General features: G+C 50.9%; 90 protein-coding genes and 1 pseudogene (1 of these 91 cut by a window edge). 42 read left to right on the forward strand and 49 right to left on the reverse strand.

Annotation, left to right across the window (positions count from 1 at the left end; genetic code table 11):
• Positions 1–750, reverse strand: the 5' portion of a protein-coding gene (locus ACYVAD_RS16895) for an AraC family transcriptional regulator (protein WP_461140685.1). The gene continues 123 nt to the left of window position 1, outside the view; the window shows 750 of its 873 coding nt (coding positions 1–750); its start codon is at positions 748–750; its stop codon lies beyond the left edge, outside the window.
• 136 nt (positions 751–886) lie between these two features.
• Here ACYVAD_RS16895 and ACYVAD_RS16900 point away from each other — a divergent pair, with 136 nt between their 5' ends.
• From ACYVAD_RS16900 to ACYVAD_RS16910, 3 genes are all read left to right on the forward strand, one after another.
• Entirely contained in the window at positions 887–1,759 is an 873-nt protein-coding gene (locus ACYVAD_RS16900) for a sugar phosphate isomerase/epimerase family protein (protein ID WP_461140686.1), read from the forward strand.
• 78 nt (positions 1,760–1,837) lie between these two features.
• The gene (locus ACYVAD_RS16905) at positions 1,838–2,947 is read left to right on the forward strand and encodes a Gfo/Idh/MocA family protein (RefSeq protein ID WP_461140687.1); all 1,110 of its coding nucleotides are present in this window, start codon (positions 1,838–1,840) and stop codon (positions 2,945–2,947) included.
• Positions 2,948–2,958: 11 nt separating this feature from the next.
• Positions 2,959–6,843 (forward strand): PVC-type heme-binding CxxCH protein, encoded by a 3,885-nt coding sequence (locus ACYVAD_RS16910; protein WP_461140688.1) that lies wholly within the window; start codon positions 2,959–2,961, stop codon positions 6,841–6,843.
• Between the two features lie 98 nt (positions 6,844–6,941).
• Here the strand turns inward: ACYVAD_RS16910 and ACYVAD_RS16915 are convergent, their stop codons facing one another.
• The 3 genes from ACYVAD_RS16915 to ACYVAD_RS16925 all read right to left on the reverse strand — a co-directional run bounded on the left by ACYVAD_RS16915 (position 6,942) and on the right by ACYVAD_RS16925 (position 9,132).
• Positions 6,942–7,880, reverse strand: a complete 939-nt coding sequence (locus ACYVAD_RS16915) for a sensor histidine kinase (protein ID WP_461140689.1) — start codon at positions 7,878–7,880, stop codon at positions 6,942–6,944.
• A gap of 181 nt (positions 7,881–8,061) precedes the next feature.
• Positions 8,062–8,580: a hypothetical protein gene (locus ACYVAD_RS16920; RefSeq protein WP_461140690.1), complete on the reverse strand. Its 519-nt coding sequence runs from the start codon at positions 8,578–8,580 to the stop codon at positions 8,062–8,064.
• Between the two features lie 21 nt (positions 8,581–8,601).
• On the reverse strand, positions 8,602–9,132 hold the full coding sequence (locus tag ACYVAD_RS16925; protein ID WP_461140691.1) for a TrmH family RNA methyltransferase: 531 nt from the start codon (positions 9,130–9,132) through the stop codon (positions 8,602–8,604).
• A 165-nt stretch (positions 9,133–9,297) separates the two neighbouring features.
• Between ACYVAD_RS16925 and ACYVAD_RS16930 the strand changes: the two genes are divergently transcribed.
• From ACYVAD_RS16930 to ACYVAD_RS16940, 3 genes and pseudogenes are all read left to right on the forward strand, one after another.
• Positions 9,298–9,453 (forward strand): early set domain-containing protein, encoded by a 156-nt coding sequence (locus tag ACYVAD_RS16930; RefSeq protein ID WP_461140692.1) that lies wholly within the window; start codon positions 9,298–9,300, stop codon positions 9,451–9,453.
• Positions 9,452–9,649: pseudogene (locus ACYVAD_RS16935) on the forward strand (alpha-amylase family glycosyl hydrolase); the annotation flags it as partial. The gene ACYVAD_RS16930 and the pseudogene ACYVAD_RS16935, both read left to right, overlap by 2 nt.
• A 23-nt stretch (positions 9,650–9,672) precedes the next feature.
• The gene (locus ACYVAD_RS16940) at positions 9,673–9,885 is read left to right on the forward strand and encodes a hypothetical protein (protein WP_461140693.1); all 213 of its coding nucleotides are present in this window, start codon (positions 9,673–9,675) and stop codon (positions 9,883–9,885) included.
• A 33-nt stretch (positions 9,886–9,918) separates the two neighbouring features.
• On the opposite strand, the gene ACYVAD_RS16945 is transcribed toward ACYVAD_RS16940, so the two are convergent.
• Positions 9,919–11,628: an alpha-amylase family protein gene (locus ACYVAD_RS16945; protein ID WP_461140694.1), complete on the reverse strand. Its 1,710-nt coding sequence runs from the start codon at positions 11,626–11,628 to the stop codon at positions 9,919–9,921.
• Positions 11,629–11,813: 185 nt separating this feature from the next.
• Here ACYVAD_RS16945 and ACYVAD_RS16950 point away from each other — a divergent pair, with 185 nt between their 5' ends.
• Both ACYVAD_RS16950 and ACYVAD_RS16955 read left to right on the forward strand, forming a co-directional pair.
• Positions 11,814–12,515, forward strand: coding sequence for a DUF421 domain-containing protein (locus ACYVAD_RS16950; protein WP_461140695.1), 702 nt, complete (start codon positions 11,814–11,816; stop codon positions 12,513–12,515).
• 14 nt (positions 12,516–12,529) lie between these two features.
• Positions 12,530–13,222 (forward strand): DUF421 domain-containing protein, encoded by a 693-nt coding sequence (locus ACYVAD_RS16955; RefSeq protein ID WP_461140696.1) that lies wholly within the window; start codon positions 12,530–12,532, stop codon positions 13,220–13,222.
• Positions 13,223–13,291: 69 nt separating this feature from the next.
• Here ACYVAD_RS16955 and ACYVAD_RS16960 read toward each other — a convergent pair whose 3' ends face one another.
• Positions 13,292–13,681, reverse strand: a complete 390-nt coding sequence (locus ACYVAD_RS16960; RefSeq protein ID WP_461140697.1) for a DUF3471 domain-containing protein — start codon at positions 13,679–13,681, stop codon at positions 13,292–13,294.
• 142 nt (positions 13,682–13,823) lie between these two features.
• Positions 13,824–15,395, reverse strand: a complete 1,572-nt coding sequence (locus tag ACYVAD_RS16965; protein ID WP_461140698.1) for a glycoside hydrolase family 30 protein — start codon at positions 15,393–15,395, stop codon at positions 13,824–13,826.
• A gap of 295 nt (positions 15,396–15,690) precedes the next feature.
• Here ACYVAD_RS16965 and mutS point away from each other — a divergent pair, with 295 nt between their 5' ends.
• The 4 genes from mutS (at position 15,691) to ACYVAD_RS16985 (ending at position 19,457) form a co-directional block, all read left to right on the forward strand.
• Positions 15,691–18,360, forward strand: coding sequence for a DNA mismatch repair protein MutS (mutS, locus tag ACYVAD_RS16970; RefSeq protein WP_461140699.1), 2,670 nt, complete (start codon positions 15,691–15,693; stop codon positions 18,358–18,360).
• Between the two features lie 18 nt (positions 18,361–18,378).
• Complete coding sequence (locus ACYVAD_RS16975) at positions 18,379–18,597, forward strand: hypothetical protein (protein WP_461140700.1); 219 nt, start codon at positions 18,379–18,381, stop codon at positions 18,595–18,597.
• A 132-nt stretch (positions 18,598–18,729) separates the two neighbouring features.
• Positions 18,730–18,882: a type II toxin-antitoxin system RelE family toxin gene (locus ACYVAD_RS16980; RefSeq protein WP_461140780.1), complete on the forward strand. Its 153-nt coding sequence runs from the start codon at positions 18,730–18,732 to the stop codon at positions 18,880–18,882.
• A 74-nt stretch (positions 18,883–18,956) separates the two neighbouring features.
• Entirely contained in the window at positions 18,957–19,457 is a 501-nt protein-coding gene (locus ACYVAD_RS16985) for a Rad52/Rad22 family DNA repair protein (RefSeq protein WP_461140701.1), read from the forward strand.
• 38 nt (positions 19,458–19,495) lie between these two features.
• Here ACYVAD_RS16985 and ACYVAD_RS16990 read toward each other — a convergent pair whose 3' ends face one another.
• The 3 genes from ACYVAD_RS16990 to ACYVAD_RS17000 form a co-directional block, all read right to left on the reverse strand.
• Positions 19,496–20,638, reverse strand: coding sequence for an acyltransferase family protein (locus ACYVAD_RS16990; RefSeq protein WP_461140702.1), 1,143 nt, complete (start codon positions 20,636–20,638; stop codon positions 19,496–19,498).
• 200 nt (positions 20,639–20,838) lie between these two features.
• On the reverse strand, positions 20,839–22,995 hold the full coding sequence (locus tag ACYVAD_RS16995) for a M28 family peptidase (RefSeq protein WP_461140781.1): 2,157 nt from the start codon (positions 22,993–22,995) through the stop codon (positions 20,839–20,841).
• 173 nt (positions 22,996–23,168) lie between these two features.
• Positions 23,169–23,885, reverse strand: coding sequence for a LolA-like protein (locus ACYVAD_RS17000; protein WP_461140703.1), 717 nt, complete (start codon positions 23,883–23,885; stop codon positions 23,169–23,171).
• Between the two features lie 169 nt (positions 23,886–24,054).
• Between ACYVAD_RS17000 and ACYVAD_RS17005 the strand changes: the two genes are divergently transcribed.
• The 3 genes from ACYVAD_RS17005 to ACYVAD_RS17015 all read left to right on the forward strand — a co-directional run bounded on the left by ACYVAD_RS17005 (position 24,055) and on the right by ACYVAD_RS17015 (position 27,062).
• On the forward strand, positions 24,055–25,275 hold the full coding sequence (locus tag ACYVAD_RS17005; protein WP_461140704.1) for an MFS transporter: 1,221 nt from the start codon (positions 24,055–24,057) through the stop codon (positions 25,273–25,275).
• A 375-nt stretch (positions 25,276–25,650) separates the two neighbouring features.
• Positions 25,651–26,415, forward strand: coding sequence for an exodeoxyribonuclease III (locus ACYVAD_RS17010; RefSeq protein WP_461140705.1), 765 nt, complete (start codon positions 25,651–25,653; stop codon positions 26,413–26,415).
• Positions 26,416–26,483: 68 nt separating this feature from the next.
• The gene (locus tag ACYVAD_RS17015; RefSeq protein WP_461140706.1) at positions 26,484–27,062 is read left to right on the forward strand and encodes a pseudouridine synthase; all 579 of its coding nucleotides are present in this window, start codon (positions 26,484–26,486) and stop codon (positions 27,060–27,062) included.
• Positions 27,063–27,081: 19 nt separating this feature from the next.
• Here the strand turns inward: ACYVAD_RS17015 and radC are convergent, their stop codons facing one another.
• The 3 genes from radC to ACYVAD_RS17030 form a co-directional block, all read right to left on the reverse strand.
• On the reverse strand, positions 27,082–27,777 hold the full coding sequence (gene radC, locus ACYVAD_RS17020; protein WP_461140707.1) for a RadC family protein: 696 nt from the start codon (positions 27,775–27,777) through the stop codon (positions 27,082–27,084).
• A gap of 119 nt (positions 27,778–27,896) precedes the next feature.
• Positions 27,897–28,166, reverse strand: a complete 270-nt coding sequence (rpsT, locus tag ACYVAD_RS17025) for a 30S ribosomal protein S20 (RefSeq protein WP_461140708.1) — start codon at positions 28,164–28,166, stop codon at positions 27,897–27,899.
• A gap of 106 nt (positions 28,167–28,272) precedes the next feature.
• The gene (locus ACYVAD_RS17030; protein WP_461140709.1) at positions 28,273–28,671 is read right to left on the reverse strand and encodes a Dabb family protein; all 399 of its coding nucleotides are present in this window, start codon (positions 28,669–28,671) and stop codon (positions 28,273–28,275) included.
• 90 nt (positions 28,672–28,761) lie between these two features.
• On the opposite strand from ACYVAD_RS17030, the gene ACYVAD_RS17035 reads away from it, so the two are divergent.
• Positions 28,762–29,781, forward strand: a complete 1,020-nt coding sequence (locus ACYVAD_RS17035) for a zinc dependent phospholipase C family protein (protein WP_461140710.1) — start codon at positions 28,762–28,764, stop codon at positions 29,779–29,781.
• A gap of 58 nt (positions 29,782–29,839) precedes the next feature.
• On the opposite strand, the gene ACYVAD_RS17040 is transcribed toward ACYVAD_RS17035, so the two are convergent.
• Complete coding sequence (locus tag ACYVAD_RS17040) at positions 29,840–30,709, reverse strand: sugar phosphate isomerase/epimerase family protein (RefSeq protein ID WP_461140711.1); 870 nt, start codon at positions 30,707–30,709, stop codon at positions 29,840–29,842.
• A gap of 128 nt (positions 30,710–30,837) precedes the next feature.
• Between ACYVAD_RS17040 and ACYVAD_RS17045 the strand changes: the two genes are divergently transcribed.
• Together ACYVAD_RS17045 and ACYVAD_RS17050 are read left to right on the forward strand one after the other, a co-directional pair.
• Positions 30,838–32,034: a class I SAM-dependent rRNA methyltransferase gene (locus tag ACYVAD_RS17045; RefSeq protein ID WP_461140712.1), complete on the forward strand. Its 1,197-nt coding sequence runs from the start codon at positions 30,838–30,840 to the stop codon at positions 32,032–32,034.
• Between the two features lie 173 nt (positions 32,035–32,207).
• Positions 32,208–33,980, forward strand: a complete 1,773-nt coding sequence (locus ACYVAD_RS17050) for a pyruvate dehydrogenase complex dihydrolipoamide acetyltransferase (RefSeq protein WP_461140713.1) — start codon at positions 32,208–32,210, stop codon at positions 33,978–33,980.
• Between the two features lie 94 nt (positions 33,981–34,074).
• Here the strand turns inward: ACYVAD_RS17050 and trxA are convergent, their stop codons facing one another.
• The 3 genes from trxA to ACYVAD_RS17065 form a co-directional block, all read right to left on the reverse strand.
• A complete protein-coding gene (gene trxA, locus ACYVAD_RS17055; RefSeq protein ID WP_461140714.1) occupies positions 34,075–34,419 on the reverse strand; it encodes a thioredoxin in 345 nt (114 codons plus the stop codon).
• A 163-nt stretch (positions 34,420–34,582) separates the two neighbouring features.
• Entirely contained in the window at positions 34,583–35,473 is an 891-nt protein-coding gene (locus ACYVAD_RS17060) for a DUF2490 domain-containing protein (RefSeq protein ID WP_461140715.1), read from the reverse strand.
• Positions 35,448–36,326 carry a mechanosensitive ion channel family protein gene (locus ACYVAD_RS17065; RefSeq protein ID WP_461140716.1) on the reverse strand — a complete coding sequence of 293 codons (879 nt, stop codon included), beginning with the start codon at positions 36,324–36,326 and terminating at the stop codon, positions 35,448–35,450. The genes ACYVAD_RS17060 and ACYVAD_RS17065 overlap by 26 nt, the downstream gene beginning before the upstream one ends.
• Before the next feature lie 154 nt (positions 36,327–36,480).
• Here ACYVAD_RS17065 and ACYVAD_RS17070 point away from each other — a divergent pair, with 154 nt between their 5' ends.
• Positions 36,481–37,656, forward strand: a complete 1,176-nt coding sequence (locus ACYVAD_RS17070; RefSeq protein WP_461140717.1) for a cysteine desulfurase family protein — start codon at positions 36,481–36,483, stop codon at positions 37,654–37,656.
• Positions 37,657–37,806: 150 nt separating this feature from the next.
• On the opposite strand, the gene ACYVAD_RS17075 is transcribed toward ACYVAD_RS17070, so the two are convergent.
• Positions 37,807–38,382 (reverse strand): NAD(P)H-dependent oxidoreductase, encoded by a 576-nt coding sequence (locus tag ACYVAD_RS17075; protein ID WP_461140718.1) that lies wholly within the window; start codon positions 38,380–38,382, stop codon positions 37,807–37,809.
• 123 nt (positions 38,383–38,505) lie between these two features.
• On the opposite strand from ACYVAD_RS17075, the gene ACYVAD_RS17080 reads away from it, so the two are divergent.
• The gene (locus tag ACYVAD_RS17080) at positions 38,506–38,844 is read left to right on the forward strand and encodes a hypothetical protein (RefSeq protein ID WP_461140719.1); all 339 of its coding nucleotides are present in this window, start codon (positions 38,506–38,508) and stop codon (positions 38,842–38,844) included.
• Position 38,845: 1 nt separating this feature from the next.
• On the opposite strand, the gene ACYVAD_RS17085 is transcribed toward ACYVAD_RS17080, so the two are convergent.
• On the reverse strand, positions 38,846–39,979 hold the full coding sequence (locus tag ACYVAD_RS17085; protein ID WP_461140720.1) for a trans-sulfuration enzyme family protein: 1,134 nt from the start codon (positions 39,977–39,979) through the stop codon (positions 38,846–38,848).
• A 294-nt stretch (positions 39,980–40,273) separates the two neighbouring features.
• On the opposite strand from ACYVAD_RS17085, the gene ACYVAD_RS17090 reads away from it, so the two are divergent.
• From ACYVAD_RS17090 to ACYVAD_RS17105, 4 genes are all read left to right on the forward strand, one after another.
• On the forward strand, positions 40,274–41,917 hold the full coding sequence (locus ACYVAD_RS17090) for a DUF1800 domain-containing protein (protein ID WP_461140721.1): 1,644 nt from the start codon (positions 40,274–40,276) through the stop codon (positions 41,915–41,917).
• Between the two features lie 110 nt (positions 41,918–42,027).
• The gene (locus ACYVAD_RS17095; protein ID WP_461140722.1) at positions 42,028–43,533 is read left to right on the forward strand and encodes a DUF1501 domain-containing protein; all 1,506 of its coding nucleotides are present in this window, start codon (positions 42,028–42,030) and stop codon (positions 43,531–43,533) included.
• A gap of 171 nt (positions 43,534–43,704) precedes the next feature.
• Positions 43,705–44,538 (forward strand): crotonase/enoyl-CoA hydratase family protein, encoded by an 834-nt coding sequence (locus ACYVAD_RS17100; RefSeq protein ID WP_461140723.1) that lies wholly within the window; start codon positions 43,705–43,707, stop codon positions 44,536–44,538.
• Between the two features lie 70 nt (positions 44,539–44,608).
• Positions 44,609–45,499: an SDR family oxidoreductase gene (locus ACYVAD_RS17105; RefSeq protein WP_461140724.1), complete on the forward strand. Its 891-nt coding sequence runs from the start codon at positions 44,609–44,611 to the stop codon at positions 45,497–45,499.
• A 39-nt stretch (positions 45,500–45,538) separates the two neighbouring features.
• On the opposite strand, the gene ACYVAD_RS17110 is transcribed toward ACYVAD_RS17105, so the two are convergent.
• The 3 genes from ACYVAD_RS17110 to ACYVAD_RS17120 are packed head-to-tail and all read right to left on the reverse strand — an operon-like array spanning position 45,539 to position 49,441.
• Positions 45,539–46,048, reverse strand: coding sequence for a GNAT family N-acetyltransferase (locus ACYVAD_RS17110; RefSeq protein ID WP_461140725.1), 510 nt, complete (start codon positions 46,046–46,048; stop codon positions 45,539–45,541).
• A 9-nt stretch (positions 46,049–46,057) separates the two neighbouring features.
• The gene (locus ACYVAD_RS17115; protein ID WP_461140726.1) at positions 46,058–47,947 is read right to left on the reverse strand and encodes a TlpA family protein disulfide reductase; all 1,890 of its coding nucleotides are present in this window, start codon (positions 47,945–47,947) and stop codon (positions 46,058–46,060) included.
• A 30-nt stretch (positions 47,948–47,977) separates the two neighbouring features.
• Complete coding sequence (locus ACYVAD_RS17120) at positions 47,978–49,441, reverse strand: sodium:solute symporter (protein ID WP_461140727.1); 1,464 nt, start codon at positions 49,439–49,441, stop codon at positions 47,978–47,980.
• Between the two features lie 112 nt (positions 49,442–49,553).
• Between ACYVAD_RS17120 and ACYVAD_RS17125 the strand changes: the two genes are divergently transcribed.
• The 3 genes from ACYVAD_RS17125 to ACYVAD_RS17135 all read left to right on the forward strand — a co-directional run bounded on the left by ACYVAD_RS17125 (position 49,554) and on the right by ACYVAD_RS17135 (position 51,479).
• Positions 49,554–49,847: an ATP-dependent Clp protease adaptor ClpS gene (locus ACYVAD_RS17125; protein WP_461140728.1), complete on the forward strand. Its 294-nt coding sequence runs from the start codon at positions 49,554–49,556 to the stop codon at positions 49,845–49,847.
• Between the two features lie 101 nt (positions 49,848–49,948).
• Positions 49,949–50,560, forward strand: a complete 612-nt coding sequence (gene recR, locus ACYVAD_RS17130) for a recombination mediator RecR (RefSeq protein WP_461140729.1) — start codon at positions 49,949–49,951, stop codon at positions 50,558–50,560.
• Positions 50,561–50,783: 223 nt separating this feature from the next.
• On the forward strand, positions 50,784–51,479 hold the full coding sequence (locus ACYVAD_RS17135; RefSeq protein ID WP_461140730.1) for a superoxide dismutase: 696 nt from the start codon (positions 50,784–50,786) through the stop codon (positions 51,477–51,479).
• An 80-nt stretch (positions 51,480–51,559) separates the two neighbouring features.
• Here ACYVAD_RS17135 and ACYVAD_RS17140 read toward each other — a convergent pair whose 3' ends face one another.
• From ACYVAD_RS17140 to ACYVAD_RS17150, 3 genes are all read right to left on the reverse strand, one after another.
• Positions 51,560–52,951 (reverse strand): DEAD/DEAH box helicase, encoded by a 1,392-nt coding sequence (locus tag ACYVAD_RS17140; protein WP_461140731.1) that lies wholly within the window; start codon positions 52,949–52,951, stop codon positions 51,560–51,562.
• 164 nt (positions 52,952–53,115) lie between these two features.
• On the reverse strand, positions 53,116–53,889 hold the full coding sequence (locus ACYVAD_RS17145; RefSeq protein WP_461140732.1) for an SDR family NAD(P)-dependent oxidoreductase: 774 nt from the start codon (positions 53,887–53,889) through the stop codon (positions 53,116–53,118).
• Positions 53,890–53,987: 98 nt separating this feature from the next.
• Positions 53,988–54,803 (reverse strand): phytanoyl-CoA dioxygenase family protein, encoded by an 816-nt coding sequence (locus ACYVAD_RS17150; RefSeq protein WP_461140733.1) that lies wholly within the window; start codon positions 54,801–54,803, stop codon positions 53,988–53,990.
• A gap of 327 nt (positions 54,804–55,130) precedes the next feature.
• Between ACYVAD_RS17150 and ACYVAD_RS17155 the strand changes: the two genes are divergently transcribed.
• Positions 55,131–56,120, forward strand: a complete 990-nt coding sequence (locus ACYVAD_RS17155) for a BamA/TamA family outer membrane protein (protein WP_461140734.1) — start codon at positions 55,131–55,133, stop codon at positions 56,118–56,120.
• Here ACYVAD_RS17155 and ACYVAD_RS17160 read toward each other — a convergent pair.
• On the reverse strand, positions 56,099–56,785 hold the full coding sequence (locus ACYVAD_RS17160; protein ID WP_461140735.1) for a phosphatase PAP2-related protein: 687 nt from the start codon (positions 56,783–56,785) through the stop codon (positions 56,099–56,101). The genes ACYVAD_RS17155 and ACYVAD_RS17160 overlap by 22 nt on opposite strands.
• Before the next feature lie 314 nt (positions 56,786–57,099).
• On the opposite strand from ACYVAD_RS17160, the gene ACYVAD_RS17165 reads away from it, so the two are divergent.
• Positions 57,100–58,119 carry a BamA/TamA family outer membrane protein gene (locus ACYVAD_RS17165; RefSeq protein WP_461140736.1) on the forward strand — a complete coding sequence of 340 codons (1,020 nt, stop codon included), beginning with the start codon at positions 57,100–57,102 and terminating at the stop codon, positions 58,117–58,119.
• On the opposite strand, the gene ACYVAD_RS17170 is transcribed toward ACYVAD_RS17165, so the two are convergent.
• The 3 genes from ACYVAD_RS17170 to asnS all read right to left on the reverse strand — a co-directional run bounded on the left by ACYVAD_RS17170 (position 58,116) and on the right by asnS (position 61,559).
• Positions 58,116–58,919: a hypothetical protein gene (locus ACYVAD_RS17170; RefSeq protein ID WP_461140737.1), complete on the reverse strand. Its 804-nt coding sequence runs from the start codon at positions 58,917–58,919 to the stop codon at positions 58,116–58,118. The genes ACYVAD_RS17165 and ACYVAD_RS17170 overlap by 4 nt on opposite strands.
• Positions 58,920–58,972: 53 nt before the next feature.
• Positions 58,973–60,055 (reverse strand): complex I subunit 1/NuoH family protein, encoded by a 1,083-nt coding sequence (locus ACYVAD_RS17175; protein WP_461140782.1) that lies wholly within the window; start codon positions 60,053–60,055, stop codon positions 58,973–58,975.
• Between the two features lie 64 nt (positions 60,056–60,119).
• The gene (asnS, locus tag ACYVAD_RS17180; RefSeq protein ID WP_461140738.1) at positions 60,120–61,559 is read right to left on the reverse strand and encodes an asparagine--tRNA ligase; all 1,440 of its coding nucleotides are present in this window, start codon (positions 61,557–61,559) and stop codon (positions 60,120–60,122) included.
• 262 nt (positions 61,560–61,821) lie between these two features.
• Between asnS and ACYVAD_RS17185 the strand changes: the two genes are divergently transcribed.
• The 3 genes from ACYVAD_RS17185 to gloA2 are packed head-to-tail and all read left to right on the forward strand — an operon-like array spanning position 61,822 to position 62,954.
• The gene (locus ACYVAD_RS17185) at positions 61,822–62,331 is read left to right on the forward strand and encodes a SixA phosphatase family protein (protein WP_461140739.1); all 510 of its coding nucleotides are present in this window, start codon (positions 61,822–61,824) and stop codon (positions 62,329–62,331) included.
• A 35-nt stretch (positions 62,332–62,366) separates the two neighbouring features.
• Positions 62,367–62,561 (forward strand): hypothetical protein, encoded by a 195-nt coding sequence (locus ACYVAD_RS17190; RefSeq protein WP_461140740.1) that lies wholly within the window; start codon positions 62,367–62,369, stop codon positions 62,559–62,561.
• A 3-nt stretch (positions 62,562–62,564) separates the two neighbouring features.
• Entirely contained in the window at positions 62,565–62,954 is a 390-nt protein-coding gene (gene gloA2, locus ACYVAD_RS17195; protein ID WP_461140741.1) for an SMU1112c/YaeR family gloxylase I-like metalloprotein, read from the forward strand.
• Between the two features lie 73 nt (positions 62,955–63,027).
• Here the strand turns inward: gloA2 and ACYVAD_RS17200 are convergent, their stop codons facing one another.
• The 3 genes from ACYVAD_RS17200 to xerD all read right to left on the reverse strand — a co-directional run bounded on the left by ACYVAD_RS17200 (position 63,028) and on the right by xerD (position 66,563).
• The gene (locus tag ACYVAD_RS17200; RefSeq protein WP_461140742.1) at positions 63,028–64,008 is read right to left on the reverse strand and encodes an alpha/beta fold hydrolase; all 981 of its coding nucleotides are present in this window, start codon (positions 64,006–64,008) and stop codon (positions 63,028–63,030) included.
• 8 nt (positions 64,009–64,016) lie between these two features.
• Positions 64,017–65,210: an aminotransferase class V-fold PLP-dependent enzyme gene (locus tag ACYVAD_RS17205; RefSeq protein ID WP_461140743.1), complete on the reverse strand. Its 1,194-nt coding sequence runs from the start codon at positions 65,208–65,210 to the stop codon at positions 64,017–64,019.
• A 447-nt stretch (positions 65,211–65,657) separates the two neighbouring features.
• Positions 65,658–66,563 carry a site-specific tyrosine recombinase XerD gene (gene xerD, locus ACYVAD_RS17210; protein ID WP_461140744.1) on the reverse strand — a complete coding sequence of 302 codons (906 nt, stop codon included), beginning with the start codon at positions 66,561–66,563 and terminating at the stop codon, positions 65,658–65,660.
• Between the two features lie 12 nt (positions 66,564–66,575).
• On the opposite strand from xerD, the gene aroQ reads away from it, so the two are divergent.
• From aroQ to ACYVAD_RS17240, 6 genes are all read left to right on the forward strand, one after another.
• The gene (gene aroQ / locus ACYVAD_RS17215) at positions 66,576–66,998 is read left to right on the forward strand and encodes a type II 3-dehydroquinate dehydratase (RefSeq protein ID WP_461140745.1); all 423 of its coding nucleotides are present in this window, start codon (positions 66,576–66,578) and stop codon (positions 66,996–66,998) included.
• 84 nt (positions 66,999–67,082) lie between these two features.
• Positions 67,083–68,096: an aminotransferase class V-fold PLP-dependent enzyme gene (locus ACYVAD_RS17220; protein ID WP_461140746.1), complete on the forward strand. Its 1,014-nt coding sequence runs from the start codon at positions 67,083–67,085 to the stop codon at positions 68,094–68,096.
• Positions 68,097–68,147: 51 nt separating this feature from the next.
• The gene (locus ACYVAD_RS17225) at positions 68,148–68,723 is read left to right on the forward strand and encodes a MarC family protein (protein WP_461140747.1); all 576 of its coding nucleotides are present in this window, start codon (positions 68,148–68,150) and stop codon (positions 68,721–68,723) included.
• A gap of 27 nt (positions 68,724–68,750) precedes the next feature.
• Positions 68,751–69,458, forward strand: a complete 708-nt coding sequence (locus ACYVAD_RS17230; RefSeq protein ID WP_461140748.1) for a 16S rRNA (uracil(1498)-N(3))-methyltransferase — start codon at positions 68,751–68,753, stop codon at positions 69,456–69,458.
• A complete protein-coding gene (locus tag ACYVAD_RS17235; protein WP_461140749.1) occupies positions 69,455–70,114 on the forward strand; it encodes a DUF4159 domain-containing protein in 660 nt (219 codons plus the stop codon). The genes ACYVAD_RS17230 and ACYVAD_RS17235 overlap by 4 nt, the downstream gene beginning before the upstream one ends.
• A gap of 105 nt (positions 70,115–70,219) precedes the next feature.
• Positions 70,220–71,038, forward strand: coding sequence for an acyl-CoA desaturase (locus ACYVAD_RS17240; RefSeq protein WP_461140750.1), 819 nt, complete (start codon positions 70,220–70,222; stop codon positions 71,036–71,038).
• A gap of 78 nt (positions 71,039–71,116) precedes the next feature.
• Here ACYVAD_RS17240 and ACYVAD_RS17245 read toward each other — a convergent pair whose 3' ends face one another.
• From ACYVAD_RS17245 to ACYVAD_RS17255, 3 genes are read right to left on the reverse strand one after another with little or no spacing between them, the layout of a single operon-like run.
• Positions 71,117–71,644 carry a 5' nucleotidase, NT5C type gene (locus ACYVAD_RS17245; protein ID WP_461140751.1) on the reverse strand — a complete coding sequence of 176 codons (528 nt, stop codon included), beginning with the start codon at positions 71,642–71,644 and terminating at the stop codon, positions 71,117–71,119.
• Between the two features lie 20 nt (positions 71,645–71,664).
• Positions 71,665–73,176 carry a dihydrolipoamide acetyltransferase family protein gene (locus tag ACYVAD_RS17250; RefSeq protein ID WP_461140752.1) on the reverse strand — a complete coding sequence of 504 codons (1,512 nt, stop codon included), beginning with the start codon at positions 73,174–73,176 and terminating at the stop codon, positions 71,665–71,667.
• 41 nt (positions 73,177–73,217) lie between these two features.
• Entirely contained in the window at positions 73,218–74,468 is a 1,251-nt protein-coding gene (locus ACYVAD_RS17255) for a competence/damage-inducible protein A (RefSeq protein ID WP_461140753.1), read from the reverse strand.
• A 109-nt stretch (positions 74,469–74,577) separates the two neighbouring features.
• Between ACYVAD_RS17255 and ACYVAD_RS17260 the strand changes: the two genes are divergently transcribed.
• Positions 74,578–75,339 carry a DUF4197 domain-containing protein gene (locus tag ACYVAD_RS17260; RefSeq protein WP_461140754.1) on the forward strand — a complete coding sequence of 254 codons (762 nt, stop codon included), beginning with the start codon at positions 74,578–74,580 and terminating at the stop codon, positions 75,337–75,339.
• A gap of 60 nt (positions 75,340–75,399) precedes the next feature.
• Here ACYVAD_RS17260 and ACYVAD_RS17265 read toward each other — a convergent pair whose 3' ends face one another.
• The 14 genes from ACYVAD_RS17265 to ACYVAD_RS17330 form a co-directional block, all read right to left on the reverse strand.
• Positions 75,400–75,807 carry a group III truncated hemoglobin gene (locus ACYVAD_RS17265; protein WP_461140755.1) on the reverse strand — a complete coding sequence of 136 codons (408 nt, stop codon included), beginning with the start codon at positions 75,805–75,807 and terminating at the stop codon, positions 75,400–75,402.
• 22 nt (positions 75,808–75,829) lie between these two features.
• Complete coding sequence (locus ACYVAD_RS17270; protein ID WP_461140756.1) at positions 75,830–76,177, reverse strand: ArsC family reductase; 348 nt, start codon at positions 76,175–76,177, stop codon at positions 75,830–75,832.
• 204 nt (positions 76,178–76,381) lie between these two features.
• The gene (locus ACYVAD_RS17275; RefSeq protein ID WP_461140757.1) at positions 76,382–76,669 is read right to left on the reverse strand and encodes an antibiotic biosynthesis monooxygenase family protein; all 288 of its coding nucleotides are present in this window, start codon (positions 76,667–76,669) and stop codon (positions 76,382–76,384) included.
• Between the two features lie 323 nt (positions 76,670–76,992).
• On the reverse strand, positions 76,993–78,102 hold the full coding sequence (locus tag ACYVAD_RS17280) for a hypothetical protein (protein ID WP_461140758.1): 1,110 nt from the start codon (positions 78,100–78,102) through the stop codon (positions 76,993–76,995).
• 26 nt (positions 78,103–78,128) lie between these two features.
• Positions 78,129–78,467 carry a hypothetical protein gene (locus ACYVAD_RS17285; protein ID WP_461140759.1) on the reverse strand — a complete coding sequence of 113 codons (339 nt, stop codon included), beginning with the start codon at positions 78,465–78,467 and terminating at the stop codon, positions 78,129–78,131.
• A complete protein-coding gene (locus ACYVAD_RS17290; RefSeq protein ID WP_461140760.1) occupies positions 78,464–79,018 on the reverse strand; it encodes an SET domain-containing protein in 555 nt (184 codons plus the stop codon). The genes ACYVAD_RS17285 and ACYVAD_RS17290 overlap by 4 nt, the downstream gene beginning before the upstream one ends.
• A 318-nt stretch (positions 79,019–79,336) precedes the next feature.
• Positions 79,337–79,999 carry an O-methyltransferase gene (locus tag ACYVAD_RS17295; RefSeq protein ID WP_461140761.1) on the reverse strand — a complete coding sequence of 221 codons (663 nt, stop codon included), beginning with the start codon at positions 79,997–79,999 and terminating at the stop codon, positions 79,337–79,339.
• 81 nt (positions 80,000–80,080) lie between these two features.
• Positions 80,081–81,415: a pyridoxal phosphate-dependent decarboxylase family protein gene (locus tag ACYVAD_RS17300; RefSeq protein ID WP_461140762.1), complete on the reverse strand. Its 1,335-nt coding sequence runs from the start codon at positions 81,413–81,415 to the stop codon at positions 80,081–80,083.
• Between the two features lie 12 nt (positions 81,416–81,427).
• A complete protein-coding gene (locus tag ACYVAD_RS17305) occupies positions 81,428–81,739 on the reverse strand; it encodes a Rieske (2Fe-2S) protein (protein ID WP_461140763.1) in 312 nt (103 codons plus the stop codon).
• A gap of 6 nt (positions 81,740–81,745) precedes the next feature.
• Entirely contained in the window at positions 81,746–82,924 is a 1,179-nt protein-coding gene (locus tag ACYVAD_RS17310) for a hypothetical protein (RefSeq protein ID WP_461140764.1), read from the reverse strand.
• 368 nt (positions 82,925–83,292) lie between these two features.
• Positions 83,293–85,476 carry an Ig-like domain-containing protein gene (locus ACYVAD_RS17315; protein WP_461140765.1) on the reverse strand — a complete coding sequence of 728 codons (2,184 nt, stop codon included), beginning with the start codon at positions 85,474–85,476 and terminating at the stop codon, positions 83,293–83,295.
• A 75-nt stretch (positions 85,477–85,551) separates the two neighbouring features.
• The gene (locus tag ACYVAD_RS17320) at positions 85,552–85,731 is read right to left on the reverse strand and encodes a hypothetical protein (RefSeq protein WP_461140766.1); all 180 of its coding nucleotides are present in this window, start codon (positions 85,729–85,731) and stop codon (positions 85,552–85,554) included.
• A gap of 589 nt (positions 85,732–86,320) precedes the next feature.
• A complete protein-coding gene (locus ACYVAD_RS17325) occupies positions 86,321–86,872 on the reverse strand; it encodes a CAP domain-containing protein (protein ID WP_461140767.1) in 552 nt (183 codons plus the stop codon).
• Positions 86,873–87,054: 182 nt separating this feature from the next.
• Positions 87,055–88,905 carry a hypothetical protein gene (locus tag ACYVAD_RS17330; RefSeq protein WP_461140768.1) on the reverse strand — a complete coding sequence of 617 codons (1,851 nt, stop codon included), beginning with the start codon at positions 88,903–88,905 and terminating at the stop codon, positions 87,055–87,057.
• A gap of 492 nt (positions 88,906–89,397) precedes the next feature.
• On the opposite strand from ACYVAD_RS17330, the gene gldC reads away from it, so the two are divergent.
• From gldC to ACYVAD_RS17345, 3 genes are all read left to right on the forward strand, one after another.
• Positions 89,398–89,748 carry a gliding motility protein GldC gene (gene gldC, locus ACYVAD_RS17335; RefSeq protein ID WP_461140769.1) on the forward strand — a complete coding sequence of 117 codons (351 nt, stop codon included), beginning with the start codon at positions 89,398–89,400 and terminating at the stop codon, positions 89,746–89,748.
• A 45-nt stretch (positions 89,749–89,793) separates the two neighbouring features.
• Positions 89,794–91,014 carry a thioredoxin family protein gene (locus tag ACYVAD_RS17340; protein ID WP_461140770.1) on the forward strand — a complete coding sequence of 407 codons (1,221 nt, stop codon included), beginning with the start codon at positions 89,794–89,796 and terminating at the stop codon, positions 91,012–91,014.
• A gap of 186 nt (positions 91,015–91,200) precedes the next feature.
• The gene (locus ACYVAD_RS17345) at positions 91,201–91,428 is read left to right on the forward strand and encodes a hypothetical protein (RefSeq protein WP_461140771.1); all 228 of its coding nucleotides are present in this window, start codon (positions 91,201–91,203) and stop codon (positions 91,426–91,428) included.
• Positions 91,429–91,442 lie beyond the last annotated feature (14 nt).

The raw sequence follows: 91,442 nt of genomic DNA on the forward strand, positions 1-91,442 counted from the left end.
TTTACCGGCCATCAGCAGCTTACAGGCGTGACCAATCCGCACTTCCGAAACGAACTCCGAAAATGTCTTGTTGGCTCTGGTCTTAAAGTACCGGCAAAAAGCGGGGGCCGTCATGCCCGCCAGATCAGCTACGGTTTCCAGGCTTAGCTCCTCGGGAAAATGGCCCAGCACGTAGTCATGAACCAGCTGCATCCGGTCCGTTTCGTTTGGTTTGACGGTATTGCTGTAATTAGGACTGGTCAGAAAGCGGTAATCGGTCGCGTGCGACAGTTCGTCGAGCAGCGTCAGCAGGTTTAACACCCGGGTAAAATCGATGGGTTGTCTAACCAAACTCTGCAACGTTTCTACGATTCGATCCCGCGTTGCTCCCGTCCACTCGAGTCCCTTGCGCGAATGATCGAGTAATTGGCGGATGTAAGCCATCTCCTGGTTTTTGAAAAAGGACGTTCCCAGGAAATCTTCAGAGAAATAAACGACGATCCCTCTGGTCTGCTGAAGCGACTGGCGAGAGAAATATTCCTGATCGCTACGCCAGAGGTGAGGAAGATTAGGCCCTAGAAAAACCAGGTCGCCGGGCCCAAATGGTTTAATCGAATCACCGATAAAGCGAGTTCCCGTCCCTTCTTCGACCAGGAAAAGCTGATAATGCGGATGAAAGTGCCAGTTAGGGTCGAAGTAAGGTTCGGTAAGCTTTTTTGCGACAAAGGATGCAGCTACTGGCTCCAGGTCTTTTCTCAGAGGTTGCTTCATAGACTTGCTCTTTTTTTAACACAAAAAGCCTCCTATTTAATTATTTAGGGTGAAAATAAAGTTGATATTGGCTAATAAAAGCAAAATGACGTGACAATCTACTACCTATATTTGTTTGATTTTTCCTATAACAAATATGAATAAGGTTGGAATGAATTTGTTTGTCTGGACTTCGACCATGGACGAAGACATGACAGACACGTTTCTGTTTCTGAAGGATGCGGGCTTCGACTTTATCGAAGTGCCGATGAACAGCACGGATCAGACTAAGTGGCAGCGGGTTGGCGAGGAGCTTTCCGCGCTGGGGATCGGCGTTCAGGCCTGTTCTATTTGTGGCCCGGAGTACAATCTGATCAGTCCGGATGCAACTGTACGTCAGGCGGCCGTTGACTTTCTGAAACAGATCGTTGATGGCGCTGCGCTGATGGGGGCACCGATTCTAATGGGACCGCTTTTCGCCGGATTCAAGACATTCACGGGTAAACCAGCCACGGCGCAGGAATGGGATTGGTCGGTAGCGGGCATGCGGGAAGTAGCCGAACACGCGGCTACCAAGAACGTAATTTTGGCGATGGAGTACCTGAACCGCTTCGAAACCTACCTGCTTACCTGTACCGACGACGTAATCCGGTACGTGGAAGCCGTTGATCATCCGAACTGCCGGATTGCGTTTGACACCTTCCACGCGAACATGGAAGAGAAAAGCATTCCCGACGCCATTCGAGCCTGTGCGCCGTACCTGGTACACGTGCAGATTTCGGAAAATGACCGCTCAACTCCTGGACAGGGACACATCAACTTTACCGAGATTTTCGACACGTTCCAGGAGGTTGGTTACACAGGTCCGATCGCTATCGAAGCCTTTGGCCTAAATCCACCAGAACTGGCAGCGGCTACGCATATCTTCCGGCCGATGTTCGAGTCGCCGGAACAGCTCGCTACGGATGGGTTGGCGTTTATAAAGAGCGAACTAGCGAGTGAGCGAAAGAGCGAGTTACGCCTGGCTTAACTTATTCTCTCCTTCATTCTTCTTTTCGCTTCGCTCTGTCGGACTGGTTTCATTCTTTCTCCCTTTCACTCTTTATTTATGTTAAACGTTGCTATCGTAGGCCTTGGGTTTGGGGCCGAATTCATTCCCATCTATCAGCGGCATCCAGATGCCAACATGTACGCGATTTGCCAGCGTAACGTCGAGAGTCTGAACAAAATTGGGGACGCGTATGGCATCGAAAAACGGTATTCCAGCTACGACGAGCTACTGGCTGATCCAAATGTTGATGCGGTACATATCAACTCGCCAATACCGAACCACGCCGAACAGACGCTAAAAGCACTGAAAGCGGGTAAGCACGTAGCCTGTACGGTTCCGATGGCTACGTCGGTCGAAGATTGCCTGGCCATTGTGCAAGCCTGCAAGGAAAGCGGCAAGAAATACATGATGATGGAAACGGTGGTATACAGCCGCGAGTTTCTGTTCGTTAAAGAACTGTACGAAAAAGGTGAACTGGGCAAAGTTCAATTCCTGAAAGCCAGTCATCAGCAGGATATGGACGGCTGGCCTGACTACTGGCCTGGCTTACCGCCGATGCATTACGCTACGCACTGCGTTGGCCCAGTTGCTGGTTTGCTCAAGCTGGAGGCTGAATACGTATCGTGCTTTGGATCGGGAACGATTCGGGAAGAGCTGGCTAAAATTCATAACTCTCCCTTCGCCGTTGAGTCCGCACATATTAAGTTCAAAGACAGTGATTTGGCAGCTTACGTATATCGGTCGTTGTTTGACGTAGCGCGGCAGTACCGCGAAAGTTTTGAGGTGTACGGCGACAAGAAGTCATTCGAATGGCAATTGATCGAAGATGAGCAGCCGGTAATCCATACGGCGAAGAAACCAGAGCCGGAAATTCCTGAAAAAGTAACGGTGCCCGATTACGCACACTACTTACCCAGCGAAATTCAGCGGTTTACGACAAAAGGCGTGTACGACGCCGACGAGACCCAGCATTTGTCGTTTACGCAGGGTGGAGGACATGGCGGATCTCACCCGCACATGGTTCACGAATTTGTGTCGGCGATCAAAGAAAACCGGGACCCGTTCCCCAATGCTGCGCAGTCGGCTAACTGGACGAGTGTAGGGATTCTGGCGCATGAATCAGCGTTACGTGGTGGCGAACTCATCAAACTGCCCGATTTTAATTAAGCACTTAACCCATGAAAAAAGTACTAACCGCCCTTGGGCTGGTTGTTGTCCTGACCCAGTGTGCCCGCCCCTCGGGTACGCAGACAACGGATCGGCAGTCAGCCGTATCGAAGAAAACGGCCCAGCGTGGAACGGCCCAGCGTGGAGGAACGGATCCACGTCGGGACGTTCCACGCCGGGTTGAAATTCTATTCCTGGGTGACAATGGTCACCACAAACCCATCGAGCGCGTACCGGAGATTATGGCCGCGCTGGGCGATAAAGGCATCAACTTTACCTACACGGATAAGCTTGAGGACCTGAATCCCGAAAACCTCAACAAGTACGACGGGCTGTTGATCTACGCCAACTGGGATAGCCTTCCCAAGCCGCAGGAAAAAGCGATGCTGGATTACGTAGCAGCGGGGCATGGCGTAATTCCAGTGCACTGTGCGTCGTATTGCTTCCGAAACTCGACTGAGTTCGTCGACAAAGTTGTTGGCGGACAGTTCTGGCGGCACCGGATGGATACCATTCAGACCCGATTTACGCAGCCTAACAACCCTATCGTCGCGGGGCTGCCGTCCTTTAAGGCCTACGACGAAACCTATCTGCACAGCCACCTTCAGGCTGACAACAATGTCCTAGCCGTGCGGGAGGTAAAAGCGGATCAGTTAAAAGATCTTGCTGATGCAGGGCGGCCCAATGCGAAGGAGGAGCCGTACACCTGGACCCGGACGTACGGTAAAGGCCGGGTGTTCTATACGGCCTATGGACACGACGAACGTACCTGGAGACAACCAGGCTTCCACCAGTTGCTGGAACGTGGTATTCTGTGGGCAGTCGGCGATGAGGTGAAGAAACTCCATGACGATCTGAAGCCACAGGCGTTTGCGTACCAGGCAGCTCCTCAACTGCCAAACTATGAGAAACGGCCCGGACCGCAGATGGAGCAGAAGCCTTTGTCGGCGGATGAATCGATGAAGCATATTCAGGTGCCCGTCGAGTTTACGATGAATCTGTTTGCGCAGGAGCCCAACGTCATGCACCCGATTGCTATGGCCTGGGATGAGAAAGGTCGTCTATACGCGCTGATCACCAAAGATTATCCAAACGAACGTAAGGAATCGGGTGGGTCGGATTATATCGTTATCTGCGAAGACACTGATAAGGACGGTAAGGCCGATAAGTTCACCAACTTTGCTGAAGGACTGAGCATTCCAACCGGCATGGCTTTCGCTAACGGTGGGCTGTACGTATCGCAGGCTCCACACATGCTGTTCCTGCAGGATACCAATGGTGACGACAAGGCTGACGTAAAGAAAGTTGTCTTTTCGGGCTTCGGTACGTTTGATACGCACGCGGGACCAAGCAACCTGCATTATGGTTTTGATAACTGGATCTGGGGCAGCGTGGGCTATTCTGGTTTCAACGGGAAAGTCGGTGCCGACAGCGTCAAGTTTGGGCAGGGCTTCTTCCGCTTCAAACCAGACGGGTCAAAACTCGAATACGTAACCGCTACGTCGAACAACACCTGGGGACTGGGCTTTACCGAAACGGGTGACATTTTTGGCTCGACGGCCAACAACGCACACGGCTGGTACATGGCGATCCCAAACCGGTATTTCAACGGCGGTGGACACCTGCGCGAGAACGGTAGCCGCAGTACCGACACGCACAAGGACATGAAGCCAATCACTGAAAAAGTACGTCAGGTAGACGTATTCGGTGGATTCACGGCCGCAGCCGGACACAACTTCTACACGGCTCGCGCTTTCCCGAAAAAGTACTGGAACAAAGTAGCTTTCGTTTCGGAGCCAACCGGGCACATTGTTCACCAGAACGTAATGCAGAAAAAAGGAACCGACTTCGAGGACGCTGAGGGATTCAACCTGATGGCGGGTTCTGATGAGTGGTTCGCTCCCGTATTTGCTGAGGTTGGACCCGACGGCGCTGTCTGGGTTGTTGACTGGTATAGCTATATCATTCAGCACAACCCAACGCCTGAAGGAGCCAAAAACGGAGCCGGTAATGCGTATGAAACGCCCCTGCGGGACTTCACACACGGTCGTATTTACCGGGTCGGTTACAGCAAAGCGCCAGCCTACACACCGATGGCGCTGAGCAAAGACCGCCCGGCTGATCTGGTTGCTGCGCTGAAAAACGATAACATGTTCTGGCGGACGACCGCTCAACGGCTGCTGATCGACCGGAATAACAAAGATGTTGTTCCCCAACTGATTGCGTTAGTTAATGACCAGTCAGTGGACGAGATCGGTATCAACCCGGCCGCTATTCATGCCTTGTGGACGCTGCATGGCCTGGGCGCTCTGGACGGTTCGAACGAGCAGGCAGTGGCAGCCGCTACAAAAGCGCTGAAACATCCCTGTCATGGCGTTCGCAAAACGGCCGTTCAGGTGTTGCCCCGGACTCAGCCATCAGCGAGTGCGCTATTACAGGCCGATGCGCTGAACGACAAAGAACCGTTAGTTGTCCTAAACACGCTGCTGGCTTTCTCTGAAATGCCAACCAGTGATCCGGTCCAAAAAGCAGTACTGGCTCGTCTGGAGAAAGTAAACAAAGAAGGCTCAGAAGTCAACGACCGCTGGTTGCCCGATGCCTTTGCCTGCGTACTTACCGAAAAGAATGGGCAGATGATGAAATCGTACCTGAAGCAGGTATCGATGAACGCTCCGGCGCAACCAAAAGCGACATCGGACATGGATCATCAGCATCATACCAGCGCGCACGGCCCGAATGCATCAACTGAGCCAATGCCTGCAACCCGTACTGCTGCCAAACCAGTTAGCGCAACCCAGCCAGATCTACTGGTTGCGGCTATTCGGACAACACCTGAGTCGCCTGCTGTACAGGAACGTGCACGCATCTACGTCGACGTAACCAACGCCGGTGGGGTAGATATTCCGGCGGGTACGCCTATTCCGATGACGGTACGGATCGAAGGGCCAACTGGCTCCGCTGATCAGGCCAAAATCAACTTTGTCAGCGTAGCGCACAACACGGGTATCAAAGCAGGAGAAACCGTTACAATCAGCAAAGGCAACAATGGTCCCTGGAGCACTGATTTCGGCGTAATGTTCGAGCAGGCAGGTAAGTATACGATTTCGGTTAGTCTGGATCGTGAGAATAAGATTGCCGAAAGCAACGAGCAGAACAACGAAGCCCGGCACACGCTGACCTATCGGGCGCCACAGAGTCTGAGTGCCTATGTACTCGAACGCGCCAGCCGCAGTTATGCGTCGACGGCACCGGTTGATTCCGTGATCGCCTTACTCCGTCAATCGCAAAAACTGGAATCGGTTCAGGGGAATGCTGTTGTGAAAGGTGTAGCTGAAGGCTGGAACTTAAAACAGAAAGCGCAACTCGACGCTAAGGATAAAACGTTCCTGGCCAGCCTGACTAACTCGGTTTCGGCCGATAATAAAGAGCGGCTGGTTCGTCTGTACGAATCCTGGGGGATGGCGAAAGCCGAACCCGTAGATCCGAACGTAGTGGTCATTCAGATGAAAACAGTACGGGAAGCGATGCGTTTCGATAAGAAAGAGTTTTCGGTACCTGCCGGAAAACAGATCGAGATTGTGATCGAAAACCCCGATGCTATGCAGCATAACCTGGTTATCGGGAAGCCAAAAACGATGGATGCGATCGGCGCAGCCGCTGATAAGATGATCACGGCAAAAGATGGTGCGGAAAAAAATTACGTGCCAACAATGCCGCAAATCGTTGCCGCTACGCCCCTGATCAATCCCGATCAGACGTACCGGCTCAAGTTCACGGCACCAGCAACGCCCGGTGATTACCCCTACGTGTGTACGTTCCCCGGCCACTGGCGTCTGATGAACGGAACTATGAAGGTGGTTAAGGAAAGCGCTAAGCCGATTGTGACAACTAAATAGTTATCGATCAGCAGTCTGCTGGCAAACGGAAATACGTAACAAAGAAAAAGCCCTGAACCGAATCACCGGTTCAGGGCTTTTTCTTTACCCGAGGGCGGTCAATTCAGAACTGGATTAGTCGGAGCGCTAATGGCTGGCGTATAAGCCGAGAGTAAGGAGGAGGCTGGGATAACGATCTGGAACTCGCTGCCGGAGCCTAACGCGCTTGTGACGTCGATATGCCAGTTATGGGCCTGAATGATCCGTTGTACGTAGCTCAGCCCTAAGCCAAACCCTTTGATGCTGGGCTGATTTCGGTCGTGGTGTCGAAAGAAGGGCTGGAAAATCTGACGAACGGTCGTTGGCGACATCCCAATTCCCCGATCCCGAACAACAAGCGTCATACCGCCGGAGTGCAGTTGCTCATAGATACTGATTTCTGGTTCGGAGGGACTGTATTTGATTGCGTTGTCCAGAAGGTTATGCAATACGTTGGTCAGGTGGAGCCGATCGGCTAGCAGGTAGGTATCCGTGTCAGTAAGTTGTAATTGTAAATAGCTGCCGTGCCGTTCGGCAATGGAGTTAAGGAGCTGGTGAACACAAATCGGTTCCAGGTTAATAGCCAATGTCTGACGATCAGCTTTGGCGACCGACAGCATCGTTTCAACCTGATGTTGTAATCGCTCGGTTTCTTCCCGGATAATGCGAACGTATTTTTCTGTCCGAACGGGCTGATTGCGGGCGATGGGCGAATCCAGAATATCAGCCGCCATCCGAATAGCGGCAATCGGCGTTTGAAATTCGTGAACGATCGAATGAAGAATTTCCGTCTGAACCATGGAGTGCTGGCGTCGATTGACCAGTCGCCACAACGCATAGCCAAAAACGACCTGCGAGGCCAGCGCCAGTAGAAACAAACTTACCCAACGCATGGACGGGGGCACTGGCGACACAAACAGAGGAAGCCAGGGCCAGTTCAGGTAAATGAGTGCCGCAGTGAGCAAAACCAACAAGGGGGCCAACGCAATAAAGGGAGAATTGCGGTAGAGGTTTACCATCAGAGCACGTAGTTTATGGGACAATCATACCAGGAAACGACTACCTCGACTGCCTGAATTCGGGATGATACTGAGTAGAATTACAGCGAAATGTAACAAAAAAAGTACCATTCTGTGTTTTTAGGAAACAAAAAAAACCTACTAGGTAGGTTTTTATAACTAAGTATATAATGACAGTTGATTAATTGTCAGCGCTCGTTTCCGCAACCGGCTCAGCTTTAGGAGCAGGCGTGGGTTTGGGAGCAGTCGCTGTTTTAGGGGCTGTTGCTTTTGGTGCTGTTGCTTTTGGGCGGGCAACGGGTTTTGGCGTTGCTACGACAGGGCTTGACACCGAGGTGGCTGGATGAGCTTCGGCATTCTTACTTGCAGTGCGTTTCGCGTTCTTCGCAGCTTTCTCGGCGTTTTTCTTGGCCTTAGCCGCTTCTTTTTTTGCTTTCTTCTCCGAGGCTTTTTTCGGTTTTTCTTTTTTCTTCTCAGCCTTATCCATCAGTTTGCCAAGTTTCTTGGCCAGCTTCTTCGCTGATTTTTCGATGGATTTTTTTATTTTCTTGGTTGCTTGACCCGCTTCGCCGAGCTTGTCCTCGATCGAGCTAATAATGTCTGAAGTCAGCGTGCTGTGCTTGGTGTTTGTGCTTTTGTTTGCCATTGGATTGGAGAGAAAAAAATCTACAAATAAATACGCTTTTTTAGTGACAATCAAAAGTCCAATGTTAAGTTTTTGTTATGTTTTTTGCAGAAAATCCCAGCAAACAATACCGGCCGTTACGGCAATGTTCAGGGAGTGCTTCGTGCCAAACTGAGGGATTTCCAGTACCAAATCAGCAGCTTCGACGAGCTCGCTTCGGACTCCGTTCACTTCATTACCAAAAACGAAGGCATATTGTTTGCCAGCCTCTGGTACAAAACTGGCCAGCGACGTACTGCCGTCGGCCTGCTCGACGGCTGCTACCAGCCAGCCTTCTGCCTGTAACTGTTTGGTGAGCGTGAGGACATCCGATATATATTCCCAGGCAACGGATTCAGTAGCACCTAAAGCTGTTTTAGTGATGTCGCGGTGAGGAGGGGTACCGGTAATGCCACATAGGTAGATTTTCTGCGCCCGAAAGGCATCGGCTGTCCGAAATACGGAGCCTACATTGTTTAAGCTCCGTATGTCATCCAGAATAAGACAGTACGAAAATTTCTCGGCGGATTTAAAATCGTCAACTGACAGACGGTTGAGTTCGTCGAGGGCGAGTTTGCGGGGAATCATGCAGTAAGAAATAGGAACTGGGGCAAAGCTACGGCCAAATACTTATTTCCATAAACCTCTTCCCTTATCTACTGTTGATACACCAATCAGCGTGAATGAGCAATTGAGCTAGGACATAATACGTCAGACGCTCGCCTGCCACAGAATGAGCTGGTCACTACCTCTATGCTCAACAGGATCTTTGTTAGTAAACCTTCACTGGGCGTTAGTTTCACCGACGCCGGAATCGCCGAAATTAATTTGTGGGCGCCTTATGCCGACAAAGTTGCCCTCGACATTCCCGAGCGGGGTATTACGTTACTCATGGAGAAAGCCAGCTAACCCTCCCTTAGCTACGTATATCATCTATGAACTACACGTTGGTACGTTTACGCCAGAAGGAACGTTTTCCTCGCTGGAGAGCAAGCTGGACTATCTTAAAGAATTAGGTATTACAGCCATTGAATTAATGCCAATTGCGCAATTTCCTGATTCGAGGAACTGGGGCTATGATGGAGTATACCCCTATGCTGTGCAGTACGTAATCTGAATCGGTGGCAAATGATCATCACTGAAAACGTTACGCAGTCAACGTTAGTCATGCACCGGTGGGAAGGCGATGAGCACCTGCTTTGCCTGATGAACTTCTCGCCGAAAATCGACGCTGGTATAAACGACTGGATTCCGCTGCCACCGACTGGCGTGGTCCGGGTGCAAGCTCTCCGGACTACGCAGTTGGGACGGACACCGTTACGGTGCAACCGCACTCGCTGATCATATATATATAAGTGTTCTGTGAACGAATAATTACTTGAGCCGGTACCATTGATGACCATAACCGGGTAATGAGATCGGATACGTATCATTCGGGGCAGCCCGGACTTGCGTATTATCAAACTGATTGATCAGTACCTGACCAGCCGAATGCTCAACTGGTAATTGGGCTGACTGGACCTGCGGGCTAAAGTTATGCACCATTACTACCGATTTTCCCTGCCAGTCGTACCGAACGGCAAGCACATTTGGTAGCCCCGTCTTGACGATACTGGACGTACCCAGTCCGATCTCGGGATTTGCTCTGCGCAGTTTCGTTAAGGTATGGATGAAATTGAGCAGTGATTCCGGAGCCTGTGATTCGGTCGCTACGTTGACGCGCAGGTAACTATACGGCCCCTGGTCGATAACCGGTTTTACGGTGGTATCTCCAGTCGAAAAACCAGCATTACGTAACGTATTCCATTGCATCGGTGTCCGTACGGACTCGCGCTCTTTCAGGCGCAGGTCATCGCCCATACCAATCTCTTCACCGTAGCGAATAACAGGTGCTCCCGGCAAAGAAAACAGCAGGCTATACGCCATTCGAATCTGACGAGCATCGCCCAGCATGGGAGCTAGCCGACGGCGGATTCCCCGATCATAAAGTTGCATGTTTTTCTGCGGACCCATTTTCTCGTACACCTCATCACGCTGTTTATCGCTGAGCCGGCCAAGGTCGATTTCGTCATGGTTACGTAAAAAGAAACCCCACTGGGCCGCGGAAGGAATTTCCCGGGTCGCGTTCAGCGCATCGACCAGTGGGTCTAGCTTGCCGGTTGCCAGTGCATAAAACAGGAACTGATTGGCGTAGAAGTTAAACATCATCTGCATGCCCTCGTCGTTCACGCCAAAGTATTCGCGCTGGTCTTTTGGATCGACATTAGCTTCACCCAAAATGATGGCATCCCCTTTATGCCATTGGATGTATTTGTGAAGCATATCGATAATGTCAAACTGCGGCTCGTACTCTTTCTTTTCGGGATCGGCTTTTTCAATCACGAACGGAACTGCATCCAGCCGAAAACCGTCCAGACCTGCGTCGAGCCAGTGTTTGATGATTTTGCGCACCTCCCGCTGAACGTCCGGATTTTGCATGTTGAGATCAGGCTGGAAATTATAGAAACGGTGGTAGTAGTAAGCCCCCGCCTGCTTGTCGTAGGTCCAGATTTCCTTCTGTACGCCCGGAAAAACCATACCCTCGTCGTAGTTATCAGGTTGTTTGTCGGACCATACGTACCACGACCGATACGGTGAATTTTTGTCCCGGCGTGCCTGCTTAAACCAGGGGTGCTGATCAGAAGTATGATTGATTACCAAATCCATAATCACCCGAATACCCCGCTGGCGCGCCTGCTGCATGAAGGTATCGAAGTCGGCGCGGGTACCTAATCGGTTATCGATCGCGTAATAATCCGCTATGTCATAACCATCATCACCGTTAGGGGTAGGCTGGAAAGGCGCGAGCCAGATAACGTCCACGCCCAGCTTTTTCAGGTAATCGAGTCGCTGCGTCAGACCGTTGAAATCGCCAGTGCCATCACCATCTGAGTCGTTGAAAACTTCAACGTCGAGGTTGTAGATCAAACTGTTTTTGTACCACAGTTCGGCTTTGAAATCGGAGGGGAGCGGTTTTTCGGTTGGTTTATTTTCTTTGCACTGGAAGCACAGACAAGCGCAGACGATAAGAAGCAATTTTCGCATGGTGAACCTGGAGAAGACAGAAAGGCACTTATTCGAGTGAGTATGTAAAGTAATAACTAACCAAATGGGATTGTTTCTGGCCAGGGGCGACTTTTAGGGCTCATTCGTCCGTGTGGCTCACTTTTTAGCTGACTGGTCAATCAATTTTTGGCACAAACCGTTCTTTCTCTGGATACAGCGAAACAATGAAGAAAGAGGAAATTCGACTCGACGACTGGCAACGTATTCTATTCGGAATGGCTCCCCCCGAATTCCTTCTAGAAACACTCGTCCGGGCAATCATTATTTATTTGAGTCTGTTGGTTATTGTCCGGCTCCTGGGCAAACGAATGAGCGGGCAATTGACGCTCACTGAAATGTCGGTGATGGTCACTATCGGGGCCATTATATCACCGTCTCTGCAAGCGCCTGACCGGGGAATAGCACTGGGCCTGCTGGCGATGATCTGTACGTTGGTTTTTCAGCGAGGAACTACGCTACTGGGGTTTAATAATAAAAAGATTGAGCAACTGACGCAGGGCTCAACAAGCCTGCTGGTCAAAGATGGAATTATGCAGATTGACGCCATGTCGCGGACGCGTATTTCAAAGCAGCAGCTTTTCGCCCAACTACGTAAAAAGAACGTGTATAACGTCAGCATGGTCAAGCGGATGTACATCGAAGCGGCCGGATCGTTCAGTATTTACCAGTATTCCAGTGGGCAGCCTGATTCTCAACGGCCGGGGCTATCTACATTGCCACCGGGGGATCAGGATGTTCATAGTATTCAGCAAACTGCTGCGCACCAGATAGCGTGTACGAATTGCGGTAATACTGTCGACGCTGATCAGCAGGATCAACCTTGTCCCGTTTGTCAGGAAACTGTCTGGACGCAGGCTATCCTATAAGAATATAACCAATCATGAAGCCAGAAAACATTCACTGGAATGACTGGGTACGTATTCTCGTCGGAGAAGTACCTGGCAGCTATTTTATCGAGATTATTTTTCGGATGGCGTTCATCTATCTGTTGCTGACCGTATCGATGCGCGTGATGGGAAAGCGTATGGCTTCCCAGCTAAACCGAAATGAGCTGGCCGCCCAGGTATCGCTAGCGGCTACCATCGGGATGCCAATTCTGGCCCCGGACCGGGGACTGCTTCCCGCGGCCGTTATTGCGATTGTGATTGTGGTGCTTGCCCGGACGGTCTCGCGACTCGCCTATTCGAATCAATCGTTCGAAGCCCTGACGCAGGACGACATCAGCAGCATGGTCTCCGAGGGTGTTATGCAGATGAAAAACATGAAGGGCGCGCGCCTTAGCCGGGAGCGTCTGATGGAGCAGCTTCGATCGGGGGGACTGCTGCACCTGGGACAGGTAAAGCGATTGTATATCGAAGCCAGTGGCAGTTTTACGCTGATCAAGGCTGACGAACCAAAACCAGGGTTGTCAATTATTCCCCTCTGGGATAATGATTTTGAACGCGAGCAGCCGCATTTACCCAACCAGTACGTTTGCAATAACTGCGGCAACCCAGGTGACAGAGGGGCCAAGCCAGATCACCCCTGTAGCAATTGTGATGATAACAACTGGGTGCAGGCAGTAGAAATGTAGCTCATAATGACAACAACCCCGTCGAAGCGCAACGGATTTCGGAGGAGCCTCGACGGGGGTGTTCCTGGGTTACACTTTCTTTCCTGTTACCGAAGCCCCGTTCCCAAAACGAACTTCGACCGCCAGAATCTGCCCCGCCGTATTTCTCTTGAAGAACAGACGAGCTTCTTCGCCAACGACAATAAACTCATCATCGGTAACAAGTTTTAGGGCTGATTTTGCTGTTTCGCCCGGAGGGAGAACGTACAGCGTATCATTTGATAAGCTGATCGATAACTGCTGGCCGGGGGCTACTTCATAAGCACCAACGTAACGTTGAAGCGTAGTATCCGAAGTGGATGAGCTTACCACTTGCGAAAAAGCTTTGTCAGTTACGCCAAAAACAATGGTCGGTTCAGGCACGCGCTGAACAAGGCTAGCCAAGGTAAACGAGACAAGAAAATGGAAGGTCAGTGTCATAGCTGAGAAAAGTTGTGTTTAGTTTATGACACTGACCAAATCCTATGCCGTAGTTAAAGTGGCTGATAATGAGTTTTTTGCTTCCGAAAAGCAACGTATAGTAAGGTGCGTAAGCGCACATACTGTGCTCGTTCGCACACCATTATTTTGTCTTGCCGCCTACTAACGTAACGATACTTCTCGCGGGAATCGTCAGCGCTTTAGTTGACGTTGTTAACGTAGTCCGGGCCAGATCAGTCGTAGCCGACGTAGTATACATCGTCTGCCAGCTAGGCTGCTCCGCCGATACGGCAGTCGAGACTGTCTGAGCGTCAGTGCCAGGATTGATCAGCACTGTTACCAATTGACCATCGGTGTTTTTGTAGGCCGATGCGAGCAGACCAGCGTTGTTCTGCGCTAGTTCGACATTAATACGTACCGCACCGGGGCGGACGAAGCGGCTGAAATTGCCAAGCGCCCATAGCATCTTTGAGGGTTGATAAGTACCATCCGTTTTGTTTTTGTCGACATAAACCAGCCCATCTTTGTAGTTGTAGGGGCTGATGGCTATCCACCAATGCCAGGCCGATGCGTTAGCGTTAACCAGATCATTGTGAATAACTTTAGCAATGTAGATGGCCGGATCGATACCAAGGTCTTTGCCCGATCCGTTGATCTCGCCGTTGTTATCGCCCAAAATGCAGTATTCTGACATCCAGGTGCCGAGATTCGATTGGTTAGCTGCGAGAGTGGCTACCTGCTGCCGTTTTTTCTCCGCGTCGCCGTAGGGGGAGGTCGTAAAGTAGCTGTGATAGCTAATCGCAGGGACTAGATTAGACAGGTTACCTACGTAGTCGGCACTGGTTTTATCGAAGAATCCGGTAATCTGCGTGCCTTTGCCCTGCCGTCCGTTATCGCCGTATAGGAAGTCGATCTGACCCGCTTCTGCAATGCTAATTTTAGTTGGCAGTCCCTTGCTTACCAATGCTTTGCTGAGCGAACGGGTAATGCCGGCAATCTGGTTATTGACGTATGGGGTTCCTTCCTGACCACCGTCGCTCCAGTCCCACTGAGGCTCGTTGACGGGACTTACGTAATCGAACGTAACACCGGTTTTGGTACGTACGCCCGCCACTACGTTCGCCATAAATTGACCGTACTGATCAAATTTATCCGCACCCAGATTGGGTACTTTATTACTGGCAAAGCCTTTGCCGTTGAGTGTATAGTGCACCGGAGGGCTGTTCGGGAACGCTAGGAAGTGAGGTACGTTCCGTTGTTTGGCCGCCTGTAGAAACCACATTTGTCCGGCTTGCTTGTCCCAATTGTAGGAACCGTCGGCGTTCAGGAAGGATTCGGCCCGGCGCCATTCGTCCTTGATGCCACTGCCGCTGCCCTGTTCGGCTGTTCCGGCACCAATGTTAAACCGCCACATCGACAAACCGATTCCTTTTGGCTGCCCGCTGGCCGATGTGTCGCGGCTGAACAGCAGGTCAGCAATGGCGTTGCGCTTGGCGTCTGGCCACTGCCCGACAAACTGACACGACCAGGCGTCCGATGCGCCAAAGTGAGCAATAGTCTGGTAGGTTTTAGTTGGGTTGATGGTCAGGGTTATACCCACAGTCGGTTTCGGGGAATCTGCGACTGGTGTTTCTCCTGGATAGCCGGCCGCGCTCAGGAATGGACAGCACAGCAATAGATTCAGGGCAGAGCGGATGAAGCTGGAAATAGGCATACGGATGATAAGGCGATAGGGTGAAGCTGGTAGCAAACATAAAAACCTCTTTGGCAAACAACCTAGTACACAGGCAGAAATAGCGAACTCCTACATAATCCTGATGGCGTCACGTACAGGTTAGACTGAAAAGATAGAGCCCCAAAACCGCCATAGAATCGGACGTTGCTCAATCGGCGCCGTTCATTGCTGCGGTACGTCTACAGGGACAGTGTCAGTTGCAGAATCGCCCTCTCATTGCTCGTTTTTCCCCCGAAAAAAGAGTATTTTTGTTTATTACTAGTAACAAGAATCAGTGAAGATAGCCACCGCAGCAAAGCCTCAGAAGAAGACGAACGAAACTCCGCTTAATCGCCAGTATAATCAGATCAAAGCCAAATATCCTGGTGCGTTGCTGCTGTTTCGCGTCGGAGATTTTTACGAAACCTTTGGCGAGGACGCCGTCCGCGCCAGTAAGATTCTGGGTATCACGCTGACCAAACGGAACAACGGAGGTTCGAACGAAGAACTAGCTGGTTTTCCGCATCATTCGTTGGATACGCACCTGCCCAAACTCGTCCGGGCTGGCGAACGCGTGGCCATCTGCGATCAGTTGGAAGACCCTGCCGTGGCAAAAGGGATTGTGCGCCGGGGAGTTACCGAGTTAGTGACTCCCGGGGTATCGTTCAATGACAACGTCCTGGATACCCGACGCAACAATTACCTGGCTGCCGTGCATTTTGGCAAGGGAGGAACTGGTCAGCCGGATGATGAGTTCGGTATTTCATTCCTGGACATTTCAACTGGTGAGTTCCTGGCGTCGCAGGGGAACGCGGCTTACGTAGACAAGTTACTGCAAAGCTTCAATCCGTCGGAGGTACTGTATTGCAAACGCAACCGGCAGGAGTTCGGCGCGCTGTTCGGCGATAAATTTCATACTTACACGCTTGAAGACTGGGCCTTTACGTATGATTTTGGGTACAACTTCCTGAAACAGCACTTCCAGACGACGTCGCTGAAAGGGTTTGGTATTGAAGGGTCGCCCAACGGGATCATTGCCGCCGGTGTAATCCTGCATTACCTCAACGAAACAGAGCATAAAGATTTACAGCATATTACGCGGGTAACGCGGCTCGAAGAAGATCGTTACGTCTGGCTCGACCGTTTTACCATCCGTAACCTGGAGCTAACAGCAGCCCAGCAGGAGGGTGGCGTTCCGCTGATTCAGATTCTCGACCAGACCGTAACGCCCATGGGTGCCCGACTGCTGCGCAAGTGGCTGAGCCTGCCCCTGAAAGAGAAAGCTCTCATTGACGAGCGGTTAAACATGGTCGAATTGCTCACCAACGAGCACGAGCAGCCGGAGCTGGCCGAAACATTGATGAGTCACCTGCGGCAGATCGGCGATCTGGAGCGGCTGGTGTCGAAAGTCGCGGTTCGCCGGATCAACCCGCGTGAATTGTTGCAGTTGAAACGCTCGTTGCAGCACGTACTGCCCATTAAGGAGTTATTGATCACGGCGCTAAGCCAGACTGAATCGCCATCTCTAAAGAAGTACGCCGATCAGCTCAACCCAGTGTCGTTTCTGATGGATCGCATCGAGGCCGAACTACGGGAAGATCCACCAACCTTGTCCAATCAGGGGGGTATTATTAAACCCGGTATCAACCCGGAACTGGATGAGTTAACGAAGATTGCCTATTCGGGCAAGGACTATCTGGTACAGTTGCAGGAGCGGGAAATTGAGCGGACAGGTATTACCTCGCTCAAAATCGCCTACAACAAAGTGTTTGGTTATTACCTGGAAGTAACGCACGCCCACAAGAATCGGGTGCCGGAAGACTGGATTCGGAAGCAGACGCTCGTTAACGCCGAACGCTACGTAACGCCCGAGCTGAAAGAATACGAAGAGAAGATTCTGAACGCAGAGGAACAGATTTTTCAGATCGAGTCCCGGATGTTCAATGAGCTGATCATTGCCGCCGGTGAGTACGTGGGGGCTATTCAGCAAAATGCCCGCGTGCTATCAGTGCTGGACGTCCTATCGTCGTTTGCGCAGATTGCGATCAAGAATAAATACGTCCGGCCGCAGATTACCGAAAGTAAGGTACTGAACATCAAAGACGGTCGCCATCCGGTTATTGAACAACAGTTGCCGCCTGGTGAACCGTATATTCCGAATGACATCTACCTGGACGACGAAAGTCAGCAGATTGTTATCATCACCGGACCGAACATGGCGGGTAAGTCAGCCCTGTTGCGGCAAACGGCGCTGATCGTATTGATGGCGCAGTCGGGTAGTTTCGTGCCGGCATCATCGGCGGAGATCGGTATTATCGACAAGATTTTTACCCGGGTTGGGGCATCCGATAACCTGTCGCGGGGAGAAAGTACGTTCATGGTCGAGATGACTGAGACGGCCAGCATCCTGAATAACCTGAGTGAGCGGAGTCTGGTATTGATGGACGAAATTGGACGAGGGACCAGCACGTACGATGGCGTGTCGATTGCCTGGGCCATTACTGAATACCTGCATAACAAAACGGACTGCCGCCCCAAAACTCTGTTTGCGACGCACTACCACGAGCTGAACGACCTGGCTACCGACAATCCGCGGATCAAGAATTACAACGTCGCGGTGAAGGAGATGGGCAATAAGGTCATCTTTTTGCGGAAGCTGAAAGAAGGCGGCTCAGAGCACAGTTTCGGGATTCACGTCGCGCAGATGGCTGGTATGCCTGCCCAGGTCGTCAACCGAGCGGGCGAGATTCTGAAACAATTAGAGTCATCGCACAGTCGGGAGCAGAACCGGGAGAAGATTCGGGAAGCCGCGCCCGCTCAGCCGGAACTGGCCCTAAAAATATTCGAAGCCGGTGATCCAAAGTCAGAACTGATTAAGGAGAAACTACGCACCATCGACGTAAATCGCCTGACGCCCATCGAAGCGCTGTTGAAGCTCAACGAGTTACTGAAACTGGCGGAGTAGAAAGTTTTACTTACCATTATGACAAAGACGATCCATCCTCAGTACATTACCGATGAGCATGGTAAGCGAGTTTCGGTGGTTTTATCGATTCAGCAGTGGCAACAACTGCTGGACGAACTTGATGACATCCGTTTGTACGACGAAGTCAAGGGACGTAACGAGCCAACGACTTCGTTAGCGGACTACAGACGGAAACGCAAATTAAGCGATGGCCAAGTATACCGTCCTATTGACTAGAACAGCGCAGAAACAATTGGATAAACTACCTGATTCTGTTGCAGGTGTATCGCTCTTGATGCAATCGAAGCACTGGCTGATGATCCTCGCCTAGATGGCTGCAAGAAGTAAAAAGGGCGTTCTGGGTATCGTATCTGGAAAGGCGATTATCGTGTCATTTACGAAATTCAAGACGAACTATTGGTCATTGAAGCCGTTGCACTTGGACATCGGCGACAAATTTACGAGCGAGTCATGCGGATTGAACTGCTATTAACCAAGTCCGTTCGTGAGCTTGGTTTGTAAAAAGAGCGCGGGATCGGTAATCCTTCAACGTTATCAGTGCGGTTTCAAAAAGTAAATCCTGTAAACAACAACTAATGGAATTGAACGTATTAACTGCCCCCCTGACCACACACGAGGTTGAATGGCGGGTGCAAAGTCAGACAAAAGACGGTCAGAAGATCGTCGTGGTGCCGTACATCACGAATCGATGCGTCATGCAGCGCTTCGATGAACAGTTCGGCTGGGCGGGCTGGCAGAACGAGATCAAAGAGATTGAAGGCGGTTTTCTGTGTACGATCACCGCAGTATTGCCCGGTGGCGAAATCGTCAGAAAAACGGACGGGGCCAGCCGGACGGCGGTTGAACCGGTCAAAGGTGGTATCAGCGACGCCATGAAACGTTGTGCTGTTCAGTTTGGACTGGGACGGGCATTGTATGATTTCCCCAAAGTGCTGATCCAGACTACCGACAAGTATATTCCTGACTGGGCTAATCCACTACTGGATAAAATGGTCGAGAAAATCAATGCCGGTGGAATTGTTCGCGACGTGGTGGTTCTTAAGCCGGAACACGCGAAAGCAACCCGAACTGCCTAAACGTAAAACGGCCCGTCGATCGACGGGCCGTTTTACGTTTAGGCAGCTATACTATTTTCTTCTTCCAATAAGACAGGTTGGGGGATATTCTCTTTACGCTGGCGCCGTTTACCTAATTGCAGGGCCGGCTTCTCGATCAGTTGATACGTAATGGTGGAAATGCCGACGGTTACCAAAACGATTACCAGGAATTTTAAATGAAAATTCAGCACGTTCGTGGTGAGGTTATAAACAGGGACCAATTCTTTGGGTATAAATTGATTCATCCAGAACAGAACGCCAAAATGAGTCAGGTACGCGCTGTAGCTTACCTTACCAACGTAGCAAGTCACACGGTTTACCAGCAGCCAGAGGGGACGTTTGGCTAAACCAACCAGCAGCAGAATAAAGCCGATACTACCGAAATACTGCAGTGTGTGCGGGAGCGCCAGATCAAATTGGTGACTCATCCGCTTGCTCAGAACAATAAATGCAAGCGTACCAAAAGCGAGCAGAACGGCATGGGTACTGACTTGATGATCCTTGCGAATAATCAGGAAGTAAGCGATGATACCGCAGCCGAAGACAGGCAACTGGTAGGGGAGATAGTAATAGAGATAGTCAGGCTTCAATCCGGGAACGGAAATGTTCACCAGCAGCGACGTAAGGCAGAAACCGAACAGCATGGCATAACCGGTAAAGAGTACCGCCCGGTTCAGCGACGTAATGCGGTTGTATAAATAAGGCACGAGCGCATAGAACAGGACTTCAACGCCAACGGACCAGCCTCCAGGAATGATACTGTTGATCCAGACGGGGCTTAGGCCGTGAACCAGGAATACGTTCGCTAGAATGTTCGTGGTGTTACGCTCAACAAAATCGGTTATTGTCTCCTGCTGCGTATAGGCCAACTGACCAATGTAGTAGATGATGGCAACGTAATACAGCGGGGCAATCCGGACGTAACGTCGACGAAAGAAAGCCCCCGGACCGGTTTCGCCAGTGTTACGTTTCTGCTGGGAAAGAAAAAGGGTAAAAGCGCTTAACACGTAAAAGAGCTGTACGCCCATAGCAGCCGGGGAGCCCAGCGTGTCCATCAGCGAGTAAAATGTAGTGTCGCTGAAATGATACAGGTGGCAATGGAACCAGATAACGCTGAGAATAGCAATGCCCCGTAGAGCATCGATATACGCTAACTTCATTTTTAACCAGATTAAGATGGGATGGATGACAACCTTTCTGGCAAATCTATAAGAAGCGCTGTATTTTATGCTATGATGGTATGTATGATTAAAGTTCTTATTTATCTAGTGGACATTAAATAGCTATTAATCAAGGTATTCATGTTGAAGAAAGGCTGAAATAATAACAAATTACGTTACTACCTCAGCCTTTCCGTTACTTATCTGTTTCCTCCGCCAATAGTAGAAGGAGCGCCCATGCCCTGCGATAACGTCAGCAGCTTATCACTGAGCGTTTGAATGGCTTTTTTGTAGCGCGTTTCAATATCCGGCAGATTCGCGGTCGATTTAATCGACGCTTCGTAGAGCAAGGCAGGTAGCATCCAGGAAGCATAACCACTGTTTGGGTCCGATGATGCATAGAGCGAGCGGTACCAGGCACCGAACGCGTTTCCTTTTGGGTCAATGAATGACCGTTCCAGCATCCGCAACTCTCGGTTCAGTTCAACCAGCTTATCTGTCCGGCCTGCTTTCAGGTAAGTCTGACGGGCCGCTTCACAGGCGTCAGCGTTCTTTTTCATATCGGCCACAACGTTGAGTAGCGGAGCGATGGAATACGAGGGAGCGTACGCCTGGATTGCTTTTTCGGCCGCTTTCAGGTGCACGGCTAAATCGCTCGGATAACGCGCCACATCGTATGGGACCAGGTCGGCGTTGGCTAGCCGGAGGGTCATGGTGCCAACGATCTGCTCCATCATGGGACCCATCTTGTAGGTCGGGTCCGAGAATTTGTCGTAAAAATAGAGGTCATCATACTGCGAATGGTACAGCGTGGGACCTTCCATGCCCGCGCTCAGGGCCGGGATACCAATGTGCATATAGGGAGCAATGTGATCAGAACCGCCACCCAGGTTACCAATTGATGGTTCGCCTGCCTGTACTGCCGGGGCCGATGAACCCGTTACGCGGGTAGGGTTACCATTAGCGCTGTTACCTAACCAGGTCTGGTAAACGGTCTTGTTGGAATCCGGGTAGTCGACCGATTGCGTGGCTTCGATAATCAGTTTCTTCATAGACGGTGACGCGCTGGCTCCAAACTTTCGGCCCGAAACAGCCGCATCGTAGTTCATGTAAGCCACGGCTTTCTGAGTCAGTTCATCGCGGAACTGCTCCGACCATTCGGCCGAGCCAATGACACCAGGTTCTTCGGCATCCCAGTGGCAGACTTTAATCGTACGCCGGGGTTTCTGGCCAGCTTTCGCCAGTTTGCCCAGCGATTCGGTCATGCTCAGCAACATGGCTGTTCCCGAGTTAGGGTCCGTTGCGCCGAATGACCACGCATCATAGTGGCAACCCGCAATGATCCATTCGTCCGGAAATTCGCTGCCGGTTAACGTGCCAACGACCTGATAAATACGCTGAATCGTTTTCTCCTGCTTCACCATCAGCCGGACTTTCAGGTCAGCCCCGCCCTCCAGCCGATACGTGTACGGTAGACCGCCCTGCCAGCCAGCTGGTACAGCGCGAAGGCCTGCCATGCGTTTCAAGATTTCGGTAGCAGAACCATAGGGGAGGGGCGTTACGGGAATTTTGTGAAGACCGACGGCATTTTGATCGAGCCGCTTTGGCGTGTTCTTGGCGTCCATCGGCAGAGCTGGTTCGCCGGGTGTCAATGGATCACCGGTGTAGGGTGTTGTGAGCAGGGATCCCCGCTGAATGACGCTTTCGCTGTAAAACGGTCCTTCGGGAAAGGTTAGTCCACGCATATAGCCCGAATCGGCGGGATCGGTGAAGATAATGACGCCAGCCGCGCCAGCTGCCTGCGCAAACTGAGCTTTGTAACCCCGAAAGTTACCCCCGTAACGGGCCAGCACGATCTTTCCTTTGACCGGGATTCCCATGGCTGCCAACTGCTCGAAATCTTCTTTTCGGCCGTAGTTCGCATACACGACTTCGGCCGTTACGTCGCCGGAGCCCGACCAGGCATTATAGCCGGGTGTCAGTCGTGGATCGCTGCTGTATTTGTCTTCTTTGAACAGATACTCCCGGATATTGAGCGGCTGGCGGATTGGATTAACCAGCTCGACCGCAATGTCGCCGGGGCCTTTTGGCAGCAGTACGTCGTGCGGGTAGATATCGACCTGCCAGCCCGCCTTACGCATTGTTTCGGCAATGTAGTCCCGCACCTTTTCGTTTTCGGGAGAGCCCGTAATGTGAGGAGCACTGCACAATTTTTCTAGGTGGTTCTTGAACGCAGCCGACGACTGTTTGCTCTTAAAATCAGATTCGATTTTCAGCTGAGTAGCCTGACGAGCCGGTGTAAAACCCGTGAGGGTAGTCGACTGAGCCCAGGCCGACGGCAGGGAAGATGTGATCATCAGGGCTATCCCCAATGGAGTTCGTAGATACTTGTTCTTCATATAATTTAGGTTGCTTATTTGTCAAATATCGGTTTTTTGTGTGGTTGATAGTCGATAGCATGAGTTAATATTTGGAAAAAACAAAGGGCCCCCCGATCGGAGCCCCCTTTGTTTTACTGTAATCGCTTTATCTAGTTAGGTTTGACGAATATGGCCGGATCAACGGTTTGATTGAAGGTTACGTTTGCCAGTTTTGCGGTAATAGCCCCTGGCAAGCTGGGCATCGTGACCTCGCTGACATAAGGGACACTGATCCCGTCAACGACTTTGTAGTCAGAATAGGTAGAGGTTGTTTCGACCTGTCTCCCCTGCGTGCTGACGCTACCCTTACTCCCGAGCAACTGGTACGTAGTAGCATCGATGTAGTAATTAAAGATGCCTTCGGGGCGACTTACTTTCAGAGCAAACGCATCTTTACCTTTGTATTTTTCCTTGCCTGTCAGTTCATACGGAAATTTATTGTCTTTCAGATAGGCCAAGTGAAAGATGCTGGGTTCGGTCGCGCTCTTAGCCGATTTCAGGGCATCAACGGGTAAATCCTGTGCGTTGCCCCCCTGCATTGGATTGATTATCCAGCCCTTGTCACCATCAATCACATTCGTGATCTGCTGACCCATTACCGATACGTCGTTACGTACCGACTTGCCTACGATATAGACTGTTTTGGACGTTAGCTCCATTCCCTGAACAGACATGGTCTGGTCGTACTGCATTGTTTTAACAGCGGCAATTTTATCTGCTCCGCCAATGGCTGCTACGTGTTTGCTAATAATTTCATCGGCTGACTGGGCAAACGTCAACACCGGCAGGACCATCATCGCCAGGAGCGTAATGAATTGATTTTTCATAAAAAGTTAGGTCAAAACCGGGTTAAAGGTAACGAATTTGCGACCATCCGTGGCTTATTAAAAGCTGCTGGTAGCGCCCAATGAGTAAGGAACAGGACTCAAACCCGTTTGGATGGCAGACTGGTGTTTTTTACCTTCATCCGCGTAAACGCTTAACCAACATTTTTTCATGTCGACGGCAACCCGTGTAAAATTGTCCATTATGATGTTTCTCCAGTTTTTTGTCTGGGGAGCCTGGTATGGACAAGTAACAAAATACCTAGAGACACAACTCCATGCCACAGGTGTACAGCAGGGGGCTGCTTTTGCCACCTTTTCCATTGCTATGCTTGGCGCTCCCTTTTTCGTGGGCATGATTGCCGACCGTTATTTTGCGGCCCAGAAAGTTCTGGGCGTGCTCAACTTGCTGGGAGCAGCTATTCTGTACTATCTTATTCAAGTCAATGATGCCGATCAGTTTTTTTGGGTGTTGCTGGTTTACTGCCTGACATTTGCCCCAACGCTGGCCTTGACCACGTCGATTGCCATGCAACAGATGGCTGTACCCGAAAAAGAGTTTCCTAGTGTACGGGTGTTAGGGACCGTATCCTGGATTATCGTAACGAACATCATTGGCTACTACGGCTTTGGTGACAAAGTGACGATTTTTCAACTATCGATGTATTCAGCAGTTGTCCTAGGAATTTTCTCGTTTTTCCTGCCAAATACGCCCCCTAAAGCCACGACTGCTACGTCATTCTCGCAAATTCTTGGCCTGGACGCATTCCAATTATTTAAGGACCGATCGTTCTCGATTTTCTTTCTATCGTCGGTTCTTATTTGTATTCCGCTGTCGTTCTATTATGCCATGGCAAACCCCTCGCTAACGGCCGGAGGGATGCAGAACGTAGAAAATAAAATGTCACTCGGGCAGGCCTCTGAAGTGATTTTTATGCTCTTGATTCCACTTGCCTATACACGTCTGGGTGTCAAGAAAATGCTCATCGTGGGTCTGGTCGCCTGGATCATTCGGTTTATCGGGTTTGGTTACGGCGACGGTGGTTCTGGCGAGTGGATGTTGTATCTGGCCATTGTTCTGCATGGAGTTTGTTACGATTTCTTTTTTGTAACAGGCCAGATTTATACAGACAACAAGGCGGGCGAGAAAATAAAATCATCGGCACAGGGCCTGATCTCGTTCGCTACATATGGTATTGGCATGGGTATCGGTTCATACCTTTCTGGTATCGTAAAAGACCTGTTTAAAACCGGGGATAGTGTCAACTGGACCAATTTCTGGCTGGTTCCGGCGGGCATTACCGTTGTGGTGCTCATCATTTTCGTGCTGCTGTTTACCGACAACAAGAAGCCTGTACCATCGGAGGGTGAATTGGTAACTGGGCCTTTGTAAGACATCAAAAATGAGAAAGGGGCGGCAAGTTTTAGTCTTATCCGCCCCTTTTTTAGTTTTGTCTGTATGGAAAAGAAACGCCGAATTACGTTCTATACGGATATAAACGGTCCACATAAGGACCAGGTGATAATGACTAGGGTTATCAGCGTTCACCATCAGTTAGACTACACCGCCTGTCGAAAACGAGCCCGACCATTTGTTTATAAAGGCGGTCAGACAATCTGTTTTTCTTCACACCAATGACCTGTGAGAAACAAAAATTCCGGCCCGTTCGTCGGACTATATATTTAAATCATCTTGTCAGTCATAACGAGATTATTGACGAAGTAAAAAGCAGGGTGGTTCACTGAACCGACTCCTGTTATGGTTTTTATGCAGCTTATTTCATACAACATAAATGGTATCCGGGCGGCTATCCGCAACGGCCTGATCGACTGGCTTAGTACGCAGAATTTCGACATTCTTTGTTTTCAGGAAGTAAAAGCAACTCACGATCTCGTTGATCTGAAGCCGTTTGAAGCGTTAGGGTACCGCTATCACTGGCATGCCGCTGAGAAGAAAGGCTACTCAGGCGTGGCTACGTTCTCCAAGCAAGTGCCGACGAATGTCGTACTCGGTTGTGGTTTACGCGTGTACGATTGCGAGGGGCGGATCTTACGCACCGATTTTGACGACCTAACGTTGCTGAACTGCTACTTTCCTTCGGGTACTACGGGTGAGATACGGCAGGGTATCAAGATGGAGTTCCTGCGTGATTTTTTCAATTACGTAGCTGAACTACGAAAAACCCGGTCGAAGGTGATCGTTGTCGGCGATTATAATATTGCGCACAATGCCATCGACATTCATGATCCCGTACGGAATAAAAATACGACCGGTTTCCTGCCCAGCGAACGGGCCTGGATGGACCAGTGGTTTGCCAGTGGCATGACTGATGCCTTTCGGTATAAACACCCTAACGATGTAGCCTACAGTTGGTGGAGTTACCGGGCGGGAGCCCGAAGCGGAAATAAAGGCTGGCGTATCGATTACGCATCGGTCACGGATAACCTGCGTGATCAGATCATTGACTGCCGAATGCTCCCCGACGCCGTGCACGCTGACCACTGCCCGGTGTGGTTATCAATGAGTGAATGAGTGAATTTTGAATGATTGAGTAAGTCCAATTATTCAAAATTCACTCATTCGAAATTCTATCATTGATTATGTATTACCTCATCTATAAGCCGTATCTGATGCTCTCTCAATTTTCGAAGGAGGGCGACAAGCCGACGCTGGCGGATCTGGAATTTGATTTTCCATCGGATGTGTATCCCGTCGGTCGGCTCGATGCGGATAGTGAAGGGCTGTTGTTGCTCACCAGTGATAAGCAACTCAATCACCGTCTGCTAAATCCCAAATTCCGGCACAACCGAACGTATTACGTCCAGGTTGATGGCGCGCTGACGACCGAAGCCTGCCAGCAATTGTCTGACGGGGTTACAATATCCGTCGATGGCGAGAAGTACGATACCTTACCCGCTACGGCTCAGCCTCTCGACGAGCCAAGTCTGCCAGATCGTAATCCGCCCATTCGGTATCGCGCTAACATTCCTACATCCTGGTTGGCTATTTCGCTGCACGAAGGTAAAAACCGGCAGGTACGTAAAATGACAGCGGCCGTCGGTTTTCCAACGCTCAGGCTGGTTCGCTGGGCCATTGAAGGGCTAACGGCACAGGGTATGCAACCCGGTGATGTTCGGGAACTAAGCCGGGCAGACATTATGCGTGGCTTGCGGCTGTAGCTTATAACGCTCCACTTGTTCAGAGGACGCCTTCATCGGCAAAGCTGTAATAAGCTTTGTCGGTAAAAATGAGATGATCCAGAACGGGAATGTCCAGCAGGCGTCCGGCGTCTTTAAGTTTTTTGGTCAGATCTTTGTCCGCCTGCGATGGCGTCAGATTACCTGAAGGGTGATTGTGCAGCAGAATCATTGATGATGCCAGGTGTTCAATCGCCTGCTTGAAGATAATCTTTGGGTCGGCTACCGTCCCCGACACGCCACCAGCGCTGATATGTACGGGACGTAACACTTCGTTGGCCCGGTTCATGAGCAAAATCCAGAACTCCTCGTGGGGCTTATCGATCAGGTGCGGAATCATTTCGTTATACGCATCGCGGGAGCAGGTAATCCGGGCGCGAACCGGACGGTCTTGTTCCTTGCGTCGGCGGCCTAGTTCGAGTGCGGCTACGATGCTGATGGCTTTGGCCTCGCCAATACCCCGAAATTTCGACAAATCTTTGATGCTCAGCCGAGCCAGCTCATTAAGATTATTATTAACGCTTTTAAGAATGATCTTGGCTACGTCAACGGCTGTGAGGTCGACGGTACCGGAGTTAATCAGAATAGCGATTAATTCCGCTTCGGAAAGAGCGGCCTTTCCTTTTAACATAAGCTTTTCGCGAGGGCGGTCTTCTTCGGCCCAGCTCTGAATCGTGCCGGAGGTTACGTAGGTCATGGAAACGAGGTAGTTACGGTAGAATCTCGTTTCCAAAATGCACAAAAAAACCTTACCCGCAAAAAAGGTAAGGTTTCTGAAAAACAAGTCCGTACAGGACAGAACAAAAACGCAGTAGCTTACGCCTGAGCAGCTGGTTTCAGGTTGTTCACAAAACGAGCCAGCTTCGATTTGTTATTCGATGCTTTGTTTTTGTGAATGATGTTACGTTTTGCCAGTTTGTCCAGGGCCGACGAAACCGATTTAAACAGCTCAACAGCCATTGCGTGATCGGTCGTGGTGCGTAGTTTTTTTACCATGTTCCGGGTAGTTACGTGTTGGTAACGGTTCAACAGCCGTTTCTTCGCACTCGACCGGATTGCTTTTTTTGCTGACTTATGATTTGCCATCGATATGTAATAATAAAATCGTTATCGCGATATGAGGGCGCAAAAATAAGAAATTCGGGTAGAAGAACCAAAAGGTCTACCCGAATTTCTTATTGACGCTCCTCTTTTACTGGCGAATATCAGCGTTGATTGTCAACGTATTCGCCCAGGTTGCCTTATTGTCAGCCAGGAACTGCTTATAGATAGCGCTGTTTTCGAAACGCTTAATATCCTCTTCGCTCTGGAAGGTAAGGTAATGCACTACGTCATAGTCGGCGGTCGACTGATTCGGCATAATGGTGCGTCCCGATTTATAACCGATGATCTGTGGCACCTCATGCTTCAGCATCGCAAAATCACTCATTTGCTGCTCAACCGCTTTATTATCAATACCATTTTTGTATTTGATGCATACAATCTGCTGTTTTTGCGCCTTTCTTGCTGGTGAATAAGCGCCGTAAACGGTTAAGGCAAATGCACCGAGTAACATAATAATTAAGGTGTACCCTTTCACTTTGGCATTCATAATTAGCTTATTTTCTATTAAGTCAAAATTAAATTCTGAAAACAAGTAGCTTTGAAATATAATAATTAAATTAATTATAGATAAAGTACCATGTTTTTACAAAAGTACAACAGATTTATTCTGATTACTGCCCTTTCAATAATTAATTGTCATTGTTTTGCTAAGGATAGTACGCCACTGGATAAGCCTGGTAAGCCGGTATGGGGGTTCTACGCGCATCAGCAGATTAACCGGCTGGCCGTCTTTACGTTGCCGCCCGACATGATGCCGTTTTTTAAGAAGTATATCGGCTTTCTGACCGACAATGCGGTCAATCCAGATAAACGCCGGTATGCCGTTGTTGGCGAAGCGCCCCGACACTTTATCGACCTGGATGCTTACGCAGATACCAGCGTGGCATCGTTACCCCGGTATCATAAAGAAGCCATTAACCAATACGGCGAGGATACTCTGGCGCTGCACGGTATCGTTCCCTGGCAGATTCAATTAACGAAATACCAACTGACCGAAGCGTTCCGGCAACGTAATGTGCGTCGGATTCTGCGCTTAGCCGCTGACCTGGGCCATTATATTGCCGACGCGAACGTACCGCTGCATACAACCCGTAATTACAACGGTCAGCTAACAAATCAGCAGGGAATCCACGGCTTTTGGGAATCCCGACTGCCGGAGCTGTTCAGTACCGACTACGACGTACTGACTGGGCAGGCAGAATACATCTACTCATCCCAGAGAGCGGCCTGGCGGGCGGTCTTCAATGCGCACGTTGCTCTCGACTCGGTACTGCGATTTGAGCAAGAGTTAACGACGACGATGGGAGAGGCCCGGAAGTACGGATTCGAGGAACGTAACGGGCAAACGACAAAAGTGTACTCGGCGGATTTCGCGCGTCAATACCACGAGCGGTTGCAGGGGCAGGTAGCCCGGCAGATGCGGGCGTCGATCAAGATGATCGGTGATTTCTGGTATACCTGCTGGGTTGATGCCGGACAACCCGACATGCGGGCGCTCGCGAAATATGAACTGACCGAAACGGAACAAACGGCGGAAGCTGAGGAGAAAAAGGGCTGGCTACAGCGTCTATTTTCGGCGCGAGAAGAAGGAAATTAAAAAGATGAGCCACGAGTGATGTCGCTCGGGGCTCAGCTTTCAGTAAAAAAGGAATGAATTATACGGTCAGCTTTTTCATATATTCCGCATCATTTTTCATGCTGATCATCACCTCTTGTGGATATTCTTCCTGCTCAACGATGAAATATTTGATGCCGCTGTCCATGGCGGTACGTAACGTCTTCTTGAAATCGACGGCTCCTTTGCCCAAGTCGTTCTGAACGGGTTTGCCGTTTTCCTTCGTGTAATCTTTGATGTGGCACAGTTCGTACCGTTTACCGTATTTTTTCAGGTGAGCTACGGTATCGACGCCCGCTACGTCAATCCAGCAAAGGTCCAGCTCGAACATAACGTTCTTGGGGTCGGTGTTCGCCAGCAGATATTCCTGCGGTAGTTTGCCGTCGAGAGGTTTGAATGAGTAGTCGTGGTTGTGGTAACCGAACTTCAGCCCTGACTTACGTACTTGCTCGCCGGCTTTGTTGAAGTCGTCGGCAATTTTCTTCCAGTCGTCAAACGACTTCTGTGGTCCAATGTACGGGCAAAGGAGATAGGACAGACCGGCTTCGCTGGCCATATCGATGCTTTTCTGCAAGCCGCCCGGTTCGTCGAAATGCTTCCGGAAGTTAAAGTGCGTACTAATCATCTTAACGCCCAGATCGTTCAGGAACGACTTGCTGTCCTTCGGCGTCATGCCCCACAGGAAGCCCTGTGGCCCTTCATAGCTCTCAAATTGTTTGTAACCCATCTGCGCCAGTTGAGTCATGATGCCTTTAGGGTCCTTGGGCAATACATCACGGACGCTATACAACTGAACACCGAATGGATCAATGGTTTTGGCCAGAGGGCGGGCCAGCAAGTCAGTTTGGCTAAGGGTAAACGCACCAGCGGCCACCAGGCCAGACTGTTTCAGGAAATTACGTCGTTGCATGAGTAAAAGGTTTCTTTCATTTAGAAACGCAAAGTACAGCGGGTTCTACGTAAATCAAACGGTGTTTTTTCGGGGTGGGGTTCTTTGCCGCATTTCGGACGTATCTTTGCCCACTTTTCCGAATACCAATGACATTCACGAAAATTTTCCTGCAAGCTGGTCGTGATGAAGCCGTTCGCCGGTTCCATCCCTGGGTATTTTCGCGGGCAATCGGTCGCTACGAGGGGAACCCCCGCGATGGCGATGTAGTAGAAGTATATGATCGAAAGGGCACTTATCTGGCTACGGGGCATTACCACGATGGGAGTATTGCTATCCGGATCTTCTCGTTCGCGGCCACCGCTGGTGGTCGTGTGATACCCGATGTTGCCTACTGGACCCAGAAACTGAGCCGTATCCGTAGCATCCGGCAGGCCATTGTAACCGGTGATACCAACTGTTATCGACTCGTTCATGGTGAAGGCGACGGCTGTACCGGACTGATCATCGATATGTATAACGGCGTTGCCGTTTTCCAGGCGCATTCCATCGGTATGCACCGCGAGCGGGAACTGGTAGCCGAAGCACTAAAAAATGTTTATGGTGACGAACTAAAAGCGGTATATGACAAGAGTGCCGAAACGCTTCCCGATGAGTACGGCGCAACGGTAATCAACGGCTATCTCTACGGCGTGGTGCCTGTACCGCACCCCGTGAAGGAGAACGGTAATACGTTCATGATCGACTGGATTGCCGGTCAGAAAACGGGTTTCTTTCTCGATCAACGCGACAACCGGGATCTGCTGGCGAAGTACGCACACGGGAAAAAGGTCCTGAATGCCTTCTGTTATTCAGGCGGGTTTTCGGTCTACGCACTCAACGCCGGAGCCAGTCTGGTCCATTCCGTCGACGTGTCTCAGAAAGCCATCGACCTGACCGATCAGAACGTAGCGGCTAACTTCGGCGAGGATCGTACTGAGCACGAAGCCTTCGCCGACGATGTCATGCATTACCTGAAAAACCATGACCGCCAGTATGACGTTGTTGTTCTGGACCCTCCCGCTTATGCCAAGAGCCTGTCGGCGCGGCACCGGGCTGTACAGGGCTACAAACGCCTGAATACAGAGGGATTGCGTCGGGTAGCGAAAGGAGGCATCCTGTTTACGTTCTCCTGTTCGCAGGTCGTAGATCGGGAGTTGTTTTACAATACGATCGTAGCGGCAGCGATTGAAGCTGGTCGGCAGGTACGGGTGCTGCATCACCTGAGCCAGCCCGCCGACCACCCCGTCAGTTTATTCCATCCCGAAGGCGGTTACCTGAAAGGGCTGGTTCTTTGGGTGGAATAATGAAGAGGACAACGAACAAAAATTGTAAATAAGACCGGCAGAATGGCTGCAGGTAGACACTGGGCTCCTTTTTACTACTAGTTTCTCCATTGTTCCGTTTTTCCGCTAATTTTGGGCCTTACACAGACGCCCAAATCTGTTTTTTGTATAACCCGACATATTCATAGCTACAGATGGCTGAATTAATTCGAATGCCCAAGATGAGCGACACCATGACCGAAGGGGTCATTGCGGAGTGGCACAAAAAAGTGGGCGACAAAGTAAAATCCGGCGACGTACTGGCCGAGGTCGAAACCGACAAAGCAACGATGGACCTGGAGTCGTATGAAGAAGGTACGCTGCTCTACATCGGGGTTGAAAAAGGGGCATCCGTACCCGTAGACGGCGTTCTGGCCGTTGTGGGCGAAGAGGGTGAAGACTACAAATCGTTACTCGACGGAGGTAGCCAGGAAGCACCGAAAGAAGAGCCAAAAGCGGCTTCGAACGGGGAGGCTCCGGCGCCTAGCGGAGACCTGAAGCCCGGCGAAGTCAATACGAAGCTACCGGATAAGGATGCTGTTTCAGCAGCCCTGCCTGAAGATGTCAACGCGACCATGATTCGGATGCCGAAGATGAGCGATACCATGACCGAGGGTACGATCGTTGCGTGGCACAAGAAAGAAGGCGATACCGTAAAATCAGGTGATGTGCTGGCCGAAGTCGAAACCGACAAAGCCACGATGGATCTGGAAGCTTACGAAGAAGGTACACTGCTGTACATTGGTGTAAAAGAAGGTTCGTCGGTAGCCGTTGATGATGTCATCGCGGTCATCGGTGAGAAAGGAGCTAACTTCAAAGTTCTGCTCGAAGGAGGTAGCAGCAGCGGTGGCAACGGTAGCTCAGCACCTGCTCCGTCGACGAGTGGTAGCGAAACGGCTGAGCAGAACCCACAGGCTAACCTGCCCGCCAATGCTGACAGTGATCTGTCGTATGGTGGTGGCGAAGGCGAAAACAACGCTGATGCATCGTCGAATGGTCGGGTTAAAGCCTCTCCGCTGGCAAAACGCATTGCCGAAGAGAAAGGCATTAATCTAGGTCAGGTAAAAGGCACGGGTCCTGAAGGACGTATCGTGAAGAATGACGTCGAGTCGTTCAAACCTGGTACGGCTGCTGCTCCTGCAGCTAAACCAGCTCCGCAAGCCGCACCAGCGCCACAGCCGGCTGCTGAACAGAAATCGGCTCCTGCCCCAAGCCCAGCACCCCAAGCGCAGGCAACCTCCGTTGGGGGCGAATACGAGGATTTTCCGGTCACGCAGATGCGCAAAACCATCGCGCGTCGCCTGAGCGAAAGTCTGTTTACGGCTCCGCATTTCTACCTGACCATGGAAATCAACATGGACAAGGCAACCGAACTGCGCGGTACGGTCAATGGCATCAGCCCGGTGAAGATTTCGTTCAACGATTTCGTGATCAAAGCGGTAGCCGTAGCGCTGAAGCAACATCCGAACGTGAACTCGTCGTGGTTAGGCGACAAGATCCGGAAGTACAAATACGTCAACGTTGGTGTAGCGGTAGCGGTCGACGAAGGTCTGTTGGTACCTGTCATTCGTAACGCCGATCAGAAAACGCTGTCAACCATCTCTGGCGAAGTAAAAGACCTGGCTGGCAAAGCGAAAGATAAAAAACTGCAACCGAAAGATTGGGAGGGCAGTACGTTCTCGATCTCGAACCTGGGTATGTTCGGTATCGAAGAATTTACCGCGATCATCAACCCACCCGATTCCTGCATCCTGGCCATCGGCGCAATCAAGCAGTCGGTGAAATTCGAGGATGGTGAAGCGAAGCCAACAAATGTTATGAAAGTAACCCTGTCCTGCGACCACCGCGTGGTTGATGGAGCAACGGGAGCCGCTTTCCTGCAGACGGTGAAGCAACTGCTCGAAGATCCAATGCGGATGTTGGTTTAAAAGAGGAGAAAGCAGAAAAGGAGAAGGGAACAAGGAAATGAAGTGCTTAGCTTCTTTCTCCTTGTTCCCTTCTCCTTTTCTGCTTTAGAAAAACTTACAACGCGGCTGGTTCCAGAGCAGCTTGTAGTTTTTGTTCCAGTACGTTCTTAGGAACAGCACCGATTACTTTATCGATAAGCTGACCGTTTTTGAACACCATCAGCGTTGGAATGCTACGGATACCAAATTTAGCGGGTACCTGAGCGTTTTGGTCAACGTCCATTTTAGCTACAACCGCTTTGTCTTTGTACTCGCCAGCGAGTTGTTCGACAACTGGTCCGATCATCTTACAAGGACCGCACCACTCGGCCCAGAAGTCTACCAGAACAGGTTTATCAGAATTGATGAGTTGCTCGAAATTAGCGTCAGTTGCTTCGACGGCATTTGATCCTGCTGCCATGAGTGACATGAGTTTATTGGTTGAACTTGTTTCTCCCTCATAAACCCGATAGCTGTCGATTAGTTCCGGAATTAGATCGCTTAGAACGCATGTAGCACAAGCTTGGATAACGGGCAGGGCTTTCAACAGATGAGCGTAATGGTAACTCACTGAATATTAAATTCTATTCGGGTCCTGAATCTGAACCCGCCTGCGAGCGACGGCGGTTCTCGAAATACACAAATACGTGTAAGGCGTGGTTGAAACGGTAAAGACGTAACGCTTCCGCCTGGCTGGTCTGAATAGTAAATTGGTTTAGATAGCCTAATTCCAGGCGTAGGTTGGGAGCTAATTGTCGACCGAGGGCTAGATACGTGCGATTCTGGTCGAAAAAAGCTCCCTGATCGGCTACGACAAGCATCGGTTCGACACTTAGATGAGAATACCAGCGTTTATCGTCAGCATGTCGTTTGAAAACCGGGTTAATCCAGCGGAGCATGGCCCGAAGTCGTACGTTAAATCGGTCGGCCAGTACGCGTTGCGATTCGCCATCAGCTAGAAAAATATACGTATTCGCCAACGTATCCGTGAGGGAAGGCCAGCGAAATTCGGTACGAAACCGTTGAACAAGTTCGCCGTCGCCAAGGGGTTTGGTGATCTGGAGTTGGGGGATGATCCGGACTTCCTGAAAGAACGTAACGGGTTGGTACTCGTTCGTTCGGCCCCAGTTCCACCAGAGACCAATTGGCGATAACGACAGCCGAACGGGTTTACTGATCTGATAATTAATCCAGGGACGAAAGACCTGAAGCAACGGATGGCGGAAGGCATTAAGATCGCGCCCATTATTATCGTCGGCCTGACGGCGGTACTGGTGATCGAGTTGCAGACTCCATTTCCCCGGCAGTTTGTACATGGCATTGATCTCTGACCAGAAAACCGGGCGGTGCCGAACGGCGGACGGATAATTTTGTGCGTGAACTGCTAGGGACAATAACCAGCATCCGATAGTTGCCAGAGAAATAACGATCCGAAACGTATTGGATCGTTTAGGCCGAGGGTGGGGTACGGGCATCTTGTAATTTCTGCTTAAGATCGAAGGTCTGACCCGCAAAGACGGTCAAAATCTGGTTTTCGTCGAAGGTGCGTTTAATCGTTTTAATCGCTTCGCTGAGGGCGGTTGGGGGACCCGTAACGGCGGGGTTGATCCAGAACCAAAGCATAAACTGAATGTTGTTATCGCCAAAATTGCGGAAGTACAATTCGACGGGCCGGTCGCGTACGACAAATGGCAACTGACTAACTGCAGCCTGAGCGAGGTTCTGGGCTTTCTGTAAATCGTCGATGTAGGAGACCCCCGCAGCAACTTCGATACGTCGTAGACCGCTGCGGGAGTAATTGGTAATTGGCTTCTGAAATACGTCCTTACTCGGAATCTCGACGGTTTGTCCCTGCCCATTATCCAGTACAACCGAGCGTAGTTTTACGTCCAGAACTTTACCACTAAAGCCGTTTGTATCAACAACATCACCCACCTGTAGTGGCCGGGCGATGGCGAGCATGGTACCCGAAATGAAATTGGTTGTCAAATCCTGAAAGGCAAATCCCACCGCCAGCGCAATAACACCCGCACCGGCTAATAGGGACGTAACGGTTTTATCGAGGCCCAGTACGCCCAGTGCAATAAACAGTCCCAGCGCCATCACCATCACCCGAACAACGGCGCTTGTTAGATTAACGAGGGAGTAATTATGACTCACCCGGTGGAGTCCTTGGCTAACCCAACGGCTGATCAGACGGGATAAAAAGGTGAAAATCAGTAGTAAGATAATGGCGACGGCCAATTTAGGCAGGTAGCGAACGGCAGCCTTGCTCCAATTCAACAGCTCTGCGTAAACAAGGCGGGTCGCCTGTTGTAAATCAATCATCAGCGTATGGACGGTTTTAAACGAAACGGGCAGTAATCACGGAGTGTTTCCAGAAAGAAGAACCGGAATTTATGAAGCTGTTGGTATGTTTCATCATTATCCTGATTCGCTGTACCTTTGTGCATTTGTTAGTGACTTCTGCAACCTGTTGACAATGAATACATCCGCTGCTATTTACCTCGATAATGCCGCCACCACCCGCCTTGATCCTGAAGTCTTGGAGGCCATGTTACCCCTGATGACGGAGAACTTTGGTAACCCGTCGTCCATCCATAGTCACGGCCGGAAGGTGCGCACCGACATCGAGAAAGCCCGGAAAACGGTTGCGTCGTTGCTGAATACGTCCCCCGCTGAGATCTTTTTTACGTCGGGCGGGACGGAGGCTGATAATACGGCTATCCGCAGCAGCATTGATACCTACGGACTGACGCATGCCATTACGTCTCCGCTGGAACACCACGCTGTACTGCACACGTTGCAACACCTGGACAAAGTAGGGGCAATCAAGCTAGATCTGGTTCGGGTCGATCAAAAGGGCCTGCTTGATCTGACGCACTTAGACGAACTCCTGAAAGCAAACCAGGAAGCAGGCGGCAGCAGGTCGCTGGTGTCGCTGATGCATGGCAATAACGAGATTGCTAATCTGCTGAACTTACAGCAGGTTGGCAACTTGTGTCGGGAGTACAATGCTATTTTTCACTCGGATACGGTGCAGACGATGGGCCACTTCCGGCACGATCTGCAAACCTTACCCGTCGATTTCATCGTCGGGGCTGGTCACAAATTTCACGGTCCTAAAGGCGTCGGATTCCTCTACGCGAACGCCGACCGGGTAAAGATCGAGCCTTTCATTTACGGAGGAGCGCAGGAACGAAACATGCGGGGCGGTACCGAAAACGTGTATGGTATCGTCGGACTGTCGAAGGCGCTGGAGATTGCCTACCGCGAAATGGATGAACACCGTCAGCATATTACGTCGCTAAAACGCCGGATGATCGATCAACTGACCGAAAAAATGCCCGACGTGCGCTTCAACGGTAACTCCGGCGATGTTGACAACAGCCTATACACCGTGCTGAACGTAAGCCTACCGGCTTCGGAATTAAGCGATATGTTGTTGTTTAACCTGGATATTGCTGGTATTTCGGCCTCAGGTGGCTCCGCCTGCTCAAGTGGCTCAGAGATTGGCTCGCACGTATTAAGTGCCCTGCCAGGTCAGGATCCGGAACGCGGTTACGTACGGTTTTCCTTCGGCAAGTACAACACCCCCGCCGAAATTGACTTCGCCGTCGACACGTTGGTAGGGCTGTATCAGAAGGAATTAATTTAGGAGGAAGGGGAGGAGAGGGAGGAAGGAGGAAAGGAAGTTAGATAGTGATCTTGATTTCTCGAACCAAACCCACTGGTGGTGAAACGCCACAAAACAACTAACCTAAAAATTCCTTTCATCCCTCTCCTCCATTCTCCCTTTCCTCCTTTTTTATTTCCCCCACCGCTCCGCTACCGTAATCGTATAGTCGAAGAAGGCACGGGCGGTACGTTCGTAGACCTCGTGGCCGTTAAAATGGCCGTTTTCATCCAGATTTTTATCCGTTTCGTGCGATTCGTACAGCTTTGGCGACACGATGGAATAACTATTCGTGAAGCTAATCAGCTTGTTCGTCACCGTGGTCATGTCCAGCGCAGGCTGCCGGCCACCCCGTCCGTTCGAAACACCAACCATCGCGAAAACTTTATTATCAAATAAGTATTTCAACGCAGGCGTACCCAACTGATGAATCGTATTGGTCGCCTGTGGAGGAGCGGTCCAGTTGTATTCGGGCAAGGCAAAAATGATGAGATCAGCGGCTTGCCATGCACTGATCAACGCGTGCTGGAACGGAGTTGGATTAGCCGGATCAATTGATCCCTGTCCCGCAAAGAGTATATCGTAGTCTTCAAAACTAACCAGCGATACCTCATGTCCCTGCTCGGTCAGTACGTGCTGGGCGTACTTAATGAAGCGCAATGAATTACTCTTTGCGCGGGATGAAGTAGAAAACAAGGCAACATTCATAGAGGTAGTATTCGGTCAATATGGCCTAGAACGGCATGTATAAGGGTTTAGTTTCGGGCGGTTTGCAACGTTTGTGGAATGGTATGCCTCTTTGCATCAAGATGAAAATCAACACCAAACGGGATGAAAACGCTACTACTACTACTACTACTGACGAGTATAGCCTATGGTCAGGCACCAACGCAACGGATACGCCGGGATTCGATACCAAACCTGCCGCAAGCGAGTATTCCAACGCTTCGACCCCAAAACGACTTCTACCGCAACTCCAAAGATCCGAAGAACGTTGCGCGGGCGACGCTGGATAACATGCCCGTTATGGGGGTGGACCCCTCAATTCAGCACACCATACTCCAAGCGAACCCGTCACGGTCTGGACAAAGTCAGCTACTTATTCCGAAGCTACCGCCTATCCCGCCTGCGCCTGGCGTGTTCACGCCGGTCGTACCCAAAAAACGATAAATTATCGGCTGGGCAACGTATCCAGTGCCTGCGCCAGATCCCGGATCAGGTCTTCGGCATGTTCCAGGCCGATCGACATACGTAACAGGTTCTGGGGAGTAGACGTCGCTGGTCCTTCCACGCTGGCCCGGTGCTCAATCAGGCTTTCGACCCCGCCCAAACTAGTGGCCCGCGTGAAGAGCGTCAGCTTACTGATGAATTGTAAGGCTTCGGTGGCACCACCCTTGACGCGGATTGATACCATCGCGCCCGGCCCGTTCATCTGCTGATGAATGAGAGCCTTATCCGGATGATTGCTCAAACCGGGGTAGTGTACCTGCTCAACGGCCGGGTGTCCATCCAGAAACTCAGCTACAGTCTGTGCTGTCAACATCTGTGCCCGCACGCGAACCCCCAGTGTTTTCAGACCCCGACTGATTAGCCAGGCGTCGAATGGGGCCTGTACTGCACCTGACAATCCCTGTAAGTTTCGGACGCGTTGCGCGAATTCGTCGTTGTGTTTAAAGATCAACGCCCCACCCAGCACATCGCTGTGCCCCGCCAGGTACTTCGTTGTCGAGTGCATAACTACATCACAGTTGAGATCGAGAGGACGCTGTAACACAGGCGTCGCCCAGGTGTTATCGCATACGCAAATTGCTCCCGCTTCGTGCGCTAGGCGGCTGATGCTGAGCAAATCCGTAATCTGTAATAAAGGATTAGACGGAGTTTCGCACCATATTACCCGCGTGTTTTCGTGGATGGATTGTTGAATGGCATCCAGATTGCTCATGTCCACCCGCGAGTACGTAAGCCCCCAAGGGTGAAAAACCTGTTCCAGCAGGGCGGGTGTACCGTAGTAGGCATCAGTCGATAGCAGTACATGGTCGCCGGGGCGAAGCGCCTGAAACAGGGTCATCGTAGCTGCCTGCCCTGAGCTAAAGGCCATACCAACAGCCCCCCCCTCCAAGGTCGCCAGCGCTTTTTCCAGCGCTTCCCGGGTCGGATTGTTCGGGCGAGAATACACATAGTCTGAAGGAAGCTCGTTCGCTTCGTCGCGGGCGAAGGTGGTTGAGAGGTGAATTGGCGAAACGACGGCTCCTGTTGCTGGATCGGGCTGGTGCGTGGCACGTAGCGCAAGCGTATCGAAATGCATAGTAGTAGGAGGATTTAAACTGGAATACGAACAAAGCGTCGACAGTCCAGCAGATTACAGTCTGAACCCTCAATTCGACACAAACATTCCGGGGGATGGCTGACTAGACCATAAATCAGCCAACCATCCAGGTTTGCTTTGACTGCATTTGTTAATGATTTACGAAAAATGTAAATAAAAGATACGTTCTCTATTGATTCAGCGGTATGCTTTTTGCACATTTGATAATTACGAAAGAGCCCTTTAGGGCGTGGACAACGTAGGAATTGCTACAATTGAATCATCGCTAATTGAATGCCGTATCTGGACCAGTATACGACACCGTTAACGGCTGAGAAGGCGGCCCATCTGCTTCGCCGGGCTACCTTTGGGCCGACGCAGGCCGAGATTACCAGCTTTATAGGGCTAACGGCCGCTCAGGCCCTGTCGCAACTAATTAGTAACGCTAATTATTCACCCCCGCCCCCCGTCGACTTTAAAACGGGGCAGACAACGTCCGGGCAGACATATCTAGATAAACCGTTCAACGCCGACCGTAACTTTGACTTTGGTCACTACATCCGCTATTGGTGGTTGGGGTTGATGACCTCACAAACGGCTCCCCCGAGCCTGCTGGATAAGTTGACGCTCTTTTGGCAGAACCATTTCGTAACGACTCGTGAAGTTGTCGACGATTATCGGTTCGTGAATCAGTATCTGCTGTTGCTACGGACTAATGCGCTGGGTAATTTCCGGACGTTGGTGACGAAGGTAACCAAAGAGCCGGCCATGTTGCGGTATCTCGACGGCTACCAGAATGAAGTCGGTAAACCGAACGAAAACTACGCCCGGGAACTACAGGAATTGTTTACGGTAGGAGCGACCGATTTTGCCGGAAATAAAAACTATACCGAAGACGACGTAAAAGCCGCGGCCCGGGTCCTGACGGGCTGGAAGTACACGAACTATTGGGTTCGGGAGTCGACGAGCTTTACGACTACGTTTACCATCAGCAAGCACGATACAACGAACAAAACGTTTTCGGCCAAATACAATAACACAGTGATCGCTGGACGCTCGACGAACCCATCAAGCACCGTAACGGCGGGTGATGCCGAGCTGGATGATCTGGTTACGATGCTGCTCAAACACCCGCAGACGCCCCGGTTTATTTGCCGCAAACTCTATCGCTGGTACGTCAATCCCAACCTAACGCAGGTGATCGAAGATAATGTTATCGGGCCGCTGGCCCAGTTTTTCGCCAGCGCTGAGAATGACTACGCAATCCAGCCTGTTGTCGTCAGGCTGCTGACGAGTCAGATTTTTTTCGATGACATAAATCGGGGCGCTATGGTCAAATCACCCGCCGATCTGGCGGTAGGAGCGCTTCGGTTTTTCAATCAGCCCGTCCCAGATATGGTGACGGAGTATGCAGCTTTTAATACGTACTTCAACTTCGTCTTCTGGCGGATGCGCGATATGCAGATGCCTTTGCTGGACCAGCCGTCCGTGTTTGGGTATGAGCCGTACTACCAGACGGGTTACTCCAAAATCTGGATGAATACGACTACTATTGCCTTGCGTAGCGACTATACCGATGCCTTCATCAACCGGTGGCTAGAGGTGAAGACGGGCTACAAATTGGGCATTGATGTGCTGGCCTGGGCTACGTCATTACAAACCAATTTCTCCGACTTGAACGGCACTCCGGCTATTTCCTGCGTGGACGTACTGACGGCGTTTACCAGAAATCTGTTCGCCATTGAGCTCTTCCAGACTCAGAAAGATTTTCTGATCGATACAATCATGATGCAGGGAATACCACGAACGTCCTGGACGTTCGAGTGGAATGCCTACCGAACAACTCCGACTGACACGAATAAGAAAAATGCAGTAACCAGGCGGCTTCAGAATCTGATGAAATACATGCTCCGCATGGCTGAATACCATATTTGTTAGTGACAGAATGAGTGAATTGCGAATGAGCGAATAGCCACCGCAGCAATTAAATCTTCGACAGGCTTTCCCTATTCGCAATTCACTCATTTTCTCATTCACTCATTGATCTTATGAAACGAAGAGATTTTCTGGCGGCTGCTTCGGCAAGTGTGCTGCCGGTATTACTGGATGGATTTGGCGTAAAAGCCATGGCCCGGCAGTCTGCTCTGGTACAGTCGCTGATGAAAACATCAGCTGTTAACGGCGACCGGGTATTGGTGATCATCTATCTGAACGGTGGTAACGATGGCTTAAATACAGTTATCCCCATCGATCAGTTATCGGCCTACAATACCCTACGCTCGAACATTGCGATTCCGCAGAACAAGATACTGGCGCTAGCGGGAAATGCCACAACGGGTTTGCATCCGGCTATGACGGGGCTGCGTGATTTATACAACGACGGAAAGCTGTCTATTATCCATTCCGTATCGTACCCAAACCCTGATCAGTCCCACCACCGTTCTACCGATATCTGGATGACGGCCACCGATGCCAACCAAACGTCGGAGTCAGGCTGGGCGGGTCGCTATCTCGAGAATCAGTTTCCTGGATATCCGGCTGGCTATCCTAATACGCAGATGGAAGATCCATTGGCTATTCAGATTGGATACCTGACGTCGACTGCCCTGCTTGGGAGTCAGCAATCGATGGGGATTGCTTTAAGTGATCCCAATAGCTTTTATCAACTAGTTGGATCGGGGAGTGCTACGTCGCCGGGTGACTTACCGTGTTGCGATGCCGGGGATTTGGTGTCATTTATCCGAAAGCAGCAGGCACTGTCAGTTGGATATGCATCGGAGATAAAACGCGCTGCCGACGCTGGCAAGAACTTGGCTACCTATCCGGACGCGACCGAAAAAAATTCCCTGGCTGACCAGCTGAAAATCGTTGCTCGACTGATTCACGGTGGGTTGAAGACGAAAATCTATTTCGTGTCGCTGAGTGGCTTTGACACGCATTCAAGTCAGGTCGATAACAGCGACGTGACAGTGGGGAGCCATGCTACGTTGTTAGGGAGATTGTCAACTGCGATCGCTACGTTCCAGCAAGATCTAAAGCTCCAGGGAATTGAAGACAAAGTAGTGGGTATGACATTTTCCGAATTTGGCCGGCGTGCCAACTCCAACAACTCAAAAGGAACGGATCACGGTGTGGCGGCACCTATGTTCGTATTTGGCAGTAGCGTCAAACACCAGACCATCGGACAGAATCCGGACTTGTCCAACCTGACGGGGACTGCTACAAACAAAGAAATTCCGATGCAAATTGATTTTCGGCGAGTGTACACAGATGTTCTCAACGACTGGTTCGGGACGGCACCTACGACAACGTCAAACCTACTGTTACGTCAATTTCCTACTGTTTCGCTATTTTCCAGAGCGGTCGAGACTGTGGCGTCGGGCAATTGGATGGACAGAAGCAAATGGACAGTAGGCCGGGTTCCATTTGCGAATGAGTATGTTAAAGTAAATACAGGGCATACCATGACTGTCGATCAGACGATCCAGGTCAAGCAGCTTCAACTGAATGGTAAAATTCAGTTTACGGGTCCTTATAAAATTCGTCTGGGCTGATTCCAGATAGATAGACTACTTGTATGGGCTACTGAAAAACAGAGCAGGTTTATAAGATCCTTGGTTCAGTAATCTGGCGGAAAACAAAACTAGTTAGGCTCTAAAAGGCTTGTATGTAGTAATTCAATTACTTTTACGAAAAACGTATGCGTGCATACTAATCGTTACGTTATGGAATCTACGTACAAGGCTTTTTCACTTACCACTACCGACGGCGTAATGACCGTCACACTATTGGGGCCAGGCAAAGGCAATGCCATGGGGCTGGAGTTCTGGAATGAATTGCCCCAGTTGATGGACGAGGTCAATCGACTAGATGATGTTCGTTGCCTGATTTTTCGCGGTAGCGGTGATCATTTTTCCTACGGATTGAATATTCCGGAGATGATGCCGCATCTGGGGGCGGGGGCGGTTGAGAACACCCAGCAACGAATGGACCTAATGGCCCAGATACAGCAGATGCAGTCAGGATTCCGAAAAATGTACGAGTCTGATAAACCCGTCATCGCAGCGGTGCATGGCTGGTGCATTGGGGGAGGAGTCAACATGATTGCCGCAGCCGATATTCGTCTGTGTGCGAAGGACGCCAAATTCAGTCTACGCGAAGCGAAGCTGGGCATCACGCCTGACATTGGAGCCCTTCAGTTTTTACCGCTTATTATTGGCCAGGGCCTGACCCGCGAGATGGCCTTTACCGGAGCTGACTACGACGCTGCGTTTGCCGAGCGGGCTGGCTTGGTGAATCACGTTTACGATACAGCCCAATCCTTATTTGAAGCTGCTGATCAGTTAGCGCGTCAAATTGCCGATAACCCATCAAGTGCCGTTCAAGGCGTCAAACGAGTGCTGAACTACAGCGTCAACAAACCAATTGAAGATGGGTTGCAATACGTAGCCAGCCTGAACTCAAGCCAGTTGCGCATTGACGACATCAGCGAGGCTATGCAGGCCACCATGGAGAAGCGCAAAGCCGAATTCAATAAAAAACGCAACAGAGGCTATTAATTTAAAGAGCGAAAGAGTGAAGCCGCCGGAAAATCGCTCTTTCGCTCATTCTATCATTCACTCATTGGATATGACCGCTACAGGTATGCTGCGCGAGGGAGCGCTTTTGGGGAAGACGGTTATTGTAACCGGGGGCGGTACGGGACTGGGGAAATCCATCAGCCGGTACTTGCTCGAACTGGGAGCGAACGTAACGATTTGCAGTCGACGGCAGCCGGTGCTAGACGAAACGGCAGCCGAACTGATGCGCGAAACGGGGGGACAGGTACTAGCCGTGGCCTGTGACGTACGTAATCCCGAGGAGATTGAGAACGTCATCCGCCTGACTATCGAGCGATTCGGTAAAATTGACGGCCTACTCAATAACTCAGCGGGGAATTTCATTAGCCCCACCGAGCGGCTGTCGTATAAGGCGTTCGATACCATCGTAGATATTGTGCTGCGTGGTACGTACTACTTTACGTTGGCCGTAGGGAAGTACTGGATCGACAACAAAATTCCCGGCACGGTGCTGAATATCTCAACGACTTACGCGACAACCGGCTCGGGTTACGTAGTTCCGTCAGCGGTGGCGAAAGGAGGAGCGTTGATTATGACCAAATCACTGGCGGCCGAGTGGGGTAAGTACGGCATCCGGCTGAATGCCATTGCGCCCGGTCCTTTCCCAACAAAAGGTGCCTGGGAGCGCTTGTTCCCCGAACCGTTAGTCAACCTGATGGACCCGACCAGCCGTATTCCACTGAAGCGCGTTGGCGAGCATGGCGAACTGGCCAATCTGGCCGCTTTCCTGCTATCTGATTACTCCAGCTTTATCACCGGTGAATGCATCACCATTGACGGAGGAGAAGTGCTGGCCGCTGGCGAATTCAATCACCTCGAACAGGTCTCAAACGAGCAGTGGGATCAGATAGGAGACAGCATTCGAAAGGCGAATCAGAAGGACAAAAAAGCGAAAGAGTGAATGGGCGAAACCTCCAGTAGGAACGCTCCGCTCTTTCACTCATTTGCCCTTCAGTTTTTTCTCATACGCCATAAATCGTAGGCCGGGCCGGAAGCTCAGTGTGATTTCTCCGGCGTACTGATAACCTAACTTGGGAAACAGGCGCTGGGTAGCCTGATTCTCGGAATTGGTATCGACTCGCAGGTAGCAAATACCCTGTTCGAGGGCGAGTTGCTCGGCCTGCTGAAGCAGCGCGGCCGCTACGCCCTGCCCCTGAAAAGCGGGGTCGACGGCCAGTCGGTGCGTTACGATTGCTCGTTCGCCGAGGTCAAATCCCACCTGGGCGTATTCTGGTTCTTGATCTTCCGTCAGCGCAGCTACGCCCGCCAGTTGCCCGTCGATCAGCGCTATCCAAAGTTGCTGTTTGGAAATATCTTCACCAAAAACCGCTTCGTTGGGGTACTGCTCATCCCACTGAAAATTACCGGCCGCGTGCATCTGTGGAACGACGCGTTTGATCAAATCAAGCAGGGGTGGAATATCAGCGGATGTGGCGGGCCGTATAGTCATGCAGAGGTTTTATTTTTCGTCTTTCAACATCTCGACCACCAGCGTCAGTTCATCAACTGTGGCTTCCGGATCGCCGGAGTAGCCAACATGCCGATACCGAACCCGTCCTTTTGGGTCGATGATTACTTTGGTAGGAATCCCCTGTACTTTGTAGGCTTTCGAGACCCGCTGCGAACCGTCGAGCGGGACCGTGAAATCATACGGATGCTTGTTCATGAAATCGTACACACGTTGCAGCGGACCGCCCTCACGGGTGTTGACGAACAGAAATTGTACGTTCGGATCGTTCTGAAAGTGGGTTTTCGCCTGTTGCATAGCTGGAAACGACGCGATGCACGGGCGGCACCAGGTCGCCCAGAAATCGAGCACGACGACTTTCCCTTTCAGCGAAGCCGACGAAACAGAATTTCCCTTTAAATCCGTGAGCGAGAAGGCCGGGGCGGGTTCATTAATCAGAATCTGCCGGAGATCATCGCGTTTGTCGGCCTTTAGATCCGACTCCAATTGGGCCAGATACGTATCGGCGGTGATCTGATTCTGCCCCGGCTGTTTGGCGTACCAGTCGCGTAGTGTAGCTTTTAGCCGTGGGGTTGCCTTGCCATGGTGTACGGCAGTTTCAATGGCGGGCCGGGCGTCGTTCATGCGGTTCGCGCGTAGGGCACACAACAGATAGCGTTCGTTGGTGCGAGCGTCACTGTTGTCCATATCGTCAGGATCAATCACTGCCTGGTACGCCGTAAACGCATCAGGATATTTACCCTGTTGTTCCAGCGCTCGGGCGTAGGTGTTCTTCAACTGCCGTTCGCGCGCTTGTAACTCGTTATTCCAGTCCTCATTCGAAATGTTCTGAGGCCGAGGCTGGGCTTTTTGAGCATCCATCGCCCGCTTGATTAACCGCTCCGCTTCGGGTAGCGAGCGCCCTTCGTCGGCCAGTTGAAATGCCATCGTGTTCAGCATTAACACATCCGTTTTTTCAAGTGGTTGCTGTTCGACGAACGTAATCAGTCCTTTGGTATCATTGTTCTTGAAATAGCCATCCGTCATCAGAACCGTCAGGCCGGGGGCGTAGGACGAGGTGGGGAAGGCCTTCATGTATGCTTGGTACAGTTCCTTTTTCTTGGCCCAATCCGGCTGATTCCGAACGGCCATCGCCTGATCTTTCTGCGCGAGTGACCCCGCCGGGTCGGTTTTCTTCAGTCGTTCGTGCAACGCGTTCGCCTTGGGAAAATCACCCATGCTCTCGTACAACTGCACCGCCGAATTCAATTCCGCCAGCGTTGGTTCCGGGCGGGAGGCCAGATACGCTTCAATGCCAGCCTTGACTTTCGGCCCGTAACCCGGCTTCTTTTGTTTGACTTGCGCGGCCAGGTAGTCAGCCCAATAAACGGGTTGAAGATCAGGGTATGCTTTCAACTCCTGCTCGTAGAGTGCAACCACCCGATTGGGATCAGGACGGCCACCGGCTTCGTATAAGAAATGCGTCCGGGTAAAGACAGACGCTTGACCACCCAGCGCGTGAGGAGCTGGTTTGCCCGTTTCGGCATACACCGGAATGACATATAACTGTCCTTTATTCAAATCAATCTTCTGGCGTTGCTGGCTGTTCCGAAACAGCAGCATGACACCGCCGATGTCTTTCTTCGGCATGTATAACGTACCAACGTAATCGTAGCCCTGCCGCGTCATTTTCAGGGAAGACGGCCGGCTAAGGTGCATAACATCCGGTGCGCCATACCGGACAAACCGACACTCTAGCGTTGTATCGCAGTCGAGTGGGGTACTTTGCGTAACGTACGTAAACGATACCGCCTGGCCGGGCTGCGGCTGCTCGGGCGTAAATCGAAACTGTGCCAGGCCTGGTAACGTAGCGAGAAAGAATAAGCAAAAAGTAAGTCTCATAACGGAAGAAAGAAAAGGTAACTGACGAATTTAGACAACTACAGGCTCCTGGGTTTTTACCGGCTGCGAGATAGCCCAGAGACCAACGTAGGTAAAGATACCATTAAGCAGCAGCCGTTCGAAACCAAACTGGTAGCCGTTGAACCAAGCGGCCGAATTTTCATTAACGATGTAGGTCAGAATAGGGGAAACGACGCAAATCCAGGGCGTAAATCGATCCCGAATAGCGCGTTTACTGAAGATACCAAAGGCAAATAAACCAAGCAATGGGCCGTAGGTATAGCCCGCAATATCGAAGACGGCCGTAATCACTTCCTTGCTGTTGAGCTGCCGGAAAACGATAATGACGACGTAAAACAGCAACGAAAAGCCGATGTGAACGATGTGTTTGATGCGGGAACGCTCGGCTTCGGGGCGTCGCTCAAAATTCATGAAATCCACGCAGAAGGACGTCGTGAGCGCCGTTAGTGCAGAGTCAGCGCTGGCATAGGTAGCCGCCGTAATGCCCAGCAGGAACGTAATGCCCACAACCGGCCCCAGATACGTTAGCGCCAGCATCGGGTATAGGTCGTCCGTCCGTTCGGGAATCGCAATGCCTTCGCGCTGGGCGTAAACATATAGCAGTGACCCCAGGCACATAAACATGAACGTAACGAAGACCATTGTCAGCGTAAACCAGAACATGTTTTTCTGCGCTTCGCCGATGTTCTTGCAGGTCAGGTTTTTCTGCATCAAGTCCTGATCCAGCCCCGTCATCACGATGGTAATGAAAATGCCCGAAATGAACTGCTTGTAAAAGTTTTTCGGGTCGTTGGCATCCCAGAAGAAAATCGTCGAGTTCGGACTATTCTTAATCGTTTGCGTTAGTTCGCCGAAAGAAAAGCCTAGTTCCCGGGAAATCAGGACGATTGTCAGGATAACGGCCGTCACCAGAAAGAGTGTTTGCAAGGAGTCGGTCAAAATGATTGTCTTGACGCCCCCCTTAAAGGTATACACCCAAATCAGTGCAATCGTAATCAGCACGGACACTTCGAAGGGTATGCCCAGTGGCGAAAAAATGGCCAATTGCAGGACGTTGGCCGCTACATAGAGTCGCACGGCAGAGCCCACGGTACGCGACAACAGAAAGAAGAAAGCACCGGATTTGTAGGACCAGAAACCAAAGCGCTTTTCCAGATAACCGTAGATCGAAATCAGGTTCAACCGATAGTAAAGGGGCATCAGAACGGTGCCGATAATGATATAGCCGATGATGTAACCCAGCACGACCTGAAAGTAAGAGAAGCCGATCTTCCCAACCGCGCCCGGTACTGAGATAAACGTAACGCCCGACAGGGAGGTGCCAATCATGCCGAAGGCAACTAACCACCAGGGAGACTGACGGTTAGCGGTGAAAAAAGTAGTTGTGGTGGCTCCACGGGCGCTATAAAAAGAGACCGTAATCAGCATCCCGAAATACGCAATCAGGATTAGTAAAGCAACGGTAGTGTTCATGCAAAAAAGGCAACTTTTTGGGCCAGAATGGGGTTGTTTCTGAGTGAGGGAATGGCTTTTTTTAGTGCCTAACCCAGCGTAAATTTGCTAAATAAATACCATTTCATTGCTTATGCAACCTTTTGAAGAACCCGGTTGGGCGGACCCCGAAGTCGACGTGCTTGACGAAGTTGTCGAAACCGACGTCCACAATCTTGTAGTCTTCAACGACGATGTGAATACGTTCGAGCATGTTATTGATACGTTGATCGACGTATGCAAACACACGCCCGAACAGGCTGAGCAATGCACGCTGCTAATCCACTACAAAGGGAAATGCACCGTAAAAAATGGGTCCTGGGAAGAGCTGGTTCCTCTACGTAACGAAATCTGCCGACGCGGTATTAGCGCGGAAGTGCTTAATTAATTAGCGATTGGGCGAATGAGTGATTGAGCGATTTTTCTTGGGAATCTCAACTGATACATACTCCATTCGCTCAATCACTCAATCACTAATTCGCTCAATACATGGAGTATCCATCCAAACTTATAGAAGACGCGGTGAATGAGGTGTCGAAACTGCCGGGAATCGGGAAGAAAACAGCCCTCCGGTTGGTGCTGCATCTACTGAAACGCGACGAAGAACAAACCGAAACGCTGGCCCAGAGTCTGACAGCCATGCGGACGCAGGTGAAATACTGCCAAAAATGCCATAACCTCTCCGATCATGACCTTTGCTCGATCTGCGCCAGTAACAAGCGCGACCAGTCATTGATCTGCGTGGTTGAAGATACGCGTGATGTGCTGGCTATCGAAAATACGGCGCAGTATAAAGGATTGTATCATGTACTGGGAGGAATTATCTCGCCGGTCGAAGGAATTGGTCCCAGCGATCTACAGATCGACTCGTTGATGACCCGGCTGCGGGGAGCCGAAGGGGAACAAGTTCGGGAGATCATTCTGGCGATCAGCCCGACGATGGAAGGTGACACCACTGCATTCTACCTCCAGAAGAAACTAAAGCCATTTAACCTGAAAGTATCGACCATTGCCAGGGGCGTCCCCATTGGTGGTGATCTCGAATATGCGGATGAAGTGACACTCGGTCGTAGTATTCTGAGCCGGATTGCTTACGAGTAGAGCCGAATGAATCATGACAGAAAGCCCCGTTTAGCGGGGCTTTTTTATTGTCCAGCCAGCTGACCACTACGTAACGAAATCGAGAAGATCGGCGATGAAAAGCGGTTTTCCGAAAAAACTGTGGTTACTTGCCGTCAATGGATCAGGAATCGTAAACAGTTGCGGTTACGTCAACTAGATACTGAGCCATAAAACGTAATTAACTGACAAAACTTACATTCACATGAATCGCTCCGAGTTTTTGAAGCTGGCTTTCGGTGCTTCAGCCGGTTTAGTTGCTTTCCAGTCATTCGGACTGATGCCTTCGCAGGCAGAAGGCCCGTTTAAACTACCGCCACTGCCGTTCGATGCGGGAGCGCTTGAACCACATATTGATAAAATGACCATGGAAATCCACCATGGCAAGCACCACAAAGCGTACGTCGATAACCTGAACAAAGCTGTTGCCGGAACGGACATGGCTAAAATGGACATCGACGCGCTGGTGAAAAGCATTAACAGCAGTACACCAGCCGCCGTTCGGAATAATGCCGGTGGTCACTGGAACCATACGTTCTTCTGGAATATCCTGGGGCCAAAAGGAGGTGGAGCACCGAAGGGCGCACTCGCCGACGTGATCAACAAAAAATATCAGTCGTTCGACAACTTCAAAGCTGAATTTGCGAAAGCAGCCGCCGGCCGGTTTGGTTCGGGCTGGGCGTGGTTGATCAAAACGGGCGATGGTGTTGAGATCGTGTCGACGCCTAACCAGGATAACCCACTGATGGCACTGGCCGAGAAAAAAGGTACACCATTGATGGGCCTTGATGTGTGGGAACACGCGTACTACTTGAAATACCAGAACCGTCGTCCGGAATACGTGACGGCTGCCTGGAATGTATTCGACTGGGATAAGATCAGCAAAAACTTCGCTGGATAATCAGTCAAATGAGCCATAAACAGAAAGAGGACGCTGGTTTCAGCGTCCTCTTTCTGTTTATGGCTACTAGCCGAAAACGGCTAGTTCTGATTTGACGTGCGATTAGAGCGAGAGTTACCGTACCGACTGTTCTGTCCGCCGTTGTTGCCACCACGGCTAGCGCCGTTGGCAGAAGAGGGACGACCATCATGCCGGTCAATGCCCGTCCGTTGGGTTTGGCGTTCGGACCGACCTTCACCTGAGCGCCCCTGCCCACCACGTGCGTTGCCACCACCATTACGTCCCTGACCCTGACGTTGTGGGGGTGGGGGCGTATGAATAGCCATATTGACCTCGGCTACGTAAGGGTGGTTGCCAATAACGGGCACTGGCTTGCCAATCAGCTTATGAATATCTTTCAAGTACGATGTTTCTTCCTGCTCGCAGAACGATAACGCAATACCGTCGTGCCCAGCCCGACCCGTGCGACCAATGCGGTGTACGTACGTTTCTGGTACGTTCGGTAGTTCGTAGTTGATGACGTGTGAGAGCTCGTCTACGTCAATGCCCCGGGCTGCAATATCGGTGGCGACCAGTACGCGTGTTTCGCGGCTTTTGAAATTCGATAAGGCGCGCTGACGAGCGTTCTGCGATTTGTTGCCGTGGATAGCTTCGGCTTTGATTCCAGCTTTCAGGAGATCTTTGGCAACTTTGTCGGCACCGTGCTTAGTCCGGGCAAACACGAGAACTGATTTGATGTTCTGGTCTTCAAGAATGTGCGCCAGCAGCTTACGTTTATCTTCCTTATCAACGAAGTAAACTGCCTGCTGAATGGTCTCGGCCGTAGACGAAACGGGTGTCACCTCTACCTTTGCCGGGCGGTTCAGGATCGAATCGGCCAGTTTAGCAACATCAGGTGGCATGGTTGCCGAGAAGAACAGCGACTGCCGCTTCTCGGGTAGACGAGCAATTACTTTCTTAACGTCGTGGATGAAGCCCATGTCGAGCATCCGATCGGCCTCATCGAGTACGAAGAACTGAACGTCGCGCAACGAGACAAAACCCTGGTTCATCAGGTCGAGTAACCGACCAGGTGTAGCAATCAGGATGTCCAGCCCTGCTTTTATGGTGTTTACCTGGCTGTGCTGCGAAACCCCACCAAAAATGACGGTATGGCGCAGATTCAAGTGACGACCATAGGCCGCAAAGCTTTCGTTGATCTGAATCGCCAGTTCACGAGTGGGGGTCAGGACCAACGTACGAATACGGCGTGGTGCTTTCGTATTTCGGTTCTGTTCCTCCTGCATCAACTGCAGAATCGGGATAGCGAAAGCGGCCGTCTTTCCTGTACCGGTCTGGGCGCATCCGAGCAGGTCCCGGTTGTTAAGGAGAATAGGTATAGCCTGTTCCTGAATGGGCGTTGGCTGAGAATATCCTTCTTCAGCAAGCGCTTTCAGGATAGGGTCAATTAATGATAAATCGGAAAATTGCATGGATTGGTTGGACGTCGCATACCTAGTTGCTATGAGTAGTAACCATTTGGGGCTGCTTCTCAACCGCCAACGGCCAACGTCCTGATCAAGTTATGTATGTACAACCGCTCTTACACAAATAAAGTGCCATGAGCCCAGCAGGGCGGAGCGGCTAAAGATGTTCACTATTTGTAAATACCGCCAGCTACTTGCTCAACAACGCCTTTGGGCATTAGCCAGGCCATGAGTTTACCCAACTTGTTGACAAAGCCCGTCACCAGTTCAGCCTGGCCAGCCAGCATAGCGTCAACGGCTTGTTTAGCAACAGCAGCGGGCGTCATATTAACCTGCTCGGCTGCCTTACGGCCTTTTTCGCCAACCTGGGCCCGGTTGATGAAATCGGTATCGGTCGAACCCGGACAAACGCAGGTAACGGAAACCGATGTCCCTTCTAGCTCGCCGTGTAAACCACGGCTGAAGCTGAGAACGAAAGATTTGGAGGCCGCGTACAGGCTTAATCGGGGAATGGCCTGGTAAGCGGCTGAACTGCCGATGTTCAGGATATAGGCGCGGGATTGTTGTTTCAGCTGCGGCAAAAATAGATAACACAGTTGCGTCAACGCAATCATGTTCACGTTCATCATGTCAGTATGTTCAGCCAGTGAATGAGCATCGAATACCCCACTGAGACCATACCCCGCATTGTTGATAAGCGCACTAATTACGTATTGCTTCGACTGGCAGTAGTCGAATAACTCCTGGGCGGCTCCAGCCTTTGCCAGATCCAGTGCGTAGTAACCTGCCTGCACACCGTATTGGTTCGACAGCCGGTCGGCGGCTGCCTGGAGCTGCTGCTCAGACCGGGCTATGAGAATGAGATCAAATTTTTTTCGGGCCAGCTCTTCGGCGATGGCCAATCCTATTCCTTTACTGGCACCGGTAACTAACGCGTAAGGCATACGAGTGAGGAGAAATCCCTTAAAAGAGCAAGTCGGTACAACAGCAGTTTAGTTGTTAAAACCTGTCTGCTGTTGTACCGACTTAATCGTAGAGATGCTTAGATATTTACTTTCGAAATAAAGCGGTGGTAGAACGGCGTTTTGCTGTGCTCGTTCTTTGGCATGTACTTGCCCGTTACGACCGGTACGTACATTACCCGACGACGGCTGGCTTCGCCGAAGTAAGGCGATTGCTGCGCCCGGTGCCACAGACGACCATCGTGAACTGATAGGTCTCCCGCGTTCATATCGAAGCCAACTTCCTGTTTGTCGGGGTCGTTGTCAACGAAATATTTCTTCCGGAACAACATTTTCAGGATACCCTGCTTGTGCGTTCCTGGAATAACCCGCAGACCACCATTCTCGAATGGTGTCGCATTCAGGTGGATGCCAACGTTCAGCATCGGCATGATCCGCTGACCGAGGAAAATGTCACGGGGGCTATCCGTGTGCCACCCCATCTGCGAGAACTTGCTGTTCGGAGTACGGATGTAATGGTTGAGAATCAGACCATCTTTTTCGATCTCCGCGATACGGCCTTCGTAGGGTTGTAGCAGATCAACGACCGCCTGTAAGCGTGGGTCCTGCAAAAACTCGTGAAGGGCTGCGCTATGCTGCGAGAGGAAGCACATGCGCTGGATCATGGCGTTACCTGCTTCATCCTGGCCAAATTTTAAGGGAACACCGTTCACCTTATCGCGGCCTTCGGCCAGCCATTCTTTCTCGATACGATCAACCTCACTGATAAAAAGTTTAACCGTTTCTGGTTGAATGAAGTTGCGAAAAACGATAACGCCATGTTTATTGAAAAACTGGCGCTGTTCGGCGGTAATGGATTCGCCCAGCGTGAAATTAGGGCTATTAAATTTTGTCATATCGGTGGTTTGCAAGTCGGAGTCTCCGTTTCAAATGCTAACCGGCAACTGTACTTGCCTTTATGAGTAAAACCAGTATGGTCTTATCAAGACCCAAATCTACTAATTTTACAATTTTGAGATTACTTTGCTGCCACTTAATTAATACGACTTTAATTAAAATTTACTGATTTAATTGTGCCTATTTTTTTGCGAAGGTGGACGATATTGTTGCTAATCAATCTATTAAGTGGATTTTTTGACCATTTGAGCGCTCAATCAGACAGCATTTCTTTTCCCATCGAACCCTTAAAAAATAATTTGTCGTCTGGTCGTCACATCTTGGTTTTGCCCATAATTGCCCGTTCTATCGAAACCGACTGGTCTCTGGGGGTTGCTGCGTCCTTTACTTTTCACTTAACCCCCAGCGATACTGGTAGTCGAACGTCCAACGCGCAGCTGTTAGCGCTGTACTCATTACGAAAGCAATTCATCGCGGCTCTCAACGGCACTACGTACTTTCCTGGGGAACGGTACATCCTGAATTACCAGCTTTCCTATAGCTCGTTTCCCGATAAATTCTGGGGGCTGGGTAAGTACGCGCCCGACGAAAATGAAGAATCTTACTCATTCCGACAAGCGTACATATACCTGCACCTACAATGTCAGCTCCAGAATCGGCTATTTGCTGGGCTGGTATATGAGTATCAGCGCTTGCTGGATGTTGATTATCAGACGGGCGGGCTATTTGATCAGCAGGACGTGCTGGGACGCGACCGCTATCATGTATCGGGGGCTGGGCTGAGTCTGACTTTTGACTCACGTAATAACGCGTTTGCGCCTGATCAGGGAGTTTTTTTACAACTATCGTCCACTCACTTCTCACCACTGTTGGGGTCGACATTCCGCTACACGAATTACGTAGTGGATTTCCGGCGTTTTCTCGCGGTGTATCGCAGGCATGTGCTGGCGGTGCAGGCGTATGGCTTTTTCAATACCGGCGATGTTCCGTTGCGGAGTCTGGCTAGTTTTGGCGGGGCTAATAGTATGCGGGGCTTCTACGACGGCCGCTATCGTAGCCGAAACCAGGTAGTAGCGCAGGCTGAATACCGGATTCCCCTTTTCTGGCGCATTGGAGCCGTCGGCTTTGTGGGAGTTGGTAACGTGGGGGATCAAGTACGGGAGCTAAACCTACAGGCGCTCAAGTACTCGTTGGGTGGGGGAATCAGGGTAGCCCTCAACCGCAAGGAAAAACTTAACCTGCGCATCGATTACGGGTTTGGTATCGGCCAGCGTACTTCTAACGGCCTCTACTTTCAGTTGGGCGAAGCTTTCTGATCAACGGGATGCTCTACGTTGTTCCAGCCGCTCAGCGCTAACCGCTTGGCGATCCAGTACAGCGGATACGTAAAGACAAAAGCACCCAGTACGTCGATTGTGTAGTGAACGTGCTGTACCAGCAGCAAACCACCAACTAACAGCGATCCGATAAAGGCAACCAAGCGATCGGTTCCCCGGCGGAAGCAAAGGAACATCAGAAAAATGGTAGACGTATGACCCGAAAAAAACAGGTCTTTAGTGATGTACGTCTTGCCGTAAAAGGCGTTGCTGATCGGATCGATAAGTGGAATCAATCCTACGGGTGGATCGAGTGGCAACAGGTTGATACTGATCATACGGGCAAGACTAACAATAATGTAGCCGTATACGAAAAGCATGAAAACAACCGGACTCCGTCGGGCGCGGATGAGTAAGAGGAGTGCGGTTGCCCAAATAATCAGGAAAATCGCCAGTGATACGTCGTGCGGGGGAAGCTGATTCAGCACCCAGTCATGTAGGACGGGGCCAGAATGGCTTTCAATGGTCTGGAAGAAAAAGGGAAAGGCCAGTAACAGAACGATGGTTCCGAACAGGCCGAGAAAAAACTTCAAACGAAAGAGGGGCGACCGCCAGGCTGCACCCCAAACCAGATCTCCGGTTGGATCGGGAGTGAGAATAGACATTGAACTGCTACAAAAATGCAAAGATACAACCCTATACGAAATAGAGAATTTGCCGTTAAAATTGAGTATAATTGCTACTGATTTTCCTTGGTACTTAAGTAGTTAAAGCCGGGCTGAATTCATAATGCATTTACTGTAGATAACAGAACAGACTACCCACCCTGTTTTGTCCGTTTGTCAATAAACTTTCTTATTACGTAGTCTTTTTCTTCGTGTACGCTATTCGTTTGTCAGCAATTCGATGGTATTGCCTGATTGGGCTCAGTCTGGTAGTCGTGCCTTGTTGGTCTGCTAGTCAGCCAACTAATAGCGTCGTGAGCCAAGACACGACGGAGCACGCTCACCGGTTTCAGTTTATTCCGCTGCCCGTTGCTTTCTATCAGCCTGAAACGAGGATTGCGTACGGTGCGCTCGGGGTATGCCTGTTCCGAACCGATAGTAGCGCCCGGACGTCTAATGTTGATTTCGCCGTTATTCATACGCAGAACCGACAAACGGTGGTCGAGCCGACCTACACGATTTTTACCAAACAGGAAAAATACTTGATTCGGGGCATGCTGCTGTTTACCCATTTTCCGGAATTTTATTACGGGATTGGACGAGGGAGCCAGGATAACCAGAAAGAATTGGTTTCCTACAAGAGTCTGCGGGCGTACAACCGCTTTCTGCGGCAGGTGACGCGAGGCTGGTTTGTCGGGCTGCAGCAGCAGTATTTTAAAACCTTCGACGTCAGTCGCTCGTCGGATCGGCCCTTCCCCACGCAAACCCTCATTGGTGAGTTAGGTAGCACCGTCAACGGCGTCGGGATCGCGAGTGTGGTCGATACGCGGGATAATATTTATACGCCGGTACGGGGATGGTATGCCGACGTGTCCATCATGGACTATGGCAAGCACCTGGGCAGTGAGTACCGTTTCACCAACTATCTGGTGGACCTGCGGCATTATTGGGCGCTGACGCCGAAAACGGTGCTGGCTGGTCAGGCGTTTCTTAATGTGAACGTTGGCGAGGTACCGTTTAAACAGGCAGCCACTTTGGGCGGAGCTTCGTTGCTGCGGGGTTACTACAACGGGCGCTATCGGGATAATGACGCCCTGGTGTTACAGGCCGAAGTACGACAGCGGATTGTTGGCCGATTAGGTGGCGTTGCTTTTGCCAGTGTAGGCGACGTCGCCCACCGGCTTAATGACTTTACGATTGGTGGACTGAAACCTACGGGTGGTGGTGGACTACGGTACCTAATCAGCCGCCGGGAACATCTCAACCTCCGAGTCGACGCTGCCTTCGGTCACCACACCAAGGGCTTCTACGTGAACATTTCTGAAGCATTTTAGTCGGATTTGCGTCCGTAACGTATCCTGTTCGCGTTGGAAAATAGCACCGGAAGATTCCAGGTAAATGGCGAAAACTTCTCGCGCCTGTAATTGGCGCTCCAGCTGGGCAGCATGGCGATAACCCGTATCGCTTCGTTATCCCAGACTGCCCCAGCCGATTTAATTACTGCTGCCCTGGGCGAGCTTCCGCTGGCATTGCCAATAATCTTCACGAAAACCCTGACCGTCGAATCGGCCGGTAACACAGGCAGGGTTTTCCAGTCTATATGGCCGTAAATGAACCGTCGAAGCTCTTCAGACTCCGTTTCGTACCGTGAAACCGTTGTCTTTCGATTATCGAACGTTTCTTTTCCGGTTACACGTCCCTGAATGCACCCATAAACCGTTTCGAACTGGTAGATTGGTTCATCGCCAAAATACCGGATTAATTGGCCATGAGTACAGACCAGTTCGCCGGAGAACCAGTCGGCGGCCACTTTTCCGTTCTGGTACTGATCGCCGAATAGTGTCGCTAGCGAAATTGTGTCCTTTTTGTTAAATGAGCAGGAAATAAGGCCTGTCAGGTAGAGTTTTTGGCCGGACAACTGCCAGTAGCCTACGTAACCGCGCCAGCATCCTGTGTAAACAAAGGCAAATATTGCACTGACTTGTCTGGATTTCTCCGGCAAAAATTCAAGCGGGTAGGAGTAGAGCAGAAACGTATCCCCCTCAATAACCAGACGGTCTGGGGTTTGTGGTGTGGCAAGCGCTGAGTAAGAACTTCCGATAAGCCATAGAATGAAGAGAACACGATTGATCATAGCAGATTAGGTTTCCTGCTAGATGCTGACCAACGTTGTTTTTCATAAGAATATCAAATCATCAGCAACCGCCAGATGCCAGAAATTAAGAGCAGGATAATACCCGCCGGAGTGAGAACTTTCCAGCAAAGGAACATAAGCTGATCGACCCGCAGACGGGGAAAAGTCCAGCGGACCCACATCTGTGCCAGCACGGCCAGATACACTTTAGACAAAAACCAGAAACCGCCCGTTACGTTGCCCCAGATGGTGCCCGGTGCGCCACTGGTCCAGTCGGCTAGCCGGAGGGGGCCAAGGTTAGGAAGGGGTGTATTCCAGCTACCCAGGAACAGTACGACGCCCAGCATAGAAACCAGCAGCATCATGCCGTATTCTGCCATGTAAAGCAGAGCAAATCGCATTCCCGAATATTCCGTGTGAAAACCACCAACGATCTCAGATTCGCCTTCGGGCAGATCAAAAGGAGCGCGGTTTGATTCGGCCAGCGTGCAGATAAAGAAGATGATGTAGGCAACCAGAAGAAAGGGGTTGCGTAAGATATTCCAGGTGAAAATTCCTCCCCAGTTTGTTACGTCGATACCCAGGCTTTTGAGACCGAATAGGTAGTTCGTCTCGGTGGTGTAAATACCCTGCTGAAAGCTGACTTCCTGAAGGTTAAGCGTCTGACAGATCATAACGACGCTTAGAATTGTCAGCCCCAGCGGAATTTCGTAGGAGATGATCTGGCCAACGGAGCGCATGGCCCCGAACAACGCGTACTTGTTGTTGGAACCCCAGCCCGCCATCAAAATGCCCACTACGTCGAAGGAAACGATGGCCATCAAATAGAAAACTCCCACAGCCGCACCCGATGCAATAAAATCAGGCGTTAATGGCAGCACGGCAAAACCCGCAAATACCGACGCGAAAATGACCAACGGTGCCAGCAGAAACAGCTTCCGGTCGGCAGCGGTCGGAACGATATCCTCTTTCTGGAGGAGTTTTAACAGATCGGCAAACAACTGCAACAAGCCCCATTTCCCGGTTTCCATCGGACCAAGCCGGTCCTGCATGAACGCCGATAGTTTCCGTTCGGAATACACACCAACGATAACAAAGCCCGACGCAATGGCCAGAAAAATGGGGAGAGCAAGCAGCATCTGTGTAGGTGAAAATCAGTTGGTCGACGCTACGCAACGTCGACCAACTAACTGAGAGAATCTAAAACTCCGCCGTTTTTGGCGCGCGGGGGAAGGGGATAACGTCGCGAATGTTGCCCATGCCCGTTACGAATAGCACCAGTCGTTCGAAGCCGAGGCCAAAACCCGAGTGCGGAGCGGAACCAAACCGGCGCGTATCCAGATACCACCAAAGGGCTTCGGGCTCGATGCCTACCTCGTGCATACGGGCAACCAGTTTGTCCATGTCGTCCTCCCGTTGCGAACCACCGATGATCTCGCCGATACCAGGGAACAGAACGTCCATGGCGCGTACCGTCTTCCCGTCGGCATCCTGCTTCATGTAGAAGGCTTTGATCTCGCGGGGGTAGTTCGTCAGAATAACGGGCTTTTTGAAATGCTTTTCGACGAGGTAACGCTCGTGCTCCGACTGGAGATCGACGCCCCAGCTAACCTCATACTGAAACTGCTTCTTCTTGGCTGGTTTTGAATCAACCAGAATGTCAATCGCTTCGCTGTAAGTTAGTTTGACAAACTCGTTGTTGATCACAAAATGGAGTTTGTCGAGCAGACCCATTTCGCTTTGGTCTTCTTTCTTTTTTGTTTTCTCTTCCTCCTTCAAGCGATTGTCGAGAAAGGCTAGATCGTCGGCGCAGTGCTGGATGGCGTACCGGATCACGGTCTTGACGAAATCCTCTGCCAATCGCATGTTGTCTTCCAGTTCGTAGAAAGCCATTTCGGGCTCAATCATCCAGAACTCGGCCAGGTGGCGGGTCGTGTTCGAGTTTTCGGCCCGGAACGTTGGTCCGAACGTATAAATTTTACCCAGCGCCAGCGCGCCCAGCTCACCTTCCAACTGTCCCGAAACGGTCAGGTTGGTTTCTTTACCGAAGAAATCCTGGCTGTAATCAACTTTGCCTTCTTCGGTGAGGGGAGGCTTGATCGCGTCGAGCGTCGTTACGCGGAACATCTCACCCGCTCCTTCGGCGTCCGAGGCCGTAATGATCGGGGTGTTAAGGTAGTAAAAGCAGTTGTCGTTAAAATACTGGTGCACGGCAAAGGCCAGCGCATGACGCACGCGTAGGATGGCGCTGAACGTATTCGTGCGGGGACGTAAATGAGCCAGTTCGCGCAGGAACTCCAGCGAGTGCCGTTTAGGCTGCAACGGATACTTCTCCGGATCTGCGGGACCGTAAATCGTTACGTCCTCGATTTTGACTTCAACGGCCTGACCTGATCCCTGTGACGGAACCAACTGCCCCGTAACGGCCACACAGGCCCCGGTCGTAATCAGCTTCAGCGTTTCTTCGGGCAACTGACCCGCTTCGGCCACCGCCTGAACGTTATTTATGGTCGAGCCATCATTCAACGCAATAAAGATGGCATTTTTGCTTTCGCGTTTGGTACGTACCCAGCCTTTAACGGTGACCTGGGTGTTGACGGGAGCGGTTTTAAGTAACTGCTGAATGGGTAAATAACTCATGCTGGAACGACAACAGGATGGTGTTCGGTCCGCAAAAATACGGATTGTCGGCCGAACCGCCCACTACTTTACGATAAGCCAATCGCCGTAAGGCGATTGATCAAGGGATAAATAGCCGATTTTATCGTTAACCAATTTGGAGGGCTGCCTGTACACAATGGCATTTTTGTTGAATTCTGGTTGGACAAAAGACCGTTATCCGTTTGTTTTGTCATCAAATGGGCCTGAACCGGCCACTAGTCTACCATTCTCAACGTTACTTATGGCTATTACACTTTACATCACCCGGCACGCCAAAGCTGAAGATCGGGCTATGTTTATGGCCGACCATGATCGGGATTTGCTGCCCGACGGTATTATAGCGGCTGCCCGAATGGGACGTTACCTGCGTGAACAAAACAGTTGCCCCGATCTGATCATCAGTAGTACTGCCAACCGGGCACGTGATACCGCCAAAGTAATGGCCGAACAACTCGGTTACGCTGTCGATCAGATTCAGTTTAAGGAAAATCTTTTTGATGGGGGCATGCAGGCTTACCTGGCAGCCGTGAATGCCGTTTCTGCCAACGTTCAGTCAGCGATGATCGTGGGACATAATCCCGATGTGTCGTACTTTGCAGAGTTTTTAACGCATCAGGCCGTCGGCTCGATGAGCAAAGGGGCGGTTGTCGGCGTTACGTTCGATGACCTGACCTGGGCAGACGTATCCGGGCGAACGGGTAGCTTATCGTTCCAGATGGCTCCTAAACAGTTGCCCACCGGGGATCGATAAGATTGGCCAGCGCGGGCCTGTGACTGACTACTACTATGAATCGCAATCGCCGTATATTCATTATTGTTTTTGTCGTTTTTACGACTGTTGTTGCTCTCTTTGCCATTGACATGGCGAGCCGGACTACGGCGCCCTGGAATAAACGCAAACAGATTGAACGCGCGCTACCCACCGAAGTTGACGGCACGGCCGTTGATACAACGGCCACTGATACGTTATTAATCCCCTGATCTATGCTCTCGCTGAACGCCGTTCACCACGTTGCTATCATTTGTTCGGACTACGAACAATCCAAGCAGTTTTACGTCGAGAAACTAGGGCTGACGGTGCTCAACGAAGTGTACCGGGCCGAACGGCAGTCGTACAAACTTGATCTGGCCGTTAATGGCCTGTATCAGATTGAGTTGTTTTCTTTCCCGAACCCGCCCCAGCGCCCTTCCCGACCCGAAGCGGTTGGTTTGCGCCATTTGGCTTTTGCGGTAATGAACCTGAATGAGGCTGTAGCGTACCTGCTAACGGTGGGTATTGAGACCGAGCCCATCCGAGTCGACGAAATCACCGGGCGACGCTTTACGTTCTTTGCCGACCCGGACGGACTCCCGCTTGAATTGTACGAGCAATAGTTTAGGTTTTTTGTCATCCCAACCGGGGCTCATAGCCGCCAGCAGGGATGACAAAACCGATTACTTACGCTAGTCAGAGACTTTTCAGAAAGTCTAACAGTGCCTCATTGACTTCCTCTGGCCGTTCCTGTTGAACCCAATGCCCGCAGTCGGGGACGAGAATGGATTCACGGAGCTGTGGTACCAGCTTAGGCATGTCGTCAATGATTTGACGCATCCCCGGAATACTCAGTCCCACGTCGCGGCTGCCCACCATGTACAGCGCCGGGACTTTTACGGGCAGCCCGTTGAAAGCCGCCATCAATTCCCAGTTGCGATCCAGATTGCGGTAGAAGTTCAATCCACCCCGGAAGCCACTTTTCGTAAAGGCATCGGTATATACGTCCAGATCTGCTTCGGTGAGCCAGTCGGGTAGGGTAGTTGGAGCTGGTAAGGGAGCCAGTAACCCCGCTTGGCGAGAAACCATCCCAAAAGGATTGGGTGTACCGTCGTTTTCCTGCCGTGGCCCCGCATTACCGGAGGCACCAAAAAGAATCTTTCGAAGTGTCAGACGAGTATCCTGCTCAAACTCGGCTTCGGCGATACCCGGTGGCTGGAAATAAAGGGTGTACAAAAGGGCGTCTTCCGTCTGCGGGAAAAGTTGCGTGGGGGCCATTGGTGGCTGTCCCATCATCGGTACGCCAAAAGCCGCAACGGCCCGGAAACGATCCGGACGTAACAGAGCCGCGTGCCAGGCCAGCGTGGCCCCCCAGTCATTGCCGACAACGACGGCTTGGTCAACAGCCAGCGCATCGAGCAGGCCGACCAGATCCCCAACCAGGTGTAAGATGGTGTACTGGTCAATGGCTTCGGGGCTTTGGGTCTGGCCGTAACCGCGGAAGTCGGGTACTACAACCCGGAATCCGGCATTAGCCAATGGCGCAAACTGATGCCGCCATGCGTATCCGGTTTCGGGAAAGCCGTGGCAAAGTAGAACGAGCGGACCTTCGCCCTGCTCGGCAATGTGCATCTGAATGCCGTTGGTGTCAATAAATCGCTGAGTTAATGCTGTCATTACGTTTTTTATTGGGTTACTACTGCCGTTAAAACTCGCACTAAGGCGTTTGCATCGTCGGGGGTGTTGTACAAATGCGGGGCGATACGTAATACCTGCGCCCGTGCCGATACTGATACGTTCTCCGCCTGTAGTGCCTGCTGAACCGCCATTGGATCAGCGTGGTCAGGAAGCCACAATCCAACTAAATGATTACTGCGCCCCCGCGTTCCCTGTTCTGGTTCGATGTAGCACCCTAGCTGCTCTAAAGCGGCCCAGGCCGGTGCCATTAGGTCTTTACAATACGCCTGAATGCGATCGGGCTGCCAGTCCAGAAGTTGATTCAGGGACGCTTCGAGCATGGGCATCTGGATAAAGTTTGTCGTTTCGCCCACGTTATACCGAAACGCTTTAGGGCCGTAGGCCGGCTGGCGTTCCATCAGCCGGTGAAACTGGTTACTGTTCAGCCGGTTCATCCAGCTTTCTTCGAGCGGAATTCCATCGTCGAACGCCGGTCCAAAGTAAGCTAGTCCCAATGAGTACGGTCCCATCAGCCACTTGTACCCCGCGCAAATGAGCGCATCGGGCTGAACTGTAGCCAGATCGAACGGGAGTGCACCAACTGCCTGCGTTCCATCAACGGCGAGCCAGGCACCAACTTCCCGCGCCCGCTGGCCAATTGCTTCCAGGTCGAACCGGATGCCGTACATCCAGTGGGTCGGTGGGGCAACCACTAAAGCCGTATCGGGGCCGATGGCCTCCAGTACCCGATCGTTCCAGCGCGGCCCTTTAGGTGTATCGCTGGGCATGGGTACAACGGTTATCATCAGCCCTAACTCCTGACAAACATGATCCCAGGCATACACATCGCTCGGGAACTCACTGTCAACAAGGACAATACGTTGCCCCCGCTGAATGCCGGGCTTGTGGGCTAAGTTTCTGGCGACGACAGCCATGCCGTACGAGACCGAAGGAATAACCGCAATACGATCTGGGTCGTCATTATTAATCAGTTTAGAGAAGAGCGACCGAACACGGGCCGCACCACTAAAAAAATCGTCGGGCCGCAGGCCGAACGGATTGGCATGCTGCCGGAGAGCGTCGTGGCCGGCCTGCTCAACGGCTTTGCTGTAAGGAGAACGCGTAGCGCAATTGATGTAGTGAATACCGTCAGGTAGGTCGAACAAATGCTTTTGTGAAGCGAGCAAAGTCTGGTTGGTCATAAAACCGAAAAATAAAGTGCATCAGGAGAGGGAAATCTGGCACGAGGTTTGTTCCTAATGTAAACAAAACAGAAACTTGTAGTGTCTGCAGACGAAGAGAAAATGAATAGTCAGTAAGATACCACAAGAAGGAACGGCAGCCTAACTTCGTTCAATTTGCCGTTCAACCAACCAGTACAAGCAGTTCATCGGCGAGAAAGCCGTTTTCGATACAAAAAAGACGTTCATGTAGTTTTGGGTTAGTTAGGTTTGAAGATCCCCGTTGCCGATTCAGCAACGGGGACTTGTTTTTTAAAGGAGGAAGGGGATGGAAGAAAGGGAGGAAAGAAAGAGAGGAGGATGGAGGAAAGGGATTGCTGACGCTCATTTTTCCTTTCCTGCTCCCCTCCCTTCCTCCTTATTTTTTCCTCGTCCCTTTCCTCCTTCCTCCTCTTCTCCCTTTCTCCTTTACCTTCTTCCCGCCCTCGGGTGGAACTCCCGTAACGTTTGCTGGAGATAGTCGCGGTCGAGGTGGGTGTAGATTTCGGTGGTGGTGATGGATTCGTGACCCAGCATCTGCTGAACCGCCCGCAAATCGGCCCCTCCTTCGATCAGGTGCGTAGCGAAGGAGTGCCGGAAGGTGTGTGGGCTGATCACTTTATGAATACCCGCTTCGGCGGCCAGCTTCTTGATGGTGGTAAAGACCGAGATACGGGAAAGCTGTTTGCCCCGCAGGTTCAGAAAAATAGTGTCTTCGTCGCCTTTCTGCACGTCGAGCTGATTGCGAACATGCTCAATGTAAATTCGGGTGTAATGCATGGCATCCTGACCAATTGGGACGAGTCGTACTTTATCCCCCTTGCCCAGTACCCGAATAAAACCTGCGTCGAAGAAACAATTCGTCAGTCGTAGATTCAGTAGTTCCGTTACGCGTAAGCCTGAACTGTATAGTACTTCAAGTATGGCCCGGTCGCGGGTACCGCCGGGTGTGGACAGGTCGATTACGCTGAGCATGGATTCGATCTCCGGAAAGGTCAGCGTATCGGGAAGCTTCCGGCCGAGTTTGGGTGCTTCCAGCAACTGTGTTGGGTCATGCTGGATCAGGTTTTCGTACACTAAGTACTTAAAAAAAGATTTCAGACCCGAGAGCATCCGTGCCTGGCTGTGCGCCGATAAACCCAATTCACCCAGATACGCCAGAAAATTCATGAGCTGTTTCTCCGATACCTGTATTGGTGACAGTGCTGGATCCGTGAGTAAAATGTACTGGTAAAGCTTTTCGGCGTCGTGCAGATAAGCTTCCACCGAGTTTTCGGACAGCGACCGTTCGAGTTTGAGGTAGTTCTTAAAGGCGTTTATATAACTTTGCCACATACGGGTAAATCAATGAAACAAATTCTCATCATTAACGGGCCAAATCTGAATCTGCTGGGCAAGCGTGAGCCGACCATCTACGGAAATCGCTCGTTCGAGGAATACCTGGAAACGCTGAAAACGCGCTTTCCGGAGGTGCAACTTCGCTATTTTCAATCGAATCACGAGGGTGCCATGCTCGACAAAATTCACGAAGTTGGTTTTGATATCGACGGTATTGTGATCAATGCTGGAGCTTACACGCACACCTCGGTGGCCCTGGCCGATGCATTGTCGGCCGTAACGGCCCCAGCAGTAGAGGTGCATATTTCGAATGTGCACAGCCGCGAAGCCTTTCGCCACCATAGCTACCTGACGCCCAAATGTAAGGGCGTTATTGCGGGGCTGGGTTTACAGGGTTATGAGCTGGCTATTCGGTATTTGATTGACTTGTAGGAGCGTAACGTGGTTTTCCTGTTACGAGCGGCTACTGAGCCACCATTGTCTTTACCAACTGAGTAATCAGTCAATGCTATATCCATGATTACGTTTTATCCAGGTCCATCAAAGGTTTATCCGCAGGTCGCCGATTATGCCGCTCAGGCCGTTCGCGAGGGTATTGTCAGCCTGAATCACCGGAGCGCCGGTTTCATGGACATTGTCCGGGAAACGGTCCGGCTGCTGCACGAGAAACTGACTATTCCTGGCGACTATCACATCGCGTTCGTATCGTCGGCGACGGAATGCTGGGAAATTGTGGCGCAGTCGCTGACGGCTGACGCGAGTCTGCATCCGCACAGCGGGGCGTTTGGCAAGAAATGGGCCGAATACGCCTACAAGATCAAACCGCCTATCGAACTGAACCGGGCCGACGTACTTTGCCTGGTGCAGAACGAAACGTCCAATGGCACGCAGGTACGGATGGAGACGGTGGCGCAGTTCCGGCGCGAGTTTACGGGTATTATTGCCGTTGATGCTGTTTCGTCGATGGCTGGTATTACGTTCGACTGGCAACAAGCCGATGTGTGGTTTGCCTCGGTGCAGAAATGCTTTGGCCTCCCTGCGGGACTGGCCGTCCTGATATACTCACCAGCCGCCCTGAAGCAAGCGCAGACTATTGGCGAGAATGAGCACTACAATAGTCTGCTGTTCATCCACGAAAACTTCGCCAAGTTCCAGACGCCTTACACGCCCAATGGGCTGGGTATTTATCTGCTTATGCAGGTGCTGCAACAGGTGCCGCCTATTGCACAGGTAAGCGACGTAACAAAACGACGGGCGACCAACTGGTACACGTTCTTCGAGCAGGAAATGGCTAACTCGCCCTTTAAACTGCTCATTACGGATAAAGCGGTACGCTCCGATACGGTGATCGCGGTGGAAGGCTCGCCCGAGGCTATCAAAACTGTTAAGACCGCAGCTCAGCAAGCGGGCATTACGTTGGGGAATGGTTACGGAAACTGGAAAGACACAACCTTCCGGATTGCGAATTTTCCGGCCATCACCGACGAGGAAATCGAACAGCTGATGCAGTTTCTGAGAACGTACCGTTAGTCAACAAATACCCATCAAGCAGATTCTTTATCGCCAACCGCTACCCGCAGTATGTTTAACGTAAAGGAAATAATTTCCGTCACGCTGATTCTATTCTCTGTCATCGACGTTATTGGGTCGTTGCCGGTGATTATCGATTTGCGGAAGAAAGTTGGTAAGATTGAGTCCGAACAGGCTACGATCGTGTCGGGAGCGCTGATGGTTTCTTTTCTGTTCGTCGGCGAACGAATACTCAAGCTGTTCGGTGTCGACGTAGCGTCTTTCGCGGTGGCAGGGGGATTAATTATCTTTCTGATTGGCCTGGAAATGATTCTGGGTCGCACCATTTTTAAGTCGGATGATACGGTCGGGGGCGCGACGCATATCGTACCGATCGCCTTTCCGCTCATTGCGGGGGCCGGTACGTTGACGACCATCATATCACTACGAGCTGAATACCAGACCATCAATATCATCGGTGGCATTGTCATCAACCTCTTACTGATTTATGCCGTACTCAAATCATCGGAATGGCTCGAAGGGCGACTTGGGCCGGGAGGTCTGGGCGTACTACGTAAGATTTTTGGGATCATTTTGCTGGCGATTGCCATTAAGCTACTAAAAACAAATCTGGTAGCGGATTTCTGATCGAACTGGGCGACTCGCTCATACCGTATGCACTTATTTTATCAACCAGACCTGGTAGCACCAGCTACATCGGGTTTCCTGACCGACGATGACTCGCGGCACGCGGTCAAAACGTTGCGATTGGGCGTGGGTGAGACCATCGCCGTAACGGATGGACACGGAAACCGGTATTCTGCCGTTATTAGTCAGGCTGACGCGCGCCGGTGCGGGTTCCGCATTATGGACGTAAAAACGACACCGCCCCGCCCGTTTTCCATACGGATCTGCGTCGCGCCAACCAAGAATATTGACCGGATTGAGTGGTTCATCGAAAAAGCAGTGGAGATAGGAATCGATCGAATCAGCTTCTTTTTCGGGCAACATTCCGAACGGCGCGTGCTTAAACCAGAACGGCTGGAGAAGATTGCCGTAGCGGCTATGAAGCAGTCGTTGCAATCGTACTTACCACAACTGGATGATGCCGTACCGTTTTCCCAACTGCTGGCAACCCTAACCGAATCGCAGCGGTTTATTGCCCATCTGCCTGATAACGAGCAACCACTTAATCTGGGTAAACAGGCAGCCGTAGGAGGGGAGTACGTTGTACTGGTCGGTCCGGAAGGAGATTTCTCAGAAACGGAGATCAAGCTGGCTGTTGATGCCGGATGTCAGATAGTTACCCTAGGTCCTAACCGACTTCGTACCGAAACGGCCGCGCTGGCGGCCTGCCAGGTACTAAACTTTATAAACGTATGAAGAGATTGCTGCTGATTGTAGGATTATTGCAGGCCCTGGCAACGGTATCATATGGCCAATACGCCTACAAGATCGCCAAGTTGAAATACAACGGTGGAGGTGACTGGTATGCCAACAAAACATCGTTGCCGAACCTGATCAAGTTTGCCAATGTGAATCTGCGGATGAATATCTTCCCTGAAGAAGATATAGTTGAGCCGGGCAGCCCGGACCTGTTCGAGTATCCGTTCGTGCACATGACGGGGCACGGGAACGTATCATTCAGTGAGAGTGACGTCAGGAATTTACGTCGTTACCTGATGTCGGGCGGCTTTCTGCACGTGGACGACAACTACGGTATGGACAAGTTTATCCGGCGTGAAATGAAAAAGGTGTTTCCCGAGCTATCGTTTGTGGAGCTGCCGCCCAACCATCCCGTCTACCAGCAGAAGTTTAAATTTCCGAGCGGCCTGCCTAAGGTACACGAACACGATGGCAAGGCCCCTCAGGGGTTTGGGATAATTTACAAAGGGCGGCTGGTTTGCTTTTACAGCTACGAGTGCGACCTGGGGAACGGTTGGGAGGACCAGAGCGTTTACAATGATCCCGACCAGTTGCGACAGCAGGCATTACGTATGGGTGCCAACCTGTTACAATATGCCACAACGGCAAATTAGAGAATATAAATATTCGGTTAGACAGTGTCTAAACGAACGGAAATTCGTTAGCTTTGTAGGACTGTTTTTAGCCTAGACAGCGTTCACATTTTAATTATATCTACTGTGATTGTACTGGCCGCATTTATTGCACACTGGTATCTGTCCCTGTTCTGTCAGACATTTTTCCTGCACCGGTACTCGGCGCACAAGATGTTCTCGATGAACAAATTCTGGGAGCGTTTCTTCTACGCCCTGACCTACGTATCGCAGGGGTCGTCCTACCTGAGCCCGCGTGCGTATGCGGTGCTACACCGGATGCACCACGCCTTCAGCGATACAGAAAGAGATCCTCACTCGCCCCATCATACCAAGAACATCTTTACGATGATGTGGCAGACGAAAAATATTTACAACGCCGTGCTGCACCGCAAGCAGGTTGTTGAGCGTCAGTTCGACCGGAATTATCCCGAGTGGAGTTTTATCGAAAAAGTAGGTGACTCGTGGTATTCCCGCGCTGGCTGGGGTGTCCTGTACAGCCTGTTTTACATCCTTGCCTTTTTGTATCTGGATATGCACTGGGCGTTTTTCTTCCTACTGCCCGTTCATTTCGTGATGGGACCCGTACACGGTGCAATCATCAACTGGAGTGGTCACAAATACGGTTACTCGAACTTCGATAACCACGATCAGTCGAAAAATTCGCTGATTCTGGATGTTGTGATGATGGGCGAACTGTTCCAGAACAACCACCACAAGCGGCCAAATGCAGCTAACTTTGGGGCTAAATGGTTTGAGTTTGATCCAACCTATCCCGTGATTACGGTACTGCATAAGCTGCGTATCGTTCGGTTGCGACCGTCGGCTGAAGCGAAGAAGGCGCAGCATGAAGTAGGTCACGATCGGCTGGTTGAGCAGCCTAAAGAAGAGCAAGTCGAAGCATAGGCTTGTCATACATGAATAGCAAAAAGCCCCGACCAGACTGGTCGGGGCTTTTTGCTTATATTGACTAACGCTGCTTTCTTACAACAGAACGTTGGCAACATCCTGCCAGGAAAGCACTCGTTGAAATTCGGTTTCGTTCCGATTGTGCAGTGCGTTAAATAACAGGCCCTGTCCCTGAAACGTCCGTAGGTTGCGAGCGAGATCGTCAATCAGAAAGTCGGTGTTCAGAATGCTCTTGTCGCCCAGGAAAACGTAGTTATGCCAGGTAATGGCCGGAAAATGCTCCTGTAGCCAGTCCCATTTCTCGCGCAGGGAGTTGGGGAACTCCTGGGCCGCCGTGGCGATGAATATGTCGTATTTCGTCATCAGATCAGCGATTACGTCCTGAGCCCCTTCCATCACCGGAATATCGCGGAAGAAGCCCGGCTCGTAGACCCGGTTAGAAATGGCTGCGTACTCGTGCTCGTCGAACAGCTCGTGAAATGACTTTTCCTGGAGTTCTTCCAGTGTGTAGCGTGGGGTTTCGCCCTCCAGATACAGACGAATGAATTTGGCGTGGGTGTCAGCCATTACGTCGTCCATATCAATGGCAATGCGTTGTTTCATAAATGAATCGGATAAAGCAATTAGAGACTACGATTTATATCAAACTTCTCCAGGTAATCGGCGACGCGCCGGACAAATTGTCCGCCCAGTGAACCATCAACCACGCGGTGATCGTAGGAGTGTGAGAGAAACATCAACTGACGAATGCCAATGAAGTCGCCCTGGGGGGTTTCGATTACAGCGGGCTTTTTGACGATGGCACCAAACGCCATAATGGCTACCTGCGGCTGCACGATAATGGGCGTTCCCATCAGGTTGCCAAAGGTGCCAATGTTGGAAATGGTATACGTACCGCCGGCCAGATCGTCGGCGGTTAGTTTGTTCTCCCGGGCGCGTTTAGTCAGGTCGTTTACTTTTTTGGTGAGGCCAACCAGGTTGTACTGGGCTGCGTCGTGAATGACGGGTACAATCAGGTTGCCGTTGGGAAGCGCTACCGCCATCCCGATGTTGATCGACTTTTTGACGAGAATCGTATCGCCTTCGACTGATACATTGATCATCGGAAAATCCTGAATGGCTTTCACGATAGCCTCAATCAGGATTGGCGTATAAGTCAGGTTTTCGCCCGTTTGCTGCTTAAAGCGATCTTTGACACTCGTACGCCATTGCACAACAGGCGTCAAATCAGCTTCAACGAATGAGCTGACGTGCGGAGAAATCTGCTTGGACTCCACCATCCGTTGTGCAATCATCTTCCGCATCCGGTCCATCTGGACAATATCTGCCTGCCCGTTTAATGAGCGTTGGGCTGGGGGCTGGGGGCTGGGTATTGAGGGCGAAGTGGCAAGGGCGTTGGGTTTTGATGGGTTATTGGGCTGAAGGCTTTGGGCGTGGGATGTTGAATTCGGCGAACCCTTCGCCCCATCGCCCTGAGCCCCACGCATGTTCCCCTCCGCGCGGTCAATGACGTAGGCGAGAATATCTTTTTTCGTGACACGATTCTCAGCACCCGAGCCGGGAATTCGATCTAGTTCGTCGCGGGAAATGCCTTCTTCCTTGGCTATATTTAGTACCAGGGGTGAATAAAATCGAGTGTCGAACACGGGTGTGTCGCCGGCTAGTGCGCTGGGGGAGGCCGCTACCGCCTTAGCTGGACGACTGCTCATGGCCAGGATACTGGTTTCCATCTCCCGCGCCGATTCAAGCGTTTCGGTATCTTCGGGTTCGGCCGGTACGTTAGCTACGTCACCAATACCAATCGGTGTTTGGTCAGCCTCTTCTGCTGGTTCATCAGCTTCAGGTTGTTTCGTTGGTGGAGTGTTCTCTGACGCACTGTCCGACGTGACCGTTTCTTCCGTGTCAATCCGAGCAATGGGAGCCCCAACGGCAACTACGTCGCCATCGTGAACCAGAATTTCTTTGAGTGTACCGCTTTGCTGGGCTGGAACTTCGGTATCGACTTTATCAGTGGCGACTTCCAGTACTGACTCGTCGGCTTCGATGCGATCACCGGGCTTTTTGAGCCAGCCGATGACCGTACATTCCATTATGCTTTCGCCCATTTTGGGCATAACCATGTCGATAAGTGCCATGTGTATATGAGTTGCGTGATCGAGTTCGTCGTGACTACGTATCACAATAGAATTTCTTCCCGCAGTAGATTAAGAACGTAAGTTGCCGTTAGTTGAATGTTCTGGTCGCGGTATTGGCCGAGTTTCAGTAGTTTAGCTACTGTTCGGGTGGGAGTTGCGCAGGCGATCCAGATCGTTCCAACGGGTTTGTCATCGGTCCCACCATCCGGACCCGCAATACCACTGGTAGCAATCGATACGTCGGTTCCCAGCGCCTTTCGAACGCCTTCAGCCATCTGGCGGACTACCTCTTCACTAACGGCACCAAATTGCGCCAGCGTTTCGGGAGATACGCCAAGCTGATTAATTTTTACGTCATTGCTATAACTTACGATACTGCCCATGAATGAAAGAGACGAGCCGGGAACGCTGGTGATACGGGCCGATACGTAGCCGCCCGTGCAGCTTTCGGCGGTGCTCAGTGTCCACTTCCGGGCTTGCAGCAAGCGGCCTACCACGCCCTCCAGTGTATCGTCGTCGTAGCCATAAACGTTTTTTTCGATGAGCGGTAATACGTCGGCTACCTGTTCGGTCAGTTCCTGATTAAGTACCGCTTCGTCCGAGCCCGTAGCCGTCAGCCGAAGGCGTACCCCGCCGAAACTGGGCAAGTAAGCCAGTTTGATATGGGCGGGTAGCTTATCTTCCCAGGCTTCGATTCGCTCGGCCAGGAACGACTCTCCAATGCCCACTGTCAGGATCATTTTGTGTTTGATCACCGGCGTAGCAAAGTGGTTCTGCAACGCGGGAAGAATCCGGTGCGTCATCAGATTCTTCATCTCAAACGGTACTCCAGGGAGCGATACGTAAACCCGTCCCTGGTGTTCGAACCACATACCAGGGGCCGTTCCCCAGTCGTTTTGCATGTAGACCGCGTTGGCTGGTAGGTCGGCCTGCGCCCGGTTTAGATCGGTCATTTCCCGGCCGCGTTTGGCAAAAAAGCTGGTGACTATTGCCAACGCTGTTTCGTTGCGAACCATGCCCACCCCGAAATACGTGCAGAGCGTTTTTTTGGTAATATCGTCCTTGGTCGGTCCTAGACCACCCGTCAGGATAATGATATCGGCGCGCTGATGGGCCTCGTTGAGCACCTGCAAAATATTCTCAACCTGATCGCCTACGGACGATTTGCGAATAACGCGGATGCCAATGTTTGTCAATTCGGTACCGATCCACTGTGTATTCGTGTCGGTAATCTGCCCGAACAATATTTCGTCGCCGATGGTAACTACTTCGGCCCGGATGGAGTTGGTCATAAAAGAAAGGTCGGACTAAACTTGCCGCAATTACTTGTCAAATAAGCAAGGGTAACGATTAAACGTTCGGAATGTCCGGCGGTCAAAAGTACGTAAAACACTTAATTGCATGAACAAGATGATCTGTCTGGCGGTTTGCCTGACTCCGCTTTTTATTGAACCGGCCCTGGCGCAGGATTCGTCCAAAACGCAGCAGCCTGCCAAGAAGGGACTTTTTGGTCAGATCGTTGATCAGGTTTCTACAGCTGTTTCGTCGGGCGGTAGCCTCACCAACGGTGACATTGCATCAGGGCTGAAACAGGCGCTTCAAATAGGTATCAGCAAAGGAGCCGATCAGGCATCGGCAACGGATGGTTATTTCAAGAACCCATTGCTGCGGATTGCGTTTCCGCCCGAAGCCCAGCGGGTGGCTACCCGGCTGCGGCAGATCGGGCTGGGAGCGCAGGTCGATAAGTTTGAGCTTTCCATGAACCGGGCTGCCGAGGATGCGGCCAAAGTGGCCAAACCGGTCTTCATCAAAGCCATTACGTCGATGAGTATTCAAGATGCCGTTGGGATTCTGAGGGGACAGAACGACGCGGCTACGCAATATTTGCGTCGTACGTCCGGACAAGAACTGGTGCAGCAGTTCTCGCCGATCATCGACAGTACGCTGGCTAAGAATAGCGCAACCCGCTACTACAGTGATTTGGTGACGACCTACAACAAACTGCCGTTTGTGCAGAAAGTAAATCCGAACCTGACCGAATACGCGACGAATAAAGCTGTCGACGGATTGTTTCTGCTGGTATCCCAGGAGGAAAAGAAAATTCGCGAGGACCCAGCCGCCCGCGTTACCGAACTGTTGAAACGGGTTTTTTCCAAGCAGTAGAGAAAGTAAAAAATTAATAGGGCCCGCGGTTAATGTACTGTACGTTAACCGCGGGCTCTATTAATTACCGCCTTCCATGTAGGCGTCGTTGTTGATGTAGTCAAGCTTGTTGTTCCAAACCAGTGCAATCTGTGTGGCACGCATGCGGACCTGCTCAGCAGTATCGCCGGTAAAGTTTTCCTGGAGTGCCTGGGTGAACAACTGAAGCCATCGCTCGAAGTGATCGACGGTAAGCGTGTGCTGCTGATTAACGATTAAATGAGGACGAAACGGATGGCCCTGATAAGCGTTGTTACCCAGAATGATGTTTTCCCAGAAGGCGTACATCTTGGGTAGATGCTTCGACCAGTCTACCTGGGCTACGTCCGTAAAAACAGGGCCCAGCAGCGGATCGACCTGTACTTTTTCGTAAAATGAATCAACCAGAAACTTGATCGCTTCTGGTGAGTCCAGCGTTTTCTTTTCCATGCGAATCAGATTCGTCAATGCGTTACGTCCCGAAGGTTTCGGCGTACTGTTCTCCGTTGAAGCCTAACGTCAGAATCCGCCCGTCCTGTTCAATTAATGGGCGACGAATAACGGAGGGCTTCTCGATCATGAGATCAATGGCTCCTTCTGCATCCGTTGGTTTCTCCGTATCGGACAGTTTCTTCCAGGTCGTCCCCGACCGGTTCACCAGCTCTTTCCAGGGTTTCTGTGTGAGCCAGCGTTCAATTGTTGGGCGATCGATGCCTTTCTTTTTGTAGTCATAGAACTGGTAATCGATGCCGTGGTCAGCCAGCCAGGTCCGGGCTTTCTTAACGGTATCGCAGTTCGGAATGGCGTATAACGTGTACATACTGTTGGGGTAATTTTGCCGAAAATACAGAATCCGTCGTTTAGAGCGATAGAGCCTTCGATAACGGATTCAGTATTTTGACATGCGGACTGTTCCCTGACGTGCACTGCCCGTGCCCCGTCGTGATTTTCTCTCGTCTCAGGTGCAGTTTGATTTGTCCCCAACCTGGTTGGGGACAAAAACGAATGAGTCGGACGAGTCGGTCTAAACGGCTACCTGATAATAGTCCACGGTGGGTTTGCCGTCGAAGTAATCGCTCAGGTGATGGACCGCCTGGGCGAGTAGACCGCTGGTTTCCGCACTAAGGCGGGCTTCCTCTGATTCCCATACCGATACCATCAGCGCATGATGATCCGCTGGTGCATAGAAGCAATGGCCGAAGGCAAACCCGTCATGTTGCTTGAGGGCCGGCAGTACGGTGTTCTCAAAATAGGTAACCGCTTCCTGGGCCGTCTCGGCCGTCAGCGAAGCGCGAACAATACGTGCGTACATCGTGGTAAGGTTTTTTGAAAAAATGGAACAGTTTACTGTGACTTATTGGGTAATGAGAAAGCCGTTGCTTAGCGTAAAGCCTGGCATCAATGCAACGCATTAAGGTTGGCGGTAGGCTGATTCACATTATCATGGTATCATGGTTGCCCATATTCACTTGATACGTTAGGTAAGCCATAAATCCGGTTTTTTCAGGCGCTAAATTCCCACAAGGGTTCTCCCCAACGAAGGCTTGAGGCTACCTGAATCGTACTATCCATTTATAGCCTGATTATACCATTGTTGTGGTTTAAGCGCTTATACCCCGTCCGGGCGGCTTCCCATCAGGCAACGGTCAACTGAGCCATCAAGTCCATCAGATGCTGAGCGGTTTCGGGTGAGCGTCGTCCAAGCCCGCACGAACAGGCCACATCGACCGGTTGACCATACGCCGTTTCAATGCTGGCTAAAATGTGTTTGTTTTCGGTCGTGCTACGTTTTTCATGCACAAAGCCAGCAATGAACCGTGTGCCTGATGGCAGGTTGATGTCTTTCAGGGGCGTATAGTAACTGGCCGCTACCGTTGGGGGCACTATTCCCTCAGCAAAGGGATAATGAACATAACTGAGTGTATGTTGGGCAGGCCATTCAGCAACTAGCTTGTTGGAGAAAGCGATCATTTTTTTCAACGTTTTCGGATGTACCAGTGCTTCGTTGTGAAAATCACCCAGACACAAGTGTATACCAATCTGTGCACCGGGCGTGATCTTGGCCAGCAGATCGTTGATTGGGCGCAGCGCCAAGCCTAGTAGAGGGCCAGGTAGTTTGTAAGCTGCGTATAACTCGGGCGGTACTTCAATCTGAATGATAACATCCTTACCTGCTGTCGCCAGAACGGCGTTTACCTCGCGGGCAATAACCGTGTTGAACGCATACGTGTAACGCAACCACGTAATCGGACTGGCAAAGGCAAAGCCCATCGCAAATCCCGTTGGGACGCCCAGCTGAAATTTTAGATCGGGCAAGTTATGCTGCTCACGCAGCCGCTGAAAAATGGGGTAATTCTGAAAAAAAAAGCGATCGTACCCCAGCCGAACGTGCTGGGGCATATCAGCTGGTGAACGGCGGGGTTTGAGTTTTTGAAATCCATTATAATCAACGGCCATCCCATCGTCTCCGCGAATGGGTTGTTTCACGACCTGCCAGTTCTGGGTGTCTTCGGTTAATTTTTCGATGGCATACACTACCCAGGCGATTCGATTGCCTTTGGGAAAAGCAGGTGTCTTGTCGCCAATTTCACCATCAGGTAATGAAAAAAGGGCAGGACCAAGCGTTTCAAGCGCAATGCTCATGCAGGTCTCTTCTGTGTCGAAAGGTAGGCTGCCTACCAGCATAGCAGCGCGTTTGGACGGTACGGAAGGTAACGTTTCTGGGATAATTTGGCCTTTTTTCATCGTTCAACGTGTTGATAGCTATTTTTTTAATCAAAATGCACCAGTAACCCTATGGAAACACACCCCAGCGTGATGCCTGCTACTTCACGTAGGGAAATCGTTTCGTGGAAAACAACCAGACCGAGCAGGAGACTTAATGCAATAGCGCCGAATGAATGAAGGAGACCGATCGTAACCAGGTTGAATGAGCGCATCATAAAAAACCAGCCGAGTGCTGTGGCGCCGTACAACATGCCCCCCGTCACGAGCCAGCCCCAACCCGTTAGGCCAGCCAACAACGACGCTTTTTTGATAAAATAATCAGCCAGCATTGATATAAGCTCCAGACTCACTAACAATACGATCCATTTCAGTTGCTGCGTCATTGTGCTTGTGCGTATTGGTGAAGTAGCTGGAGGAACTGATCATTTTCAGCCGACCTGATTTGAAGCAGATACTGCGGTTGATTGAGTAAGAACGGTTGAATGTCGGCAAGTAATAACCGCAAGTTAGGCCGGTATGCTTCATCTCCGGTGACAAAACCCCGGCAGGTCGGCGCTTGACAAGCACAGGTGAACGATTCGAAATGGCCAACGTAACTGCCGTAATCCTCCACGATTTCTTCGTCAGCTTCAATGGTTCGCAGGGCAATGCTGATATTATCGAAATCCAGCAGACCCGTAGAATTAGGCGCGCAGGAGTGATTTACGTACTTTCCTTCGTCCCAGGGAATAATTACCCGATTCTGATAATCGAGATAGCTATATACGTTCAACTTCCGCTGCTGAAACGAATCTATTGACAAATAATCAGCCAGCGGAATCTTGACATCCGCATCATCGGCAATCCAGAGAATAGAACCGCGCTCGAAGCGTCGTTTGGCAAATAATCCCAGCCCTTTAGGCGTGGGTTTAATGTAAGTATCAGGATGAACCATACGTAAAAAAGACGGTGACAACAATATGTTTTCTGAGTAGTAGACCGGTACAAAGCTGATGCGGACGCACAACCCTTATCAATGGCTCAAGCCGCGGGGAAGCCCGTGATCGATCAGCGGCTTACTGAGTTCCTCGATGGTGAACTGATGAGTTAAAAGCGGTAGCGTTTTGAGGGGTGCTGACAAAGTGAGTGACAGGGTGAGGGATTGATGTCCCGAAACTACTTCGGCTACTGAGTAGCTATGGACAGGCATCTAAATCCGTACGCTCGGCGATGGCACCGGGTAGCTGGGCAAATCGCAAGGACTTGTCGAACGCTATCGCTTCTTTGCTAACATGACACCGTCCCCGATCGGAATGATGGATGTGGTTACTCGTTCATCCAGGTGGAGTAGGTCGTTGAGTTTACGAATACCATCTACTTCAATGTCGGACTGAGATGGATCAGCTACCGCTCCTTCCCAAAAAATATTATCAATGACAATGACACCGCCCTTTCTCACCAAAGGCAATACCAACTCATAATATGTTACGTGATTTTCTTTATCCGCGTCAATAAAAACCAAATCAAAATGATCAAAAAATTTTTTCTTCGTAAGATCGGTTAGCGTGTCAATAGCTGGCGCAATACGTAGATCTATTTTGTGGCTGACACCCGCCTTCTGCCAGGCCTCAACGGCTACGTCGCAATAATCCTGATTGATATCACAGGTAATAATTTTTCCTGAATCCGGGATAACCAAAGCTGCGGCTAACGCACTATAACCTCTCAGGGTGCCGATTTCTAAAATGTTTTGCGCATTGATTGTCTCTATCAAAAAAGACATGAACTGAGCTTGCTCCGGGGAAATTTGACGATCACTGTTTTCCATATGCTGCGTGCTCACTCGTAAGTCTTTCAGAACTTCCGGTTCCCGAATGAGTTTTTGCCGCATGTAGTCCACTAAATCGTTGGTTAGTTGTAAGGTTTGGTGAGCCATAATCTGTATTGCTGCTACGGGTATGAAAATGTTTAAAAGGACTATACTGATGTAGTTGGTTTCTAGTGAGTAGTTGTTTGGTTACTCCAGGCAATCACTCAATAAGGACCAAATCTCATCAATCCACTCTTTGTGTTCGGGCTTCATCAGGCAAGAGCGTAAACAGGTCACAACCTCTTCATCTTTATCAATGGCCCGCCAATGATTGGGTAATAATCGAACTGGGTAATTTAAGAGCGCCAGATGCAGATTTCGCGAAGCGGCTCGGTCAAATACTTCTTTTGAGCATCGACTTATTTCACTGATCGATTTTTTATTTGGCGCCCAGACGACAATATCCAGCGCTGGTGGTTGTAAGGTAAGCCACCGTTGATCAGCGCGTATCTTCTCGTGAAAAAGTACAGCTGCCTGACGACTTGCGCTTATTCGCTTTGCAAAACGTCCTTCCTTATCCAACGGAAAAAGTTGGAGCGTCGCCCATAACGCAACGGCAGCAGCCCCCGCCCGGGAACATTCCAGTGATATTTCGCCTAGATGTAGGTCGGCACTGCTAAAATATGTGTACGGGGAATCGTGTTTGTAGTAGTGGCCTACTGACGGGTCTTTAAACAATACGCAACCTGAGCCATAAGGCTGCAAGCCATGTTTATGGGGGTCTATAACAAGGCTGTCGGCCTGCTCCAACAAGGCGTATTTTTGCGCATCGACTGGGGCTAAATTATCCGCTAGCCTGAAGTAGCCTCCGTAAGCGGCATCCAGGTGAATTCTGAACCCGTATTTCGTTTGTAGATCCAGTATGGCTGGCAGCGGGTCAACCGAGCCCAGACCCGTTGTTCCCATTGTAACCACTACTGTCCCTATCTGTCCTTTTTTGAGTTTGGCTTCCAGTTTTTTTAGGTCCATTTCCCCCCTGGTATCGCAACCAATTTTCTCGAAAGACAAGCCTAGTACCTGTGATATTCTTTCGTGCGTGTAATGGGCCAATTCAGACGCTACAATTTTCTTTCTGGGATGAAGCTTCCCGGCCACCCAGAGCGCTTCAAGATTGGCGAACGTACCGCCACTTGTTAAGTGCCCCAAGTGTTGTTGCCAGCCACACATTAAGGCAATCTCGGCGACTGCTTCTTTTTCCATCTCCGAACTGGCCCGGCCGCCATCCAATGCATGATTATTTGGATTGATCCATAGGGAAAGCATGTAGGCCAGGCGGGCAATCTCGTGCGGTGGCTTCAGCATTTGCCCGGCATAGAGCGGATGGTGGTACGGATAATTATTTTGCATCTTCTTAGCCACCTGAAGCAGTATGCCTTCCACTTCGGGGGGCATCTCCTGGTCAAAAGCAGGTAAGTGCGCGAATCCCTCAGCCAGTTGATCCAATGCTTTCTGTAAAATTGCTATCGACCCTTTGTTATACATGGATAGGCGCTTTTAGACGGTGACAAATAGCTGATTATTTTCTATGGAAACCTGACCGATCAGTAGGCGCCCCAACTTTCGAAGCCCTTCCTGTTCATTCAGGCCATCGATCAGACTGAATCTAAATTGGTGCAACGGGCACTGAACTGTCAGTGTTCTTGGGCAAACCTGGGAGTGAGTTAGCTTGCTTTTGTTCGGCATGTGTGGGCATTGATTCTTGAAAGCGTAAAACGTATTGTTTAGGAAATGGACGGTGATGTCATTAATTGATACCGACCCCCGGCGTTTGATTTCATCGACCGACCCTACACAAATAGTCTGCATAACTGATTATGGATGCGTATTGAATAACTGACGTAACATGGGATAATAGCCCAGAAACTCAAACTCGTGCTGGCGCAAGTAATGTAGCGAACGGAGGTCAGCCGTGGCGAAGCGTTCGTTCCGCTGCGTCTCATCGCCGAGTGAATTAATCTCTTCGAGCGTTAACGAGGGTCTGCTGCCTACTAGCTTGGAGGCTACCCACGTGTGTAATTCAATATCCTGCAAATATTTTTCATGCAAGTCCAATAATGCTTGAGTAAGGCCGGGCGAATTGAGCACTTTTGCTTTCTCAACTGTTGTCTGCATTGCCTGAAGCAGATGGTTCCACCAAAGGTTGTTGCTTCCGGAAAAGCCAAGGCCCATTGACGGACGTACATAATCGTTATAGATTCCCTTAGGTATCTTCGACGCCAACAGCATGGAGACCGTCGTAGCCCGGAGCGAAAGGGCTGCTTTTTGAAGAGCGATAATGGCTTGGGGCACCTTGCTGGCCTCTAATTCTTGCGATGCGCAGGTGAAAAAGAAAGAAGCATAGATAGCATCAATGGCAAAAGCCTGGTGCCCGATTCGCCACCGGTAAAAGGACGTCGAGACAGGCCCATCCTTCACACCCAGATCATCCGTCACTGTACCGGGGTATTCTTCCTGGTTGAGATCATGAATCTCCTGACTTCCACTAGTGCCCGGCAGCGACTCGTTGATTAATGTCCATCGCACCAGTACGGCCCGCAAAAAGTTGACTAGCTCAAATTCGTCCAGGCTGACCGCCATGAATTCGAGTAGAACGGCGTGCGTAACCTGGGCATCTACTTTGGCGAACTCAAGAATATCCATCTGCTCACTTTCGTGGAGGCCGAAGTAATTATTATACTCTTGGGTTTTAAAATCCTGGTGAACGATTATCTCCAGAGAGTCAATACGTATGGGTTTAAGCAGATTAGCAATGGCCGCTTGTCGTGCAGCGCAACTAGCTAGTATCGATAGTGTCTGATTACGGTGCGTAATCTTGTTTTCAACCTGAAAAATGGCTTCGTCCAGCATTTGTTCGTATAAGCTTATAGCGTCTGATAGCTGCTTGTTGTGGTCGCTATGTGACTGCTTTATGAACCGGGGAAGTGTAGCATCTCCAGGCAGCAGGCAACCACTACCTACTCTCAGGTGGTATGAACTGTCTATGTTCTTCATGTATGGGTTTGGGGTTACGCGTGCGTGGTGCCCGCCATGTCCGTACATCAACTCCTTCTTTATTTAGCCAAGCGGTAAACAGTGGGTATTTCAACTGAATTAGTAGCGTTAAAGCCACGACTGGGATCAGGCTACTGTCCCGCCTTGTTGCTAATCAAGCGTAAAACGACAGCATAATGGGGACAGAACTTCCACCCGGTGGGGCTGTTAGATCGTGTCGTGAAAATTGCCGTTCTCGGCACAAAGGTCATCCATGCTCACCCCCAAACGCCAATACGATTGTGCCATTTCTAGCCTGATCATACCATTTTGCCCCACGATTATCCTTTTCTTATCTTTGATTAGTTAATCGCTTGTCTGCCAGTCCTTTAGTCAACTTTGAGCACCTTGACGCTCTGACGCTGGCTGGGCGTGCTCACCTGCAACAAGTACATACCCGCCGGTTGCGAACTCACGCCCAATCGGCGGTGCTCCAACGCTTCGGCTCGGGGCAGCTGTTGCTCAACCACGGTCCGACCCTGGCTGTCGGTCAGCGTCAGTTGTAACGGCTGGCCCTGCTCGCCCCGGATCTCCACCGACAACTCACCGCCCTGCACGGGGTTACCCAGCACCTTGACGCTCAGGGGCACCTCCACTATCTCCTCCATCGTCGCCAGACGAGCGCCCCCGCAGCGGGGCAGTTCGTAGTCGTCCAGCTCCTGAGCTTTGTCATAGCCCGTGTTGTCGCTCTCCTTCTGACGGGCGTCGATGTCGAAGTCGCGTCGGAAGTCCTTGCTCGATACAACCAACGGGTTGGCACTGCTCCAGCCGTTGGTGATGGAGGCAATGTGGTACTCGACGGGTTTGCCGTTGCCCCCGGTGGTGCGCAGGGTGAGCTGATTGGTGGCGCAGTCGAAGAGGGGGGGCACCACTCGCAGCTTGTCTTTGATAACGGTGATGGTGGCGGAGGTGGGGGGGCTGGTGCACTGCCCCATCTGACAGATGGCCTGGTAGACGAAGGTGCCGGTCTGGTTGGTGGGCAGGGTGATGTTGCCCGTACCGCTGGTGTTGTTGGGTCCGCTCCATCGGATGGTGCCGCCGGGGCAAGCTCCGCCGATGAGGGTGACGGTACCCGAGTACTGGGGCAGGGTGATGTTGCTTTTACCCTCGGGATAGAGCTGGCCGGGTTGGTTGGTCGGGGTTTTGAGGGAGGGAGTAGTGGGTATGGGGGTGACGGTGAGGGTAGCGGTGGCCGCTGCCGAACAGCTTTGCAGGTTGGTACCGGTTACGGAGTAAGTACCGGGGGCGGTGACGGTGATGAGGTTAGCCGAGCTGGTAAAGCCGTTGGGTCCCCGCCACTGGTAAGCGCTTGCTCCGCTGGCGGAGAACGTAGCAGTCTGTCCGGCGCAGATGGCCGTCATGGAGGGGCTAATGCTAACCGTAGGGAGCGTATTGATGGTGACTGTAATCTGGGCTCGTGGCCCTTCGCATCCATTTACCGTTTGACTGACGTAGTAATTAGCGCCTTTCTGAGTCGAAGGTGTCAAAGTAGTATACTGTGTTCCACCGCTGGATACCGTGTAAAAGGTCAACGTGCCATTCATTACCGGAGTAGCCGACAGAGGACTGGCCATAACGCCTTGACAGTAGGTCGTATTCTGAGTCGCTGGTGCTGTAGGATTTGAATTGACGCCGATAATAGCTGATCCACTCATTGTCTGACTACAGCCTGTGCTAGGGTTGGTAGCCTGAACGGTATAAGTGCCTGAGTTGCTTAGGGCCGTAAAGCTTAGAGCATTCCCTGTTCCGACAATCGGGTCACCCAAGGTACTCCCCCCGCGTAGGAGTTGGTAGTTGAGTCCGGTATTGGAACCTGAGAGGCCCACGGTTCCACCACCGCAGTAGGGTCCTGTACCCGTTACTTCGTAGACAATAGGCAAGGGGTTGATGGTTACCTCTACCGTATTCTTGGTCGTCTGGACACCGGAGATGATGGTCAGCGTAAAGTTCTGATTTCCCAGACCACTAGCCAGTACACTCTGATCAAACGCGGTGGAGGTTCCTGTCCCCGTTTGGAGAATGGTACTACCGTTAGCGAGCGTGTAACTGTAGCTTGAAGAGACGAGGCCTAATGTGGCGGTGAACTGGATGCGCTGACCGGCACAGACAGGGTTAGGATTGGCTTTAAAATCGGTGATGAATTCGACAGGTTTCCACACAATCGATGGTTTGGCATTGATGGTCGTGTTCCCCACCTGTATTGTGTAGGTGCGCGTGCCCGGCACGTTGGAGGTCACCGGTATAAATGACAACCCGGTAGAGGTAGTAGGAGCAGTCCCAACCTGTTTGCCTGTTTCGTCTTTGACGGTAACCGTGGCCCCGACAACAGGATTACCAGCCACATCTATCGCCGTAACGATGATATTGGCGGTCTGTCCCACGGAAAGATTATCCGGGATAGCGACAGCGGTAGTCTTTTCAGCGGATGGTTGATTCGGTCCGGACTGCGCCAGAACCTGTCCAGACACGCCTACTATTAACATCAGCAGATAGATGGTAAAAAAATGCTTCATAAGCGGGTTAAAAGTTGGGGTTAAAACAGTAAATACATTGGCCTTTCGACACCGTAGTGCCGCTGGGGGCCGTGGCTAACGCACCCCGCTGGGCACGGCCGGACAGGGCGTTGGTCCAAGAGGAGTCTGTTTGGTTGCTCCCTCCGCCTGGCGTGACGTAAAGCGCTGAACTTTGCGCTTGGGCCTAGACAGAACAGTAGGAAGCTTAAAAGCAGGTTGGCTGGTTTCCCCGAATAAAGTAAAGAAGTGTTTCATGAGTCTATGGGGCTGTATTGACCACCAAAACAAACCCATTCCCGCTCCAAGATTCAAAAAAGCGTCTGGATAAACGTCTGGAAAAAACTATAATCGACTGATTATGAGAAGATATTTGCTGGCCTTATCACTTCCTCAAATTGAGGAGAGCAGGCATTCCTCGTAGCTGGTAACGGGGTTTGTAGGGGCCTGGTAAGGAAATAACGTCCAATTCGAACCCCTGAAACAGAGTGACCGAGTAACCCAATTGATAGAATACTCACTCGTCCTTTAGGCCGGTCAGACTCGGCTGGAAGCCAAACAGTCTGGCGATGATCTACCCAGGCAACGGCTACCAGATTGGCAACCGGTAAGGCGTACAAAGCCATCTGCCCCCGGATCCTGCTCGGATGGATGGCCTTGTACACACACATACAGATTATTTAGGAGCAGTTAAAATAACTGAAAATACGTATTTATTGGTTTTAGCATTGTAGTCAAAACCAACACCCGCTTCGGTGTAGTATTTACTACTCAATACCTGCGGGAATAACCCTTGACTATAAAGACTATTATAGACCTTTCTTTGGGCAATTAATTTATCTGTTCTTTATTGGTTTTTTATAGCTTCATTATAGCTTGCCAGAGCCTTGTAATAGCTTGCCATAGCCGCACTATAGCTTCCATCCGCAATGTTATAGTCTTTTGGGGAAGGTTTGGAAGGTTTGGATGGTTCGACTAATTCTGCTGCGTCAGCCTTGTAAGTACCATTGAATTGTTCCAATAACCTAGTTCCAGCTGATTGTCCCGGCGTGTAGCCTTCCGCTGTTACTCGCGAATAAGGCGTAGAGCTGTTACTGCCTGTATTGCTAGTTGTATTTGCCGCAATCATATAGTTTACATGCTTCTGGGCTGCGGTATTGAGTTTGTCATTTAAGGTAAGCGTTGGTAAGTTAAGCGTTGGTTTTAATTTTCTCTGATAATTGAGCTCGTCTAGGACATATTTACGCATATTGGCGATTCTCTGGGTGGTGAATGGCGAAGCACCTGCTCTTGCCCCTGCCTGGGGGGACAATTGAGGGACAACGACTTCGGGGCTCGTTTGGCAGGCGGCCAGAGCGGCTAGCAACAACGAAATGGATAAGTAATGTTTGACTTGCATGATATGGGTTGTTTTGTAAGTGAAAATGTCCCGGCTACCGGGGTGTTTCCTGAGCACAACGTTTGTCTATCGGATCAGTTGACGGATCAAAACAAGCATACACGCATCCTAAGGCCTAAAAAAGCGTCTGGACAAACATCTGGACAAAAGTATAAGTGATTGATAATAAGATATTAAAGTGTCTATCTCGGAGCCTCGTTGAGCAACTCCAATAGTGAGGATTGGCCGTTTTGCCCGAGTTTCTTGCGCAGCCGGTATCGGGTCTTATGGATGGAGTCGGGCGAGATACCCAGCATCCGGCTCATCTGCCGGGTATCCACTCGCAGTTTTGACAAGGCCAGCAGGCGTTCTTCGGCGGGACTAATACCCGAGAACTGCTGACGAAGCTGCTCGAAAAAATGAGGATGTACCCGGTTAAAACGCTCGCGAAACTCGTACCAGGCATCGTTGGTCAGTAGGGTTGAGCCGAGCAAATGCTGCTGAGCTTCCAGTAGGGGTGTATCAGCCTTTCCTACAGTGCCGACGGACGAGAGTTGAGCCAGTTCAGCCGAGATGGCGTCGATAAGAGCGTTTTTCTCCCGCAGGTTTTCCATAAACTCGTTTAGGCCAGTGGTAGCCTGCTGAAGCTGCTCTTCAACCAACTGCTTTTCCAGGCGTAAGGATTTTTCGCGCTCGGCATTGAGGACCGTTTCCTGCCGTCGTTTATGCCTGGCCAGTTGGTAGAGTCGAAAAAATAATCCCGCCATTAAGACTAGAACTCCACCTATGGCCCAGAACCAGGTCTGCTGGGTTTGGTTTTCGGTCTGGAGGACGTCCACATCTGACTGGTGTTTCTGAATCAGCAACTTCTGGTTCACCAGCGACATGCGTTGGGCATTGTAACGCTTGTTGATACGGTCCTTCAGGGTAATAACGCTGTCTGAGTACTGATAAGCCATCGCTATATCTCCCCTGGCCTGGTGATAGCGCCGGGCGACGTTATAGTAATACATCCGGTCGTATTCGTCATCTATACCGTCACTACGATTGTCTTTTAGTTTCTGCCTTCGGTAGTTTTCTGACAGTACCAGATAATAGCGACAACTGTCTGACTGACCTAGTTGAAAAAACGCATTCGCGACTCGCAGGGCATCGCCGACTGGCAATTCACGCTGATCGCCAAAGCGACGGGTCAGCTCATGCGCCAGTTTGAAGGAACGTAATGCATCCGGCCATCGGTTCTGGAGCGCATATTGAGTCCCCAGATTACCAGCTGCTATGCCGATTAACAACGAATCTTTGTAAACAGATGCTATCTGAATCGCCTTGGAGAAGGCCCGTTCGGATAGTGGGCCATCACTAGGCCGGTTTGTTTCCCGGCCCCGATTGGTATATACCATTCCTAACGTGTTGAACGTGTGAAAAGCAATTCGGGGGTTATAGATAGGATAGCGGGCCGTCTCGATCAGTAGGGCAATGGCATTATTGTATTCTTTGAAATGGTAATTGCGGGCGGCCAGTTCGTGAAGATACCGGCTGATGCCGGGAACCTGTTTGTAGCCAAGTTGACGAAACGTTTGGTTGGCGGCCAGCAGATGCTCAAAAGACCGGCCGTACTCTTCGTTCAGAAAATAATACTGCCCGGCTAAGTGATGGCAAACGGCTGCAATTTCCGGATCATCAGCAGCTTCAGCCTGTTGCCCCGTCGCCAGAAAAAGCGCGGCCTTTTGTTTGTTGGTGAGGGTAGGGTTGTGTTTAGCGTGGGTGTTACGGACAAGCCAGCTGTACCGGTTGAGTCGAGGGTCGTCTGCCTGTTTGGCCAGCGCGTCAATCTGATTCAAGAGCCAACTAGCTCGTGTAGAGTCCTGCATAATCGTTACGCAGGTGTCGAAATAGTTGAGCAGGCCAATCACCCGGTTGTCGGGCGTGGCTTGCTTTAAGTAAAGCAGAAAATTCGTATGACCAGGATCCGCTGTTCCAGATACAGCCTGGCCCGGCCATAAGCAAACAATAAGGAATAAGAAACGAACAGACAGTAAAAAAAACCGAAACATCGTCGAGTAATGGGTGACTTTGTTTCTAAATTTACTAAATACTCAAGATTAAATACTTAGAAAATTCTCTACATATGGTTCCATCTAATTGTCTATTATATAAGACGATAACAGGGGTGGGGCTATAAAATATTCTGACTAAAGGATGCAGCCGCTGCGTTTGTCGAGTACGTTAAACTTTTGCATGCACTGATTGTGAATCGTTAAAATCCTGTAGTCTTGTGAGGTCCCTTATCTCTCTCGTCAGCCGAGACTATTGACTAATTTTGAAACGAGGCACCTACAAACAACCTGCCCTCTCTAGTTCGAAACTTACTAAGCTAAGCATATTTGTACTGCCTCCTGAAAGTGTACCCCGGGTACTTTTGGGCAAAACAACCCTAGTTGAAAACGATAACGGACGTAAAGCGAGTGGAGAGACGTATCGATGAATTCGGATTTAGGTGAGACGTATCATATAGGTTTCCGACGAGGCTACGTAAATTTGTCTCTATGAAAAAATCAGAAATTAACTTCTCCATTGAATTAGATAATCAGAGTGTCCCCGAGAAAATCTACTGGGATGCTACCGATAACCCAAACGAAGGGCTGAGCGATACACGAGCGATTGCGATTGCACTCTGGGATCATTACCACAACAGCACGCTCAAAATTGATCTGTGGACGAAAGAGATGGAAGTAGTGGACATGAAGCGCTTTCTGATCGAAATGATGAGCGGCATTGCCGATACCGCCCGGAACGCCACGGGAGACCAGCAGATGGCTACGGACATCGAGAAAACGTGCGATGCATTGAGCAAACGACTCCGGGAAGAAATTAAAGCACAGCAGCAACAACAATAAATTCAGGTCCGGGAACGTGACAATTAGAACGATCTCCCTTTGTGTATGAAGAAACTTCTCATCCTGCTTTGTATAGCCAGTGTGACCCTGGCAACTGCCGCACTGGCGCAAAAAAAGTCACCTGTTAAGCCGGGAGGAATTAGTTTCCAGGCCTTACCCATCGATCGTGTATTTCAAGAAGCCAGGCGGACAGGCAAGCCGGTGTTCGTAGAAATTTTTTCGCCAACCTGTCACGTGTGTCAGAGCTTTGTGCCCACGCTGGCCGATAGCCGGGTTGGGAAGTTCTATAATGACAAATTTGTCAGCACCAAACTGGACATCGCGTTACCCACCACGCAGACGTTTCTGACCAAGCAACAGTTGTTCATTCCGTCGTTGCCCCTGTTTTTGTACTTCGATCCCAAACAGAACCTGTTGCACTTCGCGATGAGCAACAACTCGACCGACGAAGTGATCCGGCACGGTACGAACGCCATTACGCCCGCTAGCCGGAGCCAAACCATGAAAGCGCGATTTCAGCAGGGCGAACGTAATCCCAACTTCCTGATCGATTACGCGATGTTTGCTCGCATCACGAAGGACACGACGGCTAATATCGCGGCCATGAATGAGTACGCCCGGCAGCAGCAGCCCGCTACGTACGCAAGTCAGACAAACTGGCTGGCGTTGCAGAAACTAGTGCTGGATTACGAAAACCCGATTTTCGAGTACATGCTCGGGCATCTGGATGCTTACCGTAAAGCGTATGGCGCCCAGCCAACGCAGCAGGTTGCCGAAAATATCCTGATGTCGTCGCTGTACAGCAGCCGGGGAGCGCAATATCCAGCCGCGAAGATCATTGAAATTCGGCAGGAGCTGGCAAAGGTGGGTATTGATCCAAAAGTGGCCGCCAATCGGACGTTGCTGCCCGAAGTAAATGCGTTCTTCCGGGCGAAGCAGACCGCTAAAGCGATCGACCGTATGGATAAGCAGGTAAACGCCAATGCATTCAGTGTACCGGAGTACATTTATATCTCCCGCCTGTTTAACCGCAACAGCCCTGATGATACCGACGTGCCGACGGTAGTTAAATGGGTAAACAAAGGCCTGGCGCTGAAGCCAAACGCCAAAGAACAAGCTGATCTATATTATGAATTAGCTGAAGCCTATCGCCGGGGTGGGAAAACCACCGACGCGCAGAAAGCGGCTCAGAAGGCGATGGAACAGGCACAGGCCAGCCGGTCGGATACCAGGCGGAACGTTGAGCAGATGGGTAAATTAAAGTGAATTTTTAGGAGGTAAGAAAAGCGGCTGTATATTAAATAAAATGCAGTCGCTTTTCTTATATATTCAATATACAATTTCTGAAAGATTAGAATTGTGATAGAGATTTAAACTGGTATTAATATTCCTGATAATATGTACATCCGAAGTATAAAAATCGAAAACATTCGCTCGATCGAACGATTCGAAATGAATTTTGCTAAAGGAGAGGAAGCTGGATGGCATGTATTGATTGGTGATAATGGTTCTGGAAAATCGACAATTGTTCGTGCCGTAGCTGCCTGCTTAGTTGATATTCAGGAGCGAGCAGCCCTCCGATTAGTATGGGAAGACTGGATCAAGAAAGGAAGTAATAGAAGTTTAAGAACGTGTTGGGGAATTAAGTTTGGTAATGATCTTCGATACGCTGTAACATGATCTGGCTGTTGGCC

This window comes from Spirosoma pomorum (assembly GCF_054776615.1).

Coding starts and splice junctions, on each gene's coding strand:
- ACYVAD_RS16900 (WP_461140686.1), top strand. CDS start 887: ATGAATAAGGTTGGAATGAATTTGTTTGTCTGGACTTCGACCATGGAC.
- ACYVAD_RS16905 (WP_461140687.1), top strand. CDS start 1,838: ATGTTAAACGTTGCTATCGTAGGCCTTGGGTTTGGGGCCGAATTCATT.
- ACYVAD_RS16910 (WP_461140688.1), top strand. CDS start 2,959: ATGAAAAAAGTACTAACCGCCCTTGGGCTGGTTGTTGTCCTGACCCAG.
- ACYVAD_RS16915 (WP_461140689.1), bottom strand. CDS start 7,880: ATGGTAAACCTCTACCGCAATTCTCCCTTTATTGCGTTGGCCCCCTTG.
- ACYVAD_RS16925 (WP_461140691.1), bottom strand. CDS start 9,132: ATGATTCCCCGCAAACTCGCCCTCGACGAACTCAACCGTCTGTCAGTT.
- ACYVAD_RS16930 (WP_461140692.1), top strand. CDS start 9,298: ATGCTCAACAGGATCTTTGTTAGTAAACCTTCACTGGGCGTTAGTTTC.
- ACYVAD_RS16940 (WP_461140693.1), top strand. CDS start 9,673: ATGATCATCACTGAAAACGTTACGCAGTCAACGTTAGTCATGCACCGG.
- ACYVAD_RS16945 (WP_461140694.1), bottom strand. CDS start 11,628: ATGCGAAAATTGCTTCTTATCGTCTGCGCTTGTCTGTGCTTCCAGTGC.
- ACYVAD_RS16950 (WP_461140695.1), top strand. CDS start 11,814: ATGAAGAAAGAGGAAATTCGACTCGACGACTGGCAACGTATTCTATTC.
- ACYVAD_RS16955 (WP_461140696.1), top strand. CDS start 12,530: ATGAAGCCAGAAAACATTCACTGGAATGACTGGGTACGTATTCTCGTC.
- ACYVAD_RS16960 (WP_461140697.1), bottom strand. CDS start 13,681: ATGACACTGACCTTCCATTTTCTTGTCTCGTTTACCTTGGCTAGCCTT.
- ACYVAD_RS16965 (WP_461140698.1), bottom strand. CDS start 15,395: ATGCCTATTTCCAGCTTCATCCGCTCTGCCCTGAATCTATTGCTGTGC.
- ACYVAD_RS16975 (WP_461140700.1), top strand. CDS start 18,379: ATGACAAAGACGATCCATCCTCAGTACATTACCGATGAGCATGGTAAG.
- ACYVAD_RS16985 (WP_461140701.1), top strand. CDS start 18,957: ATGGAATTGAACGTATTAACTGCCCCCCTGACCACACACGAGGTTGAA.
- ACYVAD_RS16990 (WP_461140702.1), bottom strand. CDS start 20,638: ATGAAGTTAGCGTATATCGATGCTCTACGGGGCATTGCTATTCTCAGC.
- ACYVAD_RS16995 (WP_461140781.1), bottom strand. CDS start 22,995: ATGATCACATCTTCCCTGCCGTCGGCCTGGGCTCAGTCGACTACCCTC.
- ACYVAD_RS17000 (WP_461140703.1), bottom strand. CDS start 23,885: ATGAAAAATCAATTCATTACGCTCCTGGCGATGATGGTCCTGCCGGTG.
- ACYVAD_RS17005 (WP_461140704.1), top strand. CDS start 24,055: ATGTCGACGGCAACCCGTGTAAAATTGTCCATTATGATGTTTCTCCAG.
- ACYVAD_RS17010 (WP_461140705.1), top strand. CDS start 25,651: ATGCAGCTTATTTCATACAACATAAATGGTATCCGGGCGGCTATCCGC.
- ACYVAD_RS17015 (WP_461140706.1), top strand. CDS start 26,484: ATGTATTACCTCATCTATAAGCCGTATCTGATGCTCTCTCAATTTTCG.
- radC (WP_461140707.1), bottom strand. CDS start 27,777: ATGACCTACGTAACCTCCGGCACGATTCAGAGCTGGGCCGAAGAAGAC.
- rpsT (WP_461140708.1), bottom strand. CDS start 28,166: ATGGCAAATCATAAGTCAGCAAAAAAAGCAATCCGGTCGAGTGCGAAG.
- ACYVAD_RS17030 (WP_461140709.1), bottom strand. CDS start 28,671: ATGAATGCCAAAGTGAAAGGGTACACCTTAATTATTATGTTACTCGGT.
- ACYVAD_RS17035 (WP_461140710.1), top strand. CDS start 28,762: ATGTTTTTACAAAAGTACAACAGATTTATTCTGATTACTGCCCTTTCA.
- ACYVAD_RS17040 (WP_461140711.1), bottom strand. CDS start 30,709: ATGCAACGACGTAATTTCCTGAAACAGTCTGGCCTGGTGGCCGCTGGT.
- ACYVAD_RS17045 (WP_461140712.1), top strand. CDS start 30,838: ATGACATTCACGAAAATTTTCCTGCAAGCTGGTCGTGATGAAGCCGTT.
- ACYVAD_RS17050 (WP_461140713.1), top strand. CDS start 32,208: ATGGCTGAATTAATTCGAATGCCCAAGATGAGCGACACCATGACCGAA.
- trxA (WP_461140714.1), bottom strand. CDS start 34,419: ATGGCAGCAGGATCAAATGCCGTCGAAGCAACTGACGCTAATTTCGAG.
- ACYVAD_RS17060 (WP_461140715.1), bottom strand. CDS start 35,473: ATGCCCGTACCCCACCCTCGGCCTAAACGATCCAATACGTTTCGGATC.
- ACYVAD_RS17065 (WP_461140716.1), bottom strand. CDS start 36,326: ATGATTGATTTACAACAGGCGACCCGCCTTGTTTACGCAGAGCTGTTG.
- ACYVAD_RS17070 (WP_461140717.1), top strand. CDS start 36,481: ATGAATACATCCGCTGCTATTTACCTCGATAATGCCGCCACCACCCGC.
- ACYVAD_RS17075 (WP_461140718.1), bottom strand. CDS start 38,382: ATGAATGTTGCCTTGTTTTCTACTTCATCCCGCGCAAAGAGTAATTCA.
- ACYVAD_RS17080 (WP_461140719.1), top strand. CDS start 38,506: ATGAAAACGCTACTACTACTACTACTACTGACGAGTATAGCCTATGGT.
- ACYVAD_RS17085 (WP_461140720.1), bottom strand. CDS start 39,979: ATGCATTTCGATACGCTTGCGCTACGTGCCACGCACCAGCCCGATCCA.
- ACYVAD_RS17090 (WP_461140721.1), top strand. CDS start 40,274: ATGCCGTATCTGGACCAGTATACGACACCGTTAACGGCTGAGAAGGCG.
- ACYVAD_RS17095 (WP_461140722.1), top strand. CDS start 42,028: ATGAAACGAAGAGATTTTCTGGCGGCTGCTTCGGCAAGTGTGCTGCCG.
- ACYVAD_RS17100 (WP_461140723.1), top strand. CDS start 43,705: ATGGAATCTACGTACAAGGCTTTTTCACTTACCACTACCGACGGCGTA.
- ACYVAD_RS17105 (WP_461140724.1), top strand. CDS start 44,609: ATGACCGCTACAGGTATGCTGCGCGAGGGAGCGCTTTTGGGGAAGACG.
- ACYVAD_RS17110 (WP_461140725.1), bottom strand. CDS start 46,048: ATGACTATACGGCCCGCCACATCCGCTGATATTCCACCCCTGCTTGAT.
- ACYVAD_RS17115 (WP_461140726.1), bottom strand. CDS start 47,947: ATGAGACTTACTTTTTGCTTATTCTTTCTCGCTACGTTACCAGGCCTG.
- ACYVAD_RS17120 (WP_461140727.1), bottom strand. CDS start 49,441: ATGAACACTACCGTTGCTTTACTAATCCTGATTGCGTATTTCGGGATG.
- ACYVAD_RS17125 (WP_461140728.1), top strand. CDS start 49,554: ATGCAACCTTTTGAAGAACCCGGTTGGGCGGACCCCGAAGTCGACGTG.
- recR (WP_461140729.1), top strand. CDS start 49,949: ATGGAGTATCCATCCAAACTTATAGAAGACGCGGTGAATGAGGTGTCG.
- ACYVAD_RS17135 (WP_461140730.1), top strand. CDS start 50,784: ATGAATCGCTCCGAGTTTTTGAAGCTGGCTTTCGGTGCTTCAGCCGGT.
- ACYVAD_RS17140 (WP_461140731.1), bottom strand. CDS start 52,951: ATGCAATTTTCCGATTTATCATTAATTGACCCTATCCTGAAAGCGCTT.
- ACYVAD_RS17145 (WP_461140732.1), bottom strand. CDS start 53,889: ATGCCTTACGCGTTAGTTACCGGTGCCAGTAAAGGAATAGGATTGGCC.
- ACYVAD_RS17150 (WP_461140733.1), bottom strand. CDS start 54,803: ATGACAAAATTTAATAGCCCTAATTTCACGCTGGGCGAATCCATTACC.
- ACYVAD_RS17160 (WP_461140735.1), bottom strand. CDS start 56,785: ATGTCTATTCTCACTCCCGATCCAACCGGAGATCTGGTTTGGGGTGCA.
- ACYVAD_RS17170 (WP_461140737.1), bottom strand. CDS start 58,919: ATGATCAATCGTGTTCTCTTCATTCTATGGCTTATCGGAAGTTCTTAC.
- asnS (WP_461140738.1), bottom strand. CDS start 61,559: ATGAGTTATTTACCCATTCAGCAGTTACTTAAAACCGCTCCCGTCAAC.
- ACYVAD_RS17185 (WP_461140739.1), top strand. CDS start 61,822: ATGGCTATTACACTTTACATCACCCGGCACGCCAAAGCTGAAGATCGG.
- ACYVAD_RS17190 (WP_461140740.1), top strand. CDS start 62,367: ATGAATCGCAATCGCCGTATATTCATTATTGTTTTTGTCGTTTTTACG.
- gloA2 (WP_461140741.1), top strand. CDS start 62,565: ATGCTCTCGCTGAACGCCGTTCACCACGTTGCTATCATTTGTTCGGAC.
- ACYVAD_RS17200 (WP_461140742.1), bottom strand. CDS start 64,008: ATGACAGCATTAACTCAGCGATTTATTGACACCAACGGCATTCAGATG.
- ACYVAD_RS17205 (WP_461140743.1), bottom strand. CDS start 65,210: ATGACCAACCAGACTTTGCTCGCTTCACAAAAGCATTTGTTCGACCTA.
- xerD (WP_461140744.1), bottom strand. CDS start 66,563: ATGTGGCAAAGTTATATAAACGCCTTTAAGAACTACCTCAAACTCGAA.
- aroQ (WP_461140745.1), top strand. CDS start 66,576: ATGAAACAAATTCTCATCATTAACGGGCCAAATCTGAATCTGCTGGGC.
- ACYVAD_RS17220 (WP_461140746.1), top strand. CDS start 67,083: ATGATTACGTTTTATCCAGGTCCATCAAAGGTTTATCCGCAGGTCGCC.
- ACYVAD_RS17225 (WP_461140747.1), top strand. CDS start 68,148: ATGTTTAACGTAAAGGAAATAATTTCCGTCACGCTGATTCTATTCTCT.
- ACYVAD_RS17230 (WP_461140748.1), top strand. CDS start 68,751: ATGCACTTATTTTATCAACCAGACCTGGTAGCACCAGCTACATCGGGT.
- ACYVAD_RS17235 (WP_461140749.1), top strand. CDS start 69,455: ATGAAGAGATTGCTGCTGATTGTAGGATTATTGCAGGCCCTGGCAACG.
- ACYVAD_RS17245 (WP_461140751.1), bottom strand. CDS start 71,644: ATGAAACAACGCATTGCCATTGATATGGACGACGTAATGGCTGACACC.
- ACYVAD_RS17250 (WP_461140752.1), bottom strand. CDS start 73,176: ATGGCACTTATCGACATGGTTATGCCCAAAATGGGCGAAAGCATAATG.
- ACYVAD_RS17255 (WP_461140753.1), bottom strand. CDS start 74,468: ATGACCAACTCCATCCGGGCCGAAGTAGTTACCATCGGCGACGAAATA.
- ACYVAD_RS17260 (WP_461140754.1), top strand. CDS start 74,578: ATGAACAAGATGATCTGTCTGGCGGTTTGCCTGACTCCGCTTTTTATT.
- ACYVAD_RS17265 (WP_461140755.1), bottom strand. CDS start 75,807: ATGGAAAAGAAAACGCTGGACTCACCAGAAGCGATCAAGTTTCTGGTT.
- ACYVAD_RS17270 (WP_461140756.1), bottom strand. CDS start 76,177: ATGTACACGTTATACGCCATTCCGAACTGCGATACCGTTAAGAAAGCC.
- ACYVAD_RS17275 (WP_461140757.1), bottom strand. CDS start 76,669: ATGTACGCACGTATTGTTCGCGCTTCGCTGACGGCCGAGACGGCCCAG.
- ACYVAD_RS17280 (WP_461140758.1), bottom strand. CDS start 78,102: ATGAAAAAAGGCCAAATTATCCCAGAAACGTTACCTTCCGTACCGTCC.
- ACYVAD_RS17285 (WP_461140759.1), bottom strand. CDS start 78,467: ATGACGCAGCAACTGAAATGGATCGTATTGTTAGTGAGTCTGGAGCTT.
- ACYVAD_RS17290 (WP_461140760.1), bottom strand. CDS start 79,018: ATGGTTCATCCTGATACTTACATTAAACCCACGCCTAAAGGGCTGGGA.
- ACYVAD_RS17295 (WP_461140761.1), bottom strand. CDS start 79,999: ATGGCTCACCAAACCTTACAACTAACCAACGATTTAGTGGACTACATG.
- ACYVAD_RS17300 (WP_461140762.1), bottom strand. CDS start 81,415: ATGTATAACAAAGGGTCGATAGCAATTTTACAGAAAGCATTGGATCAA.
- ACYVAD_RS17305 (WP_461140763.1), bottom strand. CDS start 81,739: ATGCAGACTATTTGTGTAGGGTCGGTCGATGAAATCAAACGCCGGGGG.
- ACYVAD_RS17310 (WP_461140764.1), bottom strand. CDS start 82,924: ATGAAGAACATAGACAGTTCATACCACCTGAGAGTAGGTAGTGGTTGC.
- ACYVAD_RS17315 (WP_461140765.1), bottom strand. CDS start 85,476: ATGAAGCATTTTTTTACCATCTATCTGCTGATGTTAATAGTAGGCGTG.
- ACYVAD_RS17320 (WP_461140766.1), bottom strand. CDS start 85,731: ATGAAACACTTCTTTACTTTATTCGGGGAAACCAGCCAACCTGCTTTT.
- ACYVAD_RS17325 (WP_461140767.1), bottom strand. CDS start 86,872: ATGCAAGTCAAACATTACTTATCCATTTCGTTGTTGCTAGCCGCTCTG.
- ACYVAD_RS17330 (WP_461140768.1), bottom strand. CDS start 88,905: ATGTTTCGGTTTTTTTTACTGTCTGTTCGTTTCTTATTCCTTATTGTT.
- gldC (WP_461140769.1), top strand. CDS start 89,398: ATGAAAAAATCAGAAATTAACTTCTCCATTGAATTAGATAATCAGAGT.
- ACYVAD_RS17340 (WP_461140770.1), top strand. CDS start 89,794: ATGAAGAAACTTCTCATCCTGCTTTGTATAGCCAGTGTGACCCTGGCA.
- ACYVAD_RS17345 (WP_461140771.1), top strand. CDS start 91,201: ATGAATTTTGCTAAAGGAGAGGAAGCTGGATGGCATGTATTGATTGGT.